Annotated in this window: 114 protein-coding genes and 1 other RNA gene (2 of these 115 running past the window's edge); 64 read left to right on the plus strand and 51 right to left on the minus strand. The window is 57.7% G+C overall.

Annotation, left to right across the window (positions count from 1 at the left end):
* Positions 1–253, plus strand: the end of a protein-coding gene (locus A1WC_RS20435; RefSeq protein WP_008805337.1) for a DUF1615 domain-containing protein. Its footprint begins 854 nt before the window's first position; the window shows 253 of its 1107 coding nt (coding positions 855–1107); its start codon lies off the left edge, out of view; its stop codon occupies positions 251–253.
* Here the strand turns inward: A1WC_RS20435 and A1WC_RS20430 are convergent.
* Positions 250–552, minus strand: coding sequence for a YaiY family protein (locus A1WC_RS20430; protein ID WP_012542723.1), 303 nt, complete (start codon positions 550–552; stop codon positions 250–252). The two genes, A1WC_RS20435 and A1WC_RS20430, sit on opposite strands and share 4 nt — an antisense overlap.
* A gap of 253 nt (positions 553–805) precedes the next feature.
* Here A1WC_RS20430 and A1WC_RS20425 point away from each other — a divergent pair, with 253 nt between their 5' ends.
* Positions 806–1009, plus strand: coding sequence for a DUF2754 family protein (locus A1WC_RS20425; protein ID WP_012968852.1), 204 nt, complete (start codon positions 806–808; stop codon positions 1007–1009).
* 31 nt (positions 1010–1040) lie between these two features.
* On the opposite strand, the gene ddlA is transcribed toward A1WC_RS20425, so the two are convergent.
* Entirely contained in the window at positions 1041–2138 is a 1098-nt protein-coding gene (gene ddlA, locus A1WC_RS20420) for a D-alanine--D-alanine ligase (protein WP_012542722.1), read from the minus strand.
* A 99-nt stretch (positions 2139–2237) separates the two neighbouring features.
* Between ddlA and A1WC_RS20415 the strand changes: the two genes are divergently transcribed.
* From A1WC_RS20415 to A1WC_RS20395, 5 genes are all read left to right on the plus strand, one after another.
* Entirely contained in the window at positions 2238–2921 is a 684-nt protein-coding gene (locus A1WC_RS20415) for an extensin family protein (protein WP_008805341.1), read from the plus strand.
* Positions 2922–3090: 169 nt separating this feature from the next.
* On the plus strand, positions 3091–4290 hold the full coding sequence (locus A1WC_RS20410) for a multidrug efflux MFS transporter (RefSeq protein WP_008805342.1): 1200 nt from the start codon (positions 3091–3093) through the stop codon (positions 4288–4290).
* A 300-nt stretch (positions 4291–4590) separates the two neighbouring features.
* Positions 4591–4851, plus strand: coding sequence for an anti-adapter protein IraP (gene iraP, locus A1WC_RS20405; RefSeq protein ID WP_008805343.1), 261 nt, complete (start codon positions 4591–4593; stop codon positions 4849–4851).
* 90 nt (positions 4852–4941) lie between these two features.
* Entirely contained in the window at positions 4942–6372 is a 1431-nt protein-coding gene (gene phoA, locus A1WC_RS20400) for an alkaline phosphatase (RefSeq protein WP_008805344.1), read from the plus strand.
* Between the two features lie 91 nt (positions 6373–6463).
* Complete coding sequence (locus tag A1WC_RS20395) at positions 6464–6781, plus strand: PsiF family protein (RefSeq protein ID WP_016160366.1); 318 nt, start codon at positions 6464–6466, stop codon at positions 6779–6781.
* A 71-nt stretch (positions 6782–6852) separates the two neighbouring features.
* Here the strand turns inward: A1WC_RS20395 and proC are convergent, their stop codons facing one another.
* Positions 6853–7662, minus strand: a complete 810-nt coding sequence (gene proC, locus A1WC_RS20390; protein WP_016160367.1) for a pyrroline-5-carboxylate reductase — start codon at positions 7660–7662, stop codon at positions 6853–6855.
* A gap of 115 nt (positions 7663–7777) precedes the next feature.
* On the opposite strand from proC, the gene A1WC_RS20385 reads away from it, so the two are divergent.
* Positions 7778–8236 carry a YaiI/YqxD family protein gene (locus A1WC_RS20385; protein ID WP_008805347.1) on the plus strand — a complete coding sequence of 153 codons (459 nt, stop codon included), beginning with the start codon at positions 7778–7780 and terminating at the stop codon, positions 8234–8236.
* Here the strand turns inward: A1WC_RS20385 and A1WC_RS20380 are convergent.
* Entirely contained in the window at positions 8233–8928 is a 696-nt protein-coding gene (locus A1WC_RS20380; protein WP_008805348.1) for a DUF2076 domain-containing protein, read from the minus strand. The genes A1WC_RS20385 and A1WC_RS20380 overlap by 4 nt on opposite strands.
* 327 nt (positions 8929–9255) lie before the next feature.
* Between A1WC_RS20380 and aroL the strand changes: the two genes are divergently transcribed.
* The 4 genes from aroL to ppnP all read left to right on the plus strand — a co-directional run bounded on the left by aroL (position 9256) and on the right by ppnP (position 11344).
* Positions 9256–9789, plus strand: a complete 534-nt coding sequence (aroL, locus tag A1WC_RS20375) for a shikimate kinase AroL (protein ID WP_008805349.1) — start codon at positions 9256–9258, stop codon at positions 9787–9789.
* Positions 9790–9860: 71 nt separating this feature from the next.
* On the plus strand, positions 9861–10052 hold the full coding sequence (locus tag A1WC_RS20370; protein ID WP_008805350.1) for a YaiA family protein: 192 nt from the start codon (positions 9861–9863) through the stop codon (positions 10050–10052).
* Positions 10053–10301: 249 nt separating this feature from the next.
* Positions 10302–10982 (plus strand): AroM family protein, encoded by a 681-nt coding sequence (locus A1WC_RS20365; RefSeq protein WP_008805351.1) that lies wholly within the window; start codon positions 10302–10304, stop codon positions 10980–10982.
* Positions 10983–11059: 77 nt separating this feature from the next.
* Positions 11060–11344: a pyrimidine/purine nucleoside phosphorylase gene (gene ppnP, locus A1WC_RS20360; protein WP_002890284.1), complete on the plus strand. Its 285-nt coding sequence runs from the start codon at positions 11060–11062 to the stop codon at positions 11342–11344.
* A 71-nt stretch (positions 11345–11415) separates the two neighbouring features.
* On the opposite strand, the gene rdgC is transcribed toward ppnP, so the two are convergent.
* Positions 11416–12327: a recombination-associated protein RdgC gene (rdgC, locus tag A1WC_RS20355; protein WP_002890285.1), complete on the minus strand. Its 912-nt coding sequence runs from the start codon at positions 12325–12327 to the stop codon at positions 11416–11418.
* Between the two features lie 91 nt (positions 12328–12418).
* Here rdgC and mak point away from each other — a divergent pair, with 91 nt between their 5' ends.
* Positions 12419–13333 (plus strand): fructokinase, encoded by a 915-nt coding sequence (gene mak, locus A1WC_RS20350; protein WP_012542714.1) that lies wholly within the window; start codon positions 12419–12421, stop codon positions 13331–13333.
* A gap of 206 nt (positions 13334–13539) precedes the next feature.
* Here mak and sbcC read toward each other — a convergent pair whose 3' ends face one another.
* Positions 13540–16677, minus strand: a complete 3138-nt coding sequence (gene sbcC, locus A1WC_RS20345; RefSeq protein ID WP_016160368.1) for an exonuclease subunit SbcC — start codon at positions 16675–16677, stop codon at positions 13540–13542.
* On the minus strand, positions 16674–17879 hold the full coding sequence (sbcD, locus tag A1WC_RS20340; protein ID WP_012542712.1) for an exonuclease subunit SbcD: 1206 nt from the start codon (positions 17877–17879) through the stop codon (positions 16674–16676). Before sbcD ends, sbcC begins: the two co-directional genes overlap by 4 nt.
* Positions 17880–18061: 182 nt before the next feature.
* Between sbcD and phoB the strand changes: the two genes are divergently transcribed.
* Together phoB and phoR are read left to right on the plus strand one after the other, a co-directional pair.
* Positions 18062–18751 carry a phosphate response regulator transcription factor PhoB gene (gene phoB, locus A1WC_RS20335; RefSeq protein ID WP_002890343.1) on the plus strand — a complete coding sequence of 230 codons (690 nt, stop codon included), beginning with the start codon at positions 18062–18064 and terminating at the stop codon, positions 18749–18751.
* A 21-nt stretch (positions 18752–18772) separates the two neighbouring features.
* Complete coding sequence (gene phoR / locus A1WC_RS20330; RefSeq protein ID WP_012968845.1) at positions 18773–20068, plus strand: phosphate regulon sensor histidine kinase PhoR; 1296 nt, start codon at positions 18773–18775, stop codon at positions 20066–20068.
* Between the two features lie 80 nt (positions 20069–20148).
* Here the strand turns inward: phoR and A1WC_RS27805 are convergent, their stop codons facing one another.
* Positions 20149–20490 carry a hypothetical protein gene (locus A1WC_RS27805; RefSeq protein WP_153242733.1) on the minus strand — a complete coding sequence of 114 codons (342 nt, stop codon included), beginning with the start codon at positions 20488–20490 and terminating at the stop codon, positions 20149–20151.
* Between A1WC_RS27805 and brnQ the strand changes: the two genes are divergently transcribed.
* The 3 genes from brnQ to malZ all read left to right on the plus strand — a co-directional run bounded on the left by brnQ (position 20482) and on the right by malZ (position 25228).
* Positions 20482–21801 carry a branched-chain amino acid transporter carrier protein BrnQ gene (gene brnQ / locus A1WC_RS20325; protein ID WP_016160369.1) on the plus strand — a complete coding sequence of 440 codons (1320 nt, stop codon included), beginning with the start codon at positions 20482–20484 and terminating at the stop codon, positions 21799–21801. The genes A1WC_RS27805 and brnQ overlap by 9 nt on opposite strands.
* Positions 21802–21886: 85 nt before the next feature.
* Positions 21887–23260 carry a proline-specific permease ProY gene (gene proY, locus A1WC_RS20320; RefSeq protein WP_008805358.1) on the plus strand — a complete coding sequence of 458 codons (1374 nt, stop codon included), beginning with the start codon at positions 21887–21889 and terminating at the stop codon, positions 23258–23260.
* A gap of 150 nt (positions 23261–23410) precedes the next feature.
* Positions 23411–25228, plus strand: a complete 1818-nt coding sequence (gene malZ / locus A1WC_RS20315) for a maltodextrin glucosidase (RefSeq protein WP_008805359.1) — start codon at positions 23411–23413, stop codon at positions 25226–25228.
* Here malZ and A1WC_RS20310 read toward each other — a convergent pair.
* Positions 25225–26127, minus strand: a complete 903-nt coding sequence (locus A1WC_RS20310; RefSeq protein ID WP_012968843.1) for a LysR substrate-binding domain-containing protein — start codon at positions 26125–26127, stop codon at positions 25225–25227. The two genes, malZ and A1WC_RS20310, sit on opposite strands and share 4 nt — an antisense overlap.
* A 268-nt stretch (positions 26128–26395) precedes the next feature.
* Here A1WC_RS20310 and A1WC_RS20305 point away from each other — a divergent pair, with 268 nt between their 5' ends.
* The 3 genes from A1WC_RS20305 to A1WC_RS20295 all read left to right on the plus strand — a co-directional run bounded on the left by A1WC_RS20305 (position 26396) and on the right by A1WC_RS20295 (position 29661).
* A complete protein-coding gene (locus tag A1WC_RS20305; protein ID WP_002890357.1) occupies positions 26396–27037 on the plus strand; it encodes a hydrolase in 642 nt (213 codons plus the stop codon).
* A 185-nt stretch (positions 27038–27222) separates the two neighbouring features.
* The gene (locus tag A1WC_RS20300) at positions 27223–27768 is read left to right on the plus strand and encodes an antibiotic biosynthesis monooxygenase (protein WP_008805362.1); all 546 of its coding nucleotides are present in this window, start codon (positions 27223–27225) and stop codon (positions 27766–27768) included.
* Positions 27769–27792: 24 nt separating this feature from the next.
* Positions 27793–29661 carry an amidohydrolase gene (locus tag A1WC_RS20295; protein ID WP_016160370.1) on the plus strand — a complete coding sequence of 623 codons (1869 nt, stop codon included), beginning with the start codon at positions 27793–27795 and terminating at the stop codon, positions 29659–29661.
* Between the two features lie 59 nt (positions 29662–29720).
* Here A1WC_RS20295 and fba read toward each other — a convergent pair whose 3' ends face one another.
* The 5 genes from fba to A1WC_RS20270 form a co-directional block, all read right to left on the minus strand.
* Positions 29721–30575 carry a class II fructose-1,6-bisphosphate aldolase gene (gene fba / locus A1WC_RS20290; RefSeq protein ID WP_162493339.1) on the minus strand — a complete coding sequence of 285 codons (855 nt, stop codon included), beginning with the start codon at positions 30573–30575 and terminating at the stop codon, positions 29721–29723.
* A 35-nt stretch (positions 30576–30610) separates the two neighbouring features.
* Positions 30611–31573 carry a carbohydrate kinase family protein gene (locus A1WC_RS20285; protein WP_008805365.1) on the minus strand — a complete coding sequence of 321 codons (963 nt, stop codon included), beginning with the start codon at positions 31571–31573 and terminating at the stop codon, positions 30611–30613.
* A 65-nt stretch (positions 31574–31638) separates the two neighbouring features.
* Positions 31639–33030: a PTS ascorbate transporter subunit IIC gene (locus A1WC_RS20280; RefSeq protein ID WP_012968840.1), complete on the minus strand. Its 1392-nt coding sequence runs from the start codon at positions 33028–33030 to the stop codon at positions 31639–31641.
* A 20-nt stretch (positions 33031–33050) separates the two neighbouring features.
* Positions 33051–33338: a PTS sugar transporter subunit IIB gene (locus A1WC_RS20275; RefSeq protein ID WP_012968839.1), complete on the minus strand. Its 288-nt coding sequence runs from the start codon at positions 33336–33338 to the stop codon at positions 33051–33053.
* A gap of 5 nt (positions 33339–33343) precedes the next feature.
* The gene (locus A1WC_RS20270) at positions 33344–33787 is read right to left on the minus strand and encodes a PTS sugar transporter subunit IIA (RefSeq protein ID WP_012542703.1); all 444 of its coding nucleotides are present in this window, start codon (positions 33785–33787) and stop codon (positions 33344–33346) included.
* A 55-nt stretch (positions 33788–33842) separates the two neighbouring features.
* Between A1WC_RS20270 and A1WC_RS27810 the strand changes: the two genes are divergently transcribed.
* Positions 33843–33989 carry a hypothetical protein gene (locus A1WC_RS27810; protein WP_012542702.1) on the plus strand — a complete coding sequence of 49 codons (147 nt, stop codon included), beginning with the start codon at positions 33843–33845 and terminating at the stop codon, positions 33987–33989.
* Between the two features lie 144 nt (positions 33990–34133).
* On the opposite strand, the gene A1WC_RS20265 is transcribed toward A1WC_RS27810, so the two are convergent.
* On the minus strand, positions 34134–34736 hold the full coding sequence (locus A1WC_RS20265; protein WP_004178733.1) for a peroxiredoxin: 603 nt from the start codon (positions 34734–34736) through the stop codon (positions 34134–34136).
* A 127-nt stretch (positions 34737–34863) separates the two neighbouring features.
* Positions 34864–35445, minus strand: coding sequence for an ACP phosphodiesterase (gene acpH, locus A1WC_RS20260; RefSeq protein WP_008805369.1), 582 nt, complete (start codon positions 35443–35445; stop codon positions 34864–34866).
* A gap of 74 nt (positions 35446–35519) precedes the next feature.
* Between acpH and A1WC_RS27815 the strand changes: the two genes are divergently transcribed.
* From A1WC_RS27815 to A1WC_RS20225, 8 genes are all read left to right on the plus strand, one after another.
* Positions 35520–35636, plus strand: coding sequence for a hypothetical protein (locus A1WC_RS27815; RefSeq protein ID WP_004218831.1), 117 nt, complete (start codon positions 35520–35522; stop codon positions 35634–35636).
* A 64-nt stretch (positions 35637–35700) separates the two neighbouring features.
* Positions 35701–36765, plus strand: coding sequence for a tRNA preQ1(34) S-adenosylmethionine ribosyltransferase-isomerase QueA (gene queA, locus A1WC_RS20255; protein WP_002890390.1), 1065 nt, complete (start codon positions 35701–35703; stop codon positions 36763–36765).
* A 109-nt stretch (positions 36766–36874) separates the two neighbouring features.
* Positions 36875–38002 (plus strand): tRNA guanosine(34) transglycosylase Tgt, encoded by a 1128-nt coding sequence (tgt, locus tag A1WC_RS20250; RefSeq protein ID WP_002890395.1) that lies wholly within the window; start codon positions 36875–36877, stop codon positions 38000–38002.
* Between the two features lie 22 nt (positions 38003–38024).
* Positions 38025–38357, plus strand: coding sequence for a preprotein translocase subunit YajC (yajC, locus tag A1WC_RS20245; protein ID WP_002890398.1), 333 nt, complete (start codon positions 38025–38027; stop codon positions 38355–38357).
* A 26-nt stretch (positions 38358–38383) separates the two neighbouring features.
* Positions 38384–40231, plus strand: a complete 1848-nt coding sequence (gene secD, locus A1WC_RS20240; protein ID WP_008805370.1) for a protein translocase subunit SecD — start codon at positions 38384–38386, stop codon at positions 40229–40231.
* A 10-nt stretch (positions 40232–40241) separates the two neighbouring features.
* Positions 40242–41213: a protein translocase subunit SecF gene (gene secF / locus A1WC_RS20235; RefSeq protein ID WP_008805371.1), complete on the plus strand. Its 972-nt coding sequence runs from the start codon at positions 40242–40244 to the stop codon at positions 41211–41213.
* Positions 41214–41349: 136 nt separating this feature from the next.
* On the plus strand, positions 41350–41715 hold the full coding sequence (locus A1WC_RS20230; RefSeq protein ID WP_016160371.1) for a VOC family protein: 366 nt from the start codon (positions 41350–41352) through the stop codon (positions 41713–41715).
* Between the two features lie 24 nt (positions 41716–41739).
* The gene (locus A1WC_RS20225) at positions 41740–42435 is read left to right on the plus strand and encodes a helix-turn-helix transcriptional regulator (protein ID WP_008805373.1); all 696 of its coding nucleotides are present in this window, start codon (positions 41740–41742) and stop codon (positions 42433–42435) included.
* Between the two features lie 42 nt (positions 42436–42477).
* Here the strand turns inward: A1WC_RS20225 and A1WC_RS20220 are convergent, their stop codons facing one another.
* On the minus strand, positions 42478–43362 hold the full coding sequence (locus tag A1WC_RS20220; RefSeq protein ID WP_004204836.1) for a nucleoside-specific channel-forming protein Tsx: 885 nt from the start codon (positions 43360–43362) through the stop codon (positions 42478–42480).
* Between the two features lie 299 nt (positions 43363–43661).
* Entirely contained in the window at positions 43662–44201 is a 540-nt protein-coding gene (locus tag A1WC_RS20215) for a DUF3251 domain-containing protein (protein ID WP_008805374.1), read from the minus strand.
* A 147-nt stretch (positions 44202–44348) separates the two neighbouring features.
* On the opposite strand from A1WC_RS20215, the gene nrdR reads away from it, so the two are divergent.
* The 6 genes from nrdR to pgpA all read left to right on the plus strand — a co-directional run bounded on the left by nrdR (position 44349) and on the right by pgpA (position 48443).
* Positions 44349–44798, plus strand: coding sequence for a transcriptional regulator NrdR (nrdR, locus tag A1WC_RS20210; protein WP_002890417.1), 450 nt, complete (start codon positions 44349–44351; stop codon positions 44796–44798).
* Positions 44799–44801: 3 nt separating this feature from the next.
* A complete protein-coding gene (gene ribD / locus A1WC_RS20205) occupies positions 44802–45905 on the plus strand; it encodes a bifunctional diaminohydroxyphosphoribosylaminopyrimidine deaminase/5-amino-6-(5-phosphoribosylamino)uracil reductase RibD (protein WP_016160372.1) in 1104 nt (367 codons plus the stop codon).
* 87 nt (positions 45906–45992) lie between these two features.
* A complete protein-coding gene (gene ribE / locus A1WC_RS20200) occupies positions 45993–46463 on the plus strand; it encodes a 6,7-dimethyl-8-ribityllumazine synthase (RefSeq protein WP_001021161.1) in 471 nt (156 codons plus the stop codon).
* Positions 46464–46482: 19 nt separating this feature from the next.
* Positions 46483–46902, plus strand: coding sequence for a transcription antitermination factor NusB (gene nusB, locus A1WC_RS20195; RefSeq protein ID WP_008805376.1), 420 nt, complete (start codon positions 46483–46485; stop codon positions 46900–46902).
* 73 nt (positions 46903–46975) lie between these two features.
* The gene (gene thiL, locus A1WC_RS20190; RefSeq protein WP_012542699.1) at positions 46976–47947 is read left to right on the plus strand and encodes a thiamine-phosphate kinase; all 972 of its coding nucleotides are present in this window, start codon (positions 46976–46978) and stop codon (positions 47945–47947) included.
* Complete coding sequence (gene pgpA, locus A1WC_RS20185; RefSeq protein WP_008805378.1) at positions 47940–48443, plus strand: phosphatidylglycerophosphatase A; 504 nt, start codon at positions 47940–47942, stop codon at positions 48441–48443. Before thiL ends, pgpA begins: the two co-directional genes overlap by 8 nt.
* A gap of 45 nt (positions 48444–48488) precedes the next feature.
* Here pgpA and A1WC_RS20180 read toward each other — a convergent pair whose 3' ends face one another.
* Genes A1WC_RS20180 through xseB form a run of 4 tightly spaced genes read right to left on the minus strand, consistent with a single transcriptional unit; the run spans position 48489 to position 52548 of the window.
* Entirely contained in the window at positions 48489–49463 is a 975-nt protein-coding gene (locus tag A1WC_RS20180) for an aldo/keto reductase (protein WP_016160373.1), read from the minus strand.
* A 60-nt stretch (positions 49464–49523) separates the two neighbouring features.
* Complete coding sequence (gene dxs / locus A1WC_RS20175) at positions 49524–51386, minus strand: 1-deoxy-D-xylulose-5-phosphate synthase (protein ID WP_016160374.1); 1863 nt, start codon at positions 51384–51386, stop codon at positions 49524–49526.
* An 18-nt stretch (positions 51387–51404) separates the two neighbouring features.
* Positions 51405–52304, minus strand: a complete 900-nt coding sequence (gene ispA, locus A1WC_RS20170) for a (2E,6E)-farnesyl diphosphate synthase (protein WP_008805381.1) — start codon at positions 52302–52304, stop codon at positions 51405–51407.
* Between the two features lies 1 nt (position 52305).
* A complete protein-coding gene (gene xseB, locus A1WC_RS20165; protein ID WP_002891398.1) occupies positions 52306–52548 on the minus strand; it encodes an exodeoxyribonuclease VII small subunit in 243 nt (80 codons plus the stop codon).
* A gap of 181 nt (positions 52549–52729) precedes the next feature.
* On the opposite strand from xseB, the gene thiI reads away from it, so the two are divergent.
* Complete coding sequence (gene thiI / locus A1WC_RS20160) at positions 52730–54178, plus strand: tRNA uracil 4-sulfurtransferase ThiI (RefSeq protein WP_008805382.1); 1449 nt, start codon at positions 52730–52732, stop codon at positions 54176–54178.
* 70 nt (positions 54179–54248) lie between these two features.
* Here the strand turns inward: thiI and A1WC_RS20155 are convergent, their stop codons facing one another.
* From A1WC_RS20155 to panE, 3 genes are read right to left on the minus strand one after another with little or no spacing between them, the layout of a single operon-like run.
* Positions 54249–54725, minus strand: a complete 477-nt coding sequence (locus A1WC_RS20155; protein ID WP_008805383.1) for an SRPBCC family protein — start codon at positions 54723–54725, stop codon at positions 54249–54251.
* A gap of 50 nt (positions 54726–54775) precedes the next feature.
* Positions 54776–55369 carry a protein deglycase YajL gene (gene yajL, locus A1WC_RS20150; protein WP_008805384.1) on the minus strand — a complete coding sequence of 198 codons (594 nt, stop codon included), beginning with the start codon at positions 55367–55369 and terminating at the stop codon, positions 54776–54778.
* Positions 55332–56243: a 2-dehydropantoate 2-reductase gene (gene panE, locus A1WC_RS20145; RefSeq protein ID WP_008805385.1), complete on the minus strand. Its 912-nt coding sequence runs from the start codon at positions 56241–56243 to the stop codon at positions 55332–55334. The genes yajL and panE overlap by 38 nt, the downstream gene beginning before the upstream one ends.
* Positions 56244–56460: 217 nt before the next feature.
* On the opposite strand from panE, the gene A1WC_RS0124910 reads away from it, so the two are divergent.
* Positions 56461–56952: a YajQ family cyclic di-GMP-binding protein gene (locus tag A1WC_RS0124910; RefSeq protein ID WP_002891465.1), complete on the plus strand. Its 492-nt coding sequence runs from the start codon at positions 56461–56463 to the stop codon at positions 56950–56952.
* 42 nt (positions 56953–56994) lie between these two features.
* Here A1WC_RS0124910 and A1WC_RS20140 read toward each other — a convergent pair whose 3' ends face one another.
* The 8 genes from A1WC_RS20140 to A1WC_RS20105 all read right to left on the minus strand — a co-directional run bounded on the left by A1WC_RS20140 (position 56995) and on the right by A1WC_RS20105 (position 66810).
* On the minus strand, positions 56995–58359 hold the full coding sequence (locus tag A1WC_RS20140; protein ID WP_012542696.1) for an MFS transporter: 1365 nt from the start codon (positions 58357–58359) through the stop codon (positions 56995–56997).
* A 159-nt stretch (positions 58360–58518) separates the two neighbouring features.
* Positions 58519–59697 (minus strand): Gfo/Idh/MocA family protein, encoded by a 1179-nt coding sequence (locus A1WC_RS20135; protein WP_008805388.1) that lies wholly within the window; start codon positions 59695–59697, stop codon positions 58519–58521.
* A gap of 329 nt (positions 59698–60026) precedes the next feature.
* Positions 60027–61391, minus strand: coding sequence for an MFS transporter (locus A1WC_RS20130; protein WP_012968830.1), 1365 nt, complete (start codon positions 61389–61391; stop codon positions 60027–60029).
* Positions 61392–61401: 10 nt separating this feature from the next.
* A complete protein-coding gene (locus tag A1WC_RS20125; RefSeq protein ID WP_008805390.1) occupies positions 61402–62220 on the minus strand; it encodes a sugar phosphate isomerase/epimerase family protein in 819 nt (272 codons plus the stop codon).
* Positions 62221–62279: 59 nt separating this feature from the next.
* The gene (locus A1WC_RS20120) at positions 62280–63971 is read right to left on the minus strand and encodes an FAD-dependent oxidoreductase (RefSeq protein ID WP_012968829.1); all 1692 of its coding nucleotides are present in this window, start codon (positions 63969–63971) and stop codon (positions 62280–62282) included.
* Positions 63972–63981: 10 nt separating this feature from the next.
* A complete protein-coding gene (locus A1WC_RS20115; RefSeq protein WP_004204812.1) occupies positions 63982–64302 on the minus strand; it encodes an NIPSNAP family protein in 321 nt (106 codons plus the stop codon).
* A gap of 13 nt (positions 64303–64315) precedes the next feature.
* Positions 64316–65992 carry an FAD-dependent oxidoreductase gene (locus A1WC_RS20110; RefSeq protein WP_016160375.1) on the minus strand — a complete coding sequence of 559 codons (1677 nt, stop codon included), beginning with the start codon at positions 65990–65992 and terminating at the stop codon, positions 64316–64318.
* On the minus strand, positions 65989–66810 hold the full coding sequence (locus tag A1WC_RS20105) for a shikimate dehydrogenase family protein (RefSeq protein ID WP_016160376.1): 822 nt from the start codon (positions 66808–66810) through the stop codon (positions 65989–65991). The genes A1WC_RS20110 and A1WC_RS20105 overlap by 4 nt, the downstream gene beginning before the upstream one ends.
* 152 nt (positions 66811–66962) lie before the next feature.
* Here A1WC_RS20105 and A1WC_RS20100 point away from each other — a divergent pair, with 152 nt between their 5' ends.
* A complete protein-coding gene (locus A1WC_RS20100) occupies positions 66963–67721 on the plus strand; it encodes an IclR family transcriptional regulator domain-containing protein (RefSeq protein ID WP_004177256.1) in 759 nt (252 codons plus the stop codon).
* Between the two features lie 36 nt (positions 67722–67757).
* Here the strand turns inward: A1WC_RS20100 and A1WC_RS20095 are convergent, their stop codons facing one another.
* From A1WC_RS20095 to A1WC_RS20060, 8 genes are all read right to left on the minus strand, one after another.
* Entirely contained in the window at positions 67758–68090 is a 333-nt protein-coding gene (locus A1WC_RS20095; RefSeq protein ID WP_004177255.1) for a hypothetical protein, read from the minus strand.
* A 250-nt stretch (positions 68091–68340) separates the two neighbouring features.
* Positions 68341–69228, minus strand: a complete 888-nt coding sequence (cyoE, locus tag A1WC_RS20090; protein ID WP_002891629.1) for a heme o synthase — start codon at positions 69226–69228, stop codon at positions 68341–68343.
* 11 nt (positions 69229–69239) lie between these two features.
* Positions 69240–69569, minus strand: a complete 330-nt coding sequence (locus A1WC_RS20085; protein ID WP_002891634.1) for a cytochrome o ubiquinol oxidase subunit IV — start codon at positions 69567–69569, stop codon at positions 69240–69242.
* Positions 69569–70180 (minus strand): cytochrome o ubiquinol oxidase subunit III, encoded by a 612-nt coding sequence (locus A1WC_RS20080; protein WP_002891635.1) that lies wholly within the window; start codon positions 70178–70180, stop codon positions 69569–69571. The genes A1WC_RS20085 and A1WC_RS20080 overlap by 1 nt, the downstream gene beginning before the upstream one ends.
* Complete coding sequence (gene cyoB, locus A1WC_RS20075) at positions 70170–72161, minus strand: cytochrome o ubiquinol oxidase subunit I (protein WP_012542690.1); 1992 nt, start codon at positions 72159–72161, stop codon at positions 70170–70172. Before cyoB ends, A1WC_RS20080 begins: the two co-directional genes overlap by 11 nt.
* Before the next feature lie 19 nt (positions 72162–72180).
* Positions 72181–73125: a cytochrome o ubiquinol oxidase subunit II gene (cyoA, locus tag A1WC_RS20070; RefSeq protein WP_008805398.1), complete on the minus strand. Its 945-nt coding sequence runs from the start codon at positions 73123–73125 to the stop codon at positions 72181–72183.
* 479 nt (positions 73126–73604) lie between these two features.
* Complete coding sequence (ampG, locus tag A1WC_RS20065; RefSeq protein ID WP_016160377.1) at positions 73605–75080, minus strand: muropeptide MFS transporter AmpG; 1476 nt, start codon at positions 75078–75080, stop codon at positions 73605–73607.
* Positions 75081–75123: 43 nt separating this feature from the next.
* Positions 75124–75702 (minus strand): lipoprotein, encoded by a 579-nt coding sequence (locus A1WC_RS20060; protein ID WP_004204800.1) that lies wholly within the window; start codon positions 75700–75702, stop codon positions 75124–75126.
* A 302-nt stretch (positions 75703–76004) separates the two neighbouring features.
* Between A1WC_RS20060 and bolA the strand changes: the two genes are divergently transcribed.
* The 9 genes from bolA to A1WC_RS20020 all read left to right on the plus strand — a co-directional run bounded on the left by bolA (position 76005) and on the right by A1WC_RS20020 (position 86563).
* Complete coding sequence (bolA, locus tag A1WC_RS20055; RefSeq protein WP_002891649.1) at positions 76005–76322, plus strand: transcriptional regulator BolA; 318 nt, start codon at positions 76005–76007, stop codon at positions 76320–76322.
* A 345-nt stretch (positions 76323–76667) separates the two neighbouring features.
* On the plus strand, positions 76668–77966 hold the full coding sequence (tig, locus tag A1WC_RS20050) for a trigger factor (RefSeq protein ID WP_008805401.1): 1299 nt from the start codon (positions 76668–76670) through the stop codon (positions 77964–77966).
* Positions 77967–78275: 309 nt separating this feature from the next.
* Positions 78276–78899: an ATP-dependent Clp endopeptidase proteolytic subunit ClpP gene (clpP, locus tag A1WC_RS20045; protein WP_002891804.1), complete on the plus strand. Its 624-nt coding sequence runs from the start codon at positions 78276–78278 to the stop codon at positions 78897–78899.
* Positions 78900–79149: 250 nt separating this feature from the next.
* The gene (gene clpX, locus A1WC_RS20040) at positions 79150–80424 is read left to right on the plus strand and encodes an ATP-dependent protease ATP-binding subunit ClpX (protein WP_008805402.1); all 1275 of its coding nucleotides are present in this window, start codon (positions 79150–79152) and stop codon (positions 80422–80424) included.
* A gap of 183 nt (positions 80425–80607) precedes the next feature.
* Positions 80608–82962 carry an endopeptidase La gene (gene lon, locus A1WC_RS20035; protein WP_004151336.1) on the plus strand — a complete coding sequence of 785 codons (2355 nt, stop codon included), beginning with the start codon at positions 80608–80610 and terminating at the stop codon, positions 82960–82962.
* Between the two features lie 209 nt (positions 82963–83171).
* Entirely contained in the window at positions 83172–83444 is a 273-nt protein-coding gene (gene hupB, locus A1WC_RS0124915) for a nucleoid-associated protein HU-beta (protein WP_002444653.1), read from the plus strand.
* A 214-nt stretch (positions 83445–83658) separates the two neighbouring features.
* A complete protein-coding gene (gene ppiD / locus A1WC_RS20030) occupies positions 83659–85533 on the plus strand; it encodes a peptidylprolyl isomerase (RefSeq protein ID WP_016160378.1) in 1875 nt (624 codons plus the stop codon).
* Between the two features lie 148 nt (positions 85534–85681).
* Complete coding sequence (locus A1WC_RS20025; protein ID WP_016160379.1) at positions 85682–86050, plus strand: helix-hairpin-helix domain-containing protein; 369 nt, start codon at positions 85682–85684, stop codon at positions 86048–86050.
* A gap of 111 nt (positions 86051–86161) precedes the next feature.
* Complete coding sequence (locus A1WC_RS20020; RefSeq protein ID WP_016160380.1) at positions 86162–86563, plus strand: YbgC/FadM family acyl-CoA thioesterase; 402 nt, start codon at positions 86162–86164, stop codon at positions 86561–86563.
* A 111-nt stretch (positions 86564–86674) separates the two neighbouring features.
* On the opposite strand, the gene queC is transcribed toward A1WC_RS20020, so the two are convergent.
* Together queC and A1WC_RS20010 are read right to left on the minus strand one after the other, a co-directional pair.
* Positions 86675–87376 (minus strand): 7-cyano-7-deazaguanine synthase QueC, encoded by a 702-nt coding sequence (gene queC / locus A1WC_RS20015; RefSeq protein WP_008805406.1) that lies wholly within the window; start codon positions 87374–87376, stop codon positions 86675–86677.
* Positions 87377–87442: 66 nt separating this feature from the next.
* Entirely contained in the window at positions 87443–89143 is a 1701-nt protein-coding gene (locus A1WC_RS20010; RefSeq protein ID WP_008805407.1) for an SgrR family transcriptional regulator, read from the minus strand.
* 127 nt (positions 89144–89270) lie between these two features.
* Here A1WC_RS20010 and cof point away from each other — a divergent pair, with 127 nt between their 5' ends.
* Complete coding sequence (gene cof / locus A1WC_RS20005) at positions 89271–90089, plus strand: HMP-PP phosphatase (protein ID WP_016160381.1); 819 nt, start codon at positions 89271–89273, stop codon at positions 90087–90089.
* Between the two features lie 44 nt (positions 90090–90133).
* On the opposite strand, the gene A1WC_RS20000 is transcribed toward cof, so the two are convergent.
* Positions 90134–91186 (minus strand): PLP-dependent cysteine synthase family protein, encoded by a 1053-nt coding sequence (locus A1WC_RS20000; protein WP_016160382.1) that lies wholly within the window; start codon positions 91184–91186, stop codon positions 90134–90136.
* Positions 91187–91301: 115 nt separating this feature from the next.
* On the opposite strand from A1WC_RS20000, the gene A1WC_RS19995 reads away from it, so the two are divergent.
* From A1WC_RS19995 to amtB, 5 genes are all read left to right on the plus strand, one after another.
* On the plus strand, positions 91302–91760 hold the full coding sequence (locus A1WC_RS19995; protein WP_008805409.1) for an Lrp/AsnC family transcriptional regulator: 459 nt from the start codon (positions 91302–91304) through the stop codon (positions 91758–91760).
* Between the two features lie 42 nt (positions 91761–91802).
* Entirely contained in the window at positions 91803–93575 is a 1773-nt protein-coding gene (locus tag A1WC_RS19990; protein WP_008805411.1) for a SmdA family multidrug ABC transporter permease/ATP-binding protein, read from the plus strand.
* Positions 93568–95346 carry a SmdB family multidrug efflux ABC transporter permease/ATP-binding protein gene (locus tag A1WC_RS19985; protein WP_008805412.1) on the plus strand — a complete coding sequence of 593 codons (1779 nt, stop codon included), beginning with the start codon at positions 93568–93570 and terminating at the stop codon, positions 95344–95346. Before A1WC_RS19990 ends, A1WC_RS19985 begins: the two co-directional genes overlap by 8 nt.
* A 243-nt stretch (positions 95347–95589) precedes the next feature.
* A complete protein-coding gene (glnK, locus tag A1WC_RS19980) occupies positions 95590–95928 on the plus strand; it encodes a P-II family nitrogen regulator (protein WP_002891893.1) in 339 nt (112 codons plus the stop codon).
* 33 nt (positions 95929–95961) lie between these two features.
* On the plus strand, positions 95962–97248 hold the full coding sequence (amtB, locus tag A1WC_RS19975; RefSeq protein ID WP_012542680.1) for an ammonium transporter AmtB: 1287 nt from the start codon (positions 95962–95964) through the stop codon (positions 97246–97248).
* Positions 97249–97299: 51 nt separating this feature from the next.
* Here the strand turns inward: amtB and tesB are convergent, their stop codons facing one another.
* Positions 97300–98163 (minus strand): acyl-CoA thioesterase II, encoded by an 864-nt coding sequence (gene tesB, locus A1WC_RS19970; protein WP_008805414.1) that lies wholly within the window; start codon positions 98161–98163, stop codon positions 97300–97302.
* A gap of 221 nt (positions 98164–98384) precedes the next feature.
* Here tesB and A1WC_RS19965 point away from each other — a divergent pair, with 221 nt between their 5' ends.
* Entirely contained in the window at positions 98385–98876 is a 492-nt protein-coding gene (locus A1WC_RS19965; protein ID WP_008805415.1) for a YbaY family lipoprotein, read from the plus strand.
* A 37-nt stretch (positions 98877–98913) separates the two neighbouring features.
* Here the strand turns inward: A1WC_RS19965 and A1WC_RS19960 are convergent, their stop codons facing one another.
* Together A1WC_RS19960 and A1WC_RS19955 are read right to left on the minus strand one after the other, a co-directional pair.
* Complete coding sequence (locus tag A1WC_RS19960; RefSeq protein WP_008805416.1) at positions 98914–99225, minus strand: MGMT family protein; 312 nt, start codon at positions 99223–99225, stop codon at positions 98914–98916.
* Between the two features lie 68 nt (positions 99226–99293).
* On the minus strand, positions 99294–99701 hold the full coding sequence (locus tag A1WC_RS19955) for a hypothetical protein (protein ID WP_008805417.1): 408 nt from the start codon (positions 99699–99701) through the stop codon (positions 99294–99296).
* A 241-nt stretch (positions 99702–99942) separates the two neighbouring features.
* Here A1WC_RS19955 and ffs point away from each other — a divergent pair.
* From ffs to A1WC_RS19945, 3 genes are all read left to right on the plus strand, one after another.
* An RNA gene (ffs, locus tag A1WC_RS25770) (signal recognition particle sRNA small type) lies at positions 99943–100039 on the plus strand.
* A 309-nt stretch (positions 100040–100348) separates the two neighbouring features.
* Positions 100349–100606, plus strand: coding sequence for a hypothetical protein (locus A1WC_RS19950; protein ID WP_002891977.1), 258 nt, complete (start codon positions 100349–100351; stop codon positions 100604–100606).
* Positions 100603–100818: a hypothetical protein gene (locus tag A1WC_RS19945; protein ID WP_004142688.1), complete on the plus strand. Its 216-nt coding sequence runs from the start codon at positions 100603–100605 to the stop codon at positions 100816–100818. Before A1WC_RS19950 ends, A1WC_RS19945 begins: the two co-directional genes overlap by 4 nt.
* A gap of 134 nt (positions 100819–100952) precedes the next feature.
* Here A1WC_RS19945 and A1WC_RS19940 read toward each other — a convergent pair whose 3' ends face one another.
* Complete coding sequence (locus tag A1WC_RS19940; protein ID WP_016160383.1) at positions 100953–102380, minus strand: PLP-dependent aminotransferase family protein; 1428 nt, start codon at positions 102378–102380, stop codon at positions 100953–100955.
* An 88-nt stretch (positions 102381–102468) separates the two neighbouring features.
* On the opposite strand from A1WC_RS19940, the gene A1WC_RS19935 reads away from it, so the two are divergent.
* A complete protein-coding gene (locus A1WC_RS19935; RefSeq protein ID WP_016160384.1) occupies positions 102469–103083 on the plus strand; it encodes a YczE/YyaS/YitT family protein in 615 nt (204 codons plus the stop codon).
* A gap of 44 nt (positions 103084–103127) precedes the next feature.
* On the opposite strand, the gene A1WC_RS19930 is transcribed toward A1WC_RS19935, so the two are convergent.
* Positions 103128–103973, minus strand: a complete 846-nt coding sequence (locus A1WC_RS19930) for a nickel/cobalt efflux protein RcnA (RefSeq protein ID WP_016160385.1) — start codon at positions 103971–103973, stop codon at positions 103128–103130.
* A gap of 165 nt (positions 103974–104138) precedes the next feature.
* Between A1WC_RS19930 and A1WC_RS19925 the strand changes: the two genes are divergently transcribed.
* Entirely contained in the window at positions 104139–104411 is a 273-nt protein-coding gene (locus A1WC_RS19925) for a metal/formaldehyde-sensitive transcriptional repressor (RefSeq protein ID WP_012542675.1), read from the plus strand.
* A 62-nt stretch (positions 104412–104473) separates the two neighbouring features.
* Here the strand turns inward: A1WC_RS19925 and A1WC_RS19920 are convergent, their stop codons facing one another.
* Together A1WC_RS19920 and A1WC_RS19915 are read right to left on the minus strand one after the other, a co-directional pair.
* Positions 104474–106033, minus strand: a complete 1560-nt coding sequence (locus A1WC_RS19920; protein WP_016160386.1) for an EAL domain-containing protein — start codon at positions 106031–106033, stop codon at positions 104474–104476.
* 233 nt (positions 106034–106266) lie between these two features.
* The gene (locus A1WC_RS19915) at positions 106267–107376 is read right to left on the minus strand and encodes an ABC transporter ATP-binding protein (RefSeq protein ID WP_016160387.1); all 1110 of its coding nucleotides are present in this window, start codon (positions 107374–107376) and stop codon (positions 106267–106269) included.
* 356 nt (positions 107377–107732) lie between these two features.
* On the opposite strand from A1WC_RS19915, the gene A1WC_RS19910 reads away from it, so the two are divergent.
* From A1WC_RS19910 to A1WC_RS19895, 4 genes are all read left to right on the plus strand, one after another.
* On the plus strand, positions 107733–108965 hold the full coding sequence (locus A1WC_RS19910; protein ID WP_016160388.1) for a maltodextrin ABC transporter substrate-binding protein: 1233 nt from the start codon (positions 107733–107735) through the stop codon (positions 108963–108965).
* 62 nt (positions 108966–109027) lie between these two features.
* Complete coding sequence (locus tag A1WC_RS19905) at positions 109028–110335, plus strand: carbohydrate ABC transporter permease (protein WP_008805425.1); 1308 nt, start codon at positions 109028–109030, stop codon at positions 110333–110335.
* Between the two features lie 10 nt (positions 110336–110345).
* Positions 110346–111197 carry a sugar ABC transporter permease gene (locus A1WC_RS19900; protein WP_016160389.1) on the plus strand — a complete coding sequence of 284 codons (852 nt, stop codon included), beginning with the start codon at positions 110346–110348 and terminating at the stop codon, positions 111195–111197.
* 4 nt (positions 111198–111201) lie between these two features.
* Positions 111202–111596, plus strand: partial view of a glycoside hydrolase family 53 protein gene (locus A1WC_RS19895; protein ID WP_008805426.1) — the start only. 808 nt of this gene lie beyond the right edge of the window; 395 of the gene's 1203 nt are visible here — the first part of the coding sequence; the start codon lies at positions 111202–111204; its stop codon lies beyond the right edge, outside the window.

Raw genomic sequence — 111596 nt, forward strand, 5'->3', positions numbered from 1 at the left:
GGCGGGCCAGTTGGGAATGAGCGACAGCGAGATCCACCGCCAGTTGAAAAAGGGCGACAGCCTGGCGTTTGAGAAGACCGACCTTTATCAGCAGGTTTTCCGCCTCGCCGAGAAAAGGGCGGGCAAGACTCTGCCGCGGGAGATGTTGCCAGGGATCCAGCTTGAGAGTCCGAAAATTACCCGTAATCTGACGACGGCGTGGTTTGCAAAACGGGTTGATGAGCGGCGGGCAAATTGTATGGCGCGGCGTTAACGGCGCTGACGCCAGCGCACAATGAGCGCCAGCAGCCCGATGAACGAGCAGCCGATCAGGAAAGGGATCAGGCCAAAGAGGGTGCCAACGGCGAGACTGATGTCGACTTGCGGACGGCTGGCGTCCTGCGTTTGCATCAAGCGTTCAAATACCCCCGGAGCGTGGATCAGCATGCTGAGCATCTGCGCGCCGGCCCAGCAGCAGACTAGCACGAACAGGCCGTAGGCGACATGGCTGCCGGTCAACGCCCCTCTTTTTTTATTTCCCAAAAGCGATTTTGAAAAACTGAATTCAGCCATAGGCCCTCCCACCTCTGTACTGCTGGTTTTTTCTCCAGCTCTATGGCAGGTATTCTGGCAGTGAGGGGCCATTGTCAGTATCAGATTGCTGGTAATTGCCGTCCAGGAATAATCCTGTTTTCGCCGGTGTGTTAACCGCGCCACAGGAATGGAAAAGGGAGAGCGGCGTCGCAATCCAGCAACATTCTCTCCCGCGCTACAGACCGCCGCGGGCGGCTATGCGAAGATGCGTTTTTTTGCTGTTGGAGGTCGCATGAAGCTCACAGATAAAATTCGCCGCGACTGGCACTACTACGCGGTGGCGCTGGGGCTAATTTTTATTCTCAATGGGGTGGTGGGGCTGCTGGGGTTTGAAACACAGGGCTGGCAATCCTACGCCGTCGGTCTGGTGACCTGGGTCATTAGCTTCTGGGCCGCGGGCCTGGTGATCCGCCGCCGCCCGGCGGAAGAGGCCTGAGACCCCTGCTGCCAGGCGCGATAAACGCGTTTTAGTTCATGGAGGTTTTCAGCGCCCGGTCCGCAGCATGGCGCTCCAGCGCCAGCTCAATCAGCCGGGTGATCAGACTGGTGTAGTCGAGGCCGCTGGCCTGCCACAGCTTCGGATACATGCTGATGTTGGTAAAGCCCGGCAGGGTGTTGATCTCGTTGATCACCACCTCGTTGTCGGCGGTGAGGAAGACGTCGACGCGGGCCATGCCGCTGCAGCCCAGGGTCTGGTAGGCCTGCACTGCAATCGCGCGGATTTTGTCGTTGATCTCAGGGGCGATGGCGGCCGGGACCACCACCTGCGCGCCCTGGTCATCGATATATTTGGTGTCGTAGGCGTAAAACTCGCTGTTGAGGACAATTTCACCGCAGGTGCTGGCCTGCGGATGGTCGTTACCCAGCACCGCACACTCAATTTCCCGCCCTTTAATGCCTTGTTCCACCACGACTTTATGGTCAAATTCAAAGGCCAGGGCCACCGCCTGATGGTACTGCTCTTCGTTTTTAACTTTGCTGACGCCAACCGATGATCCCTGGTTGGCCGGCTTCACGAACAGCGGCAGCCCCAGCTTCGCTTCGACATCGGCAAAGCTGAACTGCGCGCGGTTGGCGCGGGTCAGGGTGATAAACGGGGCGACGGCGAGCCCGGCATCGCGCAGCAGACGTTTGGTCACGTCTTTGTCCATACAGGCCGCGGAGCCCAGCACATCGGAACCAACGAAAGGCAGATTCGCCATGCGCAGCATCCCCTGCAGGGAGCCATCCTCGCCCAGCGTGCCGTGGACGATGGGGAAAATCACATCGATAGCCGCCAGCGGCTGGCCGCTGTCGGCGTTAATCAGCTGCTGTGCTTCTCGGCCCGGGATCTGCGCCAGGGTCACCGTGGAAGGACGCAGGGCAATGCGGGCAGGATCCTGAGCATTGAGCAGGTAGTTGCCGGCGTCGTTGATGTGCCATAGCCCCTGTTTATCAATACCCAACAGAACCACATCGAAGCGCGATTTATCAATCGCTTCCACGATATTCTTCGCTGACTGCAGCGACACTTCATGCTCCGCCGACTTGCCGCCAAAAACGATCCCAACCCTCATCTTTGCCATTTCAACTTCCATCCAGATAACATCAAAGGGCATAACATACCATGTGAAACCGCTGCCTGCCTGCCATAATATTTACCTGATCAATTGACGGGAGTGGGCGTGAGAGGAAAGACGCTGCTGGTGCTGGCCGGGATGCTCGGCGCGGGCCTGTTAGGATACCGCTATCTGCCGCCGCACCTGAATCCGCTGGCGCCGCTGGCGCTTAACGATCCCCCGGGCTGGTTGACGTCATTCAAGCTACGCAGGCTGACGGCAGACCAGTGCGCCTCCCTGCTGGCGGAAGCCAATCGCCGCCGGCTTATCGCCAGCCAGCCGGTGGCCGACAGCGAGGGAAGCTGCCCGCTGCATAACGTGGTGCGGGTAGCGAATTTTGGCAGCGTGACGCTGAGCAGCAGTTTCCTCGCCAGCTGCCCGCTGGCGCTGAGCAGTGCGCTGTATGTCGAGCAGCAGGCGAAACCGCTGACCCGTCAACTGATGGCGAGCGATCTGCGCCAGATCGATCATCTCGGCAGCTTCGCCTGCCGCAATATCTACCATCGGCAACAGGCGCGGCGCAGTGAACACGCCACGGCGGACGCTCTGGACGTCAGCGGTTTCCGCCTGGCGGACGGCCGACGCGTCAGCGTCCTGCAGGGCTGGCGGAGCGAGACCTCGCATCCCTGGCTGGCGGCGCTGTTGAACAACAGCTGCCACTACTTCGGCAATGCGCTGGGGCCAGAGTACAATGCGGCTCACGCCAATCATTTTCATCTGGGGATGCGCGGACAGGGCTTCTGCTTTTGAGCATAAAGCGCTGTGAGTAGCCTAAATGACCAGAAAATGCTTCGTCAGGTTCTCATCCACACTCATAAAACACCAAACTCACCGCCAGCGCATCTATGGTAGTACACCAGTGGAATGAAATTGCTAAGCTAGGTAATAATTGGCAAATCATTAATGAATACGCGTAGTTATGGAATCCTGGAAGGTTAATCTCATCTCCGTCTGGTTTGGTTGCTTTTTTACCGGCCTGGCGATCAGTCAAATTCTCCCTTTTTTGCCCCTCTACGTCTCCCAGCTGGGCGTTACCTCGCATGAAGCGCTGTCGATGTGGTCGGGGCTGACCTTCAGCGTGACTTTTCTTGTCTCGGCGATCGTCTCGCCGATGTGGGGGAGCCTGGCAGACCGCAAAGGCCGCAAGCTGATGCTGCTGCGTGCCTCGCTGGGGATGGCGATTGCTATTTTACTGCAGGCCTTCGCCACTAACGTCTGGCAGCTGTTTATCCTGCGGGCGATCATGGGCTTAACCTCCGGTTATATCCCCAACGCCATGGCGCTGGTGGCCTCCCAGGTGCCGCGCGAGCGCAGCGGCTGGGCGCTGAGCACGCTATCAACCGCGCAAATCAGCGGCGTGATCGGCGGCCCGCTGCTGGGCGGCTTCCTGGCGGACCACGTCGGGCTGCGGATGGTCTTTTTTATTACGGCGATCCTGCTGACCATCAGTTTTCTGGTGACCCTGTTTCTGATCAAAGAGGGAGGGCGCCCTCAGGTCAGTAAAAGCGAGCGCCTCACCGGAAAACAAGTCCTTGCCTCTTTACCCTATCCGGGGCTGGTGATCAGCCTGTTCTTCACCACCCTGGTGATCCAGTTGTGCAACGGCTCAATTGGCCCGATCCTGGCGCTGTTTATCAAGTCGATGGCGCCGGACAGCAACAATATCGCCTTTCTGGCCGGGATGATCGCCGCGGTGCCTGGCGTGTCGGCGCTGATTTCTGCGCCACGGCTGGGTAAGTTAGGCGATCGCATCGGTACCTCGCGGATCCTGCTCGCGACGCTCTGCTGCGCAGTGGTGATGTTTTTCGCCATGTCTTTTGTCACCACCCCGCTGCAATTGGGTACGCTGCGTTTCCTGCTCGGCTTTGCCGATGGCGCGATGCTCCCGGCGGTTCAGACTTTATTGCTAAAATACAGCAGCGACAGCGTCACCGGACGCATCTTTGGCTATAACCAGTCGTTTATGTATCTGGGCAACGTCGCCGGGCCGCTGATTGGCGCCTCTGTATCGGCGATGGCCGGCTTCCGCTGGGTGTTTATTGCTACCGCCATTATCGTTTTCATTAACCTCTGGCAGCTGGCATGGATGCTGCGCCGCACCCGCCGGGCTAACGCCTGAACCTCTGCTGACGGTATTTATCGCGATACCGTCAGCGTTATTCACCGTCGGTACATTTACCATTACTTTTTGTTATCGCCATGCCGTGAGCGCTATTCCATTTTATTATTTCCTGCGCCATCTGGTTATAACCATCCCCGACCATGATTAAACAATACTATTTGTAGTGGTATTTTGTTGTGGTAAAACGTTTCGCTGTATATTGGGTGTTGCGATGATTCTTATTTTAAGTAATTCTGAGGTCCGTCATCGGGTATGACATCCCAATCAAAAACAGGCCTCGCATAAGGAACTGGTGCTATGAAGAATCTCATTGCTGAGTTACTGGTTAAACTGGCGCAAAAGGAAGAAGAAGCAAAGGAACTGACGGTGCAGGTTGAAGCGCTGGAGATCGTGGTCACCGCATTATTGCGCCATATGGAGCATGATGCCCAGCAGGCATTGATTCAGGATATAGAACAGGCGATTGACCAGGTGACGCCCTGTCCGCCGGTCAACGACCAGGATGCGATGCTGCTGCAGCAATATCTAAAGAAGCTGTTGCGGCATCCTCGTAGCTAGTCTTTGTGACACGACAAGGATGCCGTCATTTTTCTGTCATCTCCCTTTTATAAAGTCTCCCTCGTTTTGTTTTTTTTAAGTATTTTTTACATGGAGATGACAAAAGTGAAATTAAGCGCCCTGTTTATTGCCCTGGTTCCTCTGCTGGGCTCGCCGGTTATTCATGCAGAAACGACTGCTGCGCCGGTTCTGGAAAATCGCGCTGCGCAGGGAGATATCACCACTCCCGGCGGCGCGCGTCGTTTAACCGGCGATCAAACCGAAGCGCTGCGCGCCTCGTTAATCAATAAGCCGGCTAAAAACGTTATTTTGCTGATTGGCGATGGCATGGGTGATTCGGAAATTACCGCTGCGCGAAATTATGCGCAAGGGGCGGGCGGTTTCTTTAAAGGGATTGACGCCTTGCCGTTAACCGGGCAGTACACGCACTATTCGCTGGATAAAAAAACCGGGAAACCGGACTACGTGACCGACTCGGCGGCGTCCGCCACTGCCTGGACCACCGGCGTCAAGACCTATAACGGCGCGCTGGGCGTCGATATTCATGAGAACGCGCATCAGACCCTCCTCGAGCTGGCGAAAGCGGCGGGGCTGGCCACCGGCAACGTTTCCACCGCCGAGCTGCAGGACGCCACCCCCGCAGCGCTGGTGGCGCATGTGACATCGCGTAAATGTTACGGCCCCACGGTCACCAGTGAAAAATGCCCCAGCAATGCGCTGGAGAAAGGGGGCAAAGGCTCCATTACCGAACAGCTGCTGAACGCCCGGCCGGATGTCACCTTAGGCGGCGGGGCGAAGACCTTTGCCGAAACGGCGACGGCGGGCGAGTGGCAGGGCAAAACCCTGCGCGAGCAGGCGGAAGCGCGCGGCTACCAGATTGTGACCGACGCGGCTTCCCTTGCCGCCGCGACTGACGCCAGTCAGGCTAAGCCGCTGCTGGGTCTCTTCGCCGATGGCAATATGCCGGTTCGCTGGGAAGGGCCGAAGGCGTCTTATCACGGCAATATCGATAAGGCGCCGGTGACCTGTACGCCAAACCCGAAACGCGACGCCTCGGTGCCGACGCTGGCGCAGATGACGGAGAAAGCGATTGACCTGCTGAGCCGCAACGAGAAAGGTTTCTTCCTGCAGGTGGAAGGCGCTTCCATCGATAAACAGGATCATGCGGCGAATCCGTGTGGCCAGATCGGCGAAACCGTAGACCTCGACGAAGCGGTGCAGAAGGCGCTGGAGTTTGCGCGAAAAGACGGCAATACCCTGGTGATCGTCACCGCCGACCATGCGCACGCCAGCCAGATCATTCCGGCGGACAGCAAAGCCCCGGGACTGACCCAGGCTCTGAATACCCACGATGGCGCAGTGATGGTCATGAGCTACGGCAACTCTGAGGAAGAGTCGATGGAGCATACCGGCACCCAGCTGCGCATTGCGGCCTACGGTCCACACGCGGCTAACGTCGTCGGCCTGACCGACCAGACCGACCTGTTCTCGACCATGAAAGCCGCCCTGAGTCTGAAATAAGTCGCTGCCGGTGGCGAAATCGCGTCACCGGCTGGTTTTTTTTCTATCTGCGTCCAGACTTACAACGATCCACTCACAGAAGGATGGTGCGATGAAAATAACCTTACTAATGACTCTACTGTTTGGCTTGATCTTTATCAGCGCGGTTGGCGCGGCAGAAAAAACGCCCACTCCACAGCAGCAAAAGATGACGGACTGCAATCAGCAAGCGTCAGCCAAAGCGCTGAAAGGAGATGAGCGCAAAACGTTTATGAGCCAGTGCCTGAAAAAAGAGACCACTACGTCGCAAGGAAAAGCGCTCACCCCTCAGCAGCAGAAGATGAGCGACTGCAACGAAGCGGCCTCGGCAAAATCGTTGAAGGGTGATGAACGCAGTACCTTCATGAGTACCTGCCTGAAGAAAGCCTGAAAAAAAAGGGAGCGCCTGCGCGCTCCCTTCTTCTTTGAACACTCAGGGCATTGCTGCCTACCCTCTCAGGCTCAGGAGCGGCTCAGTTTCTCTGATTTCTCCATACACTGGGTGATGGCTTCGATCACCGCGGAGCGGAACCCTTTCTCTTCCAGTACGCGGACGGCTTCGATGGTGGTCCCGCCAGGCGAGCAGACCATATCTTTCAGCGCCCCCGGATGCTCGCCGCTCTCCAGCACCATTTTGGCGGAGCCCATTACCGCCTGGGCGGCGAATTTATAGGCCTGGGCGCGCGGCATGCCGCCGAGGACGGCGGCATCGGCCATCGCTTCGATAAACATAAAGACATAGGCCGGCGCGGAGCCGCTCACGCCCACCACCGGATGGATCATCGGCTCGGCAATTTGTTCCGCCTGGCCAAAGCAGCGGAACATGGTCAGCACTTCGGCCACGTCTTCGCTGCTTACCAGCGCGTTAGGCGTGACGGAGGTCATACCGGCGTTGACCAGTGACGGCGTATTGGGCATCGCGCGAATAATTTTGCGATCGTGACCGAGGGCGCGCGCCAGTTGCTCAAGCGTGACCCCGGCGGCGATGGAGACCACCAGCGACTCTTTATTCAGGCTTGAGGCTACGTCGCCCAGCACTTTGGTCATGATCCCCGGCTTAACCGCGCCGAAGACGATATCGGCAATCTGCGCCACTTCCTGAGCGCTCCCGGCGGCGTTGATGCCATACTGGTCGCGCAGAGCCGCAACCTTATCCGGCGACGGGGTGTAGACCCAGATTTGTCCCGGCTGTACCTGGCCGCTGGCGATCAGTCCACCCAGAATGGACTTACCCATATTGCCGCAGCCGATAAAGCCAATTTTCTTATCCATCACCATTCCCCTCTGCTTTTTTCGTTACGATCTGATTAGCTTACCATCCTGCGCTTTCATGGGGGAGAAAAGCAGGTAACATTGGCGTCACTTATTGCAGGTAACAGGAGCTGGCATGGCTATTTGGGTAGATGCGGACGCGTGTCCGAACGTGATTAAAGAGATTTTGTTCCGCGCGGCAGAGCGTACCCAGACCCCGGTGACGCTGGTGGCGAATCAGCCGCTGCGCGTGCCGCCGTCGCGTTTCATCCGCACTCTGCGGGTTGAGCAAGGTTTTGACGTGGCGGATAATGAAATCGTTCGCCAGTGCGCGGCGGGAGATTTAGTCATCACCGCCGACATCCCGCTGGCGGCAGAGGTGCTGGCGAAGGGCGGGGCAGCGCTGAATCCGCGCGGGGAACGTTACAGCGAGGCGACGATCCGCGAGCGCCTGACGATGCGGGATTTTATGGAGACATTACGGGCCAGCGGCGTGCAGACCGGCGGCCCGGATAGTTTATCGCAGCGCGACCGGCAACAGTTTGCCGCCGAGCTGGAGAAGTGGTTGCTGGCGGTTAAGCGTCAGCAGGGTTAAACCCAGCTATCGTCGTCGCTGCCAATATCATCGTCGCCAAAGCCGGCGTCGAAGTCGTCGTTCCAGGTGTTGTCGGCAAGGAACTGATCGTCTCCCTGGCGGAACGGATCGTCACCCGCGGTGGCGTCCTGCGCGGCGGCATCAGGCTGCGGCTGCTCTTCGATGATATTAACGATCTCCTGCGGGTGCGAGCCGCTGAACATGTTGGTCAGCATATTGCCCAGCACCACGCCGCCCGCTACGCCTGCGGCCGTTTGCAGCGCGCCCGCCATAAAGCCGCCGCCGCGTGCCGCTGCCTGCGGGGCATAGTTCGGTTGCTGTTGCGGCGAGGCATACTGCGGCTGGGCGCTGGCTTGCGGGCGACCGTATTGCTCCGCGCCCGGGATGGGGTCAGAACCGCGTGACGAGCCGCCACCGCCAAACAGGCCGGAGAGGAATCCGCCGCTGCTGGGCTTCGCCGCCTGCAGCTGGCTGACCTGGCTCTCCAGCGCCTGGATGCGATCGTTAAGCTGTTTAATCGCGGCTTCCTGGATAAGAATGGTTTGCGCCATATAGTAGGGGGCCGCCGGCTGCGCGCTCACATGTTGGGCAATCCGCTCCTCGGCGCTGGTATCGCGCGATGCACTGTGCGCCTCAGCCTCTTTTAGCCGGGAAAACAGTCCATCAATAAGGCGTTGTTCTTCAGATTGCATGTTACATTCCTCTGTCACACTGTCGAATAGGCATCAGGGTGCGTCTGAAACACGATGTTGTAAATATGTTGCTTCGTAAAGCTATGCATAAATGTGTTACCGTTTACGCCAGCGTTGGATAAAAAATAACGCCCAGCCGAAAGTAAAGCTGGTTAAACACTTAATGCAATGATAAGTTTACATCAAGAGCCCCTTTTGTCACTGTGGTGATGGGGTGTAAAGAAGTTGTGTAACGTTTTGTTTACGACTACATTACGGAACAAACAGCGATAATACGTTCTTTCGTTTTCATATTTTACGACAGGCGGAACCAGGGGGTCTTCGGTCATGACACAGCCAATCTTTCTCATCGGGCCACGAGGCTGCGGTAAAACCACCGTCGGTCATGCGCTGGCGCGAGCGCGGCATTTTCAGTTCTCCGATACCGATCATCGGCTGCAGGCCCATGAGCAGCGGACGGTGGCAGAGATCGTGCAGGCAGAAGGGTGGGCGCGTTTTCGCGAACTGGAGACCCTGTCGCTGAAGGCCGTGACTCTGCCGAATACGGTGATCGCCACCGGCGGCGGTATTGTGCTGGCGGAAGGTAATCGCCAGTTTATGCGGGAAAACGGCGTGGTGATCTATCTGCAGGCCTCGGTGTCGGCGCTCATTGATCGTCTGGAGGCCTACCCAAAAGCCGAACAGCGGCCGACGCTTACCGGTAAGCCGGTACGTGAGGAAGTGGGCGAGGTGTTGGCGCAGCGCGAAGCCTTATACCGTGATGCCGCCCATCATATTGTCGATGCCACGGCCTCCCCGGATCGGGTGGTGGAGCAGATTATGACCATGCTGTGCGGCGCGACGGCAACCCCGGTAAGTTAAGAATTTACTTACATTAAGGCGGCGAGGGGCGCCTATACTTGATAGTTCTGATACCAGAAGAAGGAAGAACTATGCCAAACAGGCCCCCATATCCGAGAGAAGCGCGCGTGGTTGCGGTAGAGAAAGGCCCGCAGGGTCAGACCGTCACCTGGTATCAACTCCGCGCGGATTATCCTGAACCCAATTCGCTGATCAGCGAACATCCTACCGAGCAGGAAGCCGTGGATGCCAAGCGGCGCTATGAAGATCCTGATAAGTCGTAACCCCTGAGCCCGGATTGCCGGCCATACTGGCAATATCGGGCGTATCTCACATTTTTTATTTATCAGTCGTACTAATGAATATCTAACACACGGATTTTTCAGGCACGCCGCTGTCGCCCGGCAATCTTTACATTCAACCGCGGCGCGGAACTGCTACGCTTCTCGACGGTTGATTTTTACTCACCGGGGGGGCGGATGCCGTGTGTGGTAAGTCTGTCTTGAAGCAGTGGTAGTGAAAAGGTACATGATATGAGTAGTGCAACGATGGCAATTTTGACCATCGGCGTTGTGCCGCTGGCGGGAGTGTTGCCGCTCCTGACCGAACATATCAGGGAAGAACAGATCACCCACATTAGTTTGCTGGGCGATATGACACATGCTGAGGTAACCAAAGAGTACGCGGTGGGTGACGGCGAGCAGGGCCTGCTGACCTTGCTCAATGATAACCAGCTGGTGATGGTATCGCGGCAGAAAATTGAACGCGATATCCGCAGCGTGATCGCGATGCTGGATCGGCAGAACTATGATGTGATCCTGTTGCTTAGCTCCGAACAGTTAAGCGGTTTTACCACCCACCATGCGATCCTTCTTGAGCCGCAGCGGATCATCCCGCCGCTGGTGGCGTCGATCGTCGATGGGCATCAGGTGGGGGTGATCGTGCCGGTGGAAGAGATCATGCCTATGCAGCGGCAAAAGTGGCTCTCGCTGGAAAAGTCGCCGTACTACGCGCTGGCCAACCCTTTTACCGGCAGCGACAGTGAGTTATTAAGCGCCGGCAAAACGCTGCTGGAGCAGGGCGCCGACGTGCTGGTGCTCGACTGTCTCGGTTACTATCAGCATCACCGCGATGTGTTACAAAAAGCCCTGGACGTCCCGGTTTTGCTGTCGAATGTGCTGGTTTCCCGACTGGCGGCAGAACTATTGGTCTAATGTGTTAATTTCACGTGACAGGGGCAAGGAGCGCCCCCTATATTGAGCCTTTAACCGACGATCAGAAGGGCTTGTTTATGCTTCAAAGCAATGAATACTTTGACGGAAAAGTGAAATCCATTGGCTTCACCAGCAGCAGTACCGGTCGCGCCAGCGTTGGCGTGATGGCGGAAGGGGAATACACCTTTGGTACGGCGCAGCCGGAAGAGATGACGGTGGTCAGCGGGGCGCTGAATGTCCTGCTGCCGGGTGAGACTGAGTGGAAAGTTTACGCCGCCGGCGAAGTTTTCAATGTGCCAGGCAACAGCGAATTTCATCTGCAGGTGGCTGAGCCAACCTCTTATCTGTGCCGCTATCTGTAAGCCAGAGTGACACCCGGCGCCTGCCGCCGGGTTGTTTTTTCCTTCCTGCCTGGCAGGAAGGAAAGCGGCGCTTAGCGCTGCGCTTCGCCGCCGAGCCCTTCTACCAGGCTTTGGATCAGGGCAGCCAGCTCGCCGGTCATTAAGATAAAGTCGGCGTCAAAGCGCTGGGCGAAATCTTCCCGATCGATATCTTCGTTTTGGTCACGTAATTCATCGCAGAACTTGAGGCGCTTAATTGACGCATCGTCGCAGATCACAAACTGAATACGCTGCTGCCAGTCCAGCGCCAGCTTGGTGACGACCTTCCCGGCCTCAATGTGCACGGCGATTTCGTCGCTGACCAGATCCTGTTTCTTGGCGCGGATCACGCCGCCATCTTCCAGCATCGCTTTCAGCTCGGCTTCATCCAGCAGCTGGAAGCCCTGCGCCACGGTGCCGGAGCGGACCCACTCGGTCAGCGTCAGCTCAATCGGATTCTCCAGGGTCAGCGGCACCACCGGCAGCGAACCGAGGGTTTTACGCAGCAGGGCCAGAGTGTCTTCCGCTTTCTTCGCGCTGGCGCAGTCGACCATGATCAGGCCGTTAACGGTATCGATCCACATCATCGTCTGGCTGAAGCGGCTGAAGGCGCGCGGCAGCAGCGAGTGCAACACTTCATCTTTCAGGGAATCTTTCTCGGTCTTCTTCAGCTTGCGGCCCTGATCGGCTTCCAGCTTCTGGATCTTCGCCTCCAGCGCCTGCTTGATCACCGGCGACGGCAGGATCTTTTCTTCTTTACGCGCGCAGATAATGATCTGGCCGTTTGCCGTATGCGTCAGCGCGTCGCTGTGCGATCCCATCGGCGACACCCAACCGGTTTTCGCCATATCCTGGCTGCCACACGGGGTAAATGTCAGCTCGGCCAGCTGTTTTTCCATCTCCTCGGCGCGCAATTCGATATCGCGGCTGAGACGGTAAACCATTAAATTTTTGAACCACAGCATGATAATTTCCACGGCTTTGTCGTTAAATCAGGCGGGCATGATAGCGAATTGTCGCTATGCTTGCATTGTTAATCGGGGTGAGGAGCTGAGCGTGCGTATTGGTATTGATTTAGGTGGAACAAAAACCGAAGTGATAGCCCTGAGCGACCAGGGAGAGCAGCTGTTTCGCCACCGGTTACCCACGCCGCGTGAGGACTACCGGCAAACCATCGAGACTATCGCCACCCTGGTAGCGATGGCCGAGCAGGCGACCGGACAGCAGGGTACCGTGGGGATGGGCATTCCTGGCGCAATTTCGCCCTATACCGGGGTGGTGAAAAACGCCAACTCGACCTGGCTCAACGGCCAGCCCTTTGATAAGGATCTCAGCCTGCGCCTTGAGCGTGAAGTCCGGCTGGCCAACGACGCCAACTGTCTGGCGGTGTCGGAGGCGGTGGACGGCGCGGCGGCGGGGGCGCAAACGGTGTTTGCGGTGATTATCGGCACTGGCTGCGGCGCCGGGGTGGCGCTCAACGGGCGGGCGCATATCGGCGGCAACGGTAACGCCGGCGAGTGGGGGCATAACCCGCTGCCGTGGATGAACGACGATGAGCTGCGCTATCGCGCCGAAGTGCCCTGCTACTGCGGTAAACAGGGATGTATCGAAACCTTTATCTCCGGCACCGGCTTTGCCACCGACTACCAGCGGCTGAGCGGCAAGGGGTTAACCGGCAGCGAGATTATGCGTCTGGTGGGCGAAGGTGACGAAAAGGCCGAACTGGCGCTGAGCCGCTATGAACAGCGGCTGGCGAAATCGCTGGCCCACGTGGTGAATATCCTCGACCCGGACGTTATCGTGCTGGGCGGCGGGATGAGCAACGTCGAGCGTCTGTATCAAACGGTACCGGACCTGGTGAAGCAGTGGGTCTTCGGCGGCGAGTGTGAAACGCCGATCCGCAAAGCGTTGCACGGTGACTCCAGCGGAGTACGCGGCGCGGCCTGGCTGTGGCCGCTCCAGGGGACCTGAACCGCTCCCCCTCACCCCGGCCCTCTCCCTGCAGGGAGAGGGAGAAAAGCGGTACGGTGCGGGTGGTAGAGGCAGTGGCCGGGAACCCCTCACCCTGCAGGGAGAGGGGAATCGCAATAGCGTGCGAAATTACAGACCGGCGCCGGACGGTTCCCTCTCCCTCCGGGAAAGGGTTAGGGTGAGGGGACATCGCCATAATTCAGACCTCACTCCACCGCAAACACTCTGTCCAGCCGACTGTAGCCCAGGCCATTTATCTTCTTCACTTTGATCTGCACCGGAATACGTTCCTTCATTGCCTCCACGTGGCTGATCACCCCGATAATTTTGCCGCTGGCGTTAAGGGCATCCAGGGCGTCCAGCGCCGTATCCAGCGTTTCGCTGTCGAGGGTGCCGAACCCTTCATCGAGAAACAGGGAGTCAATCCGTGTTTTATGGCTCACCAGGTCTGACAGCGCCAGGGCCAGCGCCAGGCTGACGAGAAAACTTTCGCCGCCGGAGAGGGTGCGGGTGTCGCGCACGGCGTCGGCCTGCCAGGTATCGACAACCTCCAGCTCCAGCGCCTCGCTGGCCTTGCGTTGCAGCAGATAGCGGCCATGCAGCCGGTTGAGCTGCTGGTTTGCCAGCCAGACCAGATTATCGAGGGTCAGCCCCTGGGCGAATTTGCGGAACCGGTCGCCGGTGCTGGAGCCGATCAGCGAATTCAGATAGCCCCAGTCGTCCGCCAGCTGCGTCGCCTCTGCAATCTGCTGTCCCAGCGCCTGCTGCTGCTGACGGCTTTCATTGTCCTGCCTGAGCTGCTGGCGGATCTCACCCTGACGGGTCGTGTTGTCCCGCAGCCGCTGGGCCAGGGCGTGCAGCTGCGTTTGCAGGGTGGGGCCGTCCGCGTCTGATCCTTGCGGCCGCAGCGCCAGATGCGCCTGTTGCTGCTGAGTCGCCTGCTCGCAGAGCACCGTCGCTTGCTGAAGCTGCTGCTCAAGCGACTGTTTTAACTGCGTCAGCCGCTGGGCGGTCTCGTCATCCAGCAGTGCGGCGAGGAACGCCTCCCGATCGTTGAAGCGGCTGGCGGCCAGGGCAGTCGTGAATTGCGTCTGTGACTGATGTACGCGCGCCGTTTCTTCGGTCTCCAGTTGCTGCTGGGCGACAAGCTGGCTGTGCAGCGACAGGCATTCCTCGTGGATTTCGCGCCAGTTGTCCGGGATCACCGGCTCAGCCTCCGCGTCATCCTCATCGCCGGGCGGCAGCGTATCGAGCAGCGGTTTCAGGGCGGCGATCTGCTCCTGGAGCACGCCATGCCGCGTCTGTTGCGCCTGCCACCGGGCAAATTCGCTTTCGCGAGCGTGCAGCCAGGCGGCTTCTGCGCCTTCTTCCGGCAGGCTGAGCGACAGCGTCTGCAGGGCGTTCTCCAGCCCCTGGCGCGTGGTCTCCAGCTGCTGGTGAGCCTGGCGCTCCAGCGCTTGCTGGTCGTTGAGCTGGCTCTGTAACATCAGACGCTGGCTGAGCTGATAGAGCTGCTGCTCGTAGCGCTCCTGCTCCTGCATCCAGTCGTTTATCTCTTGCGCAATATCCCGCGTGACCTGCAGAGCGGCGCAGGTTTCCTGCCACGCTTTAGTGAGCGCTTGCTCTTCCTCTGTGAGCCGCCGGGCCGCTTCGGTCTCACGCTGGAGCTGCTGCGTCAGGGCGTTGACCTGCCCGAGGACCAGCAGACCTTCTTCTTTCAGCGCGGCGACCTCTTTTTCCAGCGCGTCGCGGCGGCGCTGATTATCCGTGACCGTTAGCGAGGCGTATTGCTCAATCGCCGGATGTTCACAGGATCCGCACAGCGGGCAGGGCTTCCCCGCCTCAAGCCGGGCGCGGTAACCTTCCAGATCTTTAATCGTTTCTTCCCGCTGGCAGAGCGCCTTCAGGTCGAGATAGTGCTGGTTTTTGTCTTTATATTGCTCCCGACGTTGCGTCAGGGTGGCATTGAGTTTTGCCTGCTCCGTTTGCGCCTGCTGGATGTTCTCGGCGCTCTGCCGCAGGCGTTTGTGCAACTGCTGATGCTGTTCATGCAGGGAGAGCAGCCGCTGGCGCAGCGGCCGCGATTGCGTTTGCTGCGCCATCGCCGCCGCGACTTCCTCTGCGGACAATGACAGGGAGCTGGCCGGCAGAGCGCTGAGTTTCTGGCGCAGCGCGGCCAGGCGGGTGGTCTGAGCCGTTAGCTGCTGTTTATCGCGCGTCAGTTGCGAGAATTGCGCCCGCCAGCCGGCAATCTCCTGGCCCCATAAGCGGAATCGGTCATGGGCCGCCAGCCACTGCGCCAGGTCCGTCAGTTCAGCCTGACGCTGCTGCTGAGCGTGCAGGGCGCTGCGGCGGATGCGCGCGCGCTGCGCGGTGCAGGCAAGTAAGCGAGCATTTACTTCGTTGATCCGTTGCCGGGTTTGCGCCAGACCTGCCACCTGTTCCTGCTGACGCTCCCACAGGGGGCGAAGTTGGGCGGCCGGCTGGGCCAGCTCAAGCTTCGCCAGCGCCGGGGCGGCGTCGGTCAGCGCCTGGCGGGCCTGCTGCTGCCGGCTAACCGCCTGCTGGTGCTGCTGCGCCAGCTCGTCGCAGCGCGTCAGCCACTGAAGCTGCTGTTGCTGGTTTTGCTGCTGCGTTAGCAGGGTTTTTTCTTCGTCAGTGAGTACCTGCAAACTTTCATGCAGCGCCTGCTGCTGCGCTTCCGTCAGCAGAACGATGCCCGCCGCCTGGGCTTCGAACTTCTCCAGCGCGTGGCGAGCAGCTTTGTGCTGTTCGTAGACCATGGCCGAAATCTGGCCGTAGATTTCCGTGCCGGTCAGCTCCTCCAGCAGCTCCGCGCGATCGCTCGGCTTCGCGTTCAGGAAGGCGGCAAATTGTCCCTGGGAAAGCAGCATCGAGCGGGTGAAACGGCCATAGTCGAGCCCGGTGAGCGTCGCGGTTTGCTCCAGTTTGTCCGAGACCTTATCGGCGAGGATTTTGCCGTCGGCGCAGCGTGCCAGCTCGACGCGGGGCGCCTGCAGATTGCCATCCGGTTGGTTGCGTGCCCGGTTCTGGCTCCAGAAAGCGCGGTAGGCGGTGCCTTTGACTTCAAACTCGACTTCCGCCAGACATTCGGCGGTATCGCGGGTCATCAGGTCATTTTGCGACTGGGAAACTTTATTCAGGCGCGGCGTCTCGTGATAAAGCGCCAGGCAAATGGCATCGAGCAGGGTGGTTTTGCCGGCGCCGGTGGCGCCGGTAATGGCGAACAGGCCGTTGCTGACGAACGGCTCGGCGGTAAAGTCTATCTTCCATTCACCCTTCAGGGAGTTGAGGTTTTTCAGACGCAGACTGAGGATTTTCATGCGTTTTCGTCCTCCGCGGTGAGCGTATGCAGCGTATGGGTGAACAGCTCGTGCAGCCGGGCGCGCTTGTCATCGTCAATCTCGGTCAGCGCCAGCCGGCGCTCGAACACCTCTTCCACCTTCAGTTCGCTGAGGGTCTCCCGCTGGGCGTTGAGCAATATTTTCTCGCGCTGCTCGCGGCTGCGGCGTACCAGCAACACTTCCACCGGCAGATCCTCCGTCAGCGCCTGAATATGACGCTGAATATCGTGCAGGTAGTCCTCGGTGGTGATTTCGATATCCAGCCACACCGGCGGGTCCTGCTCGACGCCGCGCCACTGCTCCAGCTGGGCGGTGATGGCGGCCAGATCGCCTTTGATCACTGCCAGCGGCTGGGTCACGGGCACCTCCAGGGTTTCCACGGCGCTGAGGCGCCCGTCGTTAAAACTCACCAGGTGCACCGATTTGGCTTTGCCGGTTTCATCGAAGCTCAGCGGCAACGGCGAGCCGCTGTAGCGGATGTGCTCGCAGCCACCGACCACCTGCGCCCGATGAATATGGCCCAGCGCAATGTAGTCGGCAGGCGGGAAGTGTTGCGCCGGAAAGGCATCCAGCGTGCCGATGTAAATGTCGCGGACGGCATCGCTTTTGCTGGCGCCGACGGTGGTCAGGTGGCCGCTGGCAATGATGGGCAGCGGCCGATCGCCGCGCAGCGCGCAGGCCTGCTGATACTGCTCCTGATAATAGTCGCTGATGGCGTGCAGTAGCTGTTGCTGTTTTTCCCGACCGGAGTGGCCGGCCTGACTGGTAACCAGCTCGCGGGGGCGTAAAAACGGCACCGGGCAAAAGATGGCGCCAGGGGTGCCGTCGCGCAACGGCAGCTCAATGGGCGCGTAGCCGGCGTTCGCCACCACGGTGGTGTGCAAAAAGGCGAGAATATCGCGGGACTCATTGAGCATCGCCACTGAATCGTGATTGCCCGCCAGCACCACCAGGCGACAGCCGGTCTGCTGCAACTGGACGACAAAACGGTTATACAGCTCGCGGGCATAGCTCGGCGGCGAGCCGGTATCAAAAATATCGCCAGCCACGATAATGGCGTCGACTTCATGCTCCTGCGCGCGGGCCAGCAGCCAGGTAAGAAAAGCGTCGTGTTCTGCCGCGCGGCTTTTGCTGTAAAAATTCTGGCCCAAATGCCAGTCGGAGGTGTGAAGGAGGCGCATAAATCTTCCCTAGCGAAAAAAGCATGGGCGGCAGTATATCATTTGTCGGCGCGGGGTAAGTCCGCGTCATGCTTCAAATTACCCGATCATCAGACCGTCATTTTTTTCATAAATCTGTCACAAAAGTGACGCATAATGACGCCGCACTTCTATACTGATGGCTAAAAAACACAGGGTAAATAATGGCGAGAAGAATTCTGGTCGTTGAAGATGAAGCTCCAATCCGCGAAATGGTCTGCTTTGTTCTGGAGCAAAATGGCTTTCAGCCCGTCGAGGCGGAAGATTATGACAGCGCGGTGAATCAACTCAATGAACCCTGGCCTGATTTGATTCTCCTTGACTGGATGCTGCCGGGTGGTTCGGGGCTGCAGTTTATTAAGCTGCTCAAGCGCGAGGCGATGACGCGGGATATCCCGGTTGTGATGCTGACCGCGCGTGGAGAAGAAGAGGATCGTGTTCGCGGCCTGGAGACCGGCGCGGACGACTACATTACCAAGCCTTTCTCACCGAAAGAGCTGGTGGCGCGAATCAAAGCGGTGATGCGCCGTATTTCGCCGATGGCGGTGGAAGAGGTGATCGAAATGCAGGGTCTGAGCCTCGACCCTTCGTCGCATCGGGTGATGACCGGCGACAGTCCGCTGGACATGGGGCCGACGGAATTTAAATTATTGCACTTCTTTATGACCCATCCTGAGCGAGTGTACAGCCGCGAGCAGTTGCTGAACCACGTCTGGGGAACCAACGTCTATGTGGAAGACCGCACGGTGGACGTCCATATTCGCCGCCTGCGCAAAGCGCTGGAACACAGTGGCCATGATCGCATGGTGCAAACGGTTCGCGGCACGGGGTATCGTTTCTCCGCCCGTTTCTGAATTTTGACAGGAGTGTGACCCGTGCTGGAACGGCTGTCATGGAAAAGGCTGGCGCTGGAGCTCTTTTTAGCGTGTATTCCGGCCCTGATTCTGGGGGCGTTTGTGGGTCATCTGCCGTGGTTTTTACTGGCGGCAGTGACCGGTTTGCTGATCTGGCATTTCTGGAATTTGATGCGCCTGTCGTGGTGGTTGTGGGTGGATCGGAGCATGACTCCTCCGCCTGGACGCGGCAGCTGGGAGCCGCTGCTGTATGGTCTGCATCAGATGCAGATGCGTAATAAAAAGCGTCGACGCGAGCTGGGAAGCCTGATTAAACGCTTTCGCAGCGGGGCGGAATCGCTGCCGGATGCGGTTGTACTGACCACGGAAGAGGGGGCCATTTTCTGGTGTAATGGCCTGGCGCAGCAGATTTTAAACCTGCGCTGGCCGGACGACAGTGGCCAAAATATTCTCAACCTCCTGCGTTATCCCGAGTTCGCCAACTATCTGAAACAGCGTGATTTTTCTAAGCCACTCAACCTGGTGCTGAATAACGCTCGCCATCTGGAAATTCGCGTGATGCCTTACACCGATAAGCAGTGGCTGATGGTGGCGCGCGACGTGACGCAGATGCATCAGCTGGAAGGGGCGCGGCGGAACTTTTTCGCCAACGTCAGCCATGAACTGCGCACCCCGCTGACGGTGCTGCAGGGCTATCTGGAGATGATGCAGGAGCAGGTACTGGAGGGGGCGACGCGGGAAAAAGCCCTGCACACCATGCGAGAGCAAACTCAGCGTATGGAAGGGCTGGTGAAGCAGTTGCTGACGCTGTCGCGCATTGAAGCCGCGCCGGCGCTGGCGATGAATGACCGCATCGACGTGCCGATGATGCTGCGGGTGGTGGAGCGCGAGGCGCAAACTCTCAGCCAGGAGAAACAGACGCTGATCTTCACCGTTGACGAGCAGCTCAAGGTGTTGGGTAATGAGGAGCAACTGCGCAGCGCCATTTCCAATCTGGTCTATAACGCGGTGAACCACACCCCGCCGGGGACCGAAATTCGCGTCAGCTGGCAGCGGACCCCGCAGGGGGCGCTGTTCAGCGTCGAGGATAATGGGCCAGGCATTGCGCCAGAGCATATTCCCCGTTTGACCGAGCGTTTTTATCGGGTGGATAAAGCTCGCTCCCGGCAAACGGGGGGCAGCGGTCTGGGACTGGCGATCGTCAAACACGCGGTCAACCATCATGACAGCCGGCTGGAGATCGACAGCACGGTGGGCAAGGGAACCCGTTTTAGCTTCCTGCTCCCGGAACGATTAATTGCCAGAAACGACGCCTGATCGGCGTGCTGTCAGCTTATCTTGCCAATGACCAGCCCCGGCTGGTCATTTTCGTTGGCATCCCTTTTTTCCTCGCCTATTTAATGAACGCGTGCTGCTTTTTTGTTCGCATGATAAGCCACGGGTTTTCCATCAATATGGTAAATGATTCTGGTGTGAAACTGATAACCAGCATAATCATCTGCTTTTGCGATCGTGCCTTGCTTTAAAACGTTATAAGCGTTTAAATTGCGCCTGCGCAGTCGATGACAGACTGCTTTTGCGTGGTAATACCAAAAACAATTCTTTCCCACGCCGCTTCGGGAGCATATCTCGCTGAGTTTACCGGCAATGGCCGCTGTATCGTCCCTGAGAGGGGAGCGCGGTATTTTTCCATTTTTTACAACACCACATCCACAGGCAGTAATGAATTTATGACCCATCAGTTAAAATCTCGCGACATCATAGCGTTGGGCTTTATGACCTTCGCGTTGTTTGTTGGCGCAGGCAACATAATTTTCCCTCCGATGGTTGGCTTACAGGCGGGCGAGCACGTCTGGACAGCGGCGATCGGCTTCCTGATCACTGCGGTGGGTCTGCCGGTGCTGACGGTGGTGGCGCTGGCGAAAGTCGGCGGCGGCGTTGAAAGCCTGAGCACCCCGATTGGTAAAGTGGCGGGTATCCTGCTGGCGGTGGTGTGTTATCTCGCGGTGGGACCGCTGTTCGCGACCCCGCGCACCGCGACCGTCTCCTTTGAGGTCGGTATTGCGCCGCTGACCGGCGACGGCCCGCTGCCGCTGCTGATCTACAGCGTTATCTATTTCGCGCTGGTGATTCTGGTCTCCCTCTATCCGGGCAAACTGCTGGACACCGTGGGCAACTTCCTTGCGCCGCTGAAAATTATCGCCCTGATTGTGCTGGCGGTCGCGGCCATCATCTGGCCAGCGGGCCCGATCAGCGACGCGCTGGAAGCGTATCGTACGGCGCCATTCTCCAATGGCTTCGTCAACGGCTACCTGACCATGGATACCCTCGGCGCGATGGTGTTCGGGATCGTGATTGTCAATGCGGCACGCTCCCGCGGCGTCAGCGAAGCGCGTCTGTTGACCCGCTACACCGTCTGGGCTGGCCTGATGGCAGGCGTTGGCCTGACGCTGCTGTACCTGGCGTTGTTCCGTCTGGGTTCTGACAGCGCCACTCTCGTGGACCAGTCCGCCAACGGCGCGGCCATTCTGCACTCCTACGTGCAGCACACCTTCGGCGGGGCGGGCAGCTTCCTGCTGGCGGCGCTGATCTTCATCGCTTGTCTGGTGACGGCGGTGGGCCTGACCTGCGCCTGCGCCGAGTTCTTTGCCCAGTATCTGCCGTTCTCCTATCGCGCGCTGGTCTTTATCCTTGGCCTGTTCTCGATGGCGGTCTCCAATCTGGGGCTGAGCCATCTGATTCAGGTGTCAATTCCGGTGCTGACCGCTATCTATCCGCCGTGTATCGCACTGGTTGTATTAAGCTTTACCCGCAGTTGGTGGCATAATTCGTCCCGCGTTATCGCGCCGGCCATGTTTATCAGTCTGATGTTTGGTATCATTGACGGGATTAAGTCATCGGCGTTTGCCGCGATTCTGCCGGCCTGGACCGCGCGTCTGCCGCTGGCGGAGCAGGGCCTGGCCTGGCTGATGCCCACCGCCGTGATGGTGTTCCTCGCGGTGATCTGGGATCGTGCAGCCGGACGTCAGGTGGCCTCCAGCGCCCATTAACAGGCGTTAAGGAAAGCGTTTAACCACGGGACTTCGGGTTCCGTGGTTTTTTATTTTTTGTGTTAAACGGCATTGAAAAACCACGATGGAAAGTAGTAACAAGCTTAAGCGCGGGCTAAGCACCCGGCATATCCGCTTTATGGCCCTGGGTTCCGCCATCGGCACCGGGCTTTTTTACGGCTCAGCCGACGCCATTAAGATGGCCGGACCCAGCGTGCTGTTGGCCTACATTATCGGTGGCGTCGCGGCATATATCATTATGCGGGCGCTCGGTGAGATGTCGGTGCATAACCCTGCCGCCAGCTCATTTTCCCGCTATGCCCAGGAAAACCTCGGCGGACTGGCGGGCTATATCACCGGCTGGACCTACTGCTTCGAAATCCTGATCGTCGCCATCGCCGACGTCACCGCCTTCGGTATCTACATGGGCGTCTGGTTCCCGACGGTACCGCACTGGATCTGGGTGCTCAGCGTGGTACTGATCATCTGCGCCGTCAACCTGATGAGCGTCAAGGTGTTTGGTGAGCTGGAGTTCTGGTTCTCGTTCTTCAAAGTGGCCACCATTATCATCATGATCCTCGCCGGGTTCGGCATTATTATCTGGGGGATCGGCAACGGCGGCCAGCCGACCGGCATTCATAACCTGTGGAGCAACGGCGGCTTCTTCAGCAACGGCTGGCTGGGGATGGTGATGTCGCTGCAGATGGTGATGTTCGCCTACGGCGGCATCGAAATCATCGGTATTACTGCCGGTGAGGCGAAAGACCCGGAGAAATCCATTCCGCGCGCGATCAACTCGGTGCCGATGCGTATTCTGGTGTTCTACGTGGGCACACTGTTCGTCATTATGTCCATCTATCCGTGGAATCAGGTGGGAACCGACGGCAGCCCCTTTGTCCTGACCTTCCAGCATCTGGGCATTACCTTCGCGGCCAGTATTCTTAACTTCGTGGTCCTGACAGCCTCCCTGTCGGCGATTAACTCCGACGTGTTCGGCGTAGGCCGTATGCTGCACGGCATGGCTGAGCAGGGCAGCGCGCCGAAGGTGTTCGCTAAAACATCGCGCCGCGGTATTCCGTGGGTGACGGTGATGGTGATGACTATTGCGCTGTTGTTTGCGGTGTATCTCAATTACATCATGCCGGAAAACGTCTTCCTGGTGATCGCCTCCCTGGCCACCTTCGCCACGGTGTGGGTGTGGATTATGATCCTGTTGTCACAGATTGCCTTCCGCCGCCGTCTGTCGCCCGAAGAGGTCAAGGCGCTGAAATTCAAAGTGCCCGGCGGAGTGGTGACCACGGTAGTCGGCCTGGTGTTCCTGGCCTTTATTATCGCCCTGATCGGCTATCATCCGGATACCCGTATCTCGCTGTATGTCGGTATGGCGTGGATCGGCCTGCTGCTGCTGGGCTGGGTCTTTAAGACCCGTCGCGATCGCCGCCTGGCGCAGGCACAGTAAATGCACCGCCCCGGTCAGCATCACGCGACCGGGGCGGCTTGCAGTCCCGCGTCCTCCCCCGTTATCCTCCCCCAAAAAATCCTGTGATGATGAGTTCTGCGCCTGACGGCTATGGCAAGGTGTGCCCATTCTGCACAATGAGGATTCACGATGTTGAAGGCATGGCACCTTCCGGTTGCACCCTTTATCAAGGTGCAACAGGACCGACTGTTTATTACCCTGTGGTTAAGCGGTGAGTCGCTGCCGCAGCGGATCACGCTGCGCGCGGAAGAGGATAACGAAGAGCTGTCGCTGCCGATGCAGCGGCTCCGTCAGGCGCCGCAGCCAGGCGTGGTGGCATGGCGCGGTGAAATCTCTCTCGCCAGCGGCCAGCCGCGCCGCCGCTACAGCTTTAAGCTGCTGTGGGCCGACCATCAGCGCTGGTTTACGCCACAAGGTTTCACCCGTTTCCCGCCGGCCAGGCTGGAACAGTTTGCCATTGACCTGCCGGACGCCGGCCCGCAGTGGGTGGCCGATCAGGTGTTCTATCAGATTTTCCCCGATCGCTTTGCCCGCAGCGCCGCGCGTGACGCCGACCAGGATGCGGTCTATTACCATCACGCGGCGGGACGGGAGATTGTGCGCAAGGCATGGGACGAACCGCTAACCGGTGAGGCGGGCGGGTCGACGTTCTACGGCGGCGATCTCGACGGCATCAGCGAAAAACTTCCCTACCTGAAGCAACTCGGCGTCACCGCCCTCTATCTGAACCCGGTTTTCGCCGCCCCCAGCGTGCATAAATACGATACCGAGGATTATCGGCGCGTCGATCCGCAGTTTGGCGGCGACGCGGCGCTGCTCCGGCTGCGGCACAACACCCAGCGGGCGGGGATGCGCATGATCCTCGACGGGGTGTTCAACCATACCGGCGATTCCCATCCCTGGTTCGACCGACACCAGCAGGGCAGCGGCGGCGCCGGCCATTATCCGGACTCCCCGTGGCGCGACTGGTTTACCTTCTCAGAGGAGGGGCAGGCGCACAACTGGCTGGGCTATGCCAGTCTGCCGAAGCTCGACTATCGCTCGACCAGCCTGGTCAACGAGATCTATGCCGGCGAGGACAGTATCGTACGCCACTGGCTGAAGGCGCCGTGGAGCATGGACGGCTGGCGTCTGGACGTGGTGCATATGCTGGGCGAAGGCGGCGGGGCGCGGAATAACCTGCAGCATATCGCCGGCATCACTCAGGCGGCAAAACAAACGCAGCCGGAAGCCTTTGTCTTTGGCGAACATTTTGGCGATGCGCGACAATGGCTGCAGGCGGATGCCGAAGATGCGGCGATGAACTATCGCGGCTTTACCTTCCCGATCTGGGGATTCCTCGCCAATACCGATATCTCTTACGATCCGCAGAAGATAGACGCCCAGACCTGCATGGCGTGGATGGATAATTATCGCGCCGGGCTGTCGCATCAGCAGCAGCTGCGGATGTTCAACCAGCTCGACAGCCATGATACGGCGCGCTTTAAATCTCTCCTTGGTAAAGACGTAGCGCGCCTGCCGCTGGCGGTGGTGTGGCTGTTTAGCTGGCCGGGCGTACCGTGTATCTACTACGGCGACGAGGTGGGCGTGGATGGCAACAACGATCCGTTCTGCCGCAAACCGTTCCCGTGGGATCCGGCGCTGCAGGATACCCAACTGTTGGCGCTGTATCAGCGGATGGCGAAACTGCGTAAGGCCCAGCAGGCGCTGCGCTACGGCGGCTGTCAGGTGATTTACGCCGAGGATAACGTGGTGGTGTTTGTCCGGGTCTACAAACAGCAGCGCGTGCTGGTGGCGATTAACCGCGGGGAAGCCTGCGAGGTGGTTATCGAGGATTCGCCGCTGCTGAACGTGGCCGGGTGGACGCTGCTGGAAGGCGCCGGCGCCTTTCAGGACGGGGTGCTGACCCTTCCGGCCATCTCCGCCAGCGTCTGGTCCGGCCGTTAACGGTAGAGCTGGCTCAGCAGGTCGCCGCGGAGGAGCGCCTCCCGCCACCAGCGCTGAGCCAGCCCGTCATTCCCGCTGCGCCAGGCCATGTAGGTGATATCTTTTTCCCGCCAGCAGGCGACGCTTTTCTCCACCAGACTGCCTTTTTCCAGCCATGGGCGAGCGATATGGCGCGGTAGAAAGCCGCAGCCCAGCCCGGCGCACAGCAGTTCGACTTTACTGGCGAAATCATCGACGCCGATTTGCGGCTGCTCGTCGAGGAGATTGCTGTTTAGCGGATGGCAATAACGGGCGCTGTCGCGGATCACGATGGCCCGATGTTGGCTGAGCTGTTTATTGGTCAGTGGCTCCTTCGCCTGAGCCAGCGGGTGGGCGGGGGCAACCACGAAAATATTATCCAGTGCGCCGAGGGTTTGCCATGACCACTCTGCAGAGGTCGGGGGCTCATTGATGGCGCCGAGGATAATATCCGCGCCATGGTGGGTCAGCTCTTCCCACGAACCGGCGAGGGTGTGATGACTGAAGTTCAGCCGCGTCTGCGGATTTTGCGCATAAAACTCGGCGATCAGCGGCAGCAGGGCAGAAAAGGGAAACGAAGCATCGAGAGCGATCGCCAGCTCTCGCTCCCAGCCCGCGCTCAGCTGCTGCGCCTGCTTTTCCAGATCTCTGGCGGCGCTCAACAGCTGCCGTCCCTTCTCCAGCATCAGCCTACCGGTATCGGTAAACTTCGCCCGGTGGCCAGAGCGATCCAACAGCACAATATCCAGATCGCTCTCCAGCTTCTGGATCATATAGCTCAGGGCGGCGGGGGTTTTATACAGCGACTCCGCGGCGGTGGCGAAGGACCCGTGTCTGTCCAGGGCATCAAGGATCATGAGTACATCAAAATTCACACGCATGGGGGAGCTATCCATTAATTTATTTTCCCTTGTTGTACCTAAGCACAATAATCAATGCCAGTGAATAAATCAGAACAGTTTGGCGTAAAAATTTGATTAATGCGGATGCGAGCAAATCCTTGCTACGGGCAAAAAAATAAACCACAAAAAAACTTTAATAACTTGTTAGAAATAACTGGCTATACTCACCATGCTTTATCAGTCAGGATCCACACGACGCATTAACCATCATGTCATCTTTTTAACTCATTGATTAAGAAGGTATTTAATGTCTATTCGTGAACTGCTCGATCCCACTAATTCCGCACTTATCTTTATTGACCACCAGCCGCAGATGTCATTTGGCGTGGCGAATATCGATCGCCAGACCCTGAAAAATAACACCGTGGCGCTGGCGAAAGCGGGCAAAATTTTTAATGTGCCGGTGATTTATACCTCCGTAGAGACCAAAAGCTTCAGCGGTTATATCTGGCCGGAATTATTGGCCGTGCATCCTGACGTCAAGCCGATTGAACGTACCTCGATGAACTCCTGGGAAGACGACGCGTTTGTGGCGGCGGTGAAAGCGACCGGCCGTAAAAAGCTGGTGATTTCCGCCCTGTGGACCGAAGTCTGCCTGACCTTCCCGGCGTTGATGGCGCTGGAGGCGGGCTACGAGGTCTATGTGGTGACGGATACCTCCGGCGGCACCTCTGTCGACGCCCATGAGCGGTCTATTGACCGGATGGTGCAGGCGGGGGCGGTACCGGTGACCTGGCAACAGGTGCTGCTGGAGTACCAGCGCGACTGGTCGCGCAAAGCGACCTACGATGCGGTGATGGACCTCGTACGCGAACACAGCGGCGCCTACGGGATGGGCGTGGATTACGCTTATACCATGGTGCATGGCGCGCCGGAGCGTAAAGCGTAAATCACTTCATCCTTCAGGCTGCCTGATCTTCGGCTGCGTTTACCCGTCCCCGGTCGCTGACTTATCTCCGCTCAGGGGGACGTGCCGGCTTGCCGCCTCGACGTAGCATGAATGATGTTGTGTATGGTCATCTGTGGCTAATGGCGGGAACAATCCCGCCATTCCCCTGAAGCAAGGAACTCTCTATGGCGCAGCAAAAATCGGTGACCCTGGTCATCAGCCATCTGCTCGATCCGCAACACGGCCAGCGCTACGAGGAGTGGCTCGGTAAAATTATGCCCATTGCGGCCGAGTTTCCCGGCCATCTCGGCGCGAATGTGATCCGGCCCGCCGCAGGGCAGAATCTGTGGAGCGTCATAATCCGCTTCGATACCCTGGAGCACCTCTACGCCTGGACGCAGTCGGAAACCCGTCGGCAGCTGGTGGCAGAGATTGCGCCGCTGCTGACGGAAGGCGATCGGACGGAGGTGCGGACCGAGCCGGCCTTCTGGTTTACCCCGCCGACGGCGAACGTGCGCCAGCCGCGGCGCTGGAAACAATTTCTGATCACCCTGCTGGTGATTTTTCCCAGCACCAACCTGGTGCCTGCGGTCACCGGTATGCTGTTGCCGTCGCTCAAAGGGAGCCTGCTGCTGCACCTGATCAATGATGCCTGCGTGGTTGCGCTGGTGGTCTGGTTCTGGATGCCCATCGTGACCCGCCTGTTTGCTGGCTGGTTAAAGAAAAACTGAGTCAGCCTCCTCAAGGAGTGCGTTATGTCGCAAACTGCCACACTGATTCTGACCCACGGTCAGATTCATACCCTCGATCGCGCGAATCCCCTGGCGGAAGCCGTGGCCATCGCCGACGGAAAAATTGTTGCTACCGGAAGCCACGATCGGATCATGAGCTTTGCCGCCGAGGGGACGCAAATCGTCGATCTCAAAGGGCATACGGTGATCCCGGGCCTCAACGATTCTCACCTGCACCTGATCCGCGGCGGGTTGAACTACAACCTTGAGCTCCGCTGGGAGGGCGTTCCCTCGCTGGCCGATGCCCTGCGAATGCTTAAGGATCAGGCGGAACGCACACCGTCTCCGCAGTGGGTGCGGGTGGTCGGCGGCTGGAGCGAATTTCAGTTCGCTGAGCGGCGGATGCCGACCCTGGAAGAGCTGAACGACGCGGCGCCCGATACGCCGGTGTTTGTGCTGCATCTCTACGATCGCGCGCTGCTGAACCGCGCGGCGCTGAAAGCCGTGGGGTATACCAAAGAGACGCCGGATCCGGTGGGCGGAGAGATCGTCCGCGATAGCCGCGGCAACCCGACCGGGATGCTGATCGCCAAACCGAACGCCATGATCCTTTACGCTACTCTGGCCAAAGGGCCGAAGCTGCCGCTGGATCTGCAGGTGAACTCTACCCGCCAGTTTATGCGCGAGCTGAACCGACTGGGGCTGACCAGCGCCATCGACGCCGGGGGCGGCTTCCAGAACTATCCGGAAGATTACGAAATTATCGAACAGCTGCACGCGAAAGATCAGATGACCGTGCGCATCGCCTACAACCTGTTTACCCAGCGGCCGAAGCAGGAGCTGGAGGACTTCGAACGCTGGACCGATATGCTGAAGCCGGGGCAGGGGACCGACTTCTATCGCGCCAACGGCGCCGGCGAGATGCTGGTGTTCTCGGCGGCGGATTTTGAAGATTTCCTGCAGCCGCGGCCGGATCTGCTGCAAGGCATGGAGGATGAGCTGGAGCGGGTGGTGCGCCATCTGGTGGAGCATCGCTGGCCGTTCCGCCTGCATGCCACCTACGACGAGTCTATCAGCCGGATGCTGGACGTGTTTGAGAAGGTGAACCGCGATATCCCGTTTAATGGCCTGCACTGGTTCTTCGATCATGCCGAGACCATTACCGAGCGTAACATTGAGCGGGTGAAGGCGCTGGGGGGCGGTATTGCGGTGCAGCACCGGATGGCCTTCCAGGGCGAATACTTTGTCGATCGCTATGGTAAAGAGGCGGTGAAACATACTCCGCCGGTAGCGAAAATGCTGGAACTGGACGTGCCGGTGGGGCTGGGCACCGATGCCACCCGCGTCGCCAGTTATAATCCGTGGACCGCACTGTACTGGCTGGTCTCCGGGCGCACCGTTGGCGGGATGGCGATGTACGACGACGACAACCGCCTGCCGCGCGATGTCGCGCTGGAGATGTGGACGGCGGGCAGCGCCTGGTTCTCCAGCGAGCAGGGCAAGAAAGGCCGTCTGGCCGCCGGTCAGCTTGCCGATCTGGTGGTGCTGTCGAAAGACTACTTCAGCGTCGCAGAAGAGGAGATCAAAGGCATTGAGTCCGTGTTAACGGTGGTTGATGGTAAAGTGGTGTACGCTGCCGGTCACTTTTCGCCGCTGGCGCCGCCGCCCATTCCGGTGCTACCGGAGTGGTCACCGGTGGTGAAGGTCCCGGGCCATTACCGTTCCGCTCCGCCGGCGGCGGCTAAAATCGGCGCCATGGTGCAGATGCACCAGTGCTGCGGCAGCTGCGGCGTTCACGGCCACCAACATGATATTGCGCGCAGGTCGTCGATTCCGGTCTCCGATGAGCAAGCTTTCTGGGGCGTGCTGGGCTGCTCCTGCTTTGCCTTCTGATACCTTGACGCCTCCGCCCCGGCAGCTTCGGGGCGGAGGTTTCAGCCGCAGGCCCGGCGTCAATAGCGCTGCTGTGAGCCAAAAAGCGCCATGCGGCGGGCAATCATCTCACGTACCGGCTGCAGTCCCTGGGTGATGACTTTCCGCGGATCGTTCACATCGTGCCCGGTATCGGCGGCAAAGATCGCTTTCACCTGCTGGCACCAGGCGTACATGTTTTCGGTATTGACGTTAATCTTGGCGGTGCCGCAGGCAATCGCCCGGCGCATATCCTCATCGGCAATACCGGTGCCGCCATGCAGCACCAGCGGGACCTTCACGCGCTCGGCAATGGCTTTCATCTCAGTAAATCCCAGCCGGGCTTTACCTTTATACAGACCATGGGTGGAACCCAGCGCGGCGGCGAGGCAATCCACCTGCGTTTCTGTCACCAGGGTGTAGCACTCTTCAGGATCGGCGTAAATGACCTCGGAGTTAACGATACCATCTTCACTGCCGGCGATGGTCCCCAGTTCGGCTTCCACGGAGATGCCCTTGCTGTGCGCCAGCGCCACCAGGTGGCGGGTGATGGTCAGGTTTTCCCTGAACGGCAGATGTGAACCATCAAACATAATGGAACTGAAGCCGGCAGCGATCGCGGCTTCGCAGGCCTCCTGGGTAGTGCCGTGATCCAGATGCAGAGCCACCGGAATATCAATATGTAAATAATCTATGGCATTCACCACAATATCATGAATACATTTTAGCCCGAGCATATGCTTAACCGTGCCGCCGGACACGCCCAAAATAACCGGTGAGCGGCACTGCTGGGCGGTGCTTAATACGGCGCCGACCCATTCCAGATTATTAATGTTGAACTGACCGACGGCGTAACCGTTCTTTAGGGCATGCTGAAGCATGTCCTTCATCGACACTAACATAGTCACCTCTTGATATGTATTAAACGCAGTTATTCTTCAAAATATTGCTTTAAATTTCTCTCGTAGCTATTTAGCGAGTGGTGGACGACCGCCAGATCCGGCATCGATTCCCGTACACCTTTTTTCTCAATAGAAATAGCGGCGGTCAGGCTGGCAAATAAAATAATATTATCTATATGCCACGAATAATGGACGCCATAGGTAAAGGCACCGTGAAAAACATCCCCGGCGCCGGTGGTATCAACGGCATTGCACAGCCAGGACGGGACGATCTGCAGCATACCGCTCTTTAAGAAGGCGCAGCCTTTTTCGCCAAGGGTGATAAACGCCTCGCCGCGGCAAATTTTATTCAGTTCAATCAGGGCCGCTTTAATGTCTGCTTCGGTGCTCAGTGAACGATAGCTCATATAATCGCGGGCAAAATGTTCGCTTACGACAAAATAGTCAGTCCAGGCCGCCAGTTTAATATTGCTGGCACGCAGTGAACCCCCGTCCATCACGACTTTGGCGTGGGGCAGTTTCTTGATTAAATATTCACTGATTTCTGCCTCATGGCCGTCAATTAAAATGGTGACCGGCTCCTCGCTGGCAATCAGCCGCTCGGCGAGGTCGTCCAGTTTGAGCTTTTGATCGTAGGTCAGGGAAGGTGGCGTTTGCATCTTGCGGGTAATAATCGTCCGCGAACCCGTTAAGCGATTGACCAGCACTGAGGCCAGCGGAGTGATCATGTCATCGGAAAAAACCACCTGGCTGGTATCCACGCCCGCTTCGGCAAACTCATCGATAATGCGCTGACCGTAAAGGTCCTGATGCAGATGACCAATGTAATAGACTTCCTCACCCCATAATCCCAGCAGCCATGCCGCATTGGCCGCTGGGCCGCCGCCGCTTTCTATAAAATCATGACAAAAGTTTTTGGTATTCTCCTGAGGCCATTCATTGAGAAAGAAAAACTGATCGAAACAAGCAAATCCAATGGACAAAATAGCCATAACCACTCCTGATTATTGGTCAGCGGCGGGAAGCGTGACCTCCCCGCCGGGAAAAATGACGTCGCTTATTCATTTTTCTGCTTCGCCGTGAGCTCCTCATAGCTGAGCGTATCGCCAACCACCCGTACGTGACGGAAACAGAAAGGCGCCAGCAGCGCGACGAGCAGCACCAGACAAATCAGGTAGATAGTGACCTGGCCAAACTGGGTGAAGGCGTTACCGATAATGATGCCCCATACCGCGAAGTCGAAATCGGCGAAGGTGCTGTTTTCAAACCCGAGGTTGCCGAGCGCCGGCAGCAGCATCGCCGGCAGGAAGGCGAGGAAGATCCCCCCGATAAAGGAGGCGATGATACATCCGCGCTTGCCGCCCAGCTTGTCGGCGAAGACGCCGGACGTGCCGCCGCAGAAGAAGTGCGGCACCATGCCGGGAATAATCAGCGCCATGCCCAGCCCGCCGAGCAAGAGCATCCCGACCAGCCCGCCCACGAAGGAGCTGATGAATCCCACCACCACGGCGGTGGGGCTAAAGGTGAAGAATACCGCGCAGTCAACGGCCGGGATGGAGTCCGGGATCAGCTTCTGGCTGATGCCCTGGAATGCCGGCACCAGATCGCCGAGGATCAGCCGCACACCGTTGTACACAATGGCCACGCCAACGGCGAATTGCAGGCCGGTCAGCACCGAGAAGATCAGCATGTTTTGGTCGGTGATGGTGCTCAGGTATGCCGACCCGGCGACAGCGCTGCAGATAAAGTAGATAACAAACATCACGATACCGGTGGTGACGGTGGTATCGCGCAGAAAGCCCCACTTTTCTGAAATTTCGGTATCCGCGAAGGAATTTGCCGGATTGCCGGTCCGGCTGGCGATCCATGCCGAGAGGTAGTAGCCGAGGGAGCCGAAATGACCCATGGCGATCCCACCGTCTTCCGTGACCTGCTTGGTGTAACGCTGACCAATCGCGGGGGAGATGGCCGACCATGACCCCAGCAGGAATCCGCCGATCAGGATCAACATCCAGCCATGGAACTCCGCCGCCTGCAGGACAGCGGAAAACAGGCAGGCGAGGAAGAATGAGTGATGGCCGGTCAGAAAGATATATTTATACTTGGTACAGCGGGCGATAATCAGGTTGAAAATAAAGCCTAACAGCAAAATACTCATGGTTTCCACGCCCAGCATCTTCTGGGCGACGGAGACAATGGCTTCATTGTTTGGAATAACGCCGCGGATATTAAACCCGGCCTCGATAATACCGCCCAGCGGGTTGAGATTGGCAACGATAACGCCTGCGCCAGCGCTCAACATTAAATAGCCTAGAATCGGTTTTAATGTGCCGGTAAGGAGTTTGTTACCGGGGGAGCGCAGCGCCACTAAACCGACAAAAGCAATCAGCCCCATTAAAAAAGCAGGTTGACTGAATATTTCCGCTAAGAAACTAAGAATAGCCTGCATGGTCGTTCCCTCTATGTTAATTAAGAGTGATTCGCCGCAATTTTGGTCAGCGCGTCGGTAATATCCTCGGCGATTTTCGCTTTATGGACATAGCTGCGAATGATGGCGACATGACAGTGGGCTGGAAATTGATTTGCCAGTTCTTTGATCGTGACGTAAAGGTCGGCTTTTTCGCCGACGGCGTTAGCAAAATCGACCGAGGCGACGTCCGCTTTGATACCTAATTCTTCACAGATCTTTTTGACATTATTCGCAGCCATCAATGAACTGCCAATACCGTTACCACAAACTGTTCTGATAACTAACATAATGACTACTCCATTTGTTTTTGGATGAAATGTAAGACTGAATTCACGTCATTTTCCTGCTGAAGGAAGGTCACAATATCTGACTCGATCAGCGAGGCTATCAGTTGGATCATTTTGATATGACTGTCAGCGTCCGCGCCGGCGATAGCGATGATCACGGTAACCGGATCGAACTCATCGTGGCCGAAGGAGATTGGCGTGGCGGTGGTGACAAGCGAAAATCCGGTTTGCAATGCCCCTTTTTCCGGCCGGGCGTGCGGCATGGCAATCCCGTCGTCTATGACGATGGCAGCGCCGAAATCTTCATATACCGTCAGCATCTCGTTGACATATTCGGCGCTGCAAATCTGACGCCTGGCGAGTAATGAACCCGCCAGTTCGATGGCCTCTTCCGCACGGGAAATATTCTGCTTAAGGGCGATTAACGACGGGTCAAAAATAATTTCCATCCTCAGCTCCTGAACGTATTCCTGTTCCTGAGTAAAATCATGACTAAATACATTGATGAAAATGATGGATGAGATCACATCCGGGGTTTTAAATATTGATGGGGATCACATCGACGGCAAAGTACCGGCAGAAAACGATATAAATAATTTATGTATTTTTCAGTGGGTTATGAAGGCTTTGTATTTTGACGCTGAAATTTGACAGAGAAAAAGTGAGAGGTAGGGCGAATTTTTTCGGCAGAAGTGTATCTCTGGTCACAAATATCGGCGGGTCATTTTCTTAAATTTTGACACTGCTAACAAAAAAGGCCCGCCTGAGCGAGCCTTTTATTAAAACGCCTGCCGATTACAGGCTGGAGACGTTTTCGGTCAGGTATTTTGCTACGCCTTCCGGAGAAGCAGCCATACCTTCTTTTCCTTTTTCCCACTGCGCCGGGCAGACTTCGCCGTGCTCTTCGTGGAACTGCAGCGCGTCAACCATACGCAGCATTTCGTCGATGTTACGGCCCAGCGGCAGGTCGTTAACCACCTGGTGGCGTACCACGCCGTTAGCGTCGATCAGGAAAGAGCCGCGCAGCGCTACGCCTTCGTCCGGATGCTCGATACCGTAAGCTTTCTGGATTTCACGTTTGATGTCAGCAACCATCGCGTATTTAACCGGGCCGATACCGCCCTGGTCTACCGGGGTGTTACGCCATGCGTTGTGAACGAACTCGGAGTCGAAGGAAACGCCAACCACTTCCACGCCGCGTTTCTGGAATTCTTCGTAACGTTTGTCGAACGCGATCAGCTCAGACGGGCACACGAAAGTAAAGTCCATCGGCCAGAAGAACAGAACGGTAGGTTTACCGTTGGTGTGCTGTTTGAAATTGAATTTCTCAACGATCTCACCATTACCCAGCACAGCGGCTGCAGTAAAATCCGGCGCTTGACGAGTGACCAGAACCATTTGATTCTCCTGTAATTACTAAGGTTATTTGGAACGCAACGCGGGCAAGTATAGAGCCTGGCCGCTAATAACACAAAGAGGCGCTAACAATCGTTCAGCCAGCTTTTACCTATCAATCACGTGGCTATTACAGCTGTTTGTTTTCTGCCAGGCGCATCATTTGCGGATAAAAGCGCCAGAACTGCCCCTCCAGCTGGTCGTAGTGGGTATCCAGATCCTGCCAGGAATCGCGTAGGGCGTCGAGACGCGGACGGCGGCTGGCCATGCCGTTAAGCACGCGCTGAATAAAATCCATCTCCTGATAGCGCTCCAGCCAGCGCTCCGACCACAGGTACTGATTCAGATTGACGAAGCGTGGCGGCGAGTCGGGCAGGATGGGGACGATCTGCTGCTCGGCGTAGCGCACGAACTCGTCCAGCGGCAGGTCAGGGGAGAGCTGCGCCCAGTGCTGCGACAGGAAATGATCCCACATGACATCGAGGGTGATGGGGGCGACGCGACGGGTTTGCGGGCGAAACCACTCCCGCGCCTCTTTGACTTCCGCCAGGTTGTCAGTCATCACGTCAATCCGGCGATGCATATAGATGCCGTCGATGATCTCCGCCGGATAGTCGCCCTGCGGGTTGCCGCGCACAAAATCGGCCATCAGGTTGCCGGGCAGCGAGCTGTCGGCGAGATGGGCGAGGTGCAGGTGGGCGAGAAAATTCATAAAACGACATCCTTTAAATACGAGCGGGCAGGTGGAATCACCGATGTTGCGCTGAACGGCGCCTCGGTGTCCGCATGGCATGCTGCCTGGCTGCGCGCGGCACCTTTGCCACCGGTAAGGCATTCGGTTGCCGCATGGCGGCATTCGGAATGATTTGGAATATAGATTATGTCATTCATCCGGAGGGGTAAAGGTTGCAGGCGGAACGCCCCGGCACTAGACTACCCGCCTCTTTATTCAGTCTGAGTTACCGTCATGCGCGTTACCGATTTTGCTTTTGAACTACCCGAATCTCTGATCGCCCACTATCCGATGCCTGAGCGCAGCAGCTGCCGCCTGCTCTCCCTGGACGGGCCGACGGGCGCGCTGACGCATGGCACATTCACCGACATCCTCGATAAGCTCAATCCCGGCGATCTGCTGGTGTTTAACAACACCCGGGTGATCCCGGCGCGTCTGTTCGGCCGCAAGGCCAGCGGCGGCAAGATTGAAGTGCTGGTGGAGCGGATGCTGGATGATAAGCGCATCCTGGCCCATATTCGCGCCTCAAAAGCGCCGAAGCCGGGCGCCGAGCTGCTGCTGGGCGATGACGAGAGCATTAAGGCCACGATGCTGGCGCGTCATGGCGCGCTGTTTGAAGTGGAATTTAACGACGAGCGTCCGGTGCTGGAGATCCTCAACGGGATCGGCCATATGCCGCTGCCGCCCTACATTGACCGCCCGGACGAAGACGCTGATCGCGAACTCTATCAAACCGTCTACGGCACCAGGCCGGGCGCGGTAGCCGCCCCGACCGCCGGTCTGCACTTCGACGAACCGCTGCTGGACAAACTGCGCGCCAAAGGCGTTGAGATGGCGTTTGTCACCCTGCACGTGGGGGCGGGGACTTTCCAGCCGGTGCGCGTCGACAGCATTGAAGAGCACACCATGCACTCTGAATATGCGGAAGTGCCGCAGGAGGTGGTCGATGCGGTGCTGGCGGCGAAAGCGCGCGGCAACCGCGTGATTGCGGTAGGCACCACCTCGGTACGCTCGCTGGAGAGCGCGGCGCAGGCGGCGAAAGACGCCCTGATCGCGCCGTTCTTCGACGATACGCAGATTTTCATCTACCCGGGTTATCAGTACCAGGTGATCGATGCGCTGGTAACCAACTTCCATCTCCCTGAATCCACACTGATTATGCTGGTGTCGGCGTTTGCGGGTTATCAGCACACCATGAACGCCTATAAGGTGGCGGTGGAGCAGAAATATCGCTTTTTTAGCTACGGGGATGCGATGTTTATCACGTACAATCCGCAGGCTATTTCTGAGCGTCCCTGACAAGGCCGGCCCGCCGGCGTTTTGGACGCCATGACGCATTTTTTAGCCACGGAATCATTCCGTGGCGAGTATGAAAACGTCGGACTGTTTTTCTGACGCAGGAGCAAGCATGAAATTTGAACTGGATACCACCGACGGTCGCGCCCGCCGCGGTCGCCTGGTGTTTGAGCGCGGCGTGGTGGAAACACCGGCCTTTATGCCCGTTGGCACCTACGGCACCGTCAAAGGGATGACGCCGGAAGAAGTGGAAGCCACCGGCGCGCAGATTATTCTTGGCAACACCTTCCATCTGTGGCTGCGCCCAGGTCAGGAGATCATGAAGCTGCATGGCGATCTGCACGATTTTATGCAGTGGAAAGGACCGATCCTTACCGACTCCGGCGGCTTCCAGGTGTTCAGCCTTGGCGATATCCGTAAGATCACCGAGCAGGGCGTCCATTTCCGCAACCCGATCAACGGCGATCCTATTTTCCTCGATCCGGAAAAATCGATGGAGATTCAATACGATCTCGGTTCCGACATCGTGATGATCTTCGACGAATGTACGCCGTACCCGGCAGACTGGGATTACGCCAAGCGCTCGATGGAAATGTCTCTGCGCTGGGCCAAGCGCAGCCGTGACCGTTTCGATAGCCTTGGCAATAAAAATGCGCTGTTCGGCATCATTCAGGGCAGCGTTTACGAAGATTTACGTGATATCTCGGTGAAAGGTCTGGTAGAGATTGGCTTTGATGGCTACGCTGTCGGCGGTTTGGCGGTCGGTGAGCCGAAGGAAGACATGCACCGTATTCTGGAGCACGTCTGCCCGCAGATCCCGGCCGATAAACCACGATACCTGATGGGCGTCGGGAAGCCGGAAGATCTGGTGGAAGGGGTACGTCGCGGTATCGATATGTTCGACTGCGTCATGCCGACGCGCAACGCGCGTAACGGCCACCTGTTCGTCACCGACGGCGTGGTGAAAATCCGCAACGCGAAGCACAAAAGCGATACCGCACCGCTGGACGCCGAGTGTGATTGCTATACATGTCGCAATTATTCACGCGCTTACTTGCATCACCTCGACCGTTGCAACGAAATATTGGGCGCGCGTCTCAATACCATTCATAACCTGCGCTACTATCAGCGTTTAATGGCTGGTTTACGCAAGGCTATCGAAGAGGGTAAATTAGAGAGCTTCGTGACCGATTTTTACCAACGTCAGGGGCGCACCGTGCCTCCTTTGAACGTTGATTAATTTTAATAATGAGGGAATTTCAATGAGCTTTTTTATTTCTGATGCGGTAGCGGCAACGGGTGCACCGGCGCAGGGCAGCCCGATGTCTCTGATTCTGATGCTGGTGGTGTTCGGTCTGATTTTTTACTTCATGATCCTGCGTCCACAGCAGAAGCGCACCAAGGAACACAAGAACCTGATGAACTCCATCGCCAAAGGTGATGAAGTGCTGACCAACGGCGGTCTGGTCGGTCGCGTGACCAAAGTAGCGGAAACTGGCTACATTGCTATCGCGCTGAACGATACCACTGAAGTGGTTATCAAACGTGACTTCGTTGCTGCCGTTCTGCCGAAAGGCACCATGAAGGCGCTGTAATCTAACTTTTCCCAAAGGGAACTGCCGTGTTAAACCGTTATCCTTTGTGGAAGTACGTCATGCTGGTCGTCGTCATTGTCGTCGGCCTGATCTATGCGCTTCCCAACCTGTATGGTGAGGATCCGGCTGTTCAAATCACTGGCGCGCGCGGCGTCGCCGCCAGTGAGCAAACGCTGATCCAGGTCCAGAAAACTTTACAAGAAGAAAAAATAACCGCGAAGTCTGTGGCACTGGAAGAGGGCGCTATTCTTGCGCGCTTCGACACCACTGATACCCAGCTGCGTGCGCGTGAAGCGCTGCTTACCGTGCTGGGTGACAAATACGTCGTGGCGCTAAACCTTGCTCCGGCAACCCCACGCTGGCTGGCGGCACTCTATGCCGAGCCAATGAAGCTGGGTCTTGATCTGCGCGGCGGCGTGCACTTCCTGATGGAAGTCGACATGGACACCGCGTTAGGCAAGCTGCAGGAACAGAACATCGACAGCCTGCGCAGCGAACTGCGTGACAAAGGCATTCCTTACGCGACCGTGCGCAAGGAAGACAACTATGGTCTGAGCATCGTCTTCCGCGACAGCGCGGCGCGCGACCAGGCTATCTCTTATCTCAGCCCTCGCCATCGCGATCTGGTTATTTCCTCTCAGGGTGACAACAGCCTGAAAGCGGTGATGACCGATGAGCGCCTGAAAGAAGCCCGTGAGTACGCGGTTCAGCAGAACATTAACATTCTGCGTAACCGTGTGAACCAGCTGGGCGTCGCCGAACCGCTGGTTCAGCGTCAGGGTGCTGACCGCATCGTGGTTGAGCTGCCGGGTATCCAGGATACCGCGCGGGCGAAAGAGATCCTTGGCGCAACCGCGACCCTCGAGTTCCGTCTGGTCAATACCAACGTGGACCAGTCCGCCGCTGCCTCTGGCCGCGTGCCGGGCGACTCGGAAGTGAAAGAGACGCGTGAAGGCCAGCCGGTGGTGCTGTACAAGCGAGTGATCCTGACCGGTGACCATATCACCGACTCGACCTCCAGCATGGATGAGTACAACCAGCCGCAGGTCAACATCTCGCTGGACAGCGCGGGCGGTAATATCATGTCTAACTTCACCAAGGACAATATCGGTAAGCCGATGGCGACCCTGTTCGTGGAGTATAAAGACAGCGGTAAGAAAGACGCTAACGGTCGCGCTATCCTGGCGAAAGAGGAAGAGGTGATTAACATCGCCAACATCCAGTCGCGTCTGGGTAACAGCTTCCGTATCACCGGTATCAGCAACCCGAACGAAGCACGCCAGCTGTCGCTGCTGCTGCGTGCCGGTGCGCTGATTGCCCCGATTCAGATCGTCGAAGAGCGGACTATCGGCCCAACCCTTGGTATGCAGAACATCAAGCAGGGTCTGGAAGCCTGTCTGGCCGGCCTGGTGGTCTCTATCCTGTTCATGATCCTCTTCTATAAGAAGTTCGGTCTGATTGCGACCTCGGCGCTGATTGCCAACCTGGTGCTGATTGTCGGCATTATGTCCCTGATCCCGGGGGCGACGCTGACCATGCCGGGCATCGCGGGTATCGTGTTAACCCTTGCGGTGGCGGTCGATGCTAACGTTCTGATCAACGAACGTATCAAAGAAGAGCTGAGCAACGGGCGTACCGTTCAGCAGGCGATTGACGAAGGTTATCGCGGCGCGTTCAGCTCGATCTTCGACGCCAACGTGACGACGCTTATCAAAGTGATCATCCTGTACGCGGTCGGTACCGGTGCCATTAAAGGGTTTGCGATTACCACCGGTATCGGTATCGCGACCTCAATGTTTACCGCTATCGTCGGCACCCGTGCCATCGTGAACCTGCTGTACGGCGGCAAGCGCGTTAAAAAGCTGTCTATCTGAGGAGTGCGTTGTGGCACAGGAATATACTGTTGAACAATTGAACCACGGCCGTAAAGTCTGGGACTTTATGCGCTGGGACTACTGGGCCTTCGGCATTTCAGGTTTTCTGCTGATTGTGTCGATCGCCATCATCGGCGTCCGCGGCTTTAACTGGGGGCTCGATTTCACCGGCGGTACGGTGATCGAGATTACCCTTGAGAAGCCGGTCGATCTGGACCAGATGCGCGACTCCCTGCAGAAAGCGGGCTTTGAAGAGCCGCAGGTGCAGAACTTTGGCAGCAGCCGCGACATCATGGTACGTATGCCGCCGGTGCATGACGCCAACGTCAGCCAGGAACTGGGCAGCAAGGTCGTGACGGTGATTAACGAATCGACCAGCCAGAATGCGGCGGTGAAGCGAATTGAGTTTGTCGGCCCGAGCGTCGGCGCGGACCTCGCGCAAACTGGCGCCCTGGCGCTGATTGCCGCGCTGGTCTGTATCCTGATCTACGTCGGCTTCCGCTTCGAATGGCGTCTGGCTGCCGGGGTGGTTATCGCCCTGGCGCACGATGTGGTGATCACCATGGGCGTACTGTCGCTGTTCCATATCGAGATCGACCTGACCATTGTGGCCTCGTTGATGTCGGTTATCGGCTACTCGCTGAACGACAGTATTGTGGTATCGGACCGTATCCGTGAAAACTTCCGTAAGATCCGCCGCGGTACGCCGTACGAGATCTTCAACGTGTCGTTGACCCAGACGCTGCACCGTACCTTGATCACCTCCGGGACCACCCTGATGGTGATCCTGATGCTGTTCCTGTTCGGCGGCCCGATTCTGGAAGGCTTCTCGCTGACCATGCTGATCGGTGTCTCCATCGGTACGGCTTCCTCTATCTACGTCGCCTCTGCGCTGGCGTTGAAACTGGGTATGAAGCGCGAGCATCTGCTGCAGCAGAAGGTCGAAAAAGAAGGGGCGGACCAGCCGTCTATTCTGCCGTAATCCGGTTCAGTTGAGATAAAGCCATCCCGGCCCAGGCGGCCGGGATTTTTTTGTCCGCGATAAAACCTGCTGACAGTATGCTGTCAGGAGCCCTCCCATACACTCCTTCTGAACTCACTAACGAGCAGGAGGAAGTATGAATAACGTGATTAACTGGTTTGAAATTCCGGTCGCCGATATGGATCGCGCCGTCGCGTTTTATGAGCCGGTGATGCAGGTGACGCTGCGTCGCGAAACCATGGACTGCGCCGAGCTGGCGGTGTTCCCGCATCAGGATCCGGCCCCTGGCGGCGCGTTGGCCAAATTTGAGGGTATCGCCCCTTCAGCGCAGGGCGCTATTATTTACCTGCATACAGACCATCTTGCCGCCACCCTGGACCGCGTTGCCTCGGCGGGTGGGGCGTGTGTTTTCGGGCCGCTGACGCTGCCGAATGATATTGGCACCATCGCGCTGTTTACTGACAGCGAGGGCAACCGCGTCGGCCTGCACCAGCCGGCTTAACCTAAACGTTTTGTGAAGTGAGACATGACCCGACGCGCCGACCGTTTATTTCAGATTGTGCAGATCCTGCGCGGCAGGCGGCTCACTACCGCCGCGCTGCTGGCGGAGCGGTTGGGCGTGTCGGAGCGCACCGTGTATCGCGATATCCGCGATCTCTCCCTCTCCGGCGTGCCGGTGGAGGGCGAGGCGGGGAGTGGTTATCGCCTGCTGGCGGGCTACGATCTGCCGCCGCTGATGCTGACCACCAAAGAATCCGAAGCGCTGATCGCCGCGATTCGGTTGCTGAAAACCTGGGGCGGTGAGGCGCTGTCGCAATCGCTGGAATCCGCCCAGGAGAAGATGCTGGCGATCCTGCCGGAGGCGCGCCGGCGCCAGGCGGAGCAGACCCGCCTGTTTGCCCCCGATCTCGGCGCCCATCGCTATGCCAAAACCTATTTTGACGTCATTCATCAGGCGGTCTCCGGCCAGCAGGTGCTGCAGTTGCGCTATCAGGATGAGTCTGGCCGGGTAACCGAGCGCGACGTGCTGCCGCTGGGGCTGTTTTTCTGGGGGGAGCGCTGGCTGCTGGTGGCCTGGTGCGAGCTGCGTAATGATTATCGTAACTTTCGCCTCGACCGTTGTCTGGCGGTCAGGGCGACTGAGCGTCGATTCAGCGAGTGTGCCGATCGCTCGTTAAGCGATTTTCTGCGCAAAGTGCGGTGCGACGTGTGGGAGAAATAAAAACGCCCGGCTGGCCCGGGCGCTGTCTTGCTGTATCCGCAATTAGAAGTTGTAACCGACCACGAAGTAACCACCCCAGCCGGTCGAGCGGACGCTGAAATCGCCATCGCCGAAGTTCAGCTTGGCATCGTCAGCCCACTGACCGCCGTTATGGAAGTAACGGGCCACCACCGAGTAGTGCCAGTGCGCGTAGTTCAACGCCAGGATGTGGCTGGAGGCGATGGAGTTGCTGGTGCGCGCGTGCTTCCCGTTCAGATCGTAGAAGTTGTCATCGCCGAGATCAGAACCCCAGTCGAAGTTGGTGAAACCGATGTAGCTCAGCGAGCCGCCCCACAGGTCGGTCAGCGGCACGAAGTATTTCACTTTGAAGCGGTAGCCGTCCCACTCGTTTTCGTTGGACGCGCCGTAGTTCTGCCACTGGTATTTGGCGTAGACGTTCAGCGACAGGCTCATCGGCAGGCCGGTATCGATATCGGTACCCAGACCCATATACCAGGTGCTCTGCTCCTGAGAGTCGTTACGGCCCATATCGTAGATATAGTTGTTCGCGAAGTACCACTCTTTGAACGGCCCGAAGCTCAGATCGGTATTGGTCAGCTTATCGATAGAGAAACGCGGTTCGATCTCCATAAACAGCGGCGAGCCGTTGTTCCAGATACCTTTTGCCGTGCTGTTGCCGCCGAAGAATACCGGGGCATCGATATAGCCGTAGAAATCAAACCAGTCTTTTTTGGCGAACGCTTCATATTCCAGGTAGGTATCGTTACGGATCTGCGGTCCAAAACGGGTGTGGTAGCTGCCCACCACGTTAACACTCTGGTGCCACCAGTCAGACAGGTACTGCGGTTTATCGTTTTCTGCCGCGCCCGCAGTAAAAGAAGTGGAGAGCGCCACAACCGCACCCGCTGCCAGTAATGTTTTTTTCATAGTAATGCCACTGTTTAAATTGAGCCTGAAGGCGTTAAAAGAAGTGCCGAAGCGTTTCTAAATATTTCGTCTTTCTGTGGGGTCTATTATAGGAATCATTGCTCACAAAAATACGTGTTGTTTCACATAACCAGAACATGCGTAATCGATTGCGTTCACGATTCTATGCATTTCTTGACAAAATGCTACTGAAAATCGCCATACAGAACGATTTCTAATGAACTCTTGTGAAAAGTTGTAAGTGGATAAGAAAGACGGAGCTGGAGGTAGCCGGGCGGGGCAGGGCCCGGCGTGAAGATTTACTGTGCGGCGGCGGGCTGGATATCGTGGACGCGAATAAACCCGACTTTGTCGGGCGTCACGTTCAGACGCAACGGGATATCCACATCGCTGGGGGCGAGGATGCTGGCCGGGGCGCTAATCAGCTGATCCTGAACATTGACTTCCTGATAGCTGTGGGTGGTGCCGGTGATCTGCCCGGAGGCGACGGTGGCGGTAAAGGCCGGCAGCGGATCGTTGGATTCACCCTGAATGCGTAAAGTCAGGCGTGACCCGTCGCCGTCCGGCGTAATGCTGCCCACCGACATGCGCAGGGTGCCGATCTGGCTCTCCAGCCGCGCCGGGGTTTTGGCCTCCGGCAGCAGATAGACGCCGCGGGTGGATTTGGCGTTCAGCGCGTTTTGTTGGGTGATTTTGATCGTTTGCTGATTGAGCTGGGTCATCTCCTGGCTCAGGGTACTCACGCTCTGGTGCATCTGGCGGATTTCGCTTTGCTGGGCGCAGGCGGTCAGGGTAAACAGGCTGCCCGCGATGGCGAGTTTCAGGTAACGTCTTGTCATGGTCAGGATTCCGTTTGCAGAGGATGCTTAATGGTAGCCAAACCGCCTGCCTCTCTCATAGATCCTTTGTCTCAAAAGCTCTTTCTTTGTAGTCAGGTCACTTCGCGGTAAACTACCCTTCAGTTTAACTACCTGTCAGGACGCGCTATGCATTGCCCTTTCTGTTTCGCCGTGGATACCAAAGTGATCGACTCTCGTCTGGTGGGGGAAGGCTCTTCCGTGCGTCGCCGTCGGCAGTGCCTGGTCTGTAATGAACGCTTTACCACCTTCGAAGTGGCGGAGCTGGTGATGCCCCGGGTGGTGAAGAGTAACGATGTGCGTGAACCCTTCAACGAAGACAAGCTGCGCAGCGGGATGCTGAAAGCGCTGGAGAAACGTCCGGTTAGCGCCGATGACGTGGAAATGGCGGTCAACCATATCAAAACCCATCTGCGCGGCACCGGCGAGCGCGAAGTGGCCAGCAAAATGATTGGCAATCTGGTGATGGAACAGCTGAAAAAGCTGGATAAAGTCGCCTATATTCGCTTTGCGTCGGTCTATCGCAGCTTTGAAGACATCAAAGAATTCGGCGAAGAGATCGCCCGCTTACAGGACTAAGCCATGCAGGACGAAATGTACATGGCGCGAGCGCTGAAGCTTGCCGCGCGCGGACGCTTTACCACCCATCCTAACCCTAATGTCGGCTGCGTCATTGTGAAAGACGGCGAGATCGTCGGCGAGGGCTTTCACTATCGCGCCGGCGAGCCGCACGCCGAAGTGCACGCGCTCCGCATGGCCGGCGAAAAGGCGCAGGGCGCCACCGCCTACGTCACCCTTGAGCCCTGCAGCCACCATGGCCGTACGCCGCCGTGCTGCGATGCGTTGATCGCCGCCGGCGTTAGCCGCGTGGTCGCTGCGATGCAAGACCCAAACCCGCAGGTGGCGGGGCGCGGTCTGTATCGTCTGCAGCAGGCCGGTATTGACGTCAGCCACGGGCTGATGATGAACGAAGCGGAAGCGCTGAATAAGGGCTTCCTGAAGCGGATGCGCACCGGTTTTCCCTGGGTGCAGCTGAAGCTGGGCGCCTCGCTGGACGGCCGCACGGCGATGGCCAGCGGTGAAAGCCAGTGGATCACCTCCCCGCAGGCGCGACGCGACGTGCAGCGTCTGCGCGCCCAAAGTCATGCCATCCTCACCAGCAGCGCCACCGTGCTGGCGGACGATCCTGCGCTGACCGTGCGCTGGCAGGAGCTGAGCGCGGATACTCAGGCGCTGTATCCCGAAGAGAATTTGCGCCAACCGCTGCGCGTCGTCATCGACAGTCAGAACCGCGTCACGCCTGAGCACCGTATTGTGCAGCAGGCAGGAGAAACGCTGTTTGCCCGCCTGCGTGCGGATGAGCGCCAGTGGCCGGAAAGCGTTCGTACGCTGCTGGTGCCGGAACATAACGGCCATCTCGATCTGGTGTTGCTGATGATGCTGCTTGGCAAACAGCAGGTGAACAGCGTCTGGGTGGAGGCGGGAGCGACGCTTGCCGGGGCGCTGCTGCAGGCTGGCCTTGTCGACGAGCTTATCGTCTATATTGCGCCTAAACTGTTAGGCAATGCGGCGCGTGGATTATGCGCGCTGCCGGGGCTTGAAGAACTGAGCCAGGCACCCCATTTCAAATTCAATGAGATACGTCAGGTTGGCCCGGATGTCTGCCTGCATTTAACCACTGCGTGAGGCTTTCCTGATTATTAGGAAGCAGCGCTCAGAATAATATGATAAAATCCGCCCCCCTTGCGGGGCACATGAACCCGAAGGAAGAGTATGAACATTATTGAAGCTAACGTTGCTACCCCGGACGCTCGCGTCGCCATCACCATTGCGCGTTTCAACAACTTTATCAATGACAGCCTGCTGGAAGGTGCGATTGACGCCCTGAAACGCATTGGTCAGGTAAAAGATGAAAACATCACCGTTGTTTGGGTTCCAGGCGCGTATGAGCTGCCGCTGGCGGCTGGCGCACTGGCGAAAACCGGTAAATATGACGCGGTGATCGCGCTGGGTACGGTGATCCGCGGCGGTACTGCCCACTTTGAATATGTGGCTGGCGGTGCCAGCAATGGCCTGGCGCATGTCGCTCAGGACAGCGAAATCCCGGTAGCCTTTGGTGTTCTGACCACTGAAAGTATTGAACAAGCCATCGAGCGCGCTGGCACCAAAGCCGGTAACAAAGGCGCAGAAGCTGCGCTGACCGCGCTGGAAATGATTAACGTATTGAAAGCCATCAAGGCCTGATTTTTGTAAGGGGAATTCCGTGAAACCTGCTGCTCGTCGCCGCGCCCGTGAGTGTGCCGTCCAGGCGCTCTACTCCTGGCAGTTGTCCCACAACGACATCGCTGATGTCGAATACCAGTTCCTGGCGGAACAGGACGTAAAAGATGTAGATGTTCTGTATTTCCGTGAACTGCTGTCCGGAGTGGCGACTAACAGCGCGTACCTCGACGGCCTGATGAAGCCCTACCTGTCCCGTCAGCTGGAAGAGCTGGGCCAGGTGGAAAAAGCGGTGCTGCGTATCGCGCTGTTTGAGCTGTCCAAACGTGACGACGTACCGTATAAAGTGGCCATCAATGAAGCTATCGAACTGGCGAAAACCTTCGGCGCTGAAGATAGCCATAAGTTCGTCAACGGCGTGCTGGACAAAGCGGCTCCGGTAATTCGTCCCCGCAAAAAGTAAACGCCAGGCCGGGCTTTGCAGGATCTGATCCCGCGAACCCGGCCTTATTTTTTTCTTTGCTGAGGCATAACGTATGGCATGCGGCGAATTTTCCCTGATTGCCCGTTATTTTGATCGCGTTAAAAGCGCCCGCCTTGATGTTGAAACCGGCATCGGCGATGACTGCGCGCTCCTGAATATCCCCGAGAAAAAAACGCTGGCAATCAGCACCGACACCCTGGTGGCGGGCAATCACTTCTTACCCGATATCGACCCTGCCGACCTCGCTTATAAAGCGCTGGCGGTGAACCTGAGCGACCTCGCGGCGATGGGCGCGGAACCGGCGTGGCTCACGCTGGCGCTGACTTTGCCAGAGGTGGATGAAACCTGGCTGGAAGCCTTTAGCGACAGCCTGTTTGTCCAACTGGACTATTACGATATGCAGCTGATTGGCGGTGATACCACCCGTGGCCCGCTCGCCATGACGCTGGGTATTCACGGCTTTGTGCCGCCAGGGCGCGCCATGAAACGCGCTGGCGCGAAGCCAGGAGACTGGATCTATGTCACCGGCACCCCGGGAGACAGCGCCGCCGGCCTGGCGGTGCTGCAGAACCGGCTGACGGTGGATGAACCGTCTGACGCCGACTACCTGCTGGCTCGTCATCTGCGCCCGATGCCGCGCGTGCTGCAGGGTCAGGCGCTGCGTGACCTGGCGACATCGGCTATCGATCTTTCCGACGGCCTGATCTCCGATCTGGGCCATATTCTTAAAGCCAGCGGCTGCGGCGCGCGCATCGATCTCGATGCCATGCCGTATTCCGACGCGATACTGCGCCAGGTGGAGCCCGAGCAGGCGCTGCGCTGGGCGCTCGCCGGCGGGGAAGATTACGAACTGTGCTTTACCGTACCGGAGCTGAACCGCGGGGCGCTGGACGTGGCCCTTGGCCATCTTGGCGCGCGTTTTACCTGTATCGGACAGATTGCGCCGGAGAGCGAAGGGCTGCAATTTATCCGCGATGGTAAGCCGGTCGCGCTTGATTTAAAGGGATACGATCACTTTGCGTAGTCGAGACGAGGCGTTACGCCGCCTGAGCATGCGTAACCCGTGGCATCTGCTGGCGACTGGCTTTGGCAGCGGCTTAAGCCCGGTGGTACCGGGGACGATGGGGTCGCTGGCGGCGATCCCGTTCTGGTATCTGATGACCTTTCTCCCCTGGCAGCTCTACTCGCTGGTGGTGATGATGAGCATCTGTATTGGCGTCTATCTGTGCCATCGCACGGCCAAAGATATGGGCACCCATGACCACGGCAGTATAGTCTGGGATGAGTTTGTCGGGATGTGGATCACCCTGATGGCGTTGCCGACCCTGGACTGGCAGTGGGTGGCCGCTGGCTTCGTGATTTTCCGTATCTTCGATATGTGGAAGCCGTGGCCGATTCGCTGGTTTGACCGCAATATCCACGGCGGAATGGGGATTATGGTCGACGATATCGTCGCCGGCGTGATCTCGGCCGGCGTGCTGTATGTCATTGGCCATCACTGGCCCATCGGTCTGCTTTAATCGTCTCTCCCCGGTAGCATCATGCTGCCGGGGAAACCACACCTGTTACTTAAATCCCACCACCGGATGCGGCTGATACGGCGCCTCCAGCTTGTCGATCTGTTCCGGAGAAAGCGTCAAATCCACCGCCTGCAGCAGGTCGTCGAGCTGTTCCTGACGCGATGGACCGATAATCGGCGCGGCAACGCCAGGTTTACTTAACAGCCAGGCGAGGGCGACCTGGGCGCGGCTGGCGTCGAGTTCTTCCGCCACGTCCGCGAGATTCCCGGCGATCTGCGCGTCGTTTTCTTCGCTGGTGCTGTAAAGCGTTTTGCCGAACTCATCCGAAACCAGCCGGGCGGTGGTCTCTCCCCAGGGGCGGGTCAGTCTGCCGCGCGCCAGCGGGCTCCACGGGATCACCGCCACGCCGTTGTGCTGACACAGTGGCAGCATCTCATTCTCTTCTTCCCGGTAAATCAGATTGTAGTGATCCTGCATGGTGACAAAGCGCGCCCAGCCGTTCTGCTGCTGGAGCGCCAGCGCCTGGGCAAACTGTCGGGCATGCATGGACGAGGCGCCGATATAGCGCGCTTTGCCGGCTTTCACCACCTCGTCCAGCGCTTCGAGGGTCTCTTCAATCGGGGTGGTATAGTCCCAGCGGTGGATCTGCAGCAGGTCGACATAGTCCATCCCAAGACGGCGCAGGCTGTCGTCGATGGAGCGCAGGATCTGCGCCCGGGAAAGCCCTTCCGCCAGATCGCCGACCTGGTGATACACTTTGGTGGCGACAACCACCTCATCACGGCGGGCAAAGTCGCGCAGGGCGCGGCCAACGATCTCTTCACTGCTGCCGTCGGAGTAGCTGTTTGCGGTATCGAAGAAGTTGATGCCGCCTTCAATAGCGTGCTGGATAAGCGGGCGGCTGCTCTCTTCCGGAAGCGTCCAGGCGTGTCTGCCGCGGTCCGGCTCGCCGAAGGTCATGCAGCCGAGGCAGAGTCGGGAAACCCGTAAGGCAGTATCACCGAGGGGGATATAGTGCATAGTGCGCTCCTGCTATTCATCAAGGGTATCCCTTAAGCATAGCAGGAGCGGAAGGGGCAATTATGCCAGCCAGTCGCGGATTTTGGCTTCAATACCGGCGGCATCAAGGCCGAGGTCGGCGCGGATCTCTTCCTGAGTGCCCTGAGGAATAAAATAATCCGGCAGGCCAATATTGAGCACCGGTACCGCCCGGCGATGGGCCATCAGCACTTCGTTCACGCCGCTGCCGGCGCCGCCCATGATGGCGTTCTCTTCCAGCGTCACCAGCGCGTCGTGTTCGCCGGCCAGCTGCAGGATCAGCGCCGTATCCAGCGGCTTCACAAAGCGCATATCCACGAGGGTCGCGTTGAGTTTATCCGCTACCGCCGCGGCTTCCGGCAGCAGGGTGCCAAAGTTGAGGATCGCTATTTTCTCGCCCTGACGTTTCACCACCCCTTTGCCGATCGGCAGCGATGCCAGCGGCTCGAGCGTCGCGCCGGTGCCGCTACCGCGCGGATAGCGCACGGCGCAGGGGCCGTCGCTGTAATGGTAGCCGGTATGCAGCATCTGGCGACATTCATTTTCATCGCTCGGGGTCATCACCACCATATCCGGAATACAGCGCAGGAAGGAGAGATCGAACGCTCCCTGATGCGTCTGACCGTCTGCGCCGACAATCCCGGCGCGGTCGATAGCAAACAGCACCGGCAGCTTCTGGATAGCCACATCGTGGATCACCTGATCGTAGGCTCGCTGCAGGAAGGTGGAGTAGATCGCCACCACCGGCTTGTAGTCGCCAATCGCCAGCCCGGCGGCGAAGGTGACCGCATGCTGCTCGGCAATGGCGACGTCAAAGTACTGATCGGGGAATTTCTTCGAAAACTCCACCATCCCTGAACCTTCGCGCATCGCCGGCGTGATCGCCATCAGCTTGCTGTCTTTGGCCGCCGTTTCGCACAGCCAGTCGCCGAAGATTTTCGAGTAGGAAGGGAGACCGCCGCTGCTTTTGGGCAGTACGCCGCTGGTATGGTCGAATTTTGGCACCGCATGGAAGGTGATCGGGTCTTTCTCGGCAGGCTCATAGCCGCGGCCCTTTTTGGTCATAATATGCAGGAACTGCGGGCCTTTCAGGTCGCGCATGTTCTTCAGCGTGCTGACCAGACCGAGCACATCGTGGCCATCGACCGGCCCGATGTAGTTAAAGCCCAGCTCTTCAAACAGCGTGCCCGGCACCACCATCCCTTTGATATGTTCTTCGGTTCGTTTAAGCAGCTCTTTAATCGGCGGCACCCCGGAGAAGACCTTTTTACCCCCTTCGCGCAGGGTGGAGTAGAGCTTGCCGGAGAGCAGCTGCGCCAGATGATTGTTCAGCGCGCCAACGTTCTCGGAAATCGACATTTCATTGTCATTCAGCACCACCAGCAGGTCGGGTTTGATATCCCCGGCGTGGTTCATCGCTTCAAACGCCATGCCGGCGGTGATCGCCCCGTCGCCAATCACGCACACTGCGCGCCGCTGCTTATCCTCTTTCGCGGCGGCGATAGCCACCCCGATACCGGCTGAAATGGAGGTCGAGGAGTGGCCGACGCTCAGCACGTCATACTCGCTTTCACCGCGCCACGGGAAGGGGTGCAGGCCGCCTTTCTGGCGAATGGTGCCGATTTTGTCCCGGCGGCCGGTCAGAATTTTATGCGGGTAGGCCTGATGGCCGACGTCCCAGATCAGGCGATCGAACGGCGTGTTATACACGTAGTGCAGCGCCACGGTCAGTTCCACCGTGCCGAGGCCAGAGGCAAAGTGACCGCTGGAGCGGCTGACGCTGTCCAGCAGATAGCGCCGCAGCTCATCACACAGCTTCGGCAGGCTCTCTTTTGGCAACAGGCGCAACTCCTGGGTGGAATCTACCAGCGCCAGGGTCGGGTATTTGGCAATATCAAAACTCATCAGAGACTCATTTATTGTTTATTTATCGCGCTGAATAATGTAATTCGCGAGCGCTTCCAGTGCCGAAGTATCCAGAGATTGTGCGGCCAGCTCATCTAACGACCGGCGGGCATCAGCGATCAGGTCGTGCGCTTTCTTCCGGGCTTGCTCAAGACCCAGGAGGGCGGGATAGGTGCTTTTACCCAATTGCTGGTCGGCACCCTGACGTTTGCCAAGGGTCGCAGTATCCCCTACCACGTCGAGAATGTCATCCTGGACCTGGAAGGCAAGACCGATATTTTCCGCATAGCGATCCAGCGCGGGCAGGGCAGCGCGGCCGCGTTCGCCGGCGCTCAGCGCCCCCATCCGGACGGCGGCGCGGATCAACGCCCCCGTTTTGTGGCGATGGATACGCTCCAGCGCCTGCAGATCCACCTGCTGTCCTTCCGCCTCCAGATCCAGCGCCTGGCCGCCGCACATACCCGCCACGCCGCTGGCCTGCGCCAGTTCGGAGACCATCGCCAGCCGGTCCCGATCAGAGACGTCGGCCATCGGCGCATCACTCAGTATAGAGAACGCCAGCGTTTGCAGGGCATCTCCCGCAAGAATTGCGTTGGCTTCGCCAAATTTAATATGACAGGTCGGCAGTCCGCGACGCAGATCGTCATCATCCATCGCCGGCAAATCATCATGCATCAGGGAATAAGCATGAATACATTCGACCGCCGCGGCGGGGGCATCGAGCGTGGTGCGGCTGACGCCGAACATCGCGCCGGTGGCATAGACAAGGAAGGGGCGCAGGCGTTTACCGCCTAAGAGTGCGCCATAATGCATCGCTTCCACCAGCGGAGTGTTCTGAAAGGGCTGCGGCGCGATAAAACGGCGCAATGCCCCATTAGCCTGTTCCACACAGGCCTGCAATTGTTGCGGGAAATCCATTTTATTCAGCGTCCGGCGTAAAAGGCGTGGTCGGGGAATCTTCACTATCCGCCAGCAGGATCTGCACGCGCTGTTCGGCCTTCTGCAGCTGACTTTGCCCCTGGCGCGCCAGCTGTACGCCGCGCTCAAATTCGCTTAGCGCTTCCTCTAACGGCAAATCGCCGCTTTCCAGACGGTTAACGATCTGCTCCAGTTCGCCCAGAGCAGTTTCAAAGCTGGCCGGGGCCTCATTTTTCTTTGGCATAGTGAATGTAGACTCTTGTTATGTCGCGACGGCAATACCGGGTATGGTAACGAAGTCACGCGTGTAAGCAAATAACGCGCAATGGTGATATACTCCGCGCCCAGGATGCAGGCACCGGTGTGCGCTGCTTTACAACTTTTGCTTATAGCCCCGTCGGGCTTGCCAACGAACTATTGTCGCCATGAAGTTTATCATTAAATTGTTCCCGGAAATCACCATCAAAAGCCAATCTGTGCGGTTGCGCTTCATTAAAATCTTAACCGGGAACATTCGTAACGTTCTCAAAAATTATGACGAGACGCTGGCCGTCGTCCGTCATTGGGATCATATCGAAGTTCGCGCGAAAGATGAAAATCAGCGCCCGGCTATTCGCGATGCGCTGACCCGTATCCCCGGCATCCACCATATTCTGGAAGTCGAAGACGTACCGTTCACCTCGCTGCACGATATTTTTGAAAAGACGCTGCCGCTGTGGCGCGAGGCGCTGGAAGGCAAAACCTTCTGCGTGCGTGTGAAGCGTCGCGGCAAACATGAATTCACCTCAATTGAGGTGGAACGCTACGTCGGCGGCGGTCTGAATCAGCATATTGAAACGGCGCGCGTGAAGCTGACCGACCCGGACGTCACCGTCAATCTCGAGATTGAAAACGATCGCCTGCTGCTGGTGAAAGGCCGCTATGAAGGCATCGGCGGCTTCCCGATCGGCACCCAGGAAGATGTGCTGTCGCTGATCTCCGGCGGCTTTGACTCCGGCGTTTCCAGCTATATGCTGATGCGCCGCGGCTGCCGCGTGCACTACTGCTTCTTTAACCTTGGCGGCGCCGCCCATGAGATTGGCGTTCGCCAGGTCGCACATTACCTGTGGAACCGCTTCGGCAGTTCGCACCGCGTTCGCTTTGTGGCGATTAACTTTGAGCCCGTGGTCGGCGAAATCCTTGAAAAAGTGGACGATGGTCAGATGGGCGTCGTGCTCAAGCGCATGATGGTCCGCGCCGCGTCAAAAGTCGCGGAACGCTACGGCGTGCAGGCGCTGGTCACCGGCGAAGCGCTGGGCCAGGTTTCCAGTCAGACCCTCACTAACCTGCGCCTGATCGACAACGTCTCCGATACTCTGATCCTGCGCCCGCTGATTTCGCACGATAAAGAGCACATCATCGACCTGGCGCGTGAGATCGGCACGGAAGATTTCGCCCGCACCATGCCGGAATATTGCGGCGTGATCTCGAAGAGCCCGACCGTGAAGGCGGTGAAGGCGAAGATTGAAGCGGAAGAAGAACACTTCGATTTCAGCATCCTCGATAAAGTGGTGGAAGAGGCGAGCAATATCGACATTCGCGATATTGCCCAGCAGACGGAAGCCGCCGTGGTTGAAGTGGAAACCGTGACCGGCTTTGGCGCTAACGACGCGATCCTCGACATCCGCTCCATTGACGAGCAGGAAGACAAGCCGCTGAAGGTCGAGGGCGTTGAAGTCGTTTCGCTGCCGTTCTACAAGCTGAGCACCAAATTTGGCGATCTCGATCAGAGCAAAACCTGGCTGCTGTGGTGCGAGCGCGGGGTGATGAGCCGTCTGCAGGCGCTCTATCTGCGCGAGCAGGGCTTCAGCAACGTGAAAGTTTATCGCCCGTAACGGGTTGCCATCCATATTGAAAAAGGCCTTCCCCGATGGAAGGCCTTTTTGTCATCCCCGGGCCAGCGCATTAGCGCAGGGTCATCGCCAGGTCATTCAGCTGATCGATGACGATATTCCAGCCCTCAAAAAATCCCATCTGCTCATGCTGCTCGCGAGTTTCATCATCTGCATGCAGCACCGTGGCCGTATAGCGACATCCGTCTTTTTCGTCGGCAAAGGTGATGATGGCCGTCATGGCAAAAGGGGACACGGCAGGACGATAATCCGCCGTCAGCATCGAGGTCATGACGATTTTTTGTTGCGGGATGACCGCAAGAAAACAGCCGGGATTATCGCTGCGTTCACCGTCAGGGCCGTGCATCACGGTATGAAAAGCCCCGCCAGAGCGAAAATCAAAGGCCAGCACCTCAGTAGACCAGGGCTTCGGGCACCACCAGGTTTTGAGTAATGCCGGGTCGGCCCACGCGCGCCACAGGGCAGAGGCTGGCGCGCTGAGCAGGCGGCTGATGACAAGATCGCGAGAATCGGTTGCGCTACGGGACATGCTACGACTCCTCAGGAAAAGGGGAGCCAGTCCGCGGCGCGGACCGGCTATCAGGCTTCGTAGTAATTATAGATGCCGGCGGCCATTACCAGCTGCGAGGCGACCTCATACGCTTTCTCGCGACCCACCAACAGGTCAATCATTTTCAGGGCGAAATCAATCGATGTCCCCGGTCCCTGGCTGGTTAACAGATTCACCCGTGGATCCCAGACCACCCGTTTATCCTGCCACTGATCGGCGGGGATATGTTCCTTCAGCGCCGGAAAACCGGTCATGTTACCGATCGGGAACAGCTGATGGGGCACCAGCACGGTCGCCGGGGCGGCGCAGATGGCGGCCACAATGCGGCCTGAGAGGTGGAACTGTCGGACGGTTTCCACCAATAGCGGGCTGTCGCGGAAGCACTCTGCGCCCTTGATGCCGCCAGGGAGGACGATGATATCGAAATCACCATCGGCCACCTCGACCAGCGGCGCATCCGCCAGCAGTTTGACGCCGCGCGAGCAGACGATGGTCAGGCCGCCGTCGCTGGCGACGCTGGCGGTGGTTACCTTCACTCCGCCGCGGACCAGCAGATCGATAGTGGTGACCGCTTCGGTCTCTTCGCTACCAGGGGCGAGGCAAATCAGTGCCGACGCGCTCATATTCATTCTCCTTACGCTTGATCAATTCAAATAAGCGGGCGTTTTCCGGTACGGCAACGCCGTGGGCGCGGGCGCGGTTGAGCAGAAAACCGGTGATATAGTCGATCTCCGTGTGCCGCTGGGCGCGGATGTCCTGCAGCATGGATGAGATATTTTCTGCCGTACTTTCAATCACCTGTTCGACATAAAATAGCAGGTTTTCCGCCGAGGTATGAATACCTTCGCGCTCCATCACCGCCGCCACTTCCTGGCAAATGGCGGCAACCTCCTGCGGATAGTGGCGCAGATCGCCGTTTTTACATCCTTTGAGGGCGGTCAGAGGATTAATGACGCAGTTTACCGCCAGCTTGCGCCAGGTGGCCGAGTAGATATGGTTGTGCCAGGCGACATCCGGCAGTACGCTTTGCAGGACTTCCGCGAGATAGCTGTAGTCCTCCTCGTAGCTTTTCGCCGGACCGATATGGGTGGTGCCCTGGGCGACGTGGATGATCACATTCCCGTCGCGACGCGCTGCCTGGGTGGTGGAGGCCAGCAGTAAAGGCTGTTTCACGCCGCGCAGCTCCTCGACGGTGCCCATGCCGTTATGCACCAGCACAATTGGCGTAGTGACCGGCAGGATCCCGGCCAGGTGCTTCACCGCATTCGACACCTGCCAGGCCTTTAAGGTGACGATCAGCAGCTCGCTGCTGGCGAGAAAATCGGGGTCGTTGGCCGTCAGTGATTCGTTGAACACCGAGCCGTCGGTTTCAATGACATTGACGCTACAGAATGGCTGCGGTACGCGTAGCCAGCCCTGGACTTCATGTCCCTGTTTGCACAACGCGGTCAGCCATAGTTGTCCCAGTGCACCGCATCCCAGTACGGTTACTTTCATTGTTCCTCCTCATCTGCCGCTACCCCAGGCGCTGATGGCTAAAGTCTATCTCGTCGCTTTTCGCATTGTCGGACGGAAAGGGGGATTCGGCGTCGTCGGGCAGCACGGGGAAATAGCGCGAGCGTTGCGTAATCAGCTAAGCTTCCGGGATAACAAGTTGAGTTATGCCGCGTTGCAGGTATTATGCAACGCAAAAGAAACGGAAGGAGAGGAAAAGATGCCATCTTTCGATATTGTCTCTGAAGTTGATCTTCAGGAAGCCCGTAACGCGGTGGACAACGCGAGCCGCGAAGTCGAGTCGCGTTTTGATTTTCGTGGCGTTGAAGCCACTTTTGAATTAAACGACGCCAACAAAACCATTAAGGTGCTGAGTGAGTCTGACTTCCAGGTGAACCAGCTGCTGGATATCCTGCGCGCTAAGCTGCTTAAGCGCGGCATTGAAGGTACCTCCCTCGACGTGCCGGAAGATATCGTGCACAGCGGTAAAACCTGGTTTGTTGAAGCGAAGCTGAAGCAGGGCATTGAAAGCGCTGTGCAGAAGAAGATCGTCAAACTGATCAAAGACAGCAAGCTGAAAGTGCAGGCGCAGATTCAGGGCGAAGAGATCCGCGTGACCGGTAAGTCCCGCGACGATCTGCAGTCGGTGATGGCGCTGGTGCGCGGCGGCGATCTGGGGCAGCCGTTCCAGTTCAAAAACTTCCGCGACTAACGCGGCGGCAGACAGCAAAAAGCGGGGAATTCCCCGCTTTTTTTATACCCCTTTGATGAGCTGCTCGATCTCGAAGCGGTTGGTGACCTTGCTGTCGATTTTGATATACACCGAGCGCTCCTCAGGTACCACCAGCGCCTGATGAACCCCGTTGGCGTTCAGCAGACGCGTCTGTAGCGCGCTGTCGACCACCACGCCATCCGGCACCTCCACCCGCAGGCTGCTGACGTACGGCGGCTCGCTCATGGTACTGGCCACCAGCAGCCACAGCATTGCCAGCAGGGCGCCCAGCAAGAACACGGTTTGCGAATCAAAGAAACCATCGACCCAGCCGCCAAGCGCGCCGCCAATCGCCACGCCGAGGAACTGGCTGGTGGAGTAGACGCCCATTGCGGTGCCTTTATAGCCCGCCGGCGACTCCTTGCTAATTAACGATGGCAGCAGCGCTTCCAGCAGGTTAAACGCCAGGAAGAAGAGCTGGACGCCCGCCACCAGTTCCCAGAAGTAGCCTCCAGCGCCCCAGAGGACAATTTCCGCAATCAGCAGGATGGCGACGCAGAGCAGGAAGACGCGCTTCATTTTGCGCTTCACTTCGGCATAGATGATAAACGGCACCACCGAGATGAACGAGATAACCATGGTGACCAGGTAAATCTTCCAGTGCTCGGCGGCCGGAAAGCCAGCAGCCTCCAGTTGGCCGGGCAGCGCGACAAAGGTCGACATCAGCATGATGTGCAGGCACATGATGCCAAAGTTGAGCTTCAGCAGGCGTGGTTCCACCAGTACTTTGCTAAAGCAGCCCTTCACCATCCCGGATTCGCGGTTGAGCACGTGGTTATGGCTGTTGGGCACCACCCACAGGGTGAGCAGGATGCCGATGGTCGCCAGAATGGCGATCATCCAGAACAGCGCGTGCAGACCCAACTGGTGGGTGACAATCGGCCCCAGCACCATGGCGATGGCGAAGGTGACGCCAAAGCTGACGCCGATAAAGGCCATCGCTTTGGTGCGGTTCTGTTCGCGAGTGAGATCGGATAGCAAAGCCATGACCGCGGCGGCGATAGCGCCGGAGCCCTGCAGGGCGCGGCCAAGAATGATGCCCCAGATAGAGTCGGTGAGCGCGGCGATGACGCTGCCGAGTACAAAGATGAGCAGGCCGCCGACGATCAGCGGCTTACGGCCAATACGGTCAGATAACAGTCCGAAGGGGATTTGGAAAATCGCCTGCGCCAGGCCGTAGATACCGATCGCCAGGCCAATCAGCGCTTCACTGGCGCCCTGCAACGCCATGCCATACGTGGTCAGAACCGGCAGGACCATAAACATGCCAAGCATGCGCAGGGAGAATACCGTCCCCAAACCCCAGGTCGCGCGCAGTTCCCCTGGCGTCATTTTGTTATCGTTCATTACCACCTCAATATAAAAACTGCGCCTAGTGTAGCGGCGGGGGGTAAGAAGCGTAAATAAATGTTTGTTTAACAGATATTACGGGGCTGTTGCGCGATGAGACAAGTTGGTAGAAATCAATAAACCAGTGGAGGGGGACTCCACTGGCGAGGGGAAAAATTAAGGTAAAGTAAAGTCAACCCACTGGCTGCCAGCGTCAGCCGATTTGACGCACTGTTCGACCCAATAGACGCCGTGCAGCCCGGCTTCAACGTCCGGATACCAGAAGTCTTGCAGGAAAGCGCGATCGTCACGGTCCGTGGCGTCAATCGCCTGCGCATAGCGGCGATAGAGGTTGGCCCAGGCTTCGAATAGCCCTTCCGGATGGCCGCCGCCGATGCGGTCATCCGCCAGCGCGTTCGGCGACAGGTAGGGCATCCCGCGCTCAAGAATCCGCGCCGGCTCGCCCTGCACCTCATAGCTGAGCTGGTTAGGATGCTCATCCCACCATTCGATACTCGCTTTTTCACCGACGATACGCACTTTTTGCGAGTGCATGGCGCCGCTGTTGACCGCGCTGGTCCACATCGAGCCAACCGCGCCGTTGTCATATTCCATCAGGACAAAGGCGTTATCTTCCAGCGGCGCGCGCGAGGGGACAAAGCTCTGGCGGGAGCACATCAGCCGTTTGATATTGAGCTGCGGCGCCATGGTTTCGGCGACAAACAGCGGATGGGTGGCCAGATCGCCCAACACATAGCTGGGCCCAGCAAACTTCGGCGTCACGCGCCAGCGGGTGGATTCAGCCTGCAGCTCGACGGCCTGGTTATGAAAGCCGTGGGCGAACTGCATATTGACGATGCGGATCTCGCCGAGCAGTCCATCGGCAATCATCTGCCGCGCCTGCTGGATCATCTGATAGCCGGCATAGCCGTAGGTGACGCCGACGATTTTGTTCTGTTTTTTGCTCAGGTCCACCAGCTCGCGTGCTTCTTCGGCGCTAAAGCAGAGGGGCTTTTCACAGATGACGTGGAGGCCCGCTTCCAGCGCCGCTTTGGTGATGGCGAAATGGGTATTGTTCGGGGTGGTGACCGAGACGACCTCGATGCCGTCAGGGCGCTGCGCCTCTTCACGAAACAGGGTCTGGTAGTCGGCGTAGCAGCGCTCCGGCGCGATGCCCAGTTGCTCGCCGAACGCGCGCCCGCGCTCGGCATCGACGTCAAGCGCGCCGGCCAGCAGGGTATAAACATTGTCACGCAGCGCCGCACAGCGGTGGCTGTAGCCGATCTGACTGGTTCCCCCGCCGCCGACCATGCCCCAACGCAGGGAGCGGGATAAGGGTTTCAGGCCGTTTAACATGGTGCTCTCCTTTTTGAAATCATTCGCACTCTGAGACGCTCAATGCCGACGCCTGCGGCAACGCGCATCCGGATAGACTGACCTTAACTTAAGGAAATGTTTGTTCTGTTTCAATTGTGTTGTGGAATTTATTTTCCATATATGCGAGGGGGATCGAATTAGCGAAAGTTTCTTTTGGGCTGCGTTGAAAAGATGAGCGAGGGCTTATCGCCTCCCGGAGCAGAGCAGATTCTTGCGGGTGTTTTTCGTTCCGACCAAATATGAAATAAATTTTCTTTTTAGCCGCTGAGCCGGTGCAATCCGCAGATTGCACCGGGGAGCCGATGCCGCTATGACGCTCCGCGCACAGACGCGGGGGAAGGTGAAGCGGCGGGAGGATTACCGGCCGCAAAGATGCCTTTCGCCGCCAGACCTGCGACGGTGAGGGCTGCCGGGATACCGAGGATCAAAAAGACGCTTTCAAAGGGCAGGTTGAGCGCCATCATCTCGGCACCGGCAAAGGCGCTGAGAATGGCGCCGATGCGCCCGACGCCATGCATCCAGCTGGATCCCGTCGCCCGCGCCTGCGTAGGATAGTAGCGGGCGGAGAGGGCGTTCATACCGGTATTAGCACCGTTCAGACAGGCGCCGCTGATAAACGCCAGCATACAGAGCAAGGCAAAGCTGCCCGCGGCGTAGCCCATCGCCATGGTGAACAGGCCGCCAACGGCGTAGATCATCCCCAGCGCGCGATGAGGGTTGATCCTGTCCATCAGCCAGCCGGCAAACAGCGAGCCGAGGGTGCCGCCCGCCTGGTAGATCGCTGTCATGATGGCCGCCTGGCTAACGGTCATTCCCACCGCTTTAACCAGCGTTGGCAGCCAGCTACCGAGGATATAGACCAGGAACAGCCCCATAAAGTAGACCAGCCATAGCATCAGTGAGCCGAAGCCGTACTGGCGGGAGAGCACAATGCGCATCGCGTTGCCGGCCGCCGGCTGCGCCGGCAGGGTAAACGTCACGTTGTCGCTGATTTGTCCGGGATAGAGACGGTTAAGAATGGCGCGAATGCGTGCGGCGGGCGCTTGTTTGATCACCAGAAAACGAACCGACTCCGGCAGCAGCCAGATAAGCAGCGGGGCAAACAGCAGCGGCAGAATGCCGCCGAGCGCCATCAGCGAGTGCCAGCCAAACTGCGGGATCAGCCACGATGCTGAGAATCCTCCTGCCGCCGCGCCGAAGGTGAAGCCGCAAAAGATGACGGTAATAATAAATGAACGCTGGCGTTCCGGAGCGTACTCCGACACCAGCGTCCCGATGTTCGGCATCGCGGCGCCCAACCCCAGGCCGGTCATAAAGCGGAAAAACATCATCTGTTCAATGTTGTGCGAGAAGGCGGTGGCGATGGTCCAGAAGCCGAAGAAAAAGACGCTATTGATAATGATTTTCTTGCGCCCCAGCCAGTCGGCGAGCGGGCCAGAGAAAATCGCGCCCAGCGCGAGGCCGATCAGCGCGGCGCTGATCACCAGGCCTAGCTGGTGGTTGCTTACCCCCCATTCCAGCTTTAGCGTCGGGGCGATAAACCCCATGATCGCGATATCAAAACCATCGAGAGCGATAACGCAAAAACCGAGAAAAATGATCTGCTTTTGAAAGCGGCTCAGCGGGTTACGGTTTATTAACTCTCTGACATCCAGGCGTTGAGTCTGTGTCATAGCGTATTCCTTATGCGCAGGAGCGCAGGTAGGGCTGCGCGGCATTGAACAGTAATTGCGCCCGCTGGAGCGGCGGCAAGGCGCCCTGCTCGCCGTCGAGCGGCACTTCGAGGGAGACCGGCAGCGTTGCCGGCAGGGCCGACATTAGACCGTGCAGATCCAGACCGCCTTCCCCTGGCACGTTGCGCGCCGAGCGGGCCTGGCGGATGAGTTCCTGTTCGCTCTCCGGCCTCTGCGCCGCGCCATCGCAGAGCTGCATATAGTTGAGATGATGCGCGGGCAGGCTGGAGAGGGCGGCGAGCGATTCTCCCGCGCGCCAGAAATGAAGGGCGTCCACCAGGATGCCGATATCCTCCCGCCCGCTGGCGGCGATCATCGCCTGCGCATCGGCGATAGTGCGCAGTTGGGTCCAGGGCATCGGCTCAAGGTTCATGGTCAGCCCATAGGGGCGACCGGCCGCGGCGAGGATAGCCAGGTTGTCGGCGCTGCGCTGAAGGTTGTCGTCATTGCCGGCGACTAACACCTGTCCGGCGCCAAGACGCGCCGCAGTCTCCATAAACCGCTGCAGCCGATCGTCGAGGGTAAACCCGGGGGTCAGGCGGACGATCTCCACGTCTGAGACGCGGATGCCGGTTTCCATCAGCGCAGACAGCGTCGCGCGGACGGCGGGGGTATCGCCCAGCATGTCGTAGTCCGGGTCGGCCGGTGTGGCGGGGAGCAGCCGCAGACCAACGTGGGTAAAACCGGTTCTGGCCGCTATCCGCACCTGTTCGGGGGGAGGGACATCGAGCAGGGTCAGCGCGGCGAGCGATAGGGTACGCATGTTCATAAAGGGCTCCGGTACAGTTGCAGGTGAAGATAGTTATGGGTATTGCCGTCCCTGGTCGTTTATTGCTTTGTTTTTATTGTGTTTTCCGCCAGATTTTTACCCACCAGATAGCCGAAGGTCATGGCGGGTCCGAGGGTTATCCCTCCGCTGGGGTAATAGCCGCGCATCACGCTCGACATGTCGTTGCCGATGGCGAACAGGCCCGGTATCGGCTGCTGCTGTCCATCCAGCACCCGGGCGTGTTCGTCGGTTTGCAGTCCGCTGAAGGTGCCCAGCGAGCCGGGCAGAATGCGCACCGCGTAAAACGGCCCTTCGCGCAGCGGTCCGAGCGTCACCTGATGGTCACCCTGGGCGCGGTTATAGGCTGATGCCCCGCGGTGAAAATCGACGTCTTCGCCAGTGCTGGCGAAGTGGTTAAAGCGTTCAACGGTTTCCGCCAGCGCATTGGCGTCGATGGCGCACTGCTTCGCCAGCTCCCCCAGCGTGTTTCCCCGCTGCAGATAACCGGTACGCAGCCAGGCGGTGGGGGTGAAGGGGAGCGGTCTGGCATGGCCCAGGCCGTAGCGACGCAGCGCGCGACGATCGGCCAGCAGCCAGGCCTGCGGCGTGTCGCCCGCGGGTGTGGCCGCCAGCAGGGCGGCGATAAAGTCATGATAAGAGTCGGCCTCGTTAACAAAGCGTTTGCCGTTGGGCAGGACAGCGATCACCCCGGGCTTGGCGCGTTCCACCAGGTGGGGAAACATCAGCTGCTGACCGCTGGCCAGGGTGACGCGGGACACCGGCGCCCAGGCCAGCGGGTGGCGCAGGCGGGTGTCGAACTGGCCGCCGACGGATTCGCCAAGCCTGATCCCCTCGCCCTGATTGTCCGGCGGTGCGGCGGAAAAATGGCCGTAACCCTCCGCCGCGTGGGGCACCACCTGCGCCAGCCGCTGCCGATCGTGGGGAAAACCGCCGCAGGCCAGCACCACGGCCCCTGCTTCGACGTGAATTTCCCCGCTGTCGCTGCGCAGCACCGCGCCGGACACACCCTGCGGACCCTGCAGCAGCCGGACCACCGGGGCATTGAGCTGAAAGCGCACTCCGGCGTCGAGGGCGGATCGCAGCAGACGGGCGACCAGCGCATTGCCATTGACCAGATGCTGCCCTCGTCCGGCGCGCAGCCGCTGCCAGCCGTGGCGCAGCAGGCGGCGGACGGCATACAGCGCGGAGCGCGGCGAGCGGGTGGCATTGAAAAAATGCGCCATATCCGCGCCGCCGGCGATGCCCATCCCGGCAAGGCTGATGGTCTCCAGCGGCGGACGCAGTCGGTGGAGCCAGTCGCCGAGCTGACGGCCATCGTAGGGCTGAGCGGTGACCGACCGCCCACCGCTCGCCGCACCCGGCGACGCGTGAAAGTCCGGCATGGCACTGCCTGAGAGAAACTGCACTGCCGTCCTGTGATGAAAAAAATCCACCATCTCCGGCCCGTGGCGCAGGAAGGTCTGCAGGCGAACGTCGGCGGCTTCGCCCCCCATCTCATGCTGCAGATAGGTCAGCGGGGCGTCAGCCGCTTCGTCGATGCCCTCCGCCCGCGCCAGCGGGTTGCGGGGGATCCACAGCCAGCCGCCGGACCAGGCGCTGGTCCCGCCGAGTACTGACGCTTTCTCCGCCACCATGACGCTGGCGCCGTGCATGGCCGCGGTGACCGCGGCAGAGAGTCCCGCCGCGCCGGAGCCGACCACCAGCATATCCACCTTCACAGGCCTGCTCATGATGGACTCCTTACTGCAATGGTGAAAAAGCGGTGGGGCGCATCAGCACCGACTCCAGGCGTTCAACGGCGGCCAGTTCGCGATTTTTCCGCGAAAAGGTCTGCCAGCGTTCGTCCTGCGCCATTCGCGCGCGGCGCACCAGGCGATCGTCCAGGCTTTCATAAGCCCAGATGTGCACCACCTGATTGACCACGCCGATCTCGGTAAAAAAGAAACCGATCAGTTTGCCGAGATGGTCGGTCTGCACCGCCAGGGCATCGCTTTGGTACAGCGCCAGCCAGTCGGCCATTTTCAACGGATTGATGGTGTACGTGCGTTTTTCGTAGATCATGATGTTTTCCTGATTAGTGGGGGGAGTGTTGTGCCAGATGGCAGGCGGCGAGGTAGCCAAACGTCAGCCCCGGGCCGAGGGTGATGCCGGGACCCGGGTAGGTGCCGGCCATCAGCGAATCCATGTCATTTCCCACCGCGTACAGCCCCGCGATGGGTTTTCCTTCCACGTTGACGACCTGTGCATCGGCGGTGGTGACCAGGCCCCGCGACGTTCCCAGATCGCCGGTATAGAGTTTGATGGCATAGAACGGCGCGCTGAGCAGGGGGGCGTTACAGGCGTCAGGCTGATGACCCGGATCGCCCATCGCCCGGTTATAGCTGTTGCCGCCTTTAGCAAATTCCCGATCCACGCCCTGCGCAGCGTCGCGGTTGTAGCGGGCTACCGTCTCGCTCAGGGTTTGGGCATCCAGACCAAGCTGTTGCGCCAGCGCGGCCAGGGTATCGGCTTTGTGCAGATAGCCAGCGGCGACCAGGGCGTCATTATTGACCGGCGCCGGGCGTGCCAGCCCGAGGCCATAACGCTTCATCGCCTGGGCGTCGCAGAGTAAAAAGCAGGGGGCATTTTCCGCTGCATCCTGCATCGCGCTGGCGAAATGGTGATAGGAGTTAGACTCGTTGACGAAGCGTACCGCCCGCTGATTGACGGCAATCACGCCCGGTTTGGCCCGGTCGGTTACCAGATGGGGGAAGCGCTCCTCGCTGCCGTCGGCCCGGGTCAGCACCGATACTGGCGCCCAGAAAAAGTTGGAGGCCTGATCGGCTCCCTCGCGAGCGTTAAGCGCCGCCGCGAGATGCAGCGCGGCGCCATCGTTGGCCGGCGGCGACATGGTGAAGTGTTCGCGGGTATGTGGCCGATAGCGCGCCGCCAGCGCGCCCGCGGCGAAGCCGCCTGCGGCCAGCACCACCCCGCGCCGGGCGTGCAGCGTCTCTCTTTGCCCCTGATACTCAATCTCCACCCCGCGGACCGCGCCTTGCGCTTCGCACAGCGCCAGAACATTGACATTCAGCCGCAGGTTCATGCCTTTACGCAGCGCCGTTGTCGCCATGCGGGCTATCAGCGCATTGCCCATCGCCAGGCGGGTGCCGCGAGGGTACTTCACCCGGTCGCGGGCGTAGCGCAGCAGCAGTCGGGTACAATGGGCCAGGGAGCGTAGCGAGCGCCGCATGTCGAGAAAATGTTGAATATCGACGCGGTTGACCATCATCCCGCCAAACAGCAACATCCCCGGCGGCGGTGAACGCAGGTCGCGAAACGCGTCCCCCAGTTCACGACCGTCATACTCCACCACCTCCAGCGCACGACCGACGTCGACCGCGCCGGGTTCATCCGGATAGTAATCAGGGGAGAGCGGGCGCAGGCTATATTTCACCGCCCCCTCGCGCTCGAGAAAGGCCAGCGCCTCACGCCCGGCGCTAACAAACGCTTCGGCGAGATCTTCACGGTACTGGCTCTCGCCGATAATGGTCCGCAGGTAGGTTTTCATCGCCTCGGCGCAGCCGCTTTTACCCGCCGCACGCGCCTGATCGGTATCGTGCAGCCACACGGCGCCACCGGAGATAGCCGAGGTGCCGCCGAACTGGCCGGCTTTCTCCAGCATCAGTACCGACAGCCCTTTGCAGCTGGCGGTGACCGCGGCGGCAAAGCCAGCGGCGCCGCTGCCGATGACGATCACATCCCAGCTCTTCATGCTGCCGCTCCCTGCGCCGGCGGGATGGCGCCGATAAACTGGCCCATCAGCGTCATCTGCGCCAGCGCCATTTCCGGCCCGATCTGCACCCGGCAGCCGCGGGCGGCGGCGAAAGTGAGCAACGGCGTCATCACCGGGGCGGTGACAACATCAGCCACGTGGGTGGCGCTGTCGAGCGTATCCAGCAGCGCCTGCGGCAGGGGCAGCTCATCAAATCCGGCCATGCCGGCCGGCGAGCCATTAACCAATAGATCGACGCCGTGAAGGGTGTCCGGCAGCGCGCTCAGTTGTACCGCCGGGAAGGCCTCAGCCAGAAGGTCATGCAGGCGTTGCCGGGTGGTCGGGTTTTGATCGTGCAGGGCCAGCTGACGGATCCCCGCCTCGCACAGTCCCCAGGCGATGGCGCTGCCGACGCCGCCGCAGCCGGAGAGCAGCGCCTGCTTACCTGCCGGCTGAAAACCCTGCGCCTCGGCGGCGAGTTGAAAGCCGACGCCGTCCAGCATATCGCCCTGCAAACGGCCATCCGCCAATTTGCGGATCACATTGATGGCGTTGAGTCGGCGGGCGCGGGGGGTGAGCTCGTCGACCAGCGCGGCGGCGCGCTGCTTATGCGGCACCGTCACCAGCACGCCGGTCATGTTCTGCCAGCCACGCAGAGCGTTGAGGTAGTCGACTACCGCGTCCGGGGCGATATCCACCGGGATCATGACGCTGTCCATGTGCTGTTCAGCAAAGTAGCGGTTGAAGTTATCCGGTGATTTGACCTGGGCGATCGGATGACCAATCACGGCGACAACCTGGGTAGTTCCACTGACCATTTCAAACCTCATTTGTTAAATGAATGTTGTGAAAGTATTTCAGTGGAAGCTGGGAGCGACAACGCAGAATTCGGACATGTCGGTTGTTAATCGCACGATCGCTGCGATAATCGCAGGAAATCGATAATGATGTTGCAAAAATGTGAGCGAATATGCAAAACACTATTCATCCACGCGATCTGATCGTCGGTTTACAAAAAGGGCTGGCGTTAATCCAGCTTTTTTCCAAAACCTGCCCAAAACTCACCGTCGCCCAGGCGGCGAAAATGAGCGGCCTGACGCAAAGCGCCGCGCGGCGTTTTCTGCTGACGCTGCTGCATGAGCGCTATCTGCAAACCGATGGGCGTTATTACTGGCTTACCCCGAAGACGCTGCGGCTTGGTCAGGCCTACGTCGATTCGGCGCAGTTTCCCCGCATGGTGCGGCCGATTGTCGAATACATCGCCAGCCGGACCGAGGAGCACGCCTCGGTAGGGGTGGTGGATGAAGATGAGCTGGTCTATATCGCCCGCAGCCGGCATACGCCGTTTAACTCCACGTCGGTTCGGCTTGGGGAGCGGGTGCCCATCTTCTGTACCGCCGGGGGACGGTTATGGCTGGCTTCGCTGCCGGAAGCTGAGTGCGAGGCGGTTCTGCAGCGTATTACCCGGGAACAACGCACGCCCTATACGGTGACCGACGTCGCGTTGCTGATGGAGAAAATCGCCCAGGTGCGGCGCCAGGGTTATGCCACCATTGAACAGGAGTTTGAGATTGGCATGCTGGTGCTGGCGGTGCCGTTAACTGACAGGGAAGGAACCTGGTGGGGCGCGCTGAGTCTGACCAGCCATCAATCGCGCACATCGCTGGAAGCGTTATGTCACGACCATCTCGATCTGCTCTACAGCGCGCAGGCGATGCTGGTGAGCTAAACAGGGCAGCAGATGCGCTGCCCTCAAAGATGTTGCTTACGCCGACGCGTTGTTCAGGAAGCTGTTCCAGTTGCTGGCGGCGTTATCTACGAAGATGTTCCAGTTTTTGCCAGCGGTGAGGACAAAGTTTCCCCAGTTTTCGCTACCAGTGGTCACAAAGGTTTCCCAGTTTGACTGCCCGGTCAGGAAGGAACCAAACGCCATCGCGCTGTCGCCGACGAAGGAGGCAAACGCGCTGCCGGAGGTGAGAACAAAAGAGGTGAAGCCGACGCCCGAGTTGGCAACAAAGCTGGCGAAGCCGCTGGCCGCGCCGAACAGGTTAAAGCCACCGGAGATGTACTCCATTTCGTTTAGTGTTAACTCTTTCATTGCAATTCCTTGTAGTAATGATTTTCCAAATGGGTGGGTAAACCCGGTGCAAAAGGTAGCACTGCTGTCGTGCACAGCGCGAGTCAGGTCCGCTGTGTATTAGCTCATTTTTTCCTCATTTTTTGGCAGGAGAGCAGCGTAAACGGCCGGAAGAGGGGAGGGGAGTATGAAATGAGAAAGAAAGCGGTGAGGAAGCAGAAAAGAAAAAGCCCCGTAAAAACGGGGCTTTATATCGCACTGGAGTGGGAGATTATCTCACGTAAGCCAGCAGGCTATGTGAATCCGGCACCATAAAGTCAACGGACATCATCACGGACAGCGCGGTGATGGCGACGATGGAAAAGACGAACAGCTTACGCGCCCAGACTTTATCATCGGCCACTTTATAGCCACGCAGCGCCATGCCCAGCCACCAGACGCTGACCGCTGCCGCCACGACCAGGTATTTATACCCGGCGTAGCCGCCCAGCGAGAGCATCAGGGTCGCCACGGCAAAGGCAACGATGTACAGCGTAATATGGTTTTTGGCGACCGAAATGCCTTTCACCACCGGCAGCACCGGAATGTTCGCCGCCTGATAATCCTTAAAGCGGAAAATCGCGATGGCGTAGGAGTGAGGCATCTGCCACAGGCTAAAGATAGCCAGCAGGATCGCCGCACCGCTGTCGAAATCACCGGTGACCGCGCAGTAGCCAATCACCGGCGGCGCGGCGCCGGAGAGTGAGCCAATCAGCGTGCCATAGACGGAGTGGCGTTTCATGTACAGGCTGTAGACGCCGACATAAACCACGAACCCCATCACCCCCAGCCAGCAGGCCAGCGGATTTGCGCCGAACCACAGCAGCATGAAGCCAGCAATACCCAGCAAGGTGGCGTACACCAGCGAAGCTTCTGGCGAGATCAGCCCTTTGACCAGCACCCGGTTTTTCGTCCGTTCCATCTTACGATCGATGTCCCGGTCGATGTAGTTGTTGAATACACAACCCGAGGCGACCACCAGGGATACTCCAAGGAGCGTCCAGACGAACAGCGGATAGTCGATGTGGCCTTTGGAGGCCAACAGGAAACCGCCGATCACGGAGATCAGGTTGCCAAAAATAATGCCTGGTTTCGTTACTTGCAGGTATTGCTTAAACATACTCGCCGCTCTTAGTGCATCATCATGTTGTAGTTCAGGTTCCACATAATCCAGATGGAGCCGACAACCACGATCGCAATGATGATTACGGTGAAGATAAATGCGGTCAGGTTCCAGCCTTCATCGGACTTGCTGTTCATATGCAGGAAGTACACGAGGTGTACCACGATCTGCACCACAGCGGTCACCAGAATGGTGCCAAGGATAACCGCATGCGAGGCGGAGCCACTCATCACCATGGCGAACGGAATGACCGTCAGGATGATGGACAGGATAAATCCTGTCATGTAGCTCTTCACGCTGCCGTGAGAAGCGCCGCTATGATCGGTAGAATGACTCATTACATCGCCCCCATCAGATAGACAACCGAGAACACGCAGATCCACACGACGTCCAGGAAGTGCCAGAACAGGCTCAGGCACAGGATACGCGTGCGGTTAGTGCTAGTCAGGCCACGACGTGAAACCTGGAACATCAGCACCGCCATCCAGATAAGGCCAGAGGTCACGTGCAGACCGTGGGTGCCGACCAGCGCGAAGAACGCCGACAGGAAACCGCTACGATCCGGACCGAAGCCTTCCATGATCAGGTGATGGAATTCATAGATTTCCATCCCGATAAAGCCAGCGCCAAACAACCAGGTCAACGCCAGCCAGGAAACCACCTGGCTCTTGTTGTTTTTGTACATGGCGATAGCCGCCATGCCGTAGGTGATGGAGCTGAACAGCAGCAGTGCGGTTTCAACCAGAACGAACGGCAGTTCGAAAATATCTTTGCCCGTCGGTCCGCCGGCTGTGCCGTTCACCAGAACGGCATAGGTAGCAAACAGCGTAGCGAAGATGATGCAGTCGCTCATCAGGTAGATCCAGAAACCGAATACCTTCATCGGTCCTGTATCATGGTGCCCGTGTTCATGCGCGTGGGCAGTATGCGCAAGAGTATCAGTTGCCATTTTTCAGCCCTGCTTTGTTAATCTCATCGAAATGCTGTTTTTCCAGTTTTTCGACTTCTGCAACCGGTACGTAGTAATCCACGTCCTCGTCAAAGCTCTTAATAATCCAGGTCGCTACGATGCCGATGAAGCTGGCAATCGCCATCCACCAGATATGCCAGATCATGGCGAAACCAAATACCGTAGCGAAGGCGGCAATGACGATGCCGGCGCCGCTGTTTTTCGGCATATGAATTTCTTCATAGTGAGCAGGCTGTTTGTACGCTTCACCTTTCTCTTTCATTTCCCAGAAGGCATCACGCTCGTGAACCTGAGGAACGATAGCGAAGTTATAGAACGGCGGTGGAGAAGAGGTTGCCCACTCCAGCGTACGACCACCCCATGGGTCACCGGTCAGGTCACGGTTCTGATCGCGGTCGCGAATAGACACGTAGAACTGAATCAGCTGGCACAGGATACCGCAGGCGATCAGCGCTGCACCGCAAGCTGCAACAACCAGCATCGGGTGGAACTGCGGATCGATCTGCTGGCTCAGACGACGGGTCATACCCATGAAGCCCAGCACGTACAGCGGCATAAACGCCACGAAGAAGCCGATGATCCAGAACCAGAAAGCGCGTTTGCCCCAGGTTTCGTTCAGGGTGAAGCCAAAGGCTTTCGGCCACCAGTAGGTCAGACCTGCGAAGCAACCGAATACTACGCCGCCGATGATAACGTTATGGAAGTGCGCGATCAGGAACAGGCTGTTATGCAGAACGAAGTCCGCGCCCGGTACCGCCAGCAGCACGCCAGTCATCCCACCGACGGAGAAGGTCACGATAAAGCCGATAGTCCACATCATCGCTGAGTTGAAGACGATGCGACCCTGATACATGGTGAACAGCCAGTTGAAGATCTTAACCCCGGTCGGGATCGCGATAATCATGGTAGTAATACCGAAGAAGGCGTTTACGTTCGCGCCAGCACCCATGGTGAAGAAGTGGTGCAGCCAAACGATGAACGACAGAACGGTAATACAGACGGTTGCCCACACCAGAGAGGTGTAACCGAACAGACGCTTACGCGAGAAGGTCGCGGCGATTTCGGAGAAGACCCCGAACACCGGCAGAACCAGGATGTACACTTCCGGGTGACCCCAGGCCCAAATCAGGTTGATGTACATCATCATGTTGCCACCCATATCGTTGGTAAAGAAATGGGTGCCCAGGTAACGATCCAGGGTCAGCAGCGCGATGGTGACGGTCAGAATTGGGAAAGAGGCGATAATCAGGATGTTAGCGCACAGAGATGCCCAGGAGAATACCGGCATCTTGAACATGGTCATGCCCGGGGCGCGCATCTTGATAATGGTCACGAAGAAGTTAATACCGGTCAGGGTAGTACCGATACCGGAGAGCTGCAGCGCCCAAATCCAGTAATCGACCCCTACGCCAGGACTGTATTCAATTCCCGACAGCGGCGGATAGGCCAGCCAACCGGTCTGCGCGAACTCACCGACGCCCAGAGACAGGTTAACCAGAATCACGCCCACAACGGTGAACCAGAAGCTCAGGTTGTTGAGGAACGGGAAGGCCACGTCGCGCGCGCCGAGCTGAAGCGGAACCACCAGGTTCATCAGACCGATAACGAACGGCATCGCCACGAAGAAGATCATGATAACGCCGTGGGCGGTAAAGATCTGATCGTAGTGATGAGGCGGCAGGAAGCCTGCTTCCCCGGCCGAGGCCAGCACCTGCTGGCTACGCATCATAACGGCATCAGCAAAGCCACGCAGCAGCATGACGATTGCCACGATAACGTACATGATACCGAGACGTTTGTGGTCGACAGAAGTCAGCCACTCGTTCCACAGGTAGGACCACTTACCGAAGTAAGTGATGGCAGCCAGAAGCGCCAGTCCCCCAATGATAATCGCAGCCACCGTAACCACGATAATGGGTTCGTGGTAGGGCACTGCATCCAGTGTAAGTTTTCCGAACATCGTTTTCTTCCTCGGCCCCTTAGTGAGCGGTTTCCGCGTGGCTCATGTCCATGCCTTCCATCCCGTCGTGAGCAGCGTGCTCGCCTTCAGGTTTGGACATGTTCATGCTCTCGTGAGACATGAATTTGTTCACAACATCTTTGAACAGATCCGGCTTCACGTTAGAGAAGTATTCCACTTTGTTGTATTCGCTAGGCACAGCCACTTTATCGAACGCGGCCATGGAGTCCATGGAGTTCGGCGACTGTTTGGCTTTTTCAACCCACTGATCGAAGGTTGCACGATCCGGAGTAGCAATCGCTTTGAACTTCATACCTGAGAAGCCCGGGCCACTGTAGCTAGCGGAGATACCGTCATAAGTACCAGCTTCGTCAGCAATGAGGTGCAGTTGAGTCTGCATCCCGGCCATTGCGTAAATCTGGCTACCTAAGCGCGGAATGAAGAACGAGTTCATCACCGAGTTAGAGGTCACTTTGAAGTGTACCGGTACGTTCGCCGGGAAGGCGATTTCGTTAACGGTAGCAATACCCTGTTCCGGATAGATAAAGAACCATTTCCAGTCCATCGAAACGACTTCGATGGTGATTGGTTTCTCGTCGTGGGCAAGCGGTTTGCTTGGCTCCAGTGCGTGAGTGGTTTTCCAGGTCAGAACGGCCAGGAACAGGATGATCAGAATAGGTACCGTCCAGACCACAGCTTCCACTTTGTTGGAGTGTGACCAGTTCGGGCTATACTTCGCATCTTTATTGCTCGCGCGATACTTCCAGGCAAATCCTACTGCCATCAAGACGGCGGGAATAACGACAATCATCATCAGGCCGAAGGCCGTCAGAATCAAAGAGCGTTGCTCCAGTCCAATCTGTCCTTTTGGGTCAAGGAGTGCAGAATCACAACCACTGAGTAATACAGTACTTGCGATTAATGACATCCATCCCAAACTTTTATTGTATTTCCTGAGTCTCATTGAACGACCTCAATTCCACGGGATCTGGTGGCGTTTAAAGTGTACGGGCATTTTACGGTAAGGTTGCATTACTGTAAACATGATTGGATCTCTGTCAGTTCTGTGTTAGCGGCTTCTGCTTGGTTTGTCACATATGTTACGTAGTGTTACGTAATCGCTTGCAAAGCCTGATTTTCGTGGGATTGATAACGAAAGGGATAAGAAAAGGAGTACTTAGCGGCGAATGGGCATAACCACCCAAAAATTAGAACAATTGTTTAACATTTAATTATCAAATAAAAGACATTGTGAAAACCTAAAATAAAATCGCCGTAGCTGAATCGGTTAAATTATTTAAAGAATCGAATGAAAACTGTCAATAATTTCCAGAAATCAAAAACGCACAAAACAACAAATAGCGCGGCGGGCAATATAAAAGCGTTAATAAGCCGTTATAATTACGTTTCGTAATTACAACGGCTAATAATGATGCAGCTTCCTTAAATCAGGCGAGTTTTACGCAGCGCCAGGTAGTCGAGCAGACCGCCGAACAAAATACCGCCCACCGCAGTCAGCGCCGCAACCTCCAGCAGACCGGACAGGAAAGAGAAGGCGGTGTAATCCAGGGCGTTCATGATCAGCAGTACCAGCCATACCGCCAGCAGCAGGCAGCCCAGCGCCAGGATCCTTAACGCCAGCGCATAGGCTTGCGGGTATTCGCTTCGCGGCATAAAGCTTGCTGTGCGTTGGGTATGCTCAAGCGTTTGCCGGCACAGTAGCAGCAGCGCGATCCCCGGTACCGCCGCAACGACCGAGAAGAGATAGAACGTCGACCAGCCGTGGGCCTCGACAAACCAGCCGGCGATCGGCCCAACGTACACGCGGCCGACCGCGGACAGCGCAGAGAGCAGCGCGAACTGGGTAGCGGAGAATGATTTATTGCACAGCGTCATCAGCAGCGCGACAAACGCCGCCGTCCCCATTCCCCCGCACAGGTTTTCAAAGAACACGGCGGTTGCCATGGAATAGAGGTGCTTATCGGTAATCGACAGCAGCCAGTAGCCAGCGTTGGAGACCCCCTGCAGCACACCGAAGATCAGCAGCGCCCGAAACAGCGTCAGCCGCTGCATCAGGACCCCGCCATACAGGGCGCCGAGAATGGTGGCAAACAGGCCTAAAGTTTTGTTCACCATCCCCACTTCGCCGGCGTCAAAACCGACGCCGCGGATGAGGAAGGTGGTGGTCAGGCTCATGGCAAACGCATCGCCCAGCTTATAAAGGACGATGAGCAGCAGAATCAGCCAGGCGTTATTGCGACCGAAAAAATCGCGCAGCGGTTCGGCGACCGCCTGCTCCAGCGATCTGGGAACCGGGATAACGTCGCTCGGCTCGGGCGCCAGCAGTGTGGCGATGATGCACGGCACCAGCAGCGCCGCCATCAGCCAGTACATCCCCTGCCAGCCGAGATAGCGGTCGGCAAGCCACAGTGCCAGCCCCCCGGATACCAGCATCCCGAGGCGATAACCCAGCACGCTGATCGCGGCGCCAGCGCCGCGCTCTTCCGCTGGCAGAACGTCGGTTTTCCAGGCGTCGAACACAATATCCTGTGACGCCGAGCAGAAGGCGATCACCACCGCCAGCGCCGCCATCCAGCGGAGCTGGGAGACAGGCTCAAGAAAGCCCATCGCCACGATAGCCAGCAGGAGCAGGACCTGGGTAGTCAGCAGCCAACCGCGACGACGCCCAAGAAACGGCGGCGTATAGCGGTCCATTAGCGGGGACCAGAGAAATTTAAAGACATAGGCCTGGCCGACGAGTGAGAAAAAACCGATCGTTTTCAGATCGATATTTTCCACTGTCATCCAGGCCTGCAGGGTACCGGAGGTGAGAGCCAGCGGCAGGCCTGAGGCGAAACCAAGGATCAGCAAAATCGCTGATTTCGGCTGTTGAAAAATGCGTAAGTAGTGACTGGACATAGCATAAAGCACGAACCCGGCCGCGGCCGGGTTCGTGGTGGCATTAACGCGCGTTTTGCTTGATGAAATCGTGGATGCTGGTGTCCTGCGCCATATCGGCGATGGTATCGGTCAGGACGCTGTTGACGGCATCAGCGATGTTCTTGTTCGAGGCCTGGAAGGCGCCTTCAACGGAATAGCTGGCGCGGTAGTTTTTGGTCATCTTCGTGCCGTTTGCCGCGGTGGCGATGATGGCGATATCGGCTTTCGTGGCGATGTTGTAGCGCACGTTGCCCTGGGAGACGTCAGCGTAGAGTTTATTGACAATAATCTGCAGATCGACCGCACCGTTCGGGCCAATCATGTAGCCGCGAGCGGTCATCTGTTTCTCCAGCACTTCCTGCAGCAGGAAGCGCAGATCGCGCGAGGCGGTGAGGGTGACCTGCTGATTGTCGCGCGTGACTTTCGCCAGCGCCTGGTCCGGACGCTGATCGGCGCCGTTGATGCTGACGGTCACGCCCATCAGGCTCGGATCCTGCTGCGGCAGCGTGATTTTCGGCGATACTTCAATGGTGGTCGGCGGCGTGGCGCATCCTGCCAGCATAAACATGGCGACCAACGGGAAAAGGATCTTCTTAAGCATGTTCAGGTCTCAACGCATGGTGTTGTTATAAGGAAAATTACCGCCATCATAGCATTGCCAACGGCAAGGGGAAGTGGCAACGCGTGTAAATCCATCGCCCTGGCGGTTTTCTGAGCGTCCCGCCACGGTTAATCGCTCTTTCCCCGGCGGATCTGGCGACCAGAGCCAGTAAACGTGATACTTTTGAATGAAAATATCAGAACAATGCTAATTTTTTGTTGTTTTCTCCTAATGGAAGCGGTAAAAGCGGCTAACATTTAAATGGAGTGGCGGCATCTCAGCGTTGTCGGAGGAGAAAATTCATGATGATACGTGAACAGATCGAAGCAAAACTTAGAGCAGCGTTCGACCCGATGTATCTCGAAGTCGTGGATGAAAGTTATCGTCACAACGTCCCAGCGGGCTCTGAAAGTCATTTTAAAGTGGTGTTAGTGAGCGATCGCTTCACTGGCGAGCGTTTCCTCAATCGCCACCGTATGATCTACGGCACGCTAACCGAGGAGCTGTCGAATACGGTGCATGCCCTGGCGCTGCACACCTACACGATAAAAGAGTGGGAAGCATTACAGGATACGGTTTTCGCCTCGCCGCCTTGCCGCGGTGCGGGGAGTATCGCCTAGAAATCCCATTTGCAACCGCTGGCGCTTTTCCAGTATGTTGCTTGCAGATTTAGCAAAAACGGCCTACGGGCCGTTTTGTTTTGCCTGGAAAATGCGCAAAGTGAGCGCTTTTGCGGACAAATTTGAGCGGGAAATGTGAAAAATGCCGCAGCAGTGGGCGACAACCGTTCTCGACTCACAAAAGTGATGCCGCTATAATGCCGCGTCTTATATATGAATGTCTTCGGGATGATTCTGACGACAGGGAATGTGTTTCTGATTTGAAGAGGGCATCCCGGTTCTGCGAAGCCACCTACACGCGCTTCCAGAGTTGACCGAGCACTGTGATTTTTTTGAGGTAACAAGATGCAAGTTTCAGTTGAAACCACTCAGGGCCTTGGGCGCCGTGTAACGATTACTATCGCCGCTGACAGCATCGAGAATGCTGTCAAAAGCGAGCTGGTCAACGTAGCGAAAAAAGTTCGCATTGACGGCTTCCGTAAAGGCAAAGTGCCGATGAATGTTGTTGCTCAGCGTTATGGCGCATCCGTTCGCCAGGACGTGCTGGGCGACCTGATGAGCCGTCATTTCGTTGACGCGATCATCAAAGAGAAAATCAATCCGGCCGGTGCGCCGAACTACGTTCCGGGCGAATACAAACTGGGCGAAGACTTCACCTACGCGGTAGAGTTCGAAGTGTATCCGGAAGTTGAACTGCAGGGTCTGGACGCGATCGAAGTTGAAAAACCGGTTGTTGAAGTGACCGACGCTGACGTTGACACCATGCTGGAAACCCTGCGCAAACAGCAGGCGACCTGGAAAGACAAAGACGGCGCCGTTGACGCTGAAGATCGCGTCACTATCGACTTCACCGGTTCCGTAGACGGCGAAGAGTTCGAAGGCGGCAAAGCCTCTGACTTCGTACTGGCGATGGGCCAGGGTCGCATGATCCCGGGCTTCGAAGATGGTATCAAAGGCCACAAAGCGGGCGAAGAGTTCACCATCGACGTGACCTTCCCGGAAGAATACCACGCAGAAAACCTGAAAGGTAAAGCGGCTAAGTTCGTTATCAACCTGAAAAAAGTTGAAGAGCGTGAACTGCCGGAGCTGACTGAAGAATTCATCAAACGTTTCGGCGTGGAAGATGGTTCCGTCGCTGGCCTGCGCGCTGAAGTGCGTAAAAACATGGAGCGCGAGCTGAAAGGCGCTGTGCGTAACCGCGTGAAGTCTCAGGCTATCGAAGGTCTGGTTAAAGCCAACGAGATCGACGTTCCGGCTGCCCTGATTGACAGCGAAATCGACGTGCTGCGTCGTCAGGCTGCTCAGCGTTTCGGTGGCAACGAGAAACAGGCTCTGGAACTGCCGCGTGAGCTGTTCGAAGAGCAGGCTAAACGCCGCGTTGTTGTCGGTCTGCTGCTGGGCGAAGTGATTCGCACCAATGAGCTGAAAGCTGACGAAGAGCGCGTGAAAGGCCTGATCGAAGAGATGGCTTCTGCGTACGAAGATCCGTCAGAAGTGGTTGAGTTCTACAGCAAGAACAAAGAGCTGATGGACAACATGCGCAACGTGGCGCTGGAAGAGCAGGCTGTTGAAGCTGTGCTGGCGAAAGCCAAAGTGTCTGAAAAAGCCACTTCCTTCAACGAACTGATGAACCAGCAGGCGTAATTTCGCCGCGATTGTTTAAGGTTCGAGCAAAAACCCGTTGCCGAAAGGCGGCGGGTTTTTTTTTAAGATAATGATAGCCTCAGGCACGGTGCTAAAACGCATTTACCATGATAGCGTTACAGCAAAAGCTTGTTATGCTTGAAATATGGCAACACCATCCCCATTACCGGGGGAGGCAACTGCATCCGCTATCGCACGCGTGTTGAAGAGGCGGTGACGCGTTCAGCGGATAGAAACTGTGGCTGATAATCCGTCCGTAAGGTTACAATCAGTGCAGCAGGTATTTTAAAATTACTCCAGGAGACGGAAATGTCATACAGTGGCGAACGAGACAACTTTGCACCCCATATGGCCCTGGTGCCGATGGTCATTGAACAGACCTCACGCGGTGAACGTTCTTTTGATATCTACTCCCGTCTGCTTAAGGAACGCGTCATTTTTCTGACCGGCCAGGTCGAAGACCACATGGCAAACCTGATCGTGGCGCAGATGCTGTTTCTGGAAGCGGAAAACCCGGAAAAAGACATTTACCTGTACATTAACTCTCCGGGCGGGGTGATCACCGCCGGGATGTCGATTTATGACACCATGCAGTTCATCAAGCCGGATGTCAGCACCATTTGTATGGGGCAGGCCGCTTCTATGGGCGCGTTTCTGCTGACCGCCGGGGCGAAAGGCAAGCGCTTCTGCCTGCCGAACTCCCGCGTGATGATCCACCAGCCGCTGGGCGGCTATCAGGGACAGGCGACGGATATTGAGATCCACGCCCGTGAAATCCTGAAGGTGAAAGGACGCATGAATGAGCTGATGGCGCATCATACCGGCCAGTCTCTTGAGCAGATTGAGCGTGACACCGAGCGTGACCGCTTCCTCTCCGCTGCGGAAGCCGTGGAGTACGGGCTGGTCGACTCTATTTTGACCCATCGTAATTGATGCCCGAGGCGCAAGGGTGCCGCTTTACGCTTCATCCTTCTCGCCGCGATTTTTCGGGTGGTTGGCATTTTTTCGGACGCTTGCCGGGCAGGCTTGCGGCCGGAGGCTTTGCCACCGCCTCGATGTAGCGCGAAGGATTTTGTGTATATACTAATGAAGGGCGGCACAACGCTATATGGCGGCTTGCGCCTGAGAATGGCATTTGCGTCGTCGTGTGCGGCACAAAGAACTTAAAAAGAGGTTTGGACTCATGACAGATAAACGCAAAGATGGATCGGGCAAATTGTTGTATTGCTCTTTTTGCGGCAAAAGCCAGCATGAAGTGCGTAAGCTGATCGCCGGGCCATCCGTGTATATCTGCGACGAATGCGTTGATTTATGTAACGACATCATTCGCGAAGAGATTAAAGAAGTTGCGCCGCACCGCGAGCGCAGCGCATTGCCGACGCCGCACGAGATTCGCCACCACCTTGATGACTATGTCATCGGTCAGGAACAGGCGAAGAAAGTGTTGGCGGTCGCGGTATACAACCACTACAAACGTCTGCGCAATGGCGATACCAGCAATGGCGTAGAGCTGGGTAAAAGTAACATTCTGCTGATCGGGCCGACCGGTTCCGGTAAAACGCTGTTGGCGGAAACGCTGGCGCGCCTGCTGGATGTGCCGTTTACCATGGCAGACGCCACCACCCTGACCGAAGCGGGTTATGTGGGTGAGGACGTCGAAAATATCATTCAGAAACTGCTGCAGAAGTGCGACTACGACGTGCAGAAAGCGCAGCGCGGCATCGTTTATATCGACGAAATCGACAAAATTTCGCGTAAATCCGATAACCCGTCGATTACCCGCGACGTCTCCGGCGAAGGCGTACAGCAGGCGTTGCTGAAGCTTATCGAAGGCACCGTCGCCGCCGTTCCACCGCAGGGCGGGCGTAAACATCCGCAGCAAGAGTTCCTGCAGGTTGATACCTCCAAGATCCTGTTTATCTGCGGCGGCGCGTTCGCCGGCCTGGACAAAGTGATTTCCCACCGTGTTGAAACCGGCTCCGGCATTGGTTTTGGCGCGACGGTAAAAGCGAAGTCCGACAAAGCGAGCGAGGGCGAGCTGCTGGCCCAGGTCGAGCCGGAAGATCTGATCAAGTTTGGTCTGATCCCGGAATTCATTGGCCGTCTGCCGGTGGTGGCGACCCTGAATGAGCTGAGCGAAGAAGCCCTGATCCAGATCCTGAAAGAGCCGAAAAATGCCCTGACCAAGCAGTATCAGGCGCTGTTTAGCCTTGAGGGCGCAGAGCTTGAATTCCGCGACGAAGCGCTGGACGCCATCGCCAAGAAAGCGATGGCGCGTAAAACCGGCGCCCGCGGTCTGCGCTCGATTGTGGAAGCGGCGCTGCTGGATACCATGTATGACCTGCCTTCGATGGATGATGTCGAGAAAGTGGTCATTGATGAGTCGGTTATCGAAGGTCAGAGCAAACCGCTGCTGATCTACGGCAAACCGGAAGCCCAACAGGCATCTGGTGAATAATTAACCATTTCACTCAAGCAGTTAACAAAAAGGGGGGATTTTATCTCCCCTTTTATTTTTCCTGCATTCCCGCCGTTGAATGTGTGGAATACATCCCCATATACTGGATTACATATTAACGACGATGCAGTGGAGTATGGCGTCGTCGGCTACCTGGCGGACTTTAAACTAAGAGAGAGCTCTATGAATCCTGAGCGTTCTGAACGCATTGAAATCCCCGTATTGCCATTGCGCGATGTGGTGGTTTATCCGCACATGGTCATACCCCTGTTCGTAGGGCGGGAAAAATCTATTCGTTGCCTCGAAGCGGCCATGGACCATGATAAAAAAATCATGCTGGTTGCGCAGAAAGAAGCGTCGACGGATGAGCCGGGTGTAAACGATCTTTTCACCGTTGGAACCGTGGCGTCTATTTTGCAGATGCTGAAGCTGCCGGACGGCACCGTGAAGGTGCTGGTCGAAGGGCTGCAGCGTGCACGTATTTCTGCGCTGTCTGATAATGGCGAACATTTCTCGGCGAAAGCGGAGTATCTCGACTCGCCGGCGATTGACGAACGCGAGCAGGAAGTGCTGGTTCGCACCGCTATCAGCCAGTTTGAAGGCTATATCAAGCTGAACAAAAAGATCCCACCGGAAGTGCTGACGTCGCTGAACAGCATCGACGATCCGGCACGCCTGGCGGATACCATCGCGGCGCACATGCCGCTGAAGCTGGCTGACAAGCAGTCTGTGCTTGAGATGTCCGACGTCAACGAACGTCTGGAATATCTGATGGCGATGATGGAATCGGAAATCGATCTGCTGCAGGTTGAGAAGCGTATTCGCAACCGCGTCAAAAAGCAGATGGAGAAATCCCAGCGCGAGTACTATCTGAACGAGCAAATGAAAGCGATTCAGAAAGAACTCGGCGAGATGGACGACGCCCCGGACGAAAACGAAGCGCTGAAGCGTAAGATCGACGCGGCGAAAATGCCAAAAGAGGCGAAAGAAAAAACCGAAGCGGAACTGCAGAAGCTGAAGATGATGTCGCCGATGTCTGCGGAAGCGACCGTCGTGCGTGGCTACATCGACTGGATGGTGCAGGTGCCGTGGAACGCGCGCAGTAAGGTCAAAAAAGACCTGCGTCAGGCCCAGGAGATCCTCGATACCGATCACTATGGCCTGGAGCGCGTGAAGGATCGCATCCTTGAATATCTCGCGGTGCAGAGCCGGGTGAACAAAATCAAGGGGCCAATCCTCTGTCTGGTGGGACCGCCGGGGGTAGGTAAAACCTCGTTAGGTCAATCCATCGCCAAAGCGACCGGACGTAAATACGTACGTATGGCGTTAGGTGGCGTGCGCGATGAAGCGGAAATTCGCGGTCATCGTCGGACCTATATTGGCTCGATGCCGGGCAAACTGATCCAGAAAATGGCGAAAGTGGGGGTGAAAAACCCGCTGTTCCTGCTGGATGAGATCGACAAAATGTCTTCCGACATGCGCGGCGACCCGGCTTCTGCGTTGCTTGAGGTGCTGGATCCGGAACAGAACGTGGCCTTTAACGACCACTATCTGGAAGTGGATTACGATCTCAGCGATGTGATGTTCGTGGCGACGTCTAACTCCATGAACATTCCGGCGCCGCTGCTGGACCGTATGGAAGTGATTCGCCTCTCCGGTTACACCGAAGATGAAAAGCTTAACATCGCCAAGCGTCACCTGCTGCCGAAGCAGATCGAACGTAACGCGCTGAAGAAAGGCGAGCTGACCGTCGACGATAGCGCCATTATCGGCATTATTCGTTACTACACGCGTGAAGCGGGGGTTCGTAGCCTGGAGCGTGAAATCTCCAAGCTGTGCCGTAAAGCCGTTAAACAGCTGCTGCTGGATAAGTCGCTGAAACACATCGAGATTAACGGTGAGAATCTGCATGATTATCTCGGCGTACAGCGCTTTGACTATGGCCGTGCCGATAGCGAGAACCGCGTCGGTCAGGTGACCGGTCTGGCGTGGACGGAGGTGGGGGGCGATCTGCTGACCATCGAAACCGCCTGCGTACCAGGCAAAGGCAAGCTGACCTACACCGGTTCGCTGGGTGAGGTCATGCAGGAATCGATTCAGGCTGCGCTGACCGTGGTGCGTTCGCGGGCGGACAAACTGGGCATTAACGCCGACTTCTACGAGAAGCGTGATATTCACGTCCACGTTCCGGAAGGGGCGACGCCGAAGGATGGTCCTAGCGCGGGTATCGCCATGTGCACGGCGCTGGTCTCCTGCCTGACCGGTAACCCGGTACGCGCTGATGTGGCGATGACCGGTGAAATCACTCTGCGTGGTCAGGTGCTGCCGATCGGCGGTCTGAAGGAAAAACTGCTGGCGGCGCATCGCGGCGGCATTAAGACTGTTCTGATTCCTGATGAGAACAAACGCGACCTTGAAGAAATTCCAGATAACGTTATCGCCGATTTGGATATCCATCCGGTGAAACGAATCGAGGAAGTTCTGACACTTGCGCTGCAGAACGAACCGTTCGGCATGCAGGTTGTGACCGCGAAATAGTGATTCTGCGCAAATTGCGCTAATAAAAATAGGGCTGGTAAGTCATTTCGGACTTGCCAGCCTTTTTTTGTGTAGCTAACTTAGATCGCTGGCAGGGGGGTCATCGACAACTGCTGTTGTAAGGGCATGACAGTCCTGATATAACTGCTGCGCGGTCGCACTATGAAGGACTCAGGTGCGATATAAATTATAAAGAGAGGAAGAGAACAGTGAATAAATCTCAACTGATTGACAAAATTGCTGCGGGTGCGGACATTTCTAAAGCTGCAGCTGGACGTGCGTTAGATGCTTTAATCGCTTCTGTTACTGAATCTCTGCAGGCTGGGGATGACGTTGCGCTGGTAGGTTTTGGTACCTTTGCTGTTAAAGAACGTGCCGCCCGTACTGGTCGCAACCCACAAACAGGTAAAGAAATTACTATCGCTGCCGCAAAAGTGCCGGGCTTCCGTGCTGGTAAAGCGCTGAAAGACGCGGTGAACTGATCGGCTTTCCCGTCAGGGAATGTGACGAAGTACAAGGGCGCATCGTGAGATGTGCCTTTTTTATTGCCTTTTCAGACCACTTTATGTGTGTTTATCGCCACTTGTGGGCTGACAATCACCCTGTTTTCTTGTCAAAATACGTCCTCACGCGCGGCGGCCATCACGTGCTATGCTGCGCGAGCTAAAGTCATCTACAGCGGAGCGTTGTTACACCATGATGGACAACCTACGCACGGCCGCCAACAGCGTCGTGCTCAAGATTATTTTCGGTATCATTATCGTCTCGTTCATTTTGACCGGGGTGAGTGGTTACCTGATTGGCGGTGGCAAAAACTATGCCGCAAAAGTGAATGGCCAGGAGATTGGCCGTGGGCAGTTTGAAAATGCCGTCGCCAGCGAACGTAACCGTATGCAGCAGCAGCTTGGCGAGCAGTTCTCCGAGCTGGCGGCGAACGAAAACTACATGAAAACCATGCGCCAGCAGGTGCTGAACCGCCTGATCGATGAATCGCTTCTGGATCAGTATGCCCGCGAGCTGGGCCTCAGCATCAGCGATGAGCAGGTGAAGCAGGCGATCTTCCAGACCCAGGCTTTCCAGACGAACGGTAAGTTCGACAACCAGCGTTTCAGTGGTATTGTCGCCCAGATGGGGATGACCACCGATCAGTACGCTCAGGCGCTGCGTAACCAGCTGACCACACAGCAACTGATTAACGCCATTGCGGGTACCGACTTCATGCTGCCGGGTGAGTCCGATCAGCTGGCGGCGCTGGTGTCTCAGCAGCGTGTCGTCCGCGAAGCGACCATCAACGTGAATGCCCTGGCGGCAAAACAGACGGCCAGCGATGAGGAAATCAACGCTTTCTGGCAGCAGAATCAGGCCCGTTTTATGGCGCCGGAGCAGTTCCGCGTCAGCTATATCAAAATGGATGCCGCCAGCATGCAGGAGAGCGCCTCTGACGAAGAGATTCAGTCATGGTACGACCAGCATAAGGATCAGTTCACTCAGCCGCAGCGCAACCGCTACAGCGTGATTCAGACCAAAACGGAAGCCGATGCGAAAGCGGTGCTGGCCGAGCTGCAAAAAGGGGCAGATTTCGCCACGCTGGCGAAAGAAAAATCGACCGATATTATCTCTGCCCGCAACGGCGGCGATATGGGGTGGATGGAAGAGGCCTCTACGGTGCCAGAGCTGAAAGATGCCGGGCTGAAAGAGAAAGGCCAGCTGTCTGGCGTGATCAAATCCTCGGTTGGCTTCCTGGTGGCCCGTCTGGACGACGTCCAGCCGGCGCAGGTGAAGCCGCTGGCTGACGTGCGTAATGACATTGCGGCGAAAGTGAAGCAGGAAAAAGCGCTGGATGCTTACTACGCGCTGCAGCAGAAGGTGAGCGATGCGGCCAGCAACGATAATGAGTCGTTGGCGGGCGCGGCGCAGGTCGCCGGACTGAAGGTGGTGGAAACCGGCTGGTTTGGCCGCGATAACCTGCCGGAAGAGCTGAACTTTAAACCGGTCGCTGACGCTATCTTCAACGGCGGTCTGGTGGGTGAGAACGGCGCGCCGGGCAGCAACTCCGACATCATTACCGTTGACGGCGATCGCGCATTTGTTCTGCGCATCAGCGAGCACAAAGCCGAGGCGGTGAAGCCGCTGGCTGAAGTGAAGGCGCAGGTTAGCGATATCGTTAAGCACAATAAAGCGGAACAGCAGGCGAAACTGGACGCCGACAAGCTGCTGGCGGCGCTGAAAGACGGCAAAGGCGATGAAGCGATGAAGGCGGCTGGCCTGAGCTTTGGCGCGCCGCAGACGCTTTCCCGTACCGGCCAGGATCCGCTGAGCCAGCTGGCATTCACTCTGCCGCTGCCGCAGCAGGGCAAACCGGTCTACGGCGTTGGCAGCAATATGCAAGGCGATGTGGTGCTGGTGGCGCTGGATGAAGTGAAAGCAGGCAACATGCCGGAAGAGCAGAAGAAGGCCATGGTTCAGGGGATTACCCAGAACAATGCCCAAATCGCTTTCGAAGCGCTGATGAGCAACCTGCGCAAGGCGGCGAAAATTAAGCTGGGTGACAGCATCGACCAGCAGCAGTAATTTCGCGTCGTCTCGCAAAAATGAGCAACATGATGTAATCCTCAAGGGCCGCTTTCGCGGCCCTTTCCATTTCTGTGATTTACCTTTTGTCGGCCATCCGCACTGACGCTATCGTAACCTTGCTGTCTACACACAAGGAGATATCAGCATGAAATATGGAATAAAAACACTGATGGCCGCGGGCGTTCTGGTTTTCGCGGTAGGGGTACAGGGGGCGCAGGCGGCACCCGCCAGCGGTAAAGCGGTAGTGAATAAAGAAAATGTGCAGGCGACCGCTTCGGCGAAGGCGGAAGCGGTGCCCGGCGACACCGACAACGGGGCGACAAAAGTCAGCATTAACCACGCCAGCGCCGAACAGCTGGCGCAGGCGTTGAATGGCGTAGGGTTGAAAAAAGCCCAGGCCATTGTCAGCTACCGCGAAGAGTACGGGCCGTTCAAAACCCTCGATGATCTGAAGCAGGTCCCGGGAATGGGGAGCGCGTTGGTGGAGCGCAATTTAGCCCATCTGACGCTGTAAATTTTATGCCAGACCTTGCACAGCGGTGATTTTTTGCCAGGATAAAGAGGTTGCATCAAGTGGTATGACCTCTTACCTCATAAACAACAATAACAGAAAGGCATTAGTGCTATGCAGACACAAATTAAAGTTCGCGGCTATCATCTGGACGTCTACCAGCATGTGAACAACGCACGTTACCTGGAGTTCCTTGAGGAAGCCCGCTGGGACGGCCTGGAAAACAGCCCCGCGTTTCAGTGGATGATGGAGAAAAACATCGCCTTCGTGGTGGTGAATATCAATATTAACTACCGTCGTCCGGCGGTGCTGGGCGATGTGCTGACAGTGAGCAGCAAACTGGAGCAACTCAACGGCAAAAGCGGCACCCTTAGTCAGGTGGTCACCCTCAACCCCAATGGCGAAGTGGTAGCCGATGCGCTGATTACCTTTGTCTGTATCGATTTAAAGACCCAGAAGGCGCTGCCGCTGGAAGGGGTGTTGCGTGAGAAACTTGACCAGATGAACTTGCGCTGACAACCGACGTGCGAGTGACGGGCCCACGGCAGGTGATGAACCCGTAGCCCCGGTAAGCGTCGCGCTACCGGGGAATTTGAGTCAAAGCTCCGGTAAATCGCGCCCCGGAGGCTATGCCTGTGCCAGCCCGGTTTTTTGCTTCATCACCGCCATTACGCCAACCTTGTCCCCCAGATACTGGTTGAGTCCGTTTGCGCGCAGGTTACAGGCGGCGCACTGGCCGCAGCCATCGCCCTTAATGCCGTTGTAGCAGGTGAGGGTTTCCTGGCGCACCAGATCCAGCTGACCCCAGAAGTCGGCAAGCGCCCAGGTCTCGGCTTTATTCAGCCACATCAGCGGCGTCTCAAAGCGAATGTCTTTCGCCATCCCAAGGCTGACGGCGTGGTGCAGCGCTTTGACAAACTCATCGCGACAGTCCGGGTAGCCGGAGAAGTCGGTCTCGCACACGCCGGTGATGATGGCTTCGGCTTTCACCTGATAGGCGTAGATTGCCGTCAGGGTTAAAAACAGAATATTGCGCCCGGGGACAAAGGTGTTGGGAATGCCCTCGGCATCAGGCTGATAGTCCGGTACCGGAATGTTATCGCGGGTCAGGCTGCTGACTGCCAGTTCGTTGAGCAGAGTGACGTCCAGCACTTTATGCGCGACGGCGCCCAGTTTCAGGGCGAGTTCGCGCGCAACGTCGATTTCCGCGCGGTGGCGTTGGCCATAATCAAAAGTGACGCAATGCACTTCATCATACTGTTGCAGAGCCTGCACCAGACAGGTGGTTGAATCTTGTCCTCCGCTGAAGACAACTACGGCGCGTTTCATGGCAATTCCTGACTAAATGAGTAAAGGCGCTATGGTAGCGCCAGACGCGCGCGGCGACCAGCTCTCTCACGTCAACGAGGCCGGCAGCCAGGCGCTGGCGAAGTCAAACCAGCCCCGGGCGTTGAGGCGCAGGCCATTAACCCCCGGTGGCGCGCTGATCCGATAGTTATACTTGAACAGCGGCGTCATGATGGCGTCTTCCATCAGACTGTTGAAGACGTTGCGCAGCGCATCGTTGCGGCTGCGGGCGTCGGGCTGAGACTGCACGGCGTCTAATGTCGCCTGCAGATGGGCATATTGCGCCCCGGTCAGCAAATTAGGCCACAGCATATCGCAGCGCAGCCACTGCTCCAGGGCGTACTCCGGCGCTTCGCCGATCAGTCGGTCGCCCATCATCAGGTCGGCCTGCCCCAGATGCTGACAGCCTTCCCAGTTTTTGGCGTCATGAAAAATGATCGTCAGTTCGCAGCCCAGCAGAGCCAGCCGTTGCCTCAGTTGCTCGGCCATCGCATGAAGCTCGACCGGCAGATGATAGAGCAGAGTGAGCCTGGCCGGCAGCGGCACCGCGTTGTTTTCCGGTCCCTGCGGGATGGACCATCCCGGCAGCACCTCATGGCTTGGCGTAATCAGATCCTCCTCCAGCGGCAGCGTTTCCAGCAGCGACGAGTGATGGATTATCGACACCAGCCGCTGGGCCTGCGTTTTACTAAGACGCGGGCTGTGGCGCAGGGTCAGATAGCAGAAGCCAAGGCTGATACGGTTGCTGACCTGGCGCAGATTGTGGAGCTCTTCGCGATCGCCGATGGTGATCTGCACCGGGTGGCGGCAGCTGGTGCCGAGATCGCGGTCAAAGAGCTGAGGAGTGATCCAGTATTCCACCGCCTGGATCAGCGGATGCTGCAGGTGGTACCGGGGATGGTTCTCCAGGCGGACGAGTTCCGGACTAAACCGCTTCAGGCGGAATGGCCCGCAGCCGATGGCCGGATCGTCGGGATGCGCCAGCACGCTGCAGTAGCTGGCCAGGCGGAACGGCAGCCAGTAGTCAGGACGATGCAGCGTGATGGTGAGACACTGGGCGTGAGTGACATCGATACGGCTGATGCTGGCGAAGAGGGTCCGTAAGGCGGGCAGCTCAAGCAGCAACCGTAACCGCTGCCGTAGCTGTGCGGTTTGCACCGCATCGCCATTGTGCCAGTACAGCGTGGAGCGAATGTAAAAATGCCAGCGCAGGCCGTCCGGTGAGACCTGCCAGTGATGCGCCAGATCGCCGATCGGCATATTGTCGCCTTCATCGAAGCGCGTCAGCCCGGCATAGATCTGCCCGGCCAGATGCTGCTCGGCGCGTCCGGGGAGAAAGCCAGGACGCAGCGGCTCCAGTGGGCGATAGTAAGGAATACGCAGCGTCGGAGTATTGTTTTGCCACTGACCGCCGAGGAAGGGATGGAGCAGGGCTTTCAGCTCCACCGGGGCCAGCTGCGCCAGCTCCAGCGCGTTTTGCTGCTGACCGTTGTTCAGCGCCTGCTCCATCATCTCGTTGCGCAGACTTTCCGGGGTTTTGTGAAATGAGAGCTGTCCGCGTTTGCCGCGCCCAGAGCTGGCCTGCCAGCTTAGCCACCCCGCCTCCTGCGCCTGACGCAGCAGAGTGCGGACGTGGCGTTCGCTACAAAAACAGCGCTCCGCCAGTTCGCCGACGGTCACCTGCTGCGGCGCCCCGGCTGAGGGTTGCCACAATCGCTGGTATTGATTTAAACGGTGTAAGAGTCGCATGGGGGCCGTCATCCACCGGGCCGCTGTAAACCCGGAACAATTAATAATATCTATTCACTATTACTTCCGTATATCCCAGGTGATACTGCAACACAAGCGAAGCCCATCACACATCGGGGAATACACCATGGCAAAACTGGCCGCATTTGATATGGACGGCACCCTGCTGATGCCGGACCATCGTCTCGGCGAGCAAACGCTCACCGCGCTGAAACGGCTGCGGGAACGTAATATCACCCTGACGTTCGCTACCGGTCGCCATGTGCTGGAGATGCACCATGTGATTGGCGAATTTTCCCTGGACGCATTTCTGATCACCGGCAACGGGACGCGCATCCATTCGCTGGAAGGGGAGGAGCTTTATCGCCAGGATCTCGCTCCCGAGGCGGCGGAAGCGGTGCTGCACAGCAAATGGGATACTCAGGCCAGCATGCATGTGTTTAACGATGGCGGCTGGTTCACCGGTCAGGCAAGGCCTGAATTGTTGCAAGCGCATGTCTTCAGCGGCTTTCACTATCAACTGTGCGATCCGAAACGCATGTCGGCGCAGCATGTCACCAAGATCTGTTTTTGCGGCGATCATGACGATCTCCGCCGCCTGCGGATCCAACTGAATGAGACGCTGGGCGATCGCGCGTTTCTCTGCTTCTCGGCGATGGACTGTCTGGAAGTGCTGCCGGTCGGGTGTAATAAAGGTGCGGCGCTGGCGGTGCTCAGCCAGCACTTAGGCTTCACCCTGCAGGAGTGCATGGCGTTTGGCGATGCGATGAATGACCGCGAGATGCTGGGCAGCGTTGGGCGGGGTTTTATCATGGGCAACGCGATGCCGCAGCTGAAAGCCGAGCTGCCGCATCTTCCGGTTATCGGAGACTGCCGGCATCAGGCGGTCTCCCACTTTTTAACGCATTGGCTGGATAATCCTGATCTTCCTTATTCCCCCGAATAGAGAGACCCTTCCGGCAAGCCAGATAGTTTTCTATCTGGCTTTTTTTATCGCCTGCCGACCAGCGCGGCGATCTCCGCCTGCCAGGGCGCGATATCGCCGATATTGGCGGCCACCCACTGCGGGTTGTAATAGGTTTCCAGGTAGCGCTCACCGCTGTCGCACAACAGCGTGACGATGGAACCCGTTCGCCCTTCCTCGCGCATCCGCGCGGCCAGCTGCAATACGCCCCACATATTGGTGCCGGTAGAAGCGCCGACCTTGCGCCCAAGCTGTGTTTCCAGCCACAGGGCGGTGGCCACGCTCGCCGCATCCGGTACGCGCAGCATCTCGTCGACGACGTCGGGAATAAATGACGGTTCGACGCGTGGGCGGCCGATGCCTTCAATTTTGCTGCCGACCGGGCTGCGCAGGGTGGCGTCGCGGGTCTGCCAGTATTCGAGGAAGACCGAATTCTGCGGATCAACGACCATCAGCTGCGTCTCATGGCCCTGGCTGCGAATATAGCGGCCAATGGTTGCCGAGGTGCCGCCGGTGCCGGCGCTCATGACGATCCATGACGGCTGCGGGTGCGGTTCATGGTTCATCTGACGGAAAATACTGTCGGCGATATTGTTATTGCCGCGCCAGTCGGTGGCCCGCTCGGCAAAGGTGAATTGATCCATATAATGGCCGTTCAGCTCGCGGGCCAGCGTTTCGGAAGCATCGTAGATTTCGCAGGCGCTCTGCACAAAATGGCAGCGTCCGCCGTAAAACTCGATCTGTTCGATCTTACGTTTGGCGGTGCAGGAAGGCATCACGGCGATAAACGGCAGCCCCAGCAGGCGGGCGAAGTAGGCCTCCGAAACGGCGGTTGAACCCGAGGAGGATTCAATAATCGGCGTACCTTCTTTGATCCAGCCGTTGCACAGGCCATAGAGAAACAGCGACCTCGCCAGGCGATGTTTAAGGCTGCCGGTAGGGTGGGTGCTTTCATCTTTCAGATACAGGTGGATGCCCGGAAACGCGGGCAGCGCCAGACGGATCAGGTGCGTGTCGGCGGAGCGCTGATAGTCGGCGTTGATTTCGCTAATGGCATGTTTAACCCAGGCGCTATTCATCGTGATTTCCTGTTTGTCATTTTGTGCCTAGCTTAGCGGAAAGCGCAGGAAAAATTGTTGCCATTTAGCCTTTGGATTACCATTATGAGAGCAAAATTTTCTCTTCGGATGCCCTATGCTAGATAAAATTGACCGTAAGCTGCTGGCGCTGCTGCAGGAAGATTGCACCCTCTCTTTGCAGGCGCTGGCCGATGCCGTTAATCTGACCACCACGCCCTGCTGGAAGCGCCTGAAAAGGCTCGAAGATGAAGGTATTTTGCGCGGGCGCGTCGCCTTACTGGATGCCGAAAAGGTGGGGCTGGGCCTGACGGCGTTTGTCCTGATCAAGACTCAGCATCACAGCAGCGACTGGTATGGCCATTTTGTGAGCGAAGTGACGCAGATGGCGGAGGTGCTCGGCTTCTGGCGGATGGCAGGAGAGTATGATTACCTGCTGCGGGTGCAGGTGGCCGATATGAAACGCTATGACGATTTTTATAAACGTTTAGTGAACAGCGTGCCGGGGCTGTCGGATGTCACTTCGAGTTTTGCCATGGAACAGATAAAATATACCACCGCCTTGCCTGTCGAATAACGGTATTGCGCCGTAACCCATTACAAATCAGGATTTTACTGCTTGCGATTATTTGCTCAACTCAGCTGGTACTTCCGCCGGGAGTGGCGCCGCTATCTTGGCGCGATTGCCCTGCTGGCCATTATTGCCGTCCTGCAGCTTATTCCGCCGAAGGTGGTGGGCATTGTGGTGGACGGCGTGACGCAACAACATTACACCGCAGAGAAGGTGTGGATGTGGATCGGCGCGCTGGTGCTGGTCGCGGTAATGGTTTACCTGCTGCGCTATGTCTGGCGCGTGCTGCTGTTCGGCGCCTCTTACCAGCTGGCGGTCGAACTGCGGGAAGATTTTTACCGGCAACTGAGCCGCCAGCATCCGGCATTCTATTTGCGCCATCGCACTGGCGATCTGATCGCCCGCGCCACCAACGATGTTGACCGGGTGGTATTTGCCGCCGGTGAAGGGGTGTTAACCCTGGTGGATTCGATGGTGATGGGCTGTGCGGTATTGATTGTGATGTCGACGCAGATTAGCTGGCAGCTCACCCTGCTGGCGCTGTTGCCGATGCCGCTGATGGCGCTGGCGATCAAACGCAACGGCGATGCGCTTCACGAACGTTTTCGCGTGGCCCAGGCGGCCTTTTCCAGCCTTAACGATCGCACACAGGAGAGCCTGACCAGCATCCGCATGATTAAGGCTTTTGGGCTGGAGGATCGCCAGTCGGCGCAGTTTGCCGCCGATGCCGCCGATACCGGCGCGAAAAATATGCGCGTGGCACGCATTGACGCGCGTTTCGACCCCACCATCTATATCGCCATTGGGGCCGCTAACCTGCTGGCTATCGGCGGCGGCAGCTGGATGGTGATCCACGGCAGCCTGACGCTGGGCCAGCTGACCAGCTTTGTGATGTATCTTGGCCTGATGATCTGGCCGATGCTGGCGCTGGCGTGGATGTTTAACATTGTTGAGCGCGGTAGCGCGGCCTATGGCCGTATCCGCACGATGCTCGAAGAGGCGCCAGCGGTGGACGACGGTACTGAAGCAGTGCCGGCAGGCCGCGGTGTCCTGCAGGTTGCCATCCGCAACTTCATCTATCCGCAGGCGAGTAAACCTTCGCTGGAGCAGGTTAATTTTACCCTCCAGCCGGGGCAAATGCTGGGTATCTGCGGGCCGACGGGCGCCGGTAAAAGTACCATTCTGGCGCTGCTGCAACGTCATTTTGACGTCACCAGCGGCGAGATCCGCTTTCACGATCTGCCGCTGCCGCGTCTGCAGCTCGACAGCTGGCGCGCCCGGCTGGCGGTGGTCAATCAGACGCCATTTTTATTCTCCGACACCGTCGCCAATAATATCGCGCTGGGCAAACCGGATGCGACACCGGCGCAGATTGAACGCGTGGCACGGCTGGCCAGCGTGCATGACGACATTCTGCGCCTGCCCCAGGGGTACGATACCGAGGTGGGCGAGCGCGGCGTGATGCTCTCCGGCGGCCAGAAACAACGCATCTCGATTGCCCGCGCTCTGCTGCTGGAGGCTGAAATTTTGATCCTTGATGATGCTTTGTCGGCGGTAGATGGCCGTACGGAGCACCAGATCCTGCACAACCTGCGCCAGTGGGGGGAGGGGCGGACGGTGATTATCAGCGCCCACCGGCTGTCGGCGCTGACCGAGGCCAGTGAAATTCTGGTGTTACAGCATGGGCATATTGCCCAGCGTGGCCGCCATGAGGCGCTGGCCGTGCAGCCAGGCTGGTACCGCGACATGTATCGTTACCAGCAGCTGGAAGCCGCGCTTGACGAGGTTCCGCAGGCGCAAGAGGAGGCCCTGGATGCGTAGCTTTACCGAACTCTGGCCGACGCTTAAACGCCTGCTGGCCTATGGTTCTCCCTGGCGTAAGCCGCTGGCCATTGCGGTGGGGATGATGTGGATCGCGGCGGCGGCGGAAGTGAGCGGCCCGCTGCTCATCAGCTATTTCATCGATAATATGGTGGCGAAGCATACGCTCCCGCTGAAGCTGGTGGCGGGCCTGGCGGTAGCCTATATCGGCCTGCAGCTGCTGGCGGCATTACTGCACTATAACCAGTCGCTGCTGTTTAACCGCGCCGCGGTCGGCGTCGTCCAGCAGTTGCGTAGCGATGTAATGGATGCCGCCCTGCATCAGCCTCTCAGCGAGTTTGATACCCAGCCGGTTGGGCAGCTTATCTCGCGGGTGACCAACGATACGGAAGTCATTCGCGATCTGTACGTGACGGTGGTGGCGACGGTGCTGCGCAGCGCGGCGCTGATCGGCGCGATGCTGGTGGCGATGTTTAGCCTCGACTGGCGGATGGCGCTGGTGGCGATCGCGATCTTCCCGGCGGTGCTGATCGTGATGATCATCTATCAGCGCTATAGCACGCCGATCGTGCGCCGGGTGCGCGCCTGGCTTGCTGATATCAACGATGGTTTCAACGAAGTGATCAACGGCATGGGGGTGATCCAGCAGTTCCGCCAGCAGGCGCGCTTTGGCGAACGGATGCGCGAGGCCAGCTATGCCCACTATCTGGCGCGGATGCAGACGTTGCGCCTCGACGGTTTTCTGCTGCGCCCGCTGCTGAGCCTTTTTTCCTCGCTGGTGCTGTGCGGGCTGCTGATGCTGTTTGGCTTTAGCGCGGTGGGCACGATCGAGGTCGGGGTCCTGTACGCGTTTATCAGCTATCTCGGACGCCTTAACGAGCCGCTTATTGAGCTGACCACCCAGCAGTCGATGCTGCAGCAGGCGGTGGTCGCCGGCGAACGCGTTTTTGAGCTGATGGATCGCCCGCGCCAGGCGTGGGGCTCGGATGACGCGCCGCTGAGCAGCGGCCGGGTGGAAATTGACCATCTCTCCTTTGCCTACCGGGGGGATCGACTGGTCCTGCAGGATATCAGTCTGGATATTCCCTCCCGCAGCTTCGTGGCGCTGGTCGGGCATACCGGCAGCGGGAAGAGTACTCTCGCGAGTCTGATGATGGGCTATTACCCGTTAACCCACGGGGAGATCCGCATCGATGGCCGGCCGCTTGCTTCCCTCAGCCACAGCGCGTTGCGTCGGGGCATCGCGATGGTGCAACAGGATCCGGTGGTGCTGGCGGATACCTTCTACGCCAACGTCGCGCTGGGTCGGGATATCAGTGAGACGCAGGTCTGGGAAGCGCTGGAGGCGGTGCAACTGGCGGAGGTGGCGCGCAGCATGAGCGATGGCCTGTACACTCAGCTGGGCGAGCAGGGCAATAACCTCTCCGTTGGGCAGAAACAGCTGTTGGCGCTGGCGCGCGTGCTGGTGGAGACCCCGCAGGTATTGATTCTGGATGAGGCGACGGCAAACATCGACTCCGGCACCGAGCAGGCGATCCAGCAGGCGCTGGCGAAAGTCCGCCAGCATACCACCCTCGTGGTTATCGCCCATCGACTGTCAACCATCGTTGAGGCCGATACCATCCTGGTGCTGCATCGCGGTCAGGCTGTCGAGCGGGGCACCCATCAGCAGCTGCTGGCGGCGAAAGGTCGTTACTGGCAGATGTATCAGCTGCAGCTGGCTGGCGAAGAGCTGGCGGCCAGCGCCCGGGAAGAGTCGCTCAGCGCCTGATGCACCACCAGCAGGCAGCGAAGAAAGCGTGGCCTGCCGTGGTGCAAAAACGTTACATCAAATGCACTGTTGTGGTGCATTTTTGCGCTGCAAACGCGTTTCAGCAGGCAATTGTCTGACCTGTCCCCTGTTTTTTACCATCAAAGGGCCGCTCTGCGGCCTTTTTTCATTTCTGGCATAGCCCTTGCTTTATATCCATCGTGTTAGCTGCGGCCATTACCGAATACTGCCTGGAGGGGACTTATGAAGCTGGTTACCGTGGTAATCAAACCATTCAAACTGGAAGACGTGCGTGAAGCCTTGTCTTCCATCGGCATTCAGGGCCTGACGGTCACTGAAGTCAAGGGCTTTGGCCGTCAGAAAGGTCATGCGGAGCTCTACCGCGGCGCCGAGTATAGCGTCAACTTTCTGCCAAAAGTGAAGATTGATGTGGCGATTGCCGACGATCAGCTGGATGAAGTCATCGATGTGATCAGCAAAGCGGCTTACACCGGAAAAATTGGCGACGGCAAAATTTTTGTCGCTGAATTGCAGCGCGTCATTCGCATCCGTACCGGCGAAGCTGACGAAGCGGCACTGTAATTTCCAGACCACACAGTGATGGGGAACGAAACAATGAAAATGGCAACAATGAAATCGGGTCTGGGGGCATTAGCCCTTCTTCCGGGACTGGCAATGGCCGCGCCCGCAGTGGCGGACAAAGCCGATAACGCGTTTATGATGATTTGCACCGCGCTGGTTCTGTTTATGACCATCCCGGGGATCGCGCTGTTTTACGGCGGCCTGATCCGCGGCAAAAACGTCCTTTCCATGCTGACTCAGGTAATTGTGACCTTTGGCCTGGTCTGCGTATTGTGGGTGATTTATGGCTATACCCTGGCCTTCGGCACCGGCGGCAGTTTCTTCGGTAGCTTTGACTGGGTGATGCTGAAAAATATTGAACTGAAAGCGCTAATGGGCACCTTCTATCAGTACATCCACGTGGCCTTCCAGGGATCGTTCGCCTGTATCACCGTCGGGCTGATCGTGGGGGCGCTGGCTGAGCGTATTCGCTTCTCCGCCGTGCTGATTTTCGTGGTGGTGTGGATGACGCTCTCTTATGTTCCGATTGCGCACATGGTCTGGGGCGGCGGTCTGCTGGCGACCCACGGCGCGCTGGACTTCGCGGGCGGCACCGTTGTACACATCAACGCCGCGGTTGCCGGGCTGGTGGGTGCGTACATGATGGGCAAACGTGTGGGCTTCGGCAAAGAAGCGTTCAAACCGCACAATCTGCCGATGGTGTTCACCGGAACCGCCATCCTCTACGTGGGCTGGTTCGGCTTCAACGCCGGCTCCGCCAGCGCAGCGAACGAAATTGCCGCATTGGCTTTCGTCAACACCGTCGTCGCCACAGCGGCTGCCATCCTGGCGTGGACCTTTGGTGAATGGGCTCTGCGCGGCAAACCTTCACTGCTGGGCGCCTGCTCCGGGGCGATTGCCGGTCTGGTTGGCGTCACACCAGCCTGTGGGTATATCGGTGTCGGTGGGGCGTTGATTGTGGGTATCGCATCTGGTCTGGCGGGCATCTGGGGCGTAACGGCGCTGAAACGCTGGCTGCGTGTTGATGACCCTTGCGACGTCTTCGGTGTCCACGGCGTCTGCGGCATCGTCGGCTGTATCCTGACCGGTATCTTCGCGGCCACCTCTCTGGGCGGCGTGGGTTATGCAGAAGGCGTCACCATGGGCCATCAGCTGCTGGTGCAACTCGAGAGTATCGCCATCACCATCGTCTGGTCGGGCGTTGTCGCTTTCATTGGCTACAAAGTGGCGGACATGACCGTGGGGCTGCGCGTACCAGAAGAGCAGGAGCGCGAAGGACTGGACGTCAACAGCCATGGCGAAAACGCCTACAACGCCTGATAGAAAACCCTTCTCCCTGTAGCAAAAAGCCTCCCGTCAGGGAGGCTTTTTTTATGCGTTGCGGTTACGCATCACCCCTTCCTGGACCGTTGAAGCCACCAGCGTTCCATCCTGAGTGTAGAACTCGCCGCGGACGAAGCCACGGGCGCTGGAGGCCGAGGTGCTTTCAACGCTGTATAACAGCCATTCATTGATATTAAACGGCCGGTGGAACCACATTGAGTGGTCGATAGTGGCGACCTGCATGCCAGGCTCAAGGAAGCCGACGCCGTGCGGCTGCAGCGCCACCGGCAGGAAATTAAAGTCCGAGGCATAGCCCAGCAGATATTGATGAATGCGCAGATCGTCGGGAACAGCGCCATTGGCGCGCAGCCACACCTGTCGCACCGGTTCAGCAATATGGCCTTTCATCGGGTTATGAAATTCGACCGGGCGGATCTCCAGCGGTTTATCACAGAGGAATTTATCTTTTACCTGCGGCGGCAGAAGGTGTGCCAGCTTGCGGGCGATATCGGTTTCCGAGTGCAGGCCGTCAGGAGAGGGGGCCGGCGGCATCGCTTTCTGATGCTCATAGCCGTGCTCTGGCGCCTGGAATGAGGCGGTCATATAGAAGATCGGCTTCCCGTTCTGAATGGCGGCCACTCGCCGGGCGCTAAAGCTGTTGCCGTCGCGCAGTACTTCCACATCGTAGACGATCGGTTTCTGGCTGTCGCCGGGGCGCAGAAAGTAGCTGTGAAACGAATGTACCAGACGTTCAACGGGCACGGTCTCTTTTGCCGCATACAGCGCCTGGCCCACCACCTGGCCGCCAAAAACCTGGCGCAATCCCAGGTCTTCGCTCTGTCCGCGGAATAACCCTTCCTCAATTTTTTCCAGATCTAATAATGCCAGCAGGTTAGAGAGTGCCTGACTCATACTTATCCTCAATTAATGATAGCGGCGCAGCGCGGTGCGCGTGATGTGGCAAAGTATAACCTGGAATCGCAAGTGGTCCGATGGGTGTAATAATCTGAATAACGAGGGGGCAACAGGAACAAATCTGAGATCTGTGCCACACTTATTGACGACACGAAAGTTCCTGCCGGCGAAGCGGCGGAACATCCTCCTGGGTATTAAGGGATGATAAGGAGAACATCATGAAATTTGCCTATATGTTTAGTGCCTTAGCCGTCGCCGCGACGCTAACCGCCTGTGCTAATCACCACTCTACCAGTTCTTCGACTCAGGCAGCCGCGCCCGACCCTTATGGCATCGCGACGCTGAGCGTGGCACAGCAGCAGCCGAGCGTTACGGGGACGATTAATATCCGCCAGAGAATCGCTTTACCGCCGGATGCGGTACTGACGGTGACCCTGTCGGATGCTTCTCTGGCAGATGCGCCAGCCCGCGTGTTGTCGCAAAAAGCGGTGCGTACCGAAGGCAAACAGGCGCCATTTAACTTTGCCCTGCCTTACAATCCGGCAGACATTCAGCCGAACGCCCGTATTCTGCTGAGTGCCGCGATCGCGGTGAACGGCCAGCTAATGTTCATTACCGATACCGTGCAGACGGTGATAAACCAGGGTGGGACGCATGCCGACCTGACGCTGGTTCCGGTCACGCAGACCGCCGTCCCCGTTGCGCAATAAGCTCGCCGAGCCCCCTGACGGGGGCTTTTTTTTGTCTTCAGTAAACCCAGCGATAATGCTGGAGATCGATATGGCCGCTGCCGGAGACCTGAACCCCTTCGGCCAGCAACGCCTGGCGCTGTCGCTGAAGATCGGGCCCGGTGAGGGAGATATCGCCATGGCGATTGACCACCCGATGCCAGGGCAGGGTTGACCCTTCCGGCAGGCGCTTCAGTACGCCACCTACCTGGCGCGCGGCGCGCGGTGAACCGGCCAGGCGGGCGACATCGCCGTAGGTGGCGACATAGCCTTCCGGTATCGACGCCACGATATGCCAGACGCGTTGGGGGAATGTGTCGTGCGGATCCATGTTCAGCCCTGTTAACCGGAAAACGCCAGCATAAGCGCTGAGGCGCAGGCTGTACAGCCTGCCTCGGTTCAGGCGGGTTGTTCGACAGTGAAGGTTAGGGCCAGGCCGAGGATCTGCATGCCATGGACATTGTCAGACGGTGAACTGGCGATGAGGCTCTCGAGAAATTTCAACCGCTGCGAAGTGGCGTTAATGATCAGTTTCGCGCGCAGGCCTGGCATGGTCAGCGACGAAATGGGGTACACCACCCGGCCGCTGATGTAGACGGGCAGTTTGCGCAGTTCCACCTGACGCAGCACGCCGACGGTGGAATAGAGCAGCGCCAGCGGCGTGACCGCCCGCACGGGGGTCTGGCTGATGGTCGCGAAGTCGAGCATTTTTTCCGGGCGCAGATAGTTCACGCCATGAAAGGCGATGGTCATCCCTTCAATAGCGGGTAAAGGCAGAGTGATGGTCTGTGGTGATGAGTCAGTCATTCGATTACCGTCGAGACAAGGTGCTGATGATTAAAGGTGACGCAAGAGGGCTAAGTATGGTGGATAACCCGGCAATGTGCTGAGCGCGCGCTCCCAATCTCACAGCCTGGCCGTGAGTTGTTGGTTTTATTGGCGTATTGTGCAATAAACCAGCAGGCGATCGGGGTGAGCTTGCAATTCACCAGGTCAGCAGGGATAATGCGCCAGCGCGTTGGGTAACTAACGCTCTCAATGGGGGCTCTGTTGGTTCTCCCGCAACGCTACTCTGTTTACCAGGTCAGGTCCGGAAGGAAGCAGCCAGAGCAGACGACGTGTGTGCCGGGATGTAGCTGGCAGGGCCCCCACCCATTTCGCCCTCCTGATATCTCCCTTGTATTTGTCCGGTCTTTATCCCTGCTATAATTAATATCTGATACGGATCACATATTATTTTTTGTTGCTAAAACAACCCGTTTTTATTCCATAATATTTACTTGTCATAAATCTGAAATGCTACTGAAATATTAATGTCATTTGCATGTCATAAATAAAAGGCATCTTATTGATGGGAATTTGTTGCCAGAGCCATGCTATAAAATATATCTCTGGATCAGCATGTTAACTTCGTGTATTAATTATGATGATTTTATTGCACGGGAAGCGTAGCTATGACCACAGTGGTTTTGAATGTAAAAATTGACGCCGAGTTAAAAGAGAAGCTGCGTCATTATGCGGAAGTGAATAACGAGAACCTGGGAACGGCAACGGAAAAGCTGCTGCAGCTGGCTTTTCAGCTGGAGGAGTCAGCAGGTGAGGCGGGGGTGACGGAAGAGGACATTGACAGCCAGCATACCGAAGAGGAAGCGACCCCATTAACCCCTAAAGAAATCAAAGCATTAAGAAAACTTCTGAAGAAGAAAAAATGAAACAACAATTCTCTACAGCCAGCAACTATAGCGAAGCCTGCGATATGTTGCGCTCAGGATACGTAAAACACGTGCGCCTGAACTGGAATATCGGTAGTGATGAGTTCTTTCGCATTGCCTCCGACTGGTGTGACACCGGCGCTAAAATTAAAAAAGATGAAGATGGCTTTATTATTTCCCTGAAAGGGTTTCCTATTCCGCGCCAGCATTAATGAAATTGCCTTATTTCTGTCACCGGGATGCCATAACCAGAGGGCAGGATACTCAGGCAATTTTATAAAAACATCTCATATACCTCATGGATGATGGTCATTTGACGGGCTGATGCCAGCCCGTCGATATTTTCTTATATTATTTTCCGCAAACGCGTATTTTCCTTCTGTTCTGCAAGGCTTTGCCACAGCGGTTGTAGCGTGGAGAAGGCCTGGCGCAATGCTTCGTCTGGCAGTGTAAATGGCAGACGCAAATAGCGATCAAAGGCTCCCTCAAGACCAAAGCGCGTGCCGGTGCCGATATGGATCCCCTGACTTTCCGCGCGCGCAGAGAACAGCGTGGCCAGCATGTCAGGGAGTTCCACCCAAAAAGAGAGCCCACCTTCCGGCGGTGAAAATCGCCAGCGGGGAAAATACTCCGCCATTAACGTTTCGCACATGTCCCGGCGCGCCTTCAGCATTTCCCGCCGCGGCGGTAGCAGCGTGGCGGCATTGGCCAGCAGCCAGCTGCAGGCCAGTTGCTCCAGCAGCGGCGTACCCAAATCCAGGGAATCGCGGGCCTGAATAAGGGAGGCGATGGTTTGCGCACTGGCGCGGATCCAGCCGATGCGCAGTCCCCCCCAGAAACTTTTCCCGGCTGAGCCAATGGTGATCACCGCAGCATCGGGATTAAAGCAGGCCAGCGGTAGAGGAGGTTGCGCGTTATACCACAGATCAACCATGGTCTCGTCGATCACCAGAGTCGTCCGCGTTCTGGCGGCGATATCCGCGACCCGCTGGCGGGTGGGAGCATCCATACAGCGCCCGGTGGGATTGTGAAAATCCGGCATCAGCCACGCCAGACGCGGCGCGGTCTGCGCAATAGTCGCCGCGAGTCCATCACAGTCCCATCCCTGCTGTGGAAGCGCGACGCCGACCGGGCGGCAGGAGGCGCCCTGAATGGCGCTAATCGCCATCGGATAGGTGGGGGCGTCGATGACCACCCGGTCACCCGGGCCGGTAAACAGGCGGAGGATCAATGCGAAGGCGCTGAGGGCGCCGTTGACCACCATCACTTCATCGGGCCGCGTCGGCAGACCGCGTTCGCTGTAGCGACGGGCAATCGCCTCCCGCAGTACCGGCAGCCCTTGTTGATCGTAGCCGGTCTGGCCCAGGTAGGGCGGCAGCAGCGTCATGGCATGCTGGAAGGCCTGATGGACTTCCGGTCCGGCGCTGAGGGCGGCGGTAGAGAGATTCAGCGAGGAGGGGATGCCTGAGGGCGGCGGCAGGTCGGCGGGACGCTCTGGCAAGACAATGCGCGAACCGCTTCCCTGACGGCTGTAGAGAAAACCCTCCTCCCGTAACTGGCCGAGCGCGCTGGCGATGGTGGTCCGGCTGACGTTCAGCGCCGCCGCCAGCTCGCGCTCGCCTGGCAGGCGCGTTTGCAGCGTCAGGCGACCGTCGAGGATCAGCAGGCGGAGCGCTTCCGCTAGCTGACGCCATAGCGGCGTGCGTGAAGTGGACTCCTGCCAGTTGCCGAGCAGGCGTACCAGCGATTGTGTTCCAAAGCGTCGGGTTGACATAGCGATCCACTTTTCCAAAACTGGCCATTAATTATCAGTCCATTTTTGCTGATGATAAGGGCATTCGCAATGATGTAGAGGAAAAAATATGCTTCGTCGCCTGCTGCAGTTATATATCGGCCTGGTACTTTATGGCGTGTCCACGGCGCTCTTCGTGCATGCCAATCTTGGCGCCGATCCGTGGGATGTTTTCCATCTCGGGGTGGCTAAACAGCTGGGTATCAGTTTCGGTACGGTGATTATCCTGACCGGCGCGGCGGTGCTGCTGCTGTGGATCCCGATCCGGCAAATGCCGGGGCTCGGCACGGTGAGCAACGTTATCGTGCTGGGGCTGGCGGCGGATGCCACGCTGGCCGTCCTGCCGCCGCTGGAGTCGCTGGTGGCTCGCAGTGTGCTGCTGGTGGGGGCGATTGTGCTGAATGCTATCGCCACCGGGATGTATATCGGCGCGGGCTTTGGCCCCGGGCCGCGTGATGGCCTGATGACTGGTCTGCACGCTCGTACCGGCTGGTCATTACGCGGTATCCGTACGGCTATTGAGCTTGCCGTGCTGGTGATTGGCTGGCTGCTGGGCGGTAAGTTTGGCGTCGGCACCGTGATTTACGCGCTGTCGATTGGGCCGCTGATCCAGCTGTGCCTGCCGTGGTTTCGCCAGCCCGTCAGCCGCAAAGCGGTCAGCACTCCGCAGGAGATAGTCTCCTGAATTAACGACTCGCCCTCTCTATCCGCAAGAGGGCGAGCCGACGCTTACAGGCCGCTCAGGCCGTGAACCATCATGTAGATCCCCACCACGATAATCAGTAAACCTGAGAACCAGGGCGCCTTGCGCGAGACATCGTTAAGCCAGGGCCAGCGGCGGGTGGCCTGTTTAATACTCAGCGCGGCGATAGCCCCGGAAGCCACCAGCGTCAGCGCCAGACCAACGCTAAAGCCCAGTACCAGCGTGGCGCCAAGCGAAAATTTCTTCAGCTGTAAACAGATAAGCAGCACAGTAATGGACGCCGGACAGGGGATCAGCCCGCCGGTCAGGCCAAACAGTACGATCTGCCCGGTCGTCACCTGGCGGCCATCAAAGCGCCGGTTGATTTCCTGAGCATGAGCCCGCTGATGCGCGTCCTGCCACTCCTCCGCCACCAGCGGCGCGGCGGATGAGGACGCATGGTGATGGTCATGGTGGTGATCATGTTCATGGTGGTGATCATGTTCGTGATGGTGCTCATGTTCATGGTGGTGATCATGGTGCGTGTGGGGCTGCGATTCGCGCCAGGTGCGCCAGAGCATCCAGCAGGCAATCAGTACAATCGCTATCCCCGAGATCAGTTGAAACCAGGGTTCGGAGGTCTGCGCGTTCCAGCCGCGGCCAAACCACAGGCCGGCCATGGCGATCAGCCAGACGACTGCCGTATGGGAAACCGTCGCCGCCAGCCCCAGCAGCACCGCCTGTTTTAACGTTCCCCGTACCGCCACGATAAAGGCGGCCATCATGGTTTTTGAATGGCCCGGTTCAAGGCCGTGCAGGGCACCGAGCAGTATCGCGCTGGGAATAAACAGCCAGGCATTACCTTGCTGCAGAAGGGAAGTGAAATCGTTCATATCGGGATCCTTGCCAAAAGTGCGTTTATCCTACTCCCCCCCAGTAGTAAAATACTACCCCCCAGTAGAAAAAGCGGCTGACAAAAGGGATCATGCTATGCTGGCAGGCGTTGCCGGCGACGAGGGCCGGGCAATGACGGACAGAATGAAACGGTGGATCGTGCAATGTCACATACAGTTCGACACAAGAAGATGTTACTGACCCGACTGAAGAAAATTCAGGGGCAGAGTTCCGCGTTAGAGAAAATGCTTAATCGCGAGCATGAGTGCGCTGAGGTACTCCAGCAGCTGGCGGCGATCCGCGGCGCGGTCAACGGCATGATGCTGCAGGTTATTCAGGGGCATCTGACTGACCATGTGGTGAAAGAGCCTGAAGAGACACAGCGTGAAGCGGATCTGGAAACGGTGATGCAGGTCATTAAATCCTATCTGAAGTAGCACCTGGCAGCGGGCGGCCAAGAGGCCGCTCCGGCTGGCGTTCCGCTCAACGCTCCTGTCGCTTAATGGGCATGGAGGTTATTTTCCGCCCACAGAATGAACTTCTCTTTCGGCAGCGCCTTGCTGTACAGCCACCCCTGGGCGTACTGGACGCCATGCTGTCGCAGCCAGTCGCGCTGGCTTTCGGTTTCCACCCCTTCGGCGACGGTGGCCAGATTGAGCGCCTTGGCCATTTCAATAATGTGCGGCGTCAGCGGCCGGTACTCGAGGGTATCGACAAAAGATTTATCGATTTTCAGCGTATCGACGTCCAGTTTCTGCAGATAGCTCAGGCTGGAGTAGCCGGTGCCAAAGTCATCAATCGAGATACGATGCCCGGCCTGACGGTAGTGAGCGATCACCGGCATGGTGGTCTCCGGGTCGACAAACCCGCGCTCGGTGATTTCAAGGATGATCTGTTCGGCGGCGATCCCCCAGTGCTGCAGCTGATCGTGTAACAACGTCGGCAGGGTGGGCGAGCGTAAATCATCTACCGACAGGTTGATGGAGATGTGCACTTCCGGCCGCAGCCGCAGCCAGGGACCGAGATCGGTAAAAATTTTCCTGACGATATCTTCCGTCAACTGCGTAATCAGCCCGGTCTGCTCGGCCAGAGGAATAAAAATATCCGGCGATAAAAAGGTGCCATCGGGTTGCTGCCAGCGGGCCAGCGCCTCGGCCCCGGCGATTTTCCCATCCTGCAACGAGATTATCGGCTGGTAGTAAACCTGAATCGCTTCGGAGTTGAGGGCGTCCAGCATACTGTTGCGTGGTGATCGCAGGTGTCTCAGCAGGCGCAGCAGCAGCCAGGTAGCAAGCAGGCTGGTGAAGATGCCGACAGGGAGCCAGAAGATCAGCTGCTGGCGAATACGCTGCTGTAGCGGCAGCGTCGACGACCAGGTCACGATGCCGGAGCCCAGCTCGGGAATGCGCTGGATCCGATAGACCGTGTTATCCAGCGTCAGCATATTAACATGTGGATCTTTAATACGCTGCCAGACCGTATCCGGCAGCGGTTGGCTGCTGATCACCATTTTCAGGTGATCCAAACCAAACAGCATGGTATGGATCTTCTCCTCGCTGGCAGGAACCACATCGATAAAAGAGATGGGATCGATCATCACCATATGCTGTTGACTGCCCATGGCCGTCATCTGGTGATTAAGGCCGAGATCGTTTATTGAGGTCAGCCAGGTGCGATAGCCGTCAGGGGCAATGTGATCCGGCGGGGGAAAGGTGACCGCGACGCTATGATCTTCCAGGGAGGAACATTGCGGCACGGAATCACGCAGCCAGAGCACTTCCTGAATGTAGCGATGGGTATAGGCGATGCGGCGGAGCGTGAGCAGGTGCTCAGGGCTACAGGAGGCGGCGGTGTGTGAGTCGGCCTCACGTAGCGCTTCCCTGGCCTGATCGGCAACCTGCAGCGTGCGGACGACGATACGGTTGGAATAGTCATCCAGTTCACGATAGAACTGCAGCTTGGCCTGCCGCGCTGCCTGCCAGATGCTGAGTGAGATGGGCAGGATGATGGCCAGTATCAGCACCCCTGTAAACAGCGCCACCAGATGCCGGGTCCTCATGCCTGTGTCCTTATCGTTCGCCGGGTGTCATCAGTATATGCGAAAGATAAATCAGGCGCAGCGAGAGAAGTGAGCTGAGGTCGCGAAAAAACCGGCATCGCGAGAGGCTGCGATGCCGGGAGAGAAGGATGATTCCGATGCAGCAGAATAAAAATGAGGGTGTGAATGCCGGGCAGGGTGTGTTCCGGCATTCAGTCGCAGCATACGCGGCGCAGATGACAGCAATATGTTAGCTAGTGCGCATCCGGCGCCGGGATATCAGCGCTGATACGCAGGTCATTCTCATCAAATACCATGCAAAAGCGCTCATCGAAGGCCAGATTTATTTTCTGCCACGGGCGGAAATGGACGTCGCCGGGCAGCAGAACCTTGACGTTATCGTGGCCGTAGCACTGGCCGAACAGATAGGTATTGTTACCCAGACGTTCCACCACTTCACATTGAAACTCCACCACGGTACCGGTAGTGACGTCGGGCGTGAGATGCTCTGGCCGGATCCCCAGCGTCACCGCGGCGCCGGGCTTCAGCGGCTGGGTAGCGATATTGAGGGCCAACTGATGGTCCTGCGCGAGGGTGACCGTTAAGCGTTCCGGCTGCCAGTCGCTGACGATGGCCGGCAAAAAGTTCATCTTCGGCGAGCCGATAAAGCCGGCGACGAATTTGTTGACCGGATTGTAATACAGCGCCATCGGCGAACCCATTTGTTCGACTTTCCCGTAGTTCATGACCACGATTTTATCGGCCAGCGTCATCGCCTCTACCTGATCGTGGGTGACATACACCATGGTGGTCTTCAGCTCCTGGTGCAGACGGGCAATATGCAGGCGCATATCGACGCGCAGCTCCGCATCGAGGTTAGAGAGCGGCTCATCGAACATAAACACCCGGGGATTACGCACGATCGCCCGGCCAATGGCCACGCGCTGCCGCTGGCCGCCAGAGAGCTGCTTCGGTTTACGATCCAGCAGGTGCGAGAGCTGCAGCGTTTTAGCCACCATTTCCACCTGGCGACGGATCTCCGTTTTCGGCACTTTATTCACCTTCAACCCGTAGCCCATGTTCTCTGCCACCGTCATGTGCGGGTAGAGCGCATAGGACTGGAAGACCATCGCCACGCCGCGGCGGGCGGGCACGACATCATTCATCACCTCATCGCCGATCAGCACTTCACCCTCGCTGACCTCTTCCAGACCGGCAATCATGCGCAGCAGCGTCGATTTTCCACAGCCGGAAGGACCGACGAAAACGGCAAACTCGCCATCTTCAATATCGAGATTGACCTGGTGCAGCGTCACCGTGCTGCCGAACCTTTTGGTGACATTCCTCAGTCGTATATTGGACATCCACATTCCCCGAAGTGAGTAGCTGTTGTTTGCCGTTGCTTTGTCGCTGTGTGTAGCATGAATTGTATTACGTGTAACAAATCAGCGTGGCGATGTTCAACAGCAGTAAAATCATGCCCTGACTATAACTTCCGCAGTTTTAGCGCCATACAGCGGCGTTTCATTTCTGTAATGATGATCACACAACTGGCAGCTTATGGTAGTTTTGTCAGCGATCTACGGGTAGCGTATAACAAAAGAGAGCTGGAGCCTTTTTCTCATATAACTCGGCAGTTTGAAGTGATTTATTTTTCTGACTGGCAGAGATAAGCCCAATAAAAACCATTAAATTGTTATACCTTCACATGAGGTTGATAATGAAAAAGAACATGCTTGCTGCACTGATCCTTACCACCCTGGCGGCGGGGCAACTCACCAGCCTGCAGGCGCACGCTGCCGGGCAGCTCAACGTCTGGGAGGACATTAAAAAATCCGCGGGTATTAAAACCGCGGTCAGTGATTTTGAGAAGCAGTACAACGTGAAGGTCAATCTCCAGGAGATGCCTTATGCCCAGCAGCTGGAAAAGCTGCGCCTCGACGGCCCGGCGGGCATTGGGCCGGACGTGCTGGTGATCCCGAATGACCAGCTCGGCGGCGCCGTGGTTCAGGGACTACTCTCGCCGCTCAGTGTCGATCAGGCGAAACAGGATGCCTTTACGCCAGCCTCCATCAATGCCTTCCGCATGGACAACGCGCTGTACGGGATCCCGAAAGCAGTGGAAACCCTGGTGCTTATCTACAACAAGGACCTGATCGACAAGCCGCTGGACAGCCTGCAGGCCTGGCTGGACTACTCGAAAACCCAGCGCGAGCAGAACAAATACGGCCTGCTCGCCAAGTTTGACCAGATCTATTACAGCTGGGGGGCGATTGGCCCGATGGGCGGCTATATCTTTGCTAAAAACGACAGCGGTGGCTTTAACCCGCAGCAAGTGGGCCTCAATACCCCCGGCGCCGTCGAAGCCGTCACCTTCCTGAAAAAATTCTATGCCGAGAAGGTCTTTCCAGCGGGGATCCTCGGCGATAACGGGCTGAATGCCATCGATTCCCTGTTTACCGAGAAAAAAGCGGCGGCGGTGATCAACGGCCCCTGGGCCTTCCAGCCGTATGAAGCCGCTGGCATTAACTATGGCGTGGCGCCCCTGCCGGCCCTGCCGGACGGCAAGCCGATGAGCTCCTTCCTGGGCGTCAAAGGCTATGTGGTATCGACCTGGAGTAAAGACAAAGCGCTGGCGCAACAGTTTATCGAGTTCATCAACCAGCCGCAGTATGTGAAAGCCCGCTATGTCGCCACCGGCGAAATTCCGCCGCTGAAGGCGATGATTGACGATCCGGTGATTAAAAACGACCAAAAGGCCAGTGCCGTCGCCATCCAGTCGGCGCGAGCGGTGGCGATGCCGGGCATTCCGGAGATGGGGGAAGTGTGGGGGCCGGCCAACGCCGCGCTTGAACTGAGCCTCACCGGTAAGCAGGCGCCGCAGGCCGCGCTCGATAACGCGGTGAAACAGATCACGATGCAGATCGAAGCAATGCAGGCCAGCAATCAGTAATTCACCGTCACGTGAAGTCACCGAGCGGGAGGGGGACCTCCCGTTTGTAGAAGGAGTCGAGTGTGAGCATCCATTCCAGCGAAAATTTTAGCGATGCACGCGGGCCCGGGCGCCATGCATGGTGCGGCCTGCTGCTGGCAATCGTGCCGGGTTTCGGTCAGTTTTATCATCGCCAGTGGCTGAAAGGGCTGGTCTTCCTGGTGCTGCTCAGCAGCTTTCTGGGGATTTTTTATGATTTCCTGCGTGAGGGGTTGTGGGGGTTATATACCCTGGGTGAAGAGGTACCCCGGGATAACTCTATCTTCCTGTTAGCGGAGGGGATTATCAGTGTGCTGATCGTCGCCTTTGGCGTGCTGATCTATTTTCTCTCGCTGCGGGATGCGTGGCTGAACGGCAAAAAACGCGATGAGGGGATCGCCCTGAACAGCGTGCGTAAGCAGTACCAGATGCTGCTGAGCGACGGCTTCCCGTACCTGATGATCACCCCGGGCTTTATTCTGCTGGTGTTTGTGGTGATCTTTCCCATTCTGTTCGGTTTCGCCATCGCCTTCACCAACTACAACCTGTACCACACGCCGCCGGCGAAGCTGGTGGACTGGGTGGGGCTGAAAAACTTCGTCAATATTTTCACCCTCTCTATCTGGCGCTCCACCTTCCTGGATGTGCTGCAGTGGACCGTGGTGTGGACGCTGCTGGCGACCACCCTGCAGTGTACGGTGGGCGTGCTGCTGGCGATTCTGGTGAATCAAAAAGATCTGCGCTTTAAGCCGCTGATCCGCACCATCTTTATTTTGCCGTGGGCGGTGCCGGGGTTTGTCACCATCCTCGTCTTTGCCGGTATGTTCAACGATTCATTCGGGGTCATCAACAACGCGATCCTGTCGTTCTTCGGTATCAGCCCGAAGGCATGGCTGACCGACCCGTTCTGGACTAAAACGGCGCTGATCATGATGCAGACCTGGCTTGGCTTCCCGTTTGTCTTTGCCATGACCACCGGCGTGCTGCAGGCGATCCCGGACGATCTGTATGAAGCGGCGACGATGGACGGCGCCAGCGCCTTTACCCGTCTGCGCACCATCACTCTGCCGCTGGTGCTGTACGCGATCGCGCCGATCATCATCACTCAGTACACCTTCAACTTTAATAACTTCAACATCATTTATCTGTTTAACAACGGCGGTCCTGCGGTGGCAGGCTCCAACGCCGGTGGGACGGATATTCTGGTGTCGTGGATCTATAAGCTGACGATGTCCTCGTCGCAGTACGCCATCGCGGCGACCATCACGATCCTGCTGTCGATCTTTGTCGTCGGCCTGGCGCTGTGGCAGTTCCGCGCCACCAAATCCTTCAAAAATGACGACATGGCGTAAGGGAAGCAACATGGCTCAATCACCCAGTATTAAACGCGAAAAGTGGATCCGACTCTCTCTCACCTGGCTGGTGGTTATTCTGGTCTCGGTGGTGATCATCTATCCGCTGGTCTGGACGGTCGGGGCGTCGCTGAACGCCGGCAATAGCCTGCTCAGTACCTCGATCATTCCGGAAAACCTGTCGTTCCAGCACTATGCCGATCTGTTCAATGGCAATGTGAATTACCTCACCTGGTACTGGAACTCGATGAAAATCAGCTTTCTGACCATGATGCTGACCCTGATTAGCGTCAGCTTTACCGCTTACGCCTTCTCCCGCTTCCGCTTTAAAGGGCGGCAGAACGGGCTGATGCTGTTCCTGCTGCTGCAGATGATCCCGCAGTTTTCCGCGCTGATTGCGATCTTTGTGCTATCGCAACTGCTTGGCCTGATTAATAGCCATCTGGCGCTGGTGCTGATCTACGTCGGGGGGATGATCCCGATGAATACCTGGCTGATGAAGGGGTATCTCGACGCGATCCCCAAAGATCTGGATGAGTCCGCCCGCATGGACGGCGCCAGCAGCTTTCGCATCTTTATCGAGATCATCATGCCGTTGTCGAGGCCGATCCTCGCGGTGGTGGCGCTGTTCTCCTTCACCGGTCCGCTGGGCGATTTCATCCTCTCCAGCACCATCCTGCGTACCCCGGATAAATACACGCTGCCTATCGGTCTGTATAACCTGGTGGCGCAAAAAATGGGTGCCAGTTACACCACCTACGCGGCGGGGGCGGTGCTGATTGCCGTACCGGTGGCGATCCTCTACCTGGCGTTACAAAAATACTTTGTCTCCGGCCTGACCTCGGGCAGTACTAAAGGATAAGCACATGAAAAGATTCACCCCCGCATGGCTTGCGGTTTGTCTGGCATGCAGTTTCTCCACCTCTTCTCTGGCCGCGGACGCGCTTGAAACCCGCGCGTTTCAGGGCATGCCGGCGGACTTTATCAAAGGCGCGGATATCTCCACGCTGCTGGATGCCGAAAAGCACGGGGCGACGTTCTACGACCAGAATAATCAGCGCAAGGATCCGATCGCGATTCTGAAAGAGAACGGCGTCAACTATGTTCGCCTCCGTCTGTGGGTGGATCCGCAATCGGCGAGCGGTGAGGGCTATGGCGGCGGAAATAACGACCTGGCCACCACCCTGACCCTCGCGAAACGGGCGAAAGCCCAGGGGATGAAGCTGCTGCTCGATTTTCATTACAGCGATTTCTGGACCGA

This window comes from Klebsiella sp. KTE92 (assembly GCF_000398905.1).
Taxonomy (GTDB): domain Bacteria; phylum Pseudomonadota; class Gammaproteobacteria; order Enterobacterales; family Enterobacteriaceae; genus Klebsiella; species Klebsiella variicola.

Coding starts and splice junctions, on each gene's coding strand:
- A1WC_RS20430 (WP_012542723.1), bottom strand. CDS start 552: ATGGCTGAATTCAGTTTTTCAAAATCGCTTTTGGGAAATAAAAAAAGA.
- A1WC_RS20425 (WP_012968852.1), top strand. CDS start 806: ATGAAGCTCACAGATAAAATTCGCCGCGACTGGCACTACTACGCGGTG.
- ddlA (WP_012542722.1), bottom strand. CDS start 2,138: ATGGCAAAGATGAGGGTTGGGATCGTTTTTGGCGGCAAGTCGGCGGAG.
- A1WC_RS20410 (WP_008805342.1), top strand. CDS start 3,091: ATGGAATCCTGGAAGGTTAATCTCATCTCCGTCTGGTTTGGTTGCTTT.
- iraP (WP_008805343.1), top strand. CDS start 4,591: ATGAAGAATCTCATTGCTGAGTTACTGGTTAAACTGGCGCAAAAGGAA.
- phoA (WP_008805344.1), top strand. CDS start 4,942: ATGGAGATGACAAAAGTGAAATTAAGCGCCCTGTTTATTGCCCTGGTT.
- A1WC_RS20395 (WP_016160366.1), top strand. CDS start 6,464: ATGAAAATAACCTTACTAATGACTCTACTGTTTGGCTTGATCTTTATC.
- proC (WP_016160367.1), bottom strand. CDS start 7,662: ATGGATAAGAAAATTGGCTTTATCGGCTGCGGCAATATGGGTAAGTCC.
- A1WC_RS20385 (WP_008805347.1), top strand. CDS start 7,778: ATGGCTATTTGGGTAGATGCGGACGCGTGTCCGAACGTGATTAAAGAG.
- A1WC_RS20380 (WP_008805348.1), bottom strand. CDS start 8,928: ATGCAATCTGAAGAACAACGCCTTATTGATGGACTGTTTTCCCGGCTA.
- aroL (WP_008805349.1), top strand. CDS start 9,256: ATGACACAGCCAATCTTTCTCATCGGGCCACGAGGCTGCGGTAAAACC.
- A1WC_RS20370 (WP_008805350.1), top strand. CDS start 9,861: ATGCCAAACAGGCCCCCATATCCGAGAGAAGCGCGCGTGGTTGCGGTA.
- A1WC_RS20365 (WP_008805351.1), top strand. CDS start 10,302: ATGAGTAGTGCAACGATGGCAATTTTGACCATCGGCGTTGTGCCGCTG.
- ppnP (WP_002890284.1), top strand. CDS start 11,060: ATGCTTCAAAGCAATGAATACTTTGACGGAAAAGTGAAATCCATTGGC.
- rdgC (WP_002890285.1), bottom strand. CDS start 12,327: ATGCTGTGGTTCAAAAATTTAATGGTTTACCGTCTCAGCCGCGATATC.
- sbcC (WP_016160368.1), bottom strand. CDS start 16,677: ATGAAAATCCTCAGTCTGCGTCTGAAAAACCTCAACTCCCTGAAGGGT.
- sbcD (WP_012542712.1), bottom strand. CDS start 17,879: ATGCGCCTCCTTCACACCTCCGACTGGCATTTGGGCCAGAATTTTTAC.
- phoB (WP_002890343.1), top strand. CDS start 18,062: ATGGCGAGAAGAATTCTGGTCGTTGAAGATGAAGCTCCAATCCGCGAA.
- brnQ (WP_016160369.1), top strand. CDS start 20,482: ATGACCCATCAGTTAAAATCTCGCGACATCATAGCGTTGGGCTTTATG.
- A1WC_RS27805 (WP_153242733.1), bottom strand. CDS start 20,490: ATGGGTCATAAATTCATTACTGCCTGTGGATGTGGTGTTGTAAAAAAT.
- proY (WP_008805358.1), top strand. CDS start 21,887: ATGGAAAGTAGTAACAAGCTTAAGCGCGGGCTAAGCACCCGGCATATC.
- malZ (WP_008805359.1), top strand. CDS start 23,411: ATGTTGAAGGCATGGCACCTTCCGGTTGCACCCTTTATCAAGGTGCAA.
- A1WC_RS20310 (WP_012968843.1), bottom strand. CDS start 26,127: ATGCGTGTGAATTTTGATGTACTCATGATCCTTGATGCCCTGGACAGA.
- A1WC_RS20305 (WP_002890357.1), top strand. CDS start 26,396: ATGTCTATTCGTGAACTGCTCGATCCCACTAATTCCGCACTTATCTTT.
- A1WC_RS20300 (WP_008805362.1), top strand. CDS start 27,223: ATGGCGCAGCAAAAATCGGTGACCCTGGTCATCAGCCATCTGCTCGAT.
- A1WC_RS20295 (WP_016160370.1), top strand. CDS start 27,793: ATGTCGCAAACTGCCACACTGATTCTGACCCACGGTCAGATTCATACC.
- A1WC_RS20285 (WP_008805365.1), bottom strand. CDS start 31,573: ATGGCTATTTTGTCCATTGGATTTGCTTGTTTCGATCAGTTTTTCTTT.
- A1WC_RS20280 (WP_012968840.1), bottom strand. CDS start 33,030: ATGCAGGCTATTCTTAGTTTCTTAGCGGAAATATTCAGTCAACCTGCT.
- A1WC_RS20275 (WP_012968839.1), bottom strand. CDS start 33,338: ATGTTAGTTATCAGAACAGTTTGTGGTAACGGTATTGGCAGTTCATTG.
- A1WC_RS20270 (WP_012542703.1), bottom strand. CDS start 33,787: ATGGAAATTATTTTTGACCCGTCGTTAATCGCCCTTAAGCAGAATATT.
- A1WC_RS27810 (WP_012542702.1), top strand. CDS start 33,843: ATGAAAATGATGGATGAGATCACATCCGGGGTTTTAAATATTGATGGG.
- A1WC_RS20265 (WP_004178733.1), bottom strand. CDS start 34,736: ATGGTTCTGGTCACTCGTCAAGCGCCGGATTTTACTGCAGCCGCTGTG.
- acpH (WP_008805369.1), bottom strand. CDS start 35,445: ATGAATTTTCTCGCCCACCTGCACCTCGCCCATCTCGCCGACAGCTCG.
- A1WC_RS27815 (WP_004218831.1), top strand. CDS start 35,520: ATGGCATGCTGCCTGGCTGCGCGCGGCACCTTTGCCACCGGTAAGGCA.
- queA (WP_002890390.1), top strand. CDS start 35,701: ATGCGCGTTACCGATTTTGCTTTTGAACTACCCGAATCTCTGATCGCC.
- tgt (WP_002890395.1), top strand. CDS start 36,875: ATGAAATTTGAACTGGATACCACCGACGGTCGCGCCCGCCGCGGTCGC.
- yajC (WP_002890398.1), top strand. CDS start 38,025: ATGAGCTTTTTTATTTCTGATGCGGTAGCGGCAACGGGTGCACCGGCG.
- A1WC_RS20230 (WP_016160371.1), top strand. CDS start 41,350: ATGAATAACGTGATTAACTGGTTTGAAATTCCGGTCGCCGATATGGAT.
- A1WC_RS20225 (WP_008805373.1), top strand. CDS start 41,740: ATGACCCGACGCGCCGACCGTTTATTTCAGATTGTGCAGATCCTGCGC.
- A1WC_RS20220 (WP_004204836.1), bottom strand. CDS start 43,362: ATGAAAAAAACATTACTGGCAGCGGGTGCGGTTGTGGCGCTCTCCACT.
- A1WC_RS20215 (WP_008805374.1), bottom strand. CDS start 44,201: ATGACAAGACGTTACCTGAAACTCGCCATCGCGGGCAGCCTGTTTACC.
- nrdR (WP_002890417.1), top strand. CDS start 44,349: ATGCATTGCCCTTTCTGTTTCGCCGTGGATACCAAAGTGATCGACTCT.
- ribD (WP_016160372.1), top strand. CDS start 44,802: ATGCAGGACGAAATGTACATGGCGCGAGCGCTGAAGCTTGCCGCGCGC.
- ribE (WP_001021161.1), top strand. CDS start 45,993: ATGAACATTATTGAAGCTAACGTTGCTACCCCGGACGCTCGCGTCGCC.
- thiL (WP_012542699.1), top strand. CDS start 46,976: ATGGCATGCGGCGAATTTTCCCTGATTGCCCGTTATTTTGATCGCGTT.
- A1WC_RS20180 (WP_016160373.1), bottom strand. CDS start 49,463: ATGCACTATATCCCCCTCGGTGATACTGCCTTACGGGTTTCCCGACTC.
- dxs (WP_016160374.1), bottom strand. CDS start 51,386: ATGAGTTTTGATATTGCCAAATACCCGACCCTGGCGCTGGTAGATTCC.
- ispA (WP_008805381.1), bottom strand. CDS start 52,304: ATGGATTTCCCGCAACAATTGCAGGCCTGTGTGGAACAGGCTAATGGG.
- xseB (WP_002891398.1), bottom strand. CDS start 52,548: ATGCCAAAGAAAAATGAGGCCCCGGCCAGCTTTGAAACTGCTCTGGGC.
- thiI (WP_008805382.1), top strand. CDS start 52,730: ATGAAGTTTATCATTAAATTGTTCCCGGAAATCACCATCAAAAGCCAA.
- A1WC_RS20155 (WP_008805383.1), bottom strand. CDS start 54,725: ATGTCCCGTAGCGCAACCGATTCTCGCGATCTTGTCATCAGCCGCCTG.
- yajL (WP_008805384.1), bottom strand. CDS start 55,369: ATGAGCGCGTCGGCACTGATTTGCCTCGCCCCTGGTAGCGAAGAGACC.
- panE (WP_008805385.1), bottom strand. CDS start 56,243: ATGAAAGTAACCGTACTGGGATGCGGTGCACTGGGACAACTATGGCTG.
- A1WC_RS0124910 (WP_002891465.1), top strand. CDS start 56,461: ATGCCATCTTTCGATATTGTCTCTGAAGTTGATCTTCAGGAAGCCCGT.
- A1WC_RS20140 (WP_012542696.1), bottom strand. CDS start 58,359: ATGAACGATAACAAAATGACGCCAGGGGAACTGCGCGCGACCTGGGGT.
- A1WC_RS20135 (WP_008805388.1), bottom strand. CDS start 59,697: ATGTTAAACGGCCTGAAACCCTTATCCCGCTCCCTGCGTTGGGGCATG.
- A1WC_RS20130 (WP_012968830.1), bottom strand. CDS start 61,391: ATGACACAGACTCAACGCCTGGATGTCAGAGAGTTAATAAACCGTAAC.
- A1WC_RS20125 (WP_008805390.1), bottom strand. CDS start 62,220: ATGAACATGCGTACCCTATCGCTCGCCGCGCTGACCCTGCTCGATGTC.
- A1WC_RS20120 (WP_012968829.1), bottom strand. CDS start 63,971: ATGAGCAGGCCTGTGAAGGTGGATATGCTGGTGGTCGGCTCCGGCGCG.
- A1WC_RS20115 (WP_004204812.1), bottom strand. CDS start 64,302: ATGATCTACGAAAAACGCACGTACACCATCAATCCGTTGAAAATGGCC.
- A1WC_RS20110 (WP_016160375.1), bottom strand. CDS start 65,992: ATGAAGAGCTGGGATGTGATCGTCATCGGCAGCGGCGCCGCTGGCTTT.
- A1WC_RS20105 (WP_016160376.1), bottom strand. CDS start 66,810: ATGGTCAGTGGAACTACCCAGGTTGTCGCCGTGATTGGTCATCCGATC.
- A1WC_RS20100 (WP_004177256.1), top strand. CDS start 66,963: ATGCAAAACACTATTCATCCACGCGATCTGATCGTCGGTTTACAAAAA.
- A1WC_RS20095 (WP_004177255.1), bottom strand. CDS start 68,090: ATGAAAGAGTTAACACTAAACGAAATGGAGTACATCTCCGGTGGCTTT.
- cyoE (WP_002891629.1), bottom strand. CDS start 69,228: ATGTTTAAGCAATACCTGCAAGTAACGAAACCAGGCATTATTTTTGGC.
- A1WC_RS20085 (WP_002891634.1), bottom strand. CDS start 69,569: ATGAGTCATTCTACCGATCATAGCGGCGCTTCTCACGGCAGCGTGAAG.
- A1WC_RS20080 (WP_002891635.1), bottom strand. CDS start 70,180: ATGGCAACTGATACTCTTGCGCATACTGCCCACGCGCATGAACACGGG.
- cyoB (WP_012542690.1), bottom strand. CDS start 72,161: ATGTTCGGAAAACTTACACTGGATGCAGTGCCCTACCACGAACCCATT.
- cyoA (WP_008805398.1), bottom strand. CDS start 73,125: ATGAGACTCAGGAAATACAATAAAAGTTTGGGATGGATGTCATTAATC.
- ampG (WP_016160377.1), bottom strand. CDS start 75,080: ATGTCCAGTCACTACTTACGCATTTTTCAACAGCCGAAATCAGCGATT.
- A1WC_RS20060 (WP_004204800.1), bottom strand. CDS start 75,702: ATGCTTAAGAAGATCCTTTTCCCGTTGGTCGCCATGTTTATGCTGGCA.
- bolA (WP_002891649.1), top strand. CDS start 76,005: ATGATGATACGTGAACAGATCGAAGCAAAACTTAGAGCAGCGTTCGAC.
- tig (WP_008805401.1), top strand. CDS start 76,668: ATGCAAGTTTCAGTTGAAACCACTCAGGGCCTTGGGCGCCGTGTAACG.
- clpP (WP_002891804.1), top strand. CDS start 78,276: ATGTCATACAGTGGCGAACGAGACAACTTTGCACCCCATATGGCCCTG.
- clpX (WP_008805402.1), top strand. CDS start 79,150: ATGACAGATAAACGCAAAGATGGATCGGGCAAATTGTTGTATTGCTCT.
- lon (WP_004151336.1), top strand. CDS start 80,608: ATGAATCCTGAGCGTTCTGAACGCATTGAAATCCCCGTATTGCCATTG.
- ppiD (WP_016160378.1), top strand. CDS start 83,659: ATGATGGACAACCTACGCACGGCCGCCAACAGCGTCGTGCTCAAGATT.
- A1WC_RS20025 (WP_016160379.1), top strand. CDS start 85,682: ATGAAATATGGAATAAAAACACTGATGGCCGCGGGCGTTCTGGTTTTC.
- A1WC_RS20020 (WP_016160380.1), top strand. CDS start 86,162: ATGCAGACACAAATTAAAGTTCGCGGCTATCATCTGGACGTCTACCAG.
- queC (WP_008805406.1), bottom strand. CDS start 87,376: ATGAAACGCGCCGTAGTTGTCTTCAGCGGAGGACAAGATTCAACCACC.
- A1WC_RS20010 (WP_008805407.1), bottom strand. CDS start 89,143: ATGCGACTCTTACACCGTTTAAATCAATACCAGCGATTGTGGCAACCC.
- cof (WP_016160381.1), top strand. CDS start 89,271: ATGGCAAAACTGGCCGCATTTGATATGGACGGCACCCTGCTGATGCCG.
- A1WC_RS20000 (WP_016160382.1), bottom strand. CDS start 91,186: ATGAATAGCGCCTGGGTTAAACATGCCATTAGCGAAATCAACGCCGAC.
- A1WC_RS19995 (WP_008805409.1), top strand. CDS start 91,302: ATGCTAGATAAAATTGACCGTAAGCTGCTGGCGCTGCTGCAGGAAGAT.
- A1WC_RS19985 (WP_008805412.1), top strand. CDS start 93,568: ATGCGTAGCTTTACCGAACTCTGGCCGACGCTTAAACGCCTGCTGGCC.
- glnK (WP_002891893.1), top strand. CDS start 95,590: ATGAAGCTGGTTACCGTGGTAATCAAACCATTCAAACTGGAAGACGTG.
- amtB (WP_012542680.1), top strand. CDS start 95,962: ATGAAAATGGCAACAATGAAATCGGGTCTGGGGGCATTAGCCCTTCTT.
- tesB (WP_008805414.1), bottom strand. CDS start 98,163: ATGAGTCAGGCACTCTCTAACCTGCTGGCATTATTAGATCTGGAAAAA.
- A1WC_RS19965 (WP_008805415.1), top strand. CDS start 98,385: ATGAAATTTGCCTATATGTTTAGTGCCTTAGCCGTCGCCGCGACGCTA.
- A1WC_RS19960 (WP_008805416.1), bottom strand. CDS start 99,225: ATGGATCCGCACGACACATTCCCCCAACGCGTCTGGCATATCGTGGCG.
- A1WC_RS19955 (WP_008805417.1), bottom strand. CDS start 99,701: ATGACTGACTCATCACCACAGACCATCACTCTGCCTTTACCCGCTATT.
- A1WC_RS19950 (WP_002891977.1), top strand. CDS start 100,349: ATGACCACAGTGGTTTTGAATGTAAAAATTGACGCCGAGTTAAAAGAG.
- A1WC_RS19945 (WP_004142688.1), top strand. CDS start 100,603: ATGAAACAACAATTCTCTACAGCCAGCAACTATAGCGAAGCCTGCGAT.
- A1WC_RS19940 (WP_016160383.1), bottom strand. CDS start 102,380: ATGTCAACCCGACGCTTTGGAACACAATCGCTGGTACGCCTGCTCGGC.
- A1WC_RS19935 (WP_016160384.1), top strand. CDS start 102,469: ATGCTTCGTCGCCTGCTGCAGTTATATATCGGCCTGGTACTTTATGGC.
- A1WC_RS19930 (WP_016160385.1), bottom strand. CDS start 103,973: ATGAACGATTTCACTTCCCTTCTGCAGCAAGGTAATGCCTGGCTGTTT.
- A1WC_RS19925 (WP_012542675.1), top strand. CDS start 104,139: ATGTCACATACAGTTCGACACAAGAAGATGTTACTGACCCGACTGAAG.
- A1WC_RS19920 (WP_016160386.1), bottom strand. CDS start 106,033: ATGAGGACCCGGCATCTGGTGGCGCTGTTTACAGGGGTGCTGATACTG.
- A1WC_RS19915 (WP_016160387.1), bottom strand. CDS start 107,376: ATGTCCAATATACGACTGAGGAATGTCACCAAAAGGTTCGGCAGCACG.
- A1WC_RS19910 (WP_016160388.1), top strand. CDS start 107,733: ATGAAAAAGAACATGCTTGCTGCACTGATCCTTACCACCCTGGCGGCG.
- A1WC_RS19900 (WP_016160389.1), top strand. CDS start 110,346: ATGGCTCAATCACCCAGTATTAAACGCGAAAAGTGGATCCGACTCTCT.